Source organism: Cupriavidus sp. H18C1 (assembly GCF_049311595.1).
Taxonomy (GTDB): Bacteria; Pseudomonadota; Gammaproteobacteria; order Burkholderiales; family Burkholderiaceae; genus Cupriavidus; species Cupriavidus cauae.
Genome location: NZ_CP186008.1, coordinates 1,782,769 through 1,897,299 on the forward strand (window position 1 = coordinate 1,782,769; position 114,531 = coordinate 1,897,299).

Sequence of the window (114,531 nt, forward strand, 5' to 3'; positions counted from 1 at the left end):
CCGGTATCCACGCCAGCAGGCGCGCCGCTTCGGTGCCCTGGTCGACCAGCCGGCCCGCCTCGATACGGTCCCACGCGCTGGTCCAGGCATCGGGCCGCTCGCTCTTGTCGATCTGATTGAGCAAGGCAAGCGACAGCGCGACGTCCTGGGCATTGGCCTGCGCATCGGCCTGCGCATCGGCCTGCGCATTGGCCGGAGCGTTGGCCTGCGCATGGGACGGGCCGGCCCGCCGTTGCCAGTTCTGCAACAACGCCAGGGCTTCAGCGTGTTCGCTCTTGCGCTCGTCGAAGTGCCACAGGGACCGCGCCAACGCGCGCGCCAGCACAAAGCCCGCAGCCCGCGGCAAGCGGTCCAACTGCACCTCCAGCTTGTGCCAGCGTGCAATCGCCATGGCACCGAGCCCAGCCCCTCCGCGTTCGCGCTCGCCGGGTTCGATCGCCTTCAGGCAACTGGCCAGAGCGGCGAAGTGGTCTGCGGCGAGCGCGGGGTCCTTGAACTCGATCATCAGGGCATCGGCCTGCAATTCGTCCCAGCGGCTGGCGCGCTGTTCCACCGCCGTACCGGCCGCCGCGATGTAGGCAGCGTTCAGCGCGCGCAGGCCCTGCTGCCGTTGCGTTGGCGGCAAGGCCGCGGCCAGCGCCGTATAGGCGGCCTTGTCGCGCAACAGTGCGGACTCGATCTCGGCGCGCTCCGTCTTGGGGGGTGTGCATCAGCAAGGCCAACTGCGCCTGCGGGCGGATGCTGTCCGGCAGGCTCGCGGCGAGTTCGAGCAGATGGCGCGCGGCACGGGAACGGTCGTGCGGCGGCAGCGCGGCGAGGCGGCTCGCGAGGGCGCCGAGTACCTCGACCTTGCGCGGCAGCGACAGTGTTCCTGCCCCGGCAGTGTGCGGGCCGCGGAGCTCGTACCGCGCCGCCAGCGCCTTCAGTTCATTGACGGTGCGCACGCCGTTCGCCTCGCGCATCGCCCAATGGAAATCCCGGTCCGCCGTCAGTCCGGTCTTGATCGGCCGTTGCAGGGCCTGGTGGGCCAGGCCCAGGGCGGTGCGATCGCGCAGGTTCAGATTGGCGAGCACGCATTCGAGCACCGGTGCCGCATTGCACAGCGACAGCAGGTTCGCCGCGCTTTCCCGCACCGGCGCCTGCTCTGGCGCCGGGGCCTCGGCGCGCGGCGGACAGCCTGGCACGAAGGCGGCGAGCGAGGCATTCCGGTATTCCGCCATGCGCTGGCTGAGCACCGCGGCGCCGTCGCGCTCGTTCAGATACCAGGCGCGGCCCCCTTCGGCATCGAACAGCGTTCTCAGCCAGTACAGCATCTTCTGCAGCACGCCTTCGCCGGGAGCGTGCGTGACGACGCGCCGTGCCCGCACCTTGCCGTTGCCGAACATGCGGATGGTGACGGCGTAGCCGTTGAACCAGAATTGACCGAGATCGATGGGCTTGTTGGGGCTGGAAGGGGTGTCCGCCGAGTGCGGCGGAAGCAGCCGGGCAGACGGTTCGAGAATGTATCGCGGCATGGGCAGGTCGACAGAGAGGAAGGAATCAGGGTTTCCTCGTTGCCGCGAAAAAGACCCGGGGACCGGCGGGACCTTCTATCGCCGATGCCGGCGGACCGACGGACCGACGGACCGACGGACCGACGGACCGACGGACCGGCGCCCCGGCGACGGCGCCATGGCCATGGCAGGCGGTCGGCGGGTCGGACAAGCCTCGCGACAAGACAAGGCAACTCGGCATTCTCGAAGGAACACCGGCGCCTTGCTTGCACGAAAGAGCGGCACACTTTCCGTTTCGGACAGCGGGCCGCCCCGCGCCTCAACCCGCCTTGGCCTCGAACCCGAGCAACTGCTCGCCCTCGCCGACCTGGTCGCCCACGCCGTAGAGCACTTCGCCGACGACGCCGTCGGCCGGCGCGCTGATGGTGTGCTCCATCTTCATCGCCTCCATCACCAGCAGCGGCGTGCCGCGCGTGACGGTGGCGCCCGCCTCGACCATCACGGCGATCACCTTGCCCGGCATCGGCGCGGTCAGCTTGCCGCCCTCGCCTTCGGCGTCGCCCGCGTGCGCCAGCGGGTCCTGCCATTCCAGCGCGACATGGCGTCCCCCGGCGAACACATGGAAGACATCGCCGTCGCGATGCACCTGGCCGTGCGCGCGGCGCGTGCCCAGATCGACCTGGACCGCGTCGGCGACGCAATGCGTGCGGAACGGCGCGGCCTGGTCGGCATAGAACAGCGTGCTGCCCTGCGCATCGGCCTGCAGCGTGACTTCCAGCGTGTCGGCGCCATGCGCGAAGCGCAGCACCCGCTGCGCGCCCGCGTTCAGCCGCCACGAGCCGGCATGGGTCCATGGCGAATGTGGATCCGCGGCATCGATGCGGCGCTCGCGCGCCTCGGCATCGAGCAGCGCGGCCACCGCCAGCGCGATCAGCTCCATGCCGACCGGCGCGGGCGGTGCGAACAGCGTGGCCTCATGGCGCGCGATCAGGCCGGTGTCGAGGTCGGCCGTGGCGAACGGCTCGGAGGCCACCAGCCGTTGCAGGAAGGCGATATTGGTCGACAGGCCGACCACGTGATACGCGGCGAGCGCCTGCCGCATGCGCGCCAGCGCCTCGTCGCGATCCTTGCCCCAGACGATCAGCTTGGCAATCATCGGGTCGTAGTACGGGCTGATGGCATCGCCCTCGCGCACGCCCGAATCGATCCGCACGCCGGCGGGGCCGTGCACGTCTTCGCCGCGCATGAACTGCACCGCGGGCGGCGTGCGCAGGTAGCGCAACGTGCCGGTCGACGGCAGGAACTGCTTGTCCGGGTTCTCGGCATAGACGCGCGCCTCGAGCGCATGGCCGTCGATGCGCAGCTGGTCCTGCGACAGCGGCAGCGGCTCGCCGGCGGCCACGCGCAGTTGCCATTCGACCAGGTCCTGGCCGGTGATCATCTCGGTCACCGGGTGCTCGACCTGCAGCCGGGTGTTCATCTCCATGAAGTAGAACGAGCCATCCTGGTTGGCGATGAACTCGACCGTGCCGGCGCCGACATAGCCCACGGCCTTGGCCGCGGCCACCGCCGCCTCGCCCATGGCGCGGCGGCGCTCCTCGGTCATGCCGGGCGCCGGCGCTTCCTCCAGCACCTTCTGATGGCGCCGCTGCACCGAGCAATCGCGCTCGAACAGGTAGACGCAGTTGCCCTGCGTGTCGGCGAACACCTGGATCTCGATATGGCGCGGCCGCGTCAGGTATTTCTCGACCAGCACCTTGTCGTCGCCGAAGCTGGCGCTGGCCTCGCGCTTGACCGAGGCCAGCGCGGCCTCGAAGCCGGCGGCGTCCTCGACCACGCGCATGCCCTTGCCGCCGCCGCCCGCGCTCGCCTTGAGCAGCACCGGATAGCCGATGCGGTCGGCCTCGCGGCGCAGCAGCGCCGGGTCCTGGTCCTCGCCGTGATAGCCCGGCACCAGCGGCACCGCCGCGCGTTCCATCAGCTGCTTGGCCGCGCTCTTGCTGCCCATCGCACGGATCGCCGATGCCGGCGGTCCGATGAACACCAGCCCGGCCGCGGCGCAGGCCTCGGCGAAGCCCTCGTTCTCCGACAGGAAGCCGTAGCCGGGGTGGATCGCCTGCGCGCCGGTCGCGCGCGCCATCTCGATGATGTGGTCGCCGCGCAGATAGCTGTCGCGCGCCGCGGCGCCGCCGATATGCACGGCCTCGTCGCAGTAGGCAACATGGCGCGCCTGCGCGTCGGCGTCGGAATAGACCGCGACGGTGCGGATGCCCAGGCGCCGGCAGGTAGCGGCGACACGGCAGGCGATTTCGCCGCGGTTGGCGATCAGGATCTTGGTGAACATGGCTCCTCCTTGTTGATGGGGAACGGCGACCGGCTGGCTGTCGGTGCCCGCGCCGCGCGCAACGCCCCGTCGTCCCCGCGCAGGCGGGAACCCGGCGGCTTGCACAAGCCGCCGGCGCCCGCTTTCGCGGGAGAAACGGGAGCATGCCAGGCGCGGACACCCTCGTCATCCCGCGTGTCCTTCCGCGCGGATGCCGAGCCGGCCCAGCAGCGCGCGATCGCGCTCGGCCTGCGGGTTGCCGGTGGTCAGCAGCTTGTCGCCGTAGAAAATCGAATTGGCGCCGGCCAGGAAGCACAGCGCCTGCAACGCTTCGTCCATGGCCTCTCGGCCGGCGGACAGGCGCACCATCGCGCGCGGCATCGTGATGCGCGCGACCGCGATGGTGCGGACGAACTCGAACGGGTCCAGTGGCGCGGTGCCGGCCAGCGGCGTGCCCTCGACCTGGACCAGATTGTTGATGGGCACCGATTCCGGATACGGCTCCATATTGGCCAGCTGCGCGATCAGCCCGGCGCGCGCCTCGCGCGTCTCGCCCATGCCGACGATGCCGCCGCAGCAGACGTTGATGCCGGCGTCGCGCACATGGCCGATCGTATCGAGCCGGTCCTGGTAGGTGCGCGTGCTGATGATCTCGCCATAGAACTCCGGCGAGGTATCCAGATTGTGGTTGTAGTAATCGAGACCGGCGTCCTTCAGGCGCTGCGCCTGCTCGGCGCGCAGCATGCCCAGCGTGACGCAGGTCTCCAGGCCCATGGCCTTGACCTCGCGCACCATGTCGATCACGGGCTCGAGATGGCGGTCCTTCGGGCTGCGCCAGGCGGCGCCCATGCAGAAGCGCGTGGCGCCGTTGGCCTTGGCGGTACGGGCGGCGTCGAGCACCTCGTCGAGCGCCATCAGCTTGCCGGCCTTGACGCCGGCATCGTGGTGCGCGCTCTGCGGGCAATAGCCGCAATCCTCTTCGCAGCCCCCCGTCTTGATCGACAGCAGCGTCGACAGCTGCACGGTATTGGCGTCGAAGTGCTCGCGATGGACCTGCTGCGCGCGGAACAGCAGATCGTTGAACGGCAGCGCGTACAGCGCGGCGACGGCGTCGACGGTCCAGCGGGCGGTGTTGCCGTTGGTATCGTTGGTGGCGGCTTGAGCAGCTTCGGCGGCCTGCTGGCGTGCGCTCTGGCGCAGCGAATCGGCGGAAATGGTGGCGATGGTAGTCATGTCGAGTCGAATTCTGTGGTCAGGCGGCGCGCTCGGAGGGCGCGTCGCCGGGATGTCGGGGGAGTCGAGCAGCGCGGCCAGGTCGAGGCAGCGCGCGGCCTGGTCCGCAGGCAGTTGCCAGGGCAGCGTGCCGAGCCACGGCGTGCCGATCGCGTCGAAGGCATCGCGCAGCGTGGCGATGTTCTCGTCGGCCAGCAGCATGTCGGGGTCGATCCGGTTGGCGATCCAGCCGGCCAGGCGCAGCCCGCGCGCGCGTACCGCCTCGGCGGTCAGCAGCGCATGGCTCAGGCAACCCAGCCGGATGCCGACCACCAGGATCACCGGCAGCCCGAGCCGGACCGCGAGATCGGCGGTGTCCCAGCCGTTCGGGCCGCCAGTCAGCGGCACGCGAAAGCCGCCGACGCCTTCGACTACGACCGCGTCGGCCTGCGCGGGCAGCGCGGCAAACGCCGACAGGATCGGCTCGGCTTCGATGCGCACGCCATCGGCCTGCGCCGCAAGGTGAGGTGAGCATGGCGTGCGCAGCAGCCACGGGCAGGTCTGCGCGAGCGGCACGTCGACGCTGCTGGCCGCGCGCAGCTGCGCGACATCGTCGTTGTGCCACTGGCCGTCGCGCCAGTCGCAGCCGCTGGCGACCGGCTTCATGCCGACCGCCGTGCGGCCCTGCGCGGCCAGCGCGTGCAGCAGCGCCGCACTGGCGTGGGTCTTGCCGACCCCGGTATCGGTGCCGGTCACGAAGCAGGCAAAGGGGGGAGACTCGGCTCATGCGGCCTCCCTGCATGGTGGCGTGGCCGCTGCCGCCAACGGATGCAGCGCCGCCAGCAGGGCCGCGACATCCGCCTGCCGATGCGCGGCGGACAGCGTGATGCGCAGCCGCGCGGTGCCCTCGGGCACGGTCGGCGGACGGATCGCACCGACGCGGATGCCGGCCCGCTCGAGTCCCGCCGACAGCGACAGCGCCGCGGCGTTGCCGCCGACGATCAGCGGCTGGATCGCGGTCGCGCTGTCGGCCAACTGCCAGCCGGCCTGCGCGGCCATCGGCGCCAGACCGGACCGCAGTTCGGCGATGCGTTGCCGCAGCGCCGCGCGCCGCTGCGCGCCCTCTTCGCCCTCGATCAGCGCGAGGCTGGTCAGCAGCGCATGGGCCGCCGCCGGCGGCGCCGCCGTGGTGAAGATATACGTGCGCGCGGTATTGACCAGATGCTCGACGATCAGCCGATGCGCGGCGACGAAAGCCCCGGCGACGCCGGCCGCCTTGCCGAGCGTGCCGATATAGATCAGCCGCTGTGACGACAGGCCCAGTTGCTCCAGCACGCCGTGGCCGCGTTCGCCGAGCACGCCGAAGCCGTGGGCATCGTCCACGATCAGCCACGCATCGTGCCGCTCGGCCAGCGCCAGCAGTTCGGCCAGCGGCGCGACATCGCCGTCCATGCTGAAGACGCCGTCGGTGACGATCAGCTTCAGCGGCGACTCGCTGGCGGCGAGCAGCGCGTCGAGCGCGGCGACATCGCCATGCGGGTAGCGCTGTACGCTCGCGCGGGCCAGCCGCGCGCCGTCGATCAGCGAGGCGTGGTTCAACGCCTCGCAGAACAGCGTGGCATCGGCACCGCCGAGCGCGGTCAGCACCGCCAGATTGGCCATGTAGCCGGTGCAGAAGTACAGCGCGGCCGCGTCCGGAATCGATTCGGCGTACCAGCGCGCCAGTTCGGTCTCGAGGCGGTGATGCGCAAGGCCGTGCCCCGTGACCAGATGCGAGGCCCCGCTGCCCGCGCCCCAGCGCCGCGCGCCCTCGGCAAAGGCATCGACGATGGCCGGATGGTTGGCGAGGCCCAGATAGTCGTTGCTGCTGAAGCCCAGCAGGGAACGCGGCTCGGCCTCGCTGCCATCGGCCAGCACGGCGCCCACGGTCTGCCGGGGCGCGCACGGCGTATGGGCGATACGGCGAATACGGGTCAGCGCCTGGCGTTCCCGCTCGGCCGCGGCCTGGCTCAGTCGATCAAGCAGCATGGCGCGCCTCCCTGGCCGAACCGGCCGGCGCGAGCACGCCATCGAGCGCGGCCAGCAGACGCTCGCCGAGCCAGCTGGCCAGCGGCGCGTCGAAGACGTAGGGCGGCATCACGTACAGCGTGTTGCCGATCGGCCGGATCAGCACGCCGTGGTCCAGCGCGGCACGATGAAAATCGCCGGCGAAGGTGTCGGTGGCGAACGGCTCGCGCAGATCGGCGGCCCAGATCAGCCCGCGCTGGCGCACGTGGCACAGCCGCGCATCGGCGGCCAGGCCGGCCAGCCCCTGCGCCAGCCACTGGGCGCGCTGCCGGTTCATCGCCAGCACGTCGTGCTGCGCGAACAGGTCCAGCGTCGCCAGCCCGGCGCGGCAGGCCAGCGGATTGCCGGTGTACGAGTGCGAATGCAGGAAGCTGCGCGACAGCTCGTCGGCGACGAAGGCCTGCTGGATCGCGCCGCGCGTCAGCACCAGCGACAGCGGCAGATAGCCGCCGCTGATGCCCTTGGACAGGCACAGGAAATCGGGCCACTGCTGCGCGCCGAGCGGCGCCTCGCCGCGCGACTGCTCCCACGCGAAGAAGGTGCCGGTGCGCCCGCAGCCGACCGCGATCTCGTCGGCGATCAGATGCACGCGGTAGCGGTCGCACAGCGCGCGCACGCCGTCCAGGTAGGCGGGGTCGTGCATCGCCATGCCGGCCGCGCACTGCACCAGCGGCTCGACGATCAGCGCCGCGATGCTGGCGGCGCGCTGCTGCAGCAGCGCTTCGAGCTCGTCGAGCGCGCGCTGCGCGACCTCGCGCGGCGATTCGCCGGACGCCGCCTGGCGCGCGTCCGGCGACATCGCCACGTGGGCGCGCATCAGCAGCGGATCGTAGGCATCGCGGAACACCGCGACATCGGTGACCGCCAGCGCCCCGACCGTCTCGCCGTGATAGCCGTGGCGCAGGCAGACGAACTCGCGCTTGCCGGGCAGCCCGGTGTTGCGCCAGTAATGGAAGCTCATCTTCAGCGCGATCTCGACCGCCGAGGCGCCGTCCGACGCGTAGAACGCATGGCCGAGCGCGCCGCCGGTCAGCGCCGACAGCCGTTCCGCCAGCTCGACCGCCGGGCCGTGCGTGCAGCCGGCGAGCATCACGTGCTCGAGCGTGTCGAGCTGGTCCTTCAGCGCGGCGTTGATGGCGGGGTTCGCATGGCCGAACAGATTGACCCACCACGAGCTGGTGGCGTCGAACAGGCGCCGGCCTTCGTCGTCGTAGAGCCAGGGCCCTTCGCCGCGGACCACGGCCAGCGGCGGCGGATTGCCGCCGGGACGCAGGCGCGTGCAGGGGATGCCATACCGCGCGCTGGCTGCGCGCGGCGAGCCCGTTGCCGTCCTGCCGCGTGGGCGCGGGGGGCGGGTCAGTGGGGGGCGGTGTGCAAGGACTGGGTATGCAAGGGAGTCCTCCATGGTTGGCCAGCCGCACGCGCGCCGTTCCGGGCGGGCCCGGGCGGCGCGATGAACGCGGCTGGATTGGGAGAACGCATGGTAGGAAGGTCCTTGCGGGCTTGGCAAACGGCGCTGGATTGACGCGTTATGGGTGTGTTGACGTCAAATTCCCGGCAGTTGGGCGACGAAACCGCGATCGCCGACCACTGCGCGCGCTTCTGCGCACATCGTCGCCGCCGACGACGTCGGCATCATCGGGATCATCGGCATCGTCGACCTCATCGGCATCATCGACATCACGCCGGCCGCCACGACGGGCTGCGCTTCTCGAGGAAGGAGCGCACGCCCTCGCGGCCCTCCTCGGAGGCGCGGATCGCCGCGATGCGCTCGGCGGTATCGGCCATCAGGTCGTCGTCGATGGCCCGGCCGGCGATGTCCTGCACCAGCCGCTTGCTTTCGCGCACCGCGTTCGGGCTGTTGGCGACCAGCGCGGCGGTCAGCTCGGCGACCTTGGCGTCGAGCCCCTCGGCCGCCACCACCGCATGCACGAAGCCGAGGCGCAGCGCCTCGGCGGCATCGAAGCGTTCGGCGGTGATGAAGTAGCGGCGCGCCGCCTGCTCGCCCATCGCGCGGATCACGTACGGGCTGATCGTCGCCGGCAGCAGCCCCAGGCGGGCCTCCGACAGGCAGAAATGCGCGTGGTCGGCCGCCACCGCAATATCGCAGGCCGCGACCAGGCCGACGCCGCCGGCATAGGTATCGCCGTGGATGCGCGCGATCACCGGCTTCGGACAGGCCCAGATCGTATGCAGCATCTGCGCGAGCTGCAGCGCGTCGGCGCGGTTCTCGTCGTGCGAGTAGCCGGCCATCTTCTTCATCCAGTTCAGGTCGGCGCCGGCGCAGAACGCGGGCCCCTGCCCGGCCAGCACGATCGCGCGCACCTCCGGCGTATCGCCCAGCGCGCGGAACGCGCCGCTCAGCTCGGCGATCACGGTCTCGTTGAAGGCGTTGCGCACATCGGGGCGGTTCAGCGTCACCGTGGCGACATGGCGCTCGACGGTCACGGTGAGGGTGGTGAATTCCATCGTGGTCTCCTGGCAGTTCTGGTGTGGATTGCGTTTCCGGCTATCTGCGGGCGTCGTTCGGTCGACCGTCGATCGGCCGCCCTTCGATCGGTCGGACGCCGTTCGGCCGGATGTCATTCGGTCGGGCCGCGCTCGCGGCCGCGGGCCGGTTCAAGGGCCGCGGCTCGAAGCCCGCATCGCGCAGCGCCTTCTCGGCCAGCGGCTTCCAGCGCGTCAGGCCCCGCGCGAACAGCTGGTGGCCGTCCTGCCCGAAGGCCGGCAGCGCGTGGTACTTGCCGACGCCGCCGGCACCGCGGAAGGCCTCGAACCATTGCGCCGGATACGGTCCCATGTAGCGGTCGTTGGTCGTGTAGATCCAGTGCGTCGGCACGCGCGCGCTGCGGCCGTATTCGGCGAACAGCGCCGCCTGCTGGTCGGGCGCGCAGGGCTCGCCCGGATGCAGGCGCGGATCGCCGCCGCCGCCGCCGGCGAAGTTCAGCACCAGCCGGACACCCGGCGGGTTCTTCGCCGCCAGCGCGATCACCGCCGCGCCGCCGAACGACTGGCCGACCAGCACGACCCGCGACACGTCGATCTCCGGCCGCGAGCGCGCCATCTCGATCACCTGCAGCACCTGCTGCGCGGCCACCTCGAAGCCGGGGCGATAGTTCTTGCGCGTGCAGCTGCCGGTGTTCTCGATATCGTCGCCACCGCTGGCGCCATAGCCGATCCGCGTCGGCACCAGCACCTGGAAGCCGAGCGAGGCGAAATACGCGGCCTGCTCGGCCAGCCGCACCCGGCCCAGCCGGGCGCGCGCATAGGGATCGGGCGCGCGACCGTGGTTCAGCACCAGCAGCGGATAGCGCTGGTGGCCGGGCTCGCGGAACGCGGTGACGACGATGCGCTGCGAGACCTGTCGCCCGTGCGCATCGGTAACCGTCACCGGCACCGACCAGGTCTCCTCGAGCGGCGCGGCGCCGGCCGGCAGCGCGGCCCATGCCAGCAGGCACAGCGCCAGCCGGGCGAACGGCACGATGCGCGGAACATCGCGGGGGAACATCGCGGGGAACATCGCGGGGAACATCGCGGGCGACATCGCGGGCATCATGGGCGCCGGGCGCGCGGCAACGACGCAGCATCGCTTACATCCGGAAGACGCCGAACTTCATCTCGTCGATCGGGGCGTTGAGGCTGGCCGACAGGCCCAGGCCCAGCACCGTACGGGTCTGCGCGGGATCGATCACGCCGTCGTCCCACAGCCGCGCGCTGGCGTAATACGGATGGCCCTGGTGTTCGTACTGCTCGCGGATCGGCCGCTTGAAGGCCTCCTCCTCGTCGGCGCTCCAGCTGCCGCCTCGGCCCTCGATGCCGTCGCGCCGCACCGTGGCCAGCACGCTGGCGGCCTGCTCGCCGCCCATCACCGAGATCCGCGCGTTCGGCCACATCCACAGGAAGCGCGGCGAATAGGCGCGCCCGCACATGCCGTAATTGCCGGCGCCGAACGAGCCGCCGATGATCACCGTGAACTTCGGCACCTGCGCGGTCGCCACCGCGGTCACCATCTTGGCGCCGTTGCGGGCGATGCCCTCGTTCTCGTACTTGCGGCCCACCATGAAGCCGGTGATGTTCTGCAGGAACACCAGCGGAATCTTGCGCTGGCAGCACAGCTCGATGAAGTGCGCGCCCTTGAGCGCCGACTCCGAGAACAGGATGCCGTTGTTGGCGACGATGCCGACCGGGTAGCCCCAGATCCGCGCGAAGCCGCACACCAGCGTGGTGCCGTAGCGCGCCTTGAACTCGTCGAAGTCCGAGTCGTCGACGATGCGGGCGATCACCTCGCGCACGTCGTAGGGCTTGCGCGTATCGGTCGGGATCACGCCGTACAGTTCCTCGACCGGATAGCGCGGCTCGACCGGCGCGTGCAGCCGGATCTGGTCCGGCTTGCGGCGGTTCAGGTGCTGCACGATATTGCGCGCCAGGCCCAGCGCATGCGCATCGTTCTGCGCGAAGTAGTCGGCCACGCCCGACAGCCGCGTGTGCACGTCGGCGCCGCCCAGGTCCTCGGCGCTGACCTCCTCGCCGGTGGCCGCCTTGACCAGCGGCGGGCCGCCCAGAAAGATCGTGCCCTGGTTCTTGACGATGATCGACTCGTCACTCATCGCCGGCACGTAGGCGCCGCCGGCGGTGCACGAGCCCATCACCACGGCGATCTGCGGGATGCCCATCTTCGACAGATTGGCCTGGTTGTAGAAGATGCGGCCGAAGTGATCGCGGTCGGGGAATACATCGTCCTGGTTCGGCAGGTTGGCGCCGCCCGAATCGACCAGGTAGATGCAGGGCAGATGGTTCTGCTCGGCGATCTCCTGCGCGCGCAGATGCTTCTTGACGGTCATCGGGTAGTAGGTGCCGCCCTTGACCGTGGCGTCGTTGCACACGATCACGCATTCCTGCCCGGCCACGCGGCCGATGCCGGTGATGATGCCGGCGCCGGGCGCGGCATTGTCGTACATGTCGTAGGCCGCCAGCTGCGACAGCTCCAGGAACGGCGTGCCCGGATCGAGCAGCTGCTGCACGCGTTCGCGCGGCAGCATCTTGCCGCGCGACAGATGCTTGTTGCGCGCGTCTTCGCCACCGCCCTGCGCGACCTGGGCGATCTTCGCCTTCAGGTCGGCGACCAGGGCCTGCATCGCCTCGGCATTGGCCTTGAAGGCCTCGGAACGGGCATTGAGTTTGGATTCGAGCGTGGGCATCGTGTCTGTCTCTTCCTGATCTTGTGATGCGTTGCGATGGATGCGATGCGATGAATGCGTTCGCGGTGCGAAAATTCAGCGTGCGGCGTGGGCGTTGTTCATCGCGCTTCCCCGCGAATGTCCCCATCGACGTACAGCCAGCGCGGCGCTTCGCCGCCGGCGCGCGGCTCGCGCACGAAGCGGCTGCGCTCGTGCAGCCGCGCCGCGCGCCCGCCGACCTTGTAGCGCGCGACGAATTCGACCTCTGCGTGGGTGTCGTCCTGCGGTGCATGCGCGACGATGGTCAGGCCCAGCCACTGCGTGCGCGGGCCACCGGCGTCCTGGGCAAGGTCCTGCTCCAGCGTCGCCGGGCAGGTCGACGGATGCCAGCTCTGGCGCAGCCACTGCGCGTCGTTCAGCACGTAGGCGCTGTAGCGCGAGCGCATCAACTGCTCGGCGGTGTCCGGCAGCGCCTCGCCGCGATGGAAGCGCCCGCAGCAGCTGGCGTAGCTGGCCCCGCCGCAAGGGCAGGCGCCTTCGCGCGAAGGCGCTGCCGCCCGCTTCATGCCACCAGCTCCGGCAATTGCCGCATATCGGTGAAGATGGTCTGGGCGCCGGCCTCGCGCAGCATCGCGGCGTCGTTGCGCGCGGCATAGCCGAACACCGTCATGCCGGCCGCCACGCCGGCGGTGATGCCGGCCGGGCTGTCCTCCACCACCGCGCAGCGCGACGGCTCCACACCCATCGTGCGCGCCGCCAGCAGATAGACGTCGGGCGCGGGCTTGCTGCGCTCGACCTCGGTGGCGGAGAACACGTGCTCGCGCTGCTGGCCGTCGGCGTCGTGCTGGAACAGCGCCAGCAGGCCGGTGCGCTGCAGTTGCAGCTTGACCTTGACGCGGTCGGCGCCGGAGGCCACGCACAGCGGCATGCCGGTCGCGGCGATCGCGGCGATGGCGTCGCGCACGTGCGGCACGGCCTCGACCTCGGCCTCCAGCACTGCATTGCGCCGGGCCAGCCAGTGCGACAGCCAGTTCTCCGGCAGCGGCGCGCCGCGCATCCGCTCGATGGTGTCGAGCTCCTCGCGCACGGCGCGGCCGAGGAACAGCGCGGTCGAGTCCTCCAGCGAGATCGCGATGCCCAGTTCGTTCAGCATCTGGTTCAGCACGCGATTGACGATCGGCTCGCTGTCGACCAGCACGCCGTCGCAATCGAAGATCACGCAGTCGAAGCGGCGGGACGGCTGGGCGGCACCGCCGGCGCGGTCGCGGGAGGGAGAAGCACTGAGGGTCATGCGGGTTTCTTTTCCTTGAGATCCGGGGACGGCACGGCCCGCAACTCGGTGGGCGTGCCGCTCTTGAGCAGGGCCTCGATCTGGTCGAAGCGGTCGAAGCCCCAGTAGGGTTCGCCATCGACGATGACGAAGGGCGAGCCGAACACGCCCTTGGCCATCGCCACTTCCATCTCGGCCTTCAGCTGGTCCTTGATCGGCTGGCTGCTGGCGCCGGCGTCCATCGCGTTGGCGTCGAGGTCCAGCGCCGCGGCGATCTTCACCAGCTCGGCCGGTTCGGCGATGTTGACGTCGTCGACGAAGTAGGCGTGGTACACCGCCTTGGCGAAGCGCACCGCCACGTCGGCGGCATGATGGTTCTGCAGCCACAGCATCGCGCGCGCGGCCTGCGTGGTCGGCAGCGGGAAGTTCGACGGCCGGCGGTAGGCGATGCCGTGGTGGCGCGCGGTGCGTTCGAAATCGCGCCAGCTGTAGTCGCCCTTGAGCGGGATCTGCGGCAGCGGCGCCATGCCGGTGGTCTTGAACACCACGCCCAGCAGGATCGGATGCCAGGCGACGCTGCGGCCGTACTGGCGCGCGAGGTCGTCGATGCGCGTGCTGGCGAAGTAGCCGTAGGGCGAGGAGAAATCGAAATAGAAGTCGATGGGGGCAGCGGTCATGTCGGGTCCTGGGCGAAAGTGCGGCGATCGAAGCGGCGAACCAAGTGGCGAACCAAGTGGGCGAACCAAGTGGGCGAATGAAGCGGCAACCGGAAACTGCGACGCGTACGGCGGGGACTTCGGTACGGCCCTGCGCGCGCCTCTCACGCCAGCGCCCGCGCGATCAGCATCTTCTGGATGTCGCTGGTGCCCTCGTAGATCTGGCAGACCCGCACGTCGCGGTAGATGCGCTCGACCGGGAAGTCGCTGACATAGCCATAGCCGCCGAACACCTGGATCGCGTCCGAGCAGACCGTCTCGGCCATCTCGCTGGCATTGAGCTTGGCCATCGCGGCCTCCTTCAGGCAGGGCCGGCCGGCGTCCTTCAGCGCGGCGGCATGCCAGATCATCTGGCGCGCGACCTCGATGCGCGTGGCCATCTCGGCCAGGCGGAACTGCACCGCCTGATGCGCGAACAGCGGCTGGCCGAAGCTCTCGCGTTCCTTCGAGTAGGCCAGCGCCGCCTCGAAGGCCGCGCGCGCCATGCCGACGCTCTGCGCGGCGATGCCGATGCGCCCGCCCTCCAGGCCGGACAGCGCCATCTTGTAGCCCGCGCCCTCCTCGCCCAGCAGGTTGGCGGCCGGCACGCGGCAATCCTCGAACACGATCTGCGCGGTGTCCGACGAATGCTGGCCGAGCTTGTCCTCCAGCCGCGCGACGACATAGCCCGGCGTATCGGTCGGCACCAGGAAGGCGCTGATGCCGCGCTTGCCGGCGGCCTTGTCGGTGACCGCCATCACGATCGCGACATCGGCGTGCTTGCCGCTGGTGATGAACTGCTTGACGCCGTTGAGCACGTAGTGATCGCCGTCGCGCGTCGCGGTGGTGCGCAGCGCCGCGGCGTCCGAGCCGACATGCGGCTCGGTCAGGCAGAACGCGCCGAGCATCTCGCCCCTGGCCAGCGGCACCAGCCACCGCTGCTTCTGCGCCTCGTCCGCGAATGCCATCAGCATGCTGCAGACGGGGCAGTTGTTGACGCTGATCACGGTCGAGGTGCCGCCGTCGCCAGCGGCGATCTCCTCCAGGATCAGCGCCAGCGACAGGTAGTCGAGGCCCGCGCCGCCGTAGGCCTCGGGCACCGCCACGCCATAGGTGCCCATTGCCGCGAGCTCGCGGTGGACCTCCTTCGGGAACGTCTTGTCGCGATCCCACGCGGCGGCCTGCGGCGCGATGACCTCCTGCGCGAACTGCCGCACCGCGTCGCGGATCATTTCCTGTTCGGGACTGAGCAGCATCGGGACCTCACCAGGGCAGCACGCTGCCGTCGTAATTGCGGAAACCACCGTTGTCCTGCGCGGTGGCGCCGGCCAGCACGCGGCGCAGGCCGGACACGCTCTGCTGCGGCGTCAGGTCGGCGCCGGCGCCGCCCATGTCGGTACGGACCCAGCCCGGATGCAGCGCCAGGCAGACCGCGTGGCGCGCGTCGAGCGACACCGACTTGAGCGCCGCGTTGACCGCCGCCTTGCTGACGCGATACAGCCAGCTGCGATTGCTCTCCATCGCGCCGATGCTGCCCATGCGCGAGGACAGCACCGCCAGCACGCCGCCCTTGCCGCCGCGGCCGGTCTCGACGAAGGGCAGCACCAGCGGCAGCGCCATCATCGGCCCCAGCACATTGGCGTGCATCACGTCGTCGAACTCCTCGACGGACACCGGCTGCGCGCCCTCGGTGCGCGGGCCGATCACGCCGGCGTTGTAGACCGCCACGTCGAGCGATTCGCCGTCGAGCGTCCAGCCCAGGCCCGCGACCTGATCGGCCTCGGTCAGGTCGACGCGGTGCGCCTCCGCGCCCAGCGATTTCAGTGCGGCCAGCCCTTCGTCGCTGCGGGCCGTGGCGATCACGCGCCAGCCGTCGGCGCGGTACTGGCGGACAAATTCCAGTCCGATGCCGCGCGAGGCGCCGAGTATCAGTGCGGTTGCCAAGCTAGCCTCCTGTCGGGTCGGGGGTCGGGGTTCGGGATCCAGGGTTCAGCGTGCGTTCGGGGCGACGGCACTCAGACCAGCTCGATGCCGACCGCCGTGGCCTCGCCGCCGCCGATGCACAGGCTGGCCACGCCGCGCTTGCCGCCGGTCTTGCGCAGCGCGCCGATCAGCGTGGTCATGATGCGCGCGCCCGAGGCGCCGATCGGATGGCCCAGCGCGCAGGCGCCGCCGTGGATATTGACCTTGTCGCGCGGAATCTTCAGTTCGTGCATCGCCGCCATCGGCACCACGGCGAAGGCCTCGTTGATCTCGAACAGGTCGACGCTGTCGCTGTTCCAGTCGAGCTTGCGATACAGCTTGGCGATGGCCTCGACCGGCGCGGTGGTGAACCAGCTCGGCGCCTGCGCATGGCTGGTATGGCCCAGCATGCGCGCCAGCGGCTGCAGGCCCAGCGCCTTCGCGGTCGATTCGCGCATCATCACCAGCGCGGCGGCGCCGTCGTTGATCGACGACGACGAGGCCGCGGTGATGGTGCCGTCCTTGGCGAAGGCGGGCTTGAGCGACGGGATCTTGTCGACCTTGATGCGGCGCGGGCCTTCGTCGGTGTCGATCACCACCTCGCCGCCCTTGGCCGCGACCGTGACCGGCGCGATCTCCCAGCGGAAGTCGCCGCGTTCGGTGGCCTGCTGCGCGCGCCGCACGCTCTCCATCGCGAAGGCGTCCTGCGCCTCGCGGGTGAAGCCGTACTTGGCGGCGCAGTCCTCGCCGAAGGTGCCCATCGCGCGGCCCTTCTCGTAGGCGTCCTCCAGGCCGTCGAGCATCATGTGGTCATAGATCATGCCGTGACCGATGCGATAGCCGCCGCGCCCCTTCGGAATCAGGTACGGGGCATTGGTCATGCTCTCCATGCCGCCGGCCACCGCGATCTCGTACGAGCCCGCCACCAGGCTGTCGTACACCGTCATCGCGGCGCGCATGCCCGAGCCGCACATCTTGTTGACGGTGGTACAGGCGACGGACAGCGGCAGGCCCGCGCCCAACGCGGCCTGGCGCGCCGGCGCCTGGCCCTGGCCGGCGGGCAGCACGCAGCCGAACACCACTTCCTCGACCTGCTCCGGCTGGATGCCGGCGCGCTCGATCGCCGCGCGGATGGCGACGGCGCCGAGCTGCGGCGCCGTGACGGTGGCGAACTCGCCCTGGAATGCGGCCATCGGCGTGCGGGCCGCGGATACGATCACGATCGGGTCTTGCATGGTGGTCTCCTTGATGTCTTTGCCGTGCTGCCGTGCTGTCGTTCGATTGGCTCCCTGCCTGGCCTGCGGGGCCGGGCAGGGAGCGGCTTGTCACCGCACCGGAATATGCGGCGGATCCCCGTACTGCCGGTAGGCCGCCTGCAATTGCGTGCGCAGTTCCTCGTTGCTGCTGGCCGCCATGCCCAGGTCGCGCAGCAGGCCGTCGGACACGCCGTAGATCCAGCCGTGCACCGTGACCTGCTGGCCGCGCGCCCAGGCGTCCTGGATCACCGTGGTCTGGCAGACGTTGTTGACCTGCTCGATCACGTTGAGCTCGCACAGGCGGCTGTGCGCATCGTCCTCGCGCACGATGGTGCCGAGGTAAGCGTCGTGCTTGTCGGCCACGTCGCGCACGTGGCGCAGCCAGTTGTCGACCAGACCCACGCGCTCGCGCTTGAGCGCAACCTTGACGCCGCCGCAGCCGTAGTGGCCGACCACGGTGATATGGCGCACCTTCAGCACCTCGACCGCGAACTGGATCACCGACAGCGCGTTCAGGTCGCTGTGCGCGATCACATTGGCGATATTGCGGTGGACGAAGACCTCGCCCGGCGCCAGCCCCAGGATCTGGTTGGCGGGCACGCGCGAATCCGAGCAGCCGATCCACAGGTACTCGGGCGCCTGCTGGTTGGCCAGGCTGGTGAAGAAATTCGGATCCTCCGCGTTGACGCGGTCGACCCATTCGCGGTTGTTGCGAAACAGCTGGGCGATGGCGTCAGTCATGCCGCCCTCCTTGCCGGCTCGTCGCCGGTTTCCGTTGGGCCGTATCGATGGATGAAGCGTTCCGAGGCATGGTAAGCGTAGAAGTCATGAACATGTCCGGCCAGCAGCCGGTCCTTGTGTCCCTGCCACAGGGCAGGATCGAAAAAGTCCGCATGGTGCCGCAGGAAGGCCGCGCGCACGCGCGGGTCCCCCAGCAGGAAGGTGCGGAAGGTTTCGGGAAAGATGTCGTGGCGGCCGACGCTGTACCAGACCTCGCCCGACATCTCCTCTTCCTCGTTGCGCGGAGTCGGTACGTGGCGGATATTGCAGTCGGTCAGATATTCGATCTCGTCGTAGTCGTAGAACACCACGCGGCCATGGCGCGTGACGCCGAAGTTCTTGTACAGCATGTCGCCCGGGAAAATATTGGCGGCCATCAGCTCCTTGATCGCATTGCCGTATTCGATGATGCCGTGCTCGACCTGCTCGTCGGTGCCTTCCTGCAGGTAGATGTTCAGCGGCGTCATGCGGCGTTCGATATAGAGATGGCGCACCACGATTTCCTCGGTGCCGTCCTTGGCGCGCTGGTATTCGATCATCGACGGCGCATGCTCGTGCAGCTCGCGCACCAGCGCATCGTCGAAGCGCGACAGCGGAAAGGCGACATCCGAATATTCCAGCGTGTCCGCCATGCGGCCGACGCGATCGTGCTGCTTGACCAGCTGGTACTTGGACTTGATCAGCTCGCGCGTGGTTTCCTTCGGCGCCGGATAGAAGTCCTTGATCACCTTGAACACATAGGGATAGGACGGCAGCGTGAACACCAGCATCACCAGCCCGCGGATGCCGGGGGCGATGATGAACTTGTCCGACGAATGCTGCAGGTGGTGCAGGAAATCGCGGTAGAACAGGTTCTTGCCCTGCTTCTGCAAACCCAGCGAGGTATAGATCTCGGCGCGCGGCTTGCGCGGCATGATGTCGCGCAGGAAGGTCACGTAGGCCGACGGAATCTCCATGTCGACCATGAAATAGGAATGCGTGAACGAGAACAGGATCAGCAGCTGTTCCTTGCGCAGCAGCACCGTGTCGAGCGCCAGCTTGCCCGACGGCCCGTGCACGATCGGGATCGCCAGCGGATAGGTGCGGTCGCCATTCAGCACGCGGCCGATGATGAAGGCCGATTTGTTGCGGAAGAACAGCGACGACAGCACGTGGATCTGGAAATTGGGCGCGATGCGGAAGTCGCCCAGGTGCTCGGTGACCGCGCGCACCACATAGCCGATATCGCGCTTCAGGTCCTCGTACGGCCGCTCGAGCTGGAAGTTGTGCACGATCCGTTCGAAGCAGTCGGCCATGCCCTCGCGGCTGCCGGGATAGTAGGCACGGAAGGTCGGCTTGGTCGGCGACTCCTCGTTCTCGATGTATTCGGTCGAGATCGCCGGGCGCACGAAGATGAAATCGTTGTTGAAGTACGAGCGATGCAGGATGCGGGTAAAGACCGAATTGAAGAAGGTCTCGGCCAGCTCGGGCTGGTGGTGGTTGGTCAGCAGCCCGATGTAATGCAGCTTGATCTGCTGCCAGATCTCGTCCTCGATCTGCTCGGCGTCGTACTCGTCCTCGAGGATCACCGTGGTTTCGCGCACGCGCTCGTTGTAGAACGCGATGCGGTCGCGCTGCAGCTGCTGCAGCCCGGCCCAATCGCCGGCCTCGAAGCGGACCTTGGCCTCGATGCTGACCTCGCGAAACAGCCGGTAGTGCTTGTCGAACCCGTCCAGCATGGTGCGCGCCACATCGTAGGCGATCTGCGACGACAGCAGTTTCGGGAAGTGGGACATGGCTGGGACGGACTACCTGGGCGCGGGTGAGGTTCGGAAGGTTAATCCGGCTGAAACATCGGCGGAGATATCGGCTGAAATATCGGCTGGTGTGTCGGCTGGAAACCTGTGCATCGGCGCTCGCCGCGGCAAGGCCGGATGTCAGGGGTGATTGTAAGCGCTTCGCGCGAGCCATCGGTGGCGCCGCCCGCCGTGGAGCGGCGCACCGTGCACGGCGCTTTCCGGTCTTCCTCGCGATTACATCGTTTCGGAGAACAGTTCGCGGCCGATCAGCATGCGGCGGATCTCCGAAGTGCCCGCGCCGATCTCGTACAGCTTGGCGTCGCGCCACAGGCGGCCGGTCGGATATTCGTTGATATAGCCGTTGCCGCCCAGGATCTGCACCGATTCGCCGGCCATCCAGGTCGCTTTCTCGGCCGTATAGAGAATCACCGCCGCGCAGTCCTTGCGCACCTGGCGCACGTGCTCGCTGCCGAGCGCGTCCAGGTTCTTGCCGACGGTATACAGATAGCTGCGCGCCGCCTGCAGCGTGGTGTACATGTCGGCGATCTTGCCCTGGATCAGCTGGAATTCGCCGATGCTCTGGCCGAACTGCTTGCGGTCGTGGATGTACGGCGTGACCACGTCCATGCAGGCCTGCATGATGCCGACCGGGCCGCCGGACAGCACCGCGCGCTCGTAGTCCAGGCCGCTCATCAGCACCTTGGCGCCGCCGTTCTCGGCGCCGAGGATGTTCTCGGCCGGCACTTCGACGTCCTGGAACACCAGCTCGCCGGTATGCGAGCCGCGCATGCCGAGCTTGTCCAGCTTCTGCGCCACCGAGAAGCCCTTCATGCCCTTCTCGACGATGAAGGCGGTCATGCCGCGCGCGCCGAGATCGGGTTCGGTCTTGGCGTAGACCACCAGCACGTCGCAGTCCGGACCGTTCGTAATCCACATCTTGGTGCCGTTCAGCACGTAGCGGTCGCCCTTGCGATCGGCGCGCAGCTTCATGCTGACCACGTCGGAACCGGCATTGGGCTCGCTCATCGCCAGCGCGCCGATCCACTCGCCGGACACCAGCCTGGGCAGGTACTTCGCCTTCTGCGCCGGCGTGCCGTTGCGGTGGATCTGGTTGACGCACAGGTTCGAATGCGCGCCGTACGACAGGCCGACCGAGGCGGAGGCGCGGCTGATCTCCTCCATCGCGATCATGTGGGCCAGATAGCCCATGTTGGCGCCGCCGTACTCCTCGGCGACGGTGATGCCCAGCACGCCGAGGTCGCCCATCTTCTTCCAGCAGTCCATCGGGAACTGGTCGGTGCGGTCGATCTCGGCCGCGCGCGGCGCCAACTCGGCCTGGGCCCAGGACTGCACGGACTCGCGCAGCATCTCGATGTCTTCACCCAGGTCGAACTTCAGGCCTGGCAGGGTCGCGGTCATGGTTTGTCTCCTGTTGGAATCCGGATTCGATACGAAATGGGTGGCGGGCGGCGGGGGGTGGCGCGAACGGGCGTGCTCAGACGTGGTCGAGCGTGCGCACCACGCACAGCGTCATCAGCATCGTCGCCACCGCCTTGCGGGTGCCGCCGGTTTCGGTGAACACGTCGCCCTGGGCGACGATCAGCGTGCGGCCGGGCTTGAGCACGCGGCCCACGGCGATCAGCCGCTCGCCCTTCGCCGGCGACAGCAGATTGATCTTGTACTCGGCGGTCAGGCCCGCCTCGCCCTCGCCGACCATCGACAGCGCGGCATAGCCGCAGGCGCTGTCGGCCAGCGCGCCGACGACGCCGCCATGGAAGAAGCCGTGCTGCTGGGTGACGCCCTCGGACCACGGCATCGCCAGCTCGACTTCGCCGCGCTCGACACGGACCAGCGAGGCGCCGAACGTCTTCATCAGGCCCTGGCGGGCGAAGCTTGCTGCAATTTCCTCGGCGCGGCCTGGCGGCAGGTCGGCGGCCGTGCGGGCCGGGACATCGGCCTTCATGTCGAGGGCGTCTGCGGCCTCGGCGGCCTCCGCAGCCCCTGCGGTGGCGTACGTCACAACATCCGTGGCGGAATTCGGCATGGCAGCTTCCTGTCGGCGCCGGCACCGCGCGCTGCGGTGGGCTGTCGGCTTATTTTATTTACGTTTACGTAAACGTCAATCAAATTTGTCGCGAAGCGGCTCGCTAGCGTGGCAGCGGCCACATTCAGGCGCCGGCCGTGCGTTCCCGACCCGGCTCGGCCGCCGCCAGCAAGGCGCGGCACTGGCGTTCGTGCGCGTCGATCTCGGCCAGCTGGGCCTCCAGGTCTTCCATCTGCCGCTCCAGCGCCTGCCGGTGCTGCGCCAGCGAGGCCAGGAAGCGCTCCAGTTGGGGCACGGTGTCGCGCGGCGATTCGTATAGGTCGAGGATCTCGCGGATTTCATTCAGCGTCAGGCCAAGCCGCTTGCCGCGCAGCGTCAACTTCAGGCGCGTGCGCTCGCGGCCGCTGTAGAGCCGCTGCCTGCCCCCGGCGCCGACCCGGTCCGGCGACAGCAGGCCCTGGTCCTCGTAGAAGCGGATCGCCCGGGGCGTGATGTCGAACTCGCGCGCCAGTTCGGTGATGGTGTAGGTGGTGCCCGCCGGCGGGTTGGCGGGCATCGCGGTAGAGGTGGCGGAGCTGGGCATGGGCGCCTGTAAAAGAGAACGAACGTTCGATACGCGTGGGCGTTTTCGCTTAAGATGGCAACAGGCCGTCCGAATTGACGTTTACGTTAGCGTCAAGCAGCGCGCCTGGCAACCGCCCCGACGCCGTTCCGCGCATTGCGTGCCTCATGGCGCCCGGAATCGCGTCCGGCATCCGGATCCACGACGAGAAAGCCCACCGCAGGGCTTCGCAACCGAGAGACTCCCCGATGAACGCACTCGAACACCAGCTCCAATACCCGTTCGGCGAGACCATGCCCGAGCCCGGCGCGCGCCAGCAGGTGGCCCCCGGCGTCTACTGGCTGCGCATGCCGCTGCCGTTCGCGCTCGACCATATCAATCTATGGCTGGTGCGCGACCGTGTGGACGGGCGCGACGGCTGGACCGTGATCGACTGCGGCATCACCAACGACACCATCAAGGCGCACTGGGAAACCGTGTTCGCCAACGAGCTGGAAGGCCTGCCGGTGCTGCGCGTGCTGGTCACCCATTGCCATCCCGACCACGTAGGGCTCGCGCACTGGCTGTGCCAGCGCTGGGACGCGCGGCTGTGGATGAGCCTGGGCGACTATATGAGCGCGCGGGTGATGGGGGGCGGCAACGGCGTCGGCTCGAACGCCGGCGGCGACTTCGCGGCCAGCCACTTCGCCCGCCATGGCCTGGCCGACCCCGACAGCCTGGAAAAGCTGCGCGCCCGCAAGAGCTACTACGCGACGCTGGTGCCCGATCTGCCGACGCAATACCGCCGGCTGATGGACGGCGATACGGTGACGATGGGCGCCGATCCGGCGGCGGCCAGCTGGCGCGTGATCACCGGCTACGGCCACGCGCCGGAGCACGTCGCGCTCTACAACGCCGAGCTGAAGGTGCTGATCTCCGGCGACATGGTGCTGCCGCGGATCTCGACCAATGTCAGCGTGTTCGACATGGAGCCCGAGGCGAACCCGCTGGCGCTGTATCTGCGCTCGCTCGACCGCTACGAGGACCTGCCCGAGGACACGCTGGTGCTGCCCTCGCACGGCCGGCCGTTCCGCAATCTGCAGACGCGCATCGGACAGCTGCGCGAGCACCATGTCGAGCGCCTGGCCGAGACCCGCGCCGCCTGCGCCGAGAAGCCGTGCAGCGCGCGCGATATTGTCGACGTGATCTTCCGCCGCCAGTTCGACATCCATCAGATGACCTTCGCGATGGGCGAGGCGCTGGCCCACCTGCACGTGCTGTGGCATGCCGGCGAACTGCGGCGCGCCACGGACGACGATGGCATCATCCGGTTCCGGGCCAACGCCTGAATTGCCGCCTGAATTGCCACCTGTCTCGCCGCCTGAGTCGCGCCTGAATTCCCGCCTGAATTGGGCCTGACTCGCGCCGTGAATCGCGTCCTGAATCGCGCCTGAATCGCGCCTGAATCGCCGCCCATGTCCGCCACCGACAGCCCCACCCACGGCGCCCCCCGACAGCGCCTTCGCCCAGACCCCGCCGCCGCCCTATTACGCGGTGATCTTCACGTCCACGCGCACCGGCGCGGAGGCCGGCGGGGACAACCATGAAGCCGAATACGGCGCGATGGCGCAGCGGATGGTGGAGCTGGCCGCGACCATGCCCGGCTTTCTCGGCGTCGAGTCGGTGCGCGACGGCAGCACGCCGGGCGCGCCCGGCATCACGGTGTCGTACTGGCGTTCGCTGGAGGACATCGCCGCCTGGCAGGCGCATGCCGAGCACCGGGTCGCGCAGCGCCTGGGGCGCGAGCGCTGGTATCAAGGCTTCCAGCTGCGCGTCTGCAAGGTCGAGCGGGCCTACGGGTTCGAGCGCTGATCCCGGTCGCCGTCCCGTGCAGGTGGGGGACCCATGGACGTGCTGATGGCGACGTCAACAAGGCAGGCCCCGCGCCGGCGGGGACGACAGGCAGCTGGCGTCAAGCCTGCCGCGCCAGCGTCTCCAGATACGCGATGCCGTCGATCGCGCGGCTGCCGTACCACGACACCATCTCCCCATCGACCAGCAGCACCGGCAGGCCGAGCTGGCGCTCCAGCGCGTCGGCGTGGTCCTCGGTGAAGCGATAGGGTTCGGTCGACAGCAGCACCAGGTCGAGCTCGCGCGCCAGCGCCTCGCTCCAGCGAAAGCTCGGATAGCGCTGCCCCGGCGCATTGGGCCGCGCGCAATCGCCGTCGACGCAGGCCTGCAGCGCGGCGCCCGCATCCTGGGCATCGGGCCAGGTCTGCCAGCCGATCAGCGCCAGCATGCGGCTGATATAGGTGTCGCGCGACACCGTCATCCACGGGTCCTGCCAGATCGCGTACAGCACCCTGCGCGTCGGCCACGCGCGCGCTTCGACGCGCACCACCGCCTGCTCCAGCCGCGCGCATAGCCTCTCGGCTTCGGCTTCGCGAGCGAAGATGCCGCCCAGCAGCCGGTACAGCTCGAAGTTGTCGCGCGGGGCGCACGGATGGGTCACGATCACGTTCGGCACGAAGCCGCGGATTGCGTCCACGGTCTCGCGCCGGTTCTCGTCGATATTGACCACCACGTGGGTCGGCGCCAGCGCGCGCAGCTTGTCCAGCTGGACGTCCTTGGTGCCGCCGACCTTGGCGACCGCGCGTACCTGCGGTTCGGGATGGATGCAGAAGCCGGTGCGCGCGACAAGCCGGTCGCCGAGTCCCAGCGCAAACAGCAGTTCGGTGACCGATGGCACCAGCGAGGCGATGCGCGCATCGGCGGCGGCGCGCGGGTGCGGCTGGCCCAGCGCGTCCTGCCACATCACGCGCTCCCGCTGCCGTCGCCGGCCGGGTCCGCCGGGCCGTCCGGACGTTCGGGCCGTTCCGGCTGGCGCGGCTTGCGTGGCGCGCGCGTGAACAGCGCGTCGTAGAGCCAGCGCGGCAGCACGTGCAGCACCGAGGCCACCACCCCCCATCTGCCACGGCACCACGGCAAAGCGCCGGCCGGCGGCGATCGCCCGCACCGCCTTGCGCGCGAAGCGCGTCGGCGTCCATCAGGAAGGGCATCGGATACGGATTGCGCGCGGTCATCGGCGTGCGGATATAGCCGGGCGCGATGGTGACCACGCGGATGCGGTGCGGCCGCTGCTCCAGCCGCAGGCTCTCCAGCAGCTTGATCACCGCCGACTTCGACGCGCTGTACGCGCCCGCGCCGGGCAGTCCGCGCACGCCGGCGACGCTGGCAATGCCGACCAGCGTGCCGCGCCACTCGCGCGGCCCCACGTCCCGGGCCTGCATCGGCGCCAGGAACGGCTGGAAGGTGGTCAGCACGCCGAACCAGTTGGTGTCCATCACCGCGCGGAACGCTTCCAGATCCTCGCGTTCGCTCGCCACCGTGCCGACCGACACGCCGGCATTGGCGATCACGACATCGGGACAGCCGAAATGGTCGAGGAAATCCTGCGCGGCGCCGAGCATCGCGTCGGCATCGCGCACGTCGGCCGCATAGAAGCGGGCGGCATTGGGATTGGGCAGGGTGGCGACGAACGCGCGCAGTGCATCGTCGCGGCGGCCGACCAGGCCGAGAATCGCGCCCTGCCGCGCATATTCGCGCGCCAGGGCCTGGCCGATTCCGCTCGATGCGCCGGTGAGAAAGACTTTGACGGGTCGCATCGGGCGGCGGAGGAAGGAGAAAGACGAAGCGGAGGGACGAAGCGGAAGGAAGCGCGCCGCTCAGCCGCGCGCCGGCCGTGCTTTGGCGGCGACGGCGGCGCGCGGTGTCATCACAGCTTCTTGTCGCGGACCTGGGTCACCAGGTAGTCCATCGTCTGCAGCGCGGCGCCCTTGCTGCCCGCGATGGACGGCGAGGTCACGTACTTGCCCTGGATCACGATGGTCGGCACGCCGTCGATCTTGTAGGCGTCGGCGATCTTGTTAGCGCGCGTGGTGTTGGTCGACACCGAGAACGAGTTGTACGCCTCCAGGAAGGCCTTGCGATCGATGCCGTTCTTGGCCATCAGGTCGGCGATCTCGTTCGGGTCCAGCAGGCGCTTGCGCTCGGCGTGGATCGCGCTGAAGACCTTGTTGTGCATGGCGTCGAGCTTGCCCATCGATTCGAGCGCGTAGTAGATGCGCGTGTGCGGCAGCAGGTCGTCGCGGAAGGCCACCGGCACGCGCTTGAACACCACGTCCTTGCCCTGCTTCTTGACCCAGCCTTCAAGTTCGGGCTCGAAGTCGTAGCAATGCGGGCAGCCGTACCAGAAGAACTCGGTGATTTCGATCTTGCCCGCGGTGACGGGCTGGGCCGCCTTCAGGACCTGGTATTCCTTGCCTTCGGCAGGCGCGGCCTGGGCGGGCGATGCCATCATCAGTCCCGCGGCGGCGGCGAGCGTGGCGAACAAGGCGGCGATTTTCTTCATGGCGCGAGAGAAAAGTGAAACGGTCTGCGTATGACAGCGATGCGCCGCGCGGGTTCAGCCCGCTCCGGCGCCGCCGCCTCCTGGCTTACTGCTTGGTGAAGCGGATCACCGAGGCCTCGAAACCGGCCGATTGCAGGCGGTCGCGCGCGCGGTTCATGTCCTCGATCTTGTTGTACGGGCCGAGCCGCACGCGGTACAGCTTGACGCCGTTGACGTCGCGATCGGTGACCTTGGCCTCGAAACCTTGCATCGCCAGGTTGGCCTTCTGCCGGTTGGCGTCGTCCTGCGAACGGAAGGCGCCGACCTGCAGCAGATAGCCGACCTTGTTGGCGTCGGCCTGAGCGATCTCGGCGATCGGGTCGGCGACCGGACGCTCGGCTGCCTTTTCCGCCGGCTTCTCGGTGGTCTTGGGCGCGGGCTTGGCCGCTTCCTCAGGCGCCGGCGCCGGCCTGGTGGCGGGCGCGGCCGGAGCGGTCGGCGCGGTGGGCTCCCGATGCGCCGGCTCCGCCGGCGGGCCGACCGGCTTGGGCGGCGTCTTGCTCCACAGCGGCTTGTTCGGGTCCGACGGCGGCTCCTGCACCGGCGACGGCAGGGTACCGACCACGTTGCCGGACTCGGCCGGCTTGGGCGTGCCCTTGCGCTGGAACGGCGTCGGCGCCTTGGTGATATACAGCGCCACCACCACCGCGATGGCCAGGCCGATGATCAGGCCGAGCACCAGGCCGAGAAACGTACCCCCGCGCTGCTGGGCGCGGCTGGCCTTGCGCGGGGCACGCTTGCGTTGCTGTTGCATGGAGTCCTCTTGGATATTGCCGGAAGATTATAGAGCCAGTGCCCAGTGCCCCGTACGGCGATCGGGCGACCGGGCGGCCTGGCCTTGGCGGCCCCACTGACGGCGGGGCGTCGCAGGCCGCCCTGCCGCCTTACATGCGCTGCGGCGCGGACACGCCGATCACCGCGAGGCCGTTGCGCAGCACCTGGCGGGTGGCCGCCAGCAGCGCGAGCCGCGCCAGCTTGACCGGCTCGTCGTCGACCAGCACGCGGTCGGCGTTGTAGAAGGCGTGGAAGTCGCCGGCCAGATCGCGCAGGTAGAAGGCGACCGCATGCGGCGCAAGTTCGTTGGCGGCCTGGGCCAGCATCTCGGGGAATTCGGCCAGCCGCTGCCCCAGCGCCAGTGCCTGCGGGCTCGCCGCGGCGCCGGTCACCGGTTCCAGGTCGGCGCCGGCCAGCTCGGCCAGGCGCTGCTGCCACAGCTCGCCGCCCCACGTCTCGAAGATCGAGCAGATGCGGGCGTGCGCGTACTGGACGTAGTACACCGGGTTCTCGTCGTTCTGCTTGAGCGCCAGATCGACGTCGAACACGAACTCGGTATCGGCCTTGCGCGACAGCAGGAAGAACCGCACCGCGTCGCGGCCGCGCGTGAAATGCGCCGGCCAGTCGGCCACGCCCGCTTCCAGGCAGGCGCGGATGGTCTCGTCGCCGCCATTGCTCCATTCGATCAGGTCGCGCACCGTGACATAGGAACCGGCGCGCTTGGAGATCTTGACCTCCTCGCCGTTCTTCATCACGGTGACCATCTTGTGCAGCACGTAGTCGGGATAGCCGGCCGGGATGCCGATCTCGAGCCCCTGCAGGCCGGCGCGCACCCGCGCGATGGTGCCGTGGTGGTCGCTGCCCTGCACGTTGATGACCTTGTGGAAGCCGCGCTCCCACTTGGTGGTGTGGTAGGCGACGTCCGGCACGAAGTAGGTGTAGCTGCCATCGCCCTTGCGCATCACCCGGTCCTTGTCGTCGCCGTCGTCGGTGGTGCGCAGCCACAGCGCGCCTTCGCTCTCGTAGGTCTTGCCCTTGGCGATCAGCGTCTGCACGGCTTCCTCGACCTTGCCGTCGGTGTACAGCGACGACTCGAGGTAGTAGCGGTCGAACTTGACGCCGAACGCCTGCAGGTCGATGTCCTGCTCGTTGCGCAGGTAGGTGACGGCGAACTTGCGGATCGAATCGAGATCCTCGACGTCGCCCGAGGCGGTCACCGGCTCGCCGTCGGAGGCGCGCACGGTCTTGCGGGCGAGGAAGTCGGCGGCGATGTCGGCGATGTAGTCGCCGTTGTAGGCGGCCTCGGGCCAGCCTGCCTCGCCCGGCTTCAGGCCGCGCGCGCGCGCCTGCACCGAGATCGCCAGGTTCTGGATCTGCACGCCGGCGTCGTTGTAGTAGAACTCGCGATGGACCGCGTAGCCCTGCCACGACAGCAGGTTGGCGAGCGCGTCGCCCAGCGCGGCCTGGCGGCCATGGCCCACGTGCAGCGGGCCGGTCGGGTTGGCGGAGACGAACTCGACCAGCACCTGGCCGCGCGCGCCCTGCTGCTGGGCGCCATAGCCATTGCCCTGCTCCAGCACCGCGCGCAGCGTCTCGGCCTTGGCCGCCGGCGTCAACCGCAGGTTGATGAAGCCGGGACCGGCGATCTCCAGGCTCGCCACCAGCGAGGCGGTACGCGCATCGGCCTTCACGGCGTCGACGATCTGCTGCGCCAGCTCGCGCGGATTGCGCTTGAGCGTGCGGGCCACCTGCATCGCCAGATTGCAGGCGAGATCGCCGTGGGCGGCCACCTTGGGCCGTTCGAAGGCGACAGCGGGCAGCACGGCATCGGCCGGCGCCAGCGCGCGTACCGCATCGGTGAACGCGGCGGCAAGTTTGGAGGTCTGAACAGGCAGCATGAATGTCTGGGCCCGCGCCACGACCGGGACCGCGATGGCTTCGGCCATAGTGGCGGCGCCGTCACCGGCAGCGTAGCGATGCCGCAGCGCGGCACGGGCAATCGATTGCAGAACGCGGATTTTATCAGGTGCTATGCTGACATCATCCGCAGGAGCCAGTCGGCCGGCTCCCGGCACGCCGGAGCAGGACGGCTACCATCCCAACAAGGCTGACAAGGAACCACCATGCTGATCACCTTCAAGTCCCACGCGGCGCAAGACCTGATCATGATGAACGATCTCGCCGTCACGTTGCTCGGCATCATCGGCAAGCACGTCGGCGAACGCGGGGTGATCACCAAGGAAGAACTCCCCCGCGCGATCCACCGGCTCGAGGCCGCCGTGATGCAGGCCAAACAGTCGCCGGCGCAGAGCCAGCTGCCCGAGGAGCAGCGCGGCAAGGGCAGCGACTACGACGACGACGAAGAGGAGCCGCTGCACCTGGGACAGCGCGCCTATCCCTTCCTCGACATGCTGCGCGCCTCGCAGCGCGAGGGCTGCGACGTGTTGTGGGGCGTGTAGGAGTCTGAGGAAATCCCGCCTTCCCCCCCAAAACAGCCCGGCCGCTGGGGGCGGACCGGGCACCGGACCAGGGGGGGATCCGAAGGGGGGTACTGCGATATTGCGGCGTCGGGGGAGGCACCGCAATTCCTTGTCCGGCGCTGCCGATGGCTTCATCGGCAGCGCCGGCGACATTCTTGAAGGCGGCAGCGGCATGCGCCGCCGCCGTGCCGCACGCCGGCGCTACTCCTGGCTGAGCATGTCGGCCAGTTCGTCGGCGTGCTCCTCCTCGACCGCCAGGATCTCCTCGAGGATGCGCCGCGTGGTCGGGTCGCGCTCGCCCATGTACTGGATCATCTCGCGATAGCTCTCGATCGCGATCCGTTCGGCGACCAGGTTCTCGCGGATCATGTCGGTCAGGCCGTTGGGCGCGACATATTCCGAATGGCTGCGCGCCGACAGGCCGTCGGGCGAGAAATCCGGTTCGCCGCCCAGCTGCACGATGCGCGCGGCGATGCGGTCGGCATGCGCCTGCTCTTCATCGGCATGCACCTTGAACTCGGCCGCGATGGGCTCGGCGTGGATGCCCTTGGCCATGAAGTGGTGGCGGCGGTAGCGCAGCACGCAGACCAGCTCGGTGGCCAGTGCCTCGTTCAGCAGCTTGAGCACGGTGGCGCGGTCCGCGTCGTAGTTCTCGGTGACCGCGCCGTCCTCGATATGTTTGCGGGCACGTGCGCGGATGGTGGCGACATCCGACAGAAAGCCCTGGGTCGGCCCCTTGCCGGTGGAGGAAGCATCGGTGCGGGAAGAGGCGGCGCCCGTGGTCTGGGTGTCCATGTATGCGGTTCTCCTGTCAGGTTGCTTTGTGGGGTTCGCGGCCGGAGGTGCGTTGCCTCGGTTGCCGTCGGTCGTTGCCGTCGCTCGTTCGCTCAGTTGCCGTCGTAGTTGCCGTCCTCGCTGCGGCGGCGGCTGCTGCCGCCCACCAGCAGCAGCGCTGCAATGGCACCGACCGCCGCGGCGATCGCGATGGCGCGGAACGGCGACTCGGCAACGCTGTGCTGCACGCCGACGACCGCCTGGTCGACACGCTCGCGCGCACGGCTGGCGCTCTGCACCGTGGCCTCGCGGGCCTGATCGGCCAGCATGCGGGCACGCGTCTGCAGCCGGCGGCTGGCCTGCGCGGCCTCGGACGAGCCTTCGCGCGCCAGCACCTCGATCGTGTGTTCGAGGGCCGAGATCAGTCCCCTCACCTCGTCCACCACCGGCGAGGCGGCCTCGCGCGCGGCGCCGCTGGTATCGCGGGCGGCATGGCGCAACTGGCGAACCGTGTCGCTGGCGCAATCGGCAAGATGGCGGACTTCCTTCTTCACCTTCGGATTGTGGGTCAGCATGGGACTCTCCTTAAGACGCGCGTCGGCCAACGCGCGACGCTAAGCGCCGCGCTTGGCCGACGCAATGCAGGCAACCTGGCGCAGGGCCTGCCGACGATCAGCGGGCCGTCAACGGGCCCTGGTCGGACCATCGACGGCCCTTCATCGGCCTGTCATCGGCCGATCATCGGCCCTTGCGGACCAGGCTCATGACGAAGGTCACCAGCGCCACTACCAGGAAGATGAAGAACAGGATCTTCGCGATCTCGACCGCGCCGGCAGCGATGCCGCCAAAGCCGAACACGGCGGCGACCAGGGCGATGATGAAAAAGACCAGTGCGTAGTAAAGCATGGTGAAACTCCCCTAGTTGGATCGAACTGCCTTAGCACAACAACGCGCGAGGGCGCGAGCGGTGGATCGTCGGGTGGGCCGTCATTTGACCGACTTGAAGATCGTTACCCCAAGCACCAGGAACAGCACGAACAGAATCAGGAACAGGAAGAACAGCACCTTGGCGATGCCCGCCGCGCCCGCCGCGATGCCGGTGAAACCGAGCAGCCCCGCGACGATGGAAATCACGGCAAAGATCAGCGCCCACTTCAGCATGGTGTTTCTCCTGTTCTCGCGGCTCGGTGCTTCGGTGCGCCAGGCCATGCAAGCATGGTAGGAATCGCCACTTCGGCGAGGCACCGACCTTGCACCGATTCCCCCTGTCAGCGGTTTCCTACAGGTCCGACGCGGGGCCAAGTCTCGTGCGGCGCACCGCTTTGCAACGCCTTCGAATGGCCCGGTGGATCGGTTGACCGGGCGCAACCGTTGTGATTCCATCGGCGCAGTCACAGCGCGCGACCGCGAGCGCGCAATCCAGGAAATTCCATCATGTTGAAGCTATCGTCGTTGCGGTCCACCGTGCTGCTCGCGGGTGGCATCCTGCTCACGGTGGTCGTGCTGATCGCCTCGGAGGCCGGCAATATCCGGCTGCGCCAGGGGTATTCGCAGGTCATCCGCTCGCAGAACGTGCAGAGCGACATCAGCGCGCTGCTCGCCGAGCTGGTCAACGCCGAGGCAGGCCAGCGCGGTTACTTGCTGACCGGCAAGGAAAGCTATCTCGAGCCGTACCATCGCGCCATTCCGCGCATCAACACGCTGATGAACGACATCCGCAACCGCTTCGCCGACGACCCCGAGGCGTTGAAGCAGTTCGGCGAGGCGTCGCTGCTGATCAGCCGCAAGCTGACGGAAATGGAGCTGACGCTGATCTACGGCAAGCGCGATGTCGAGGTGGCGCTGGACCTGATCCGTACCGACTTCGGCAAGCAGACCATGGAGAAGGCGCGGCTCGGCCTGGAGACGCTGCGCGCGCGATCGGCCGCGTCGGTATCGCGCAACCTCGAGAACGCCGACCGCGACATCAACCTGTCGCGCTATGGCATCGGCCTGCTGACAGCGATCAACATTGTGCTGCTGGTCATCGTCGGCTTCCAGCATTCGCGACGTCTGGCGGTCTCCGAGGCCGCGCGCAGCGAGCTCGAGGAGGAAAGCGCGCGGCTGGACCGCATGGTGCGCTCGCGCACGCGCCAGCTGTCGGCGCTGGCCTCCCACCTGCAGCGCGTCACCGAGGACGAGAAGACCCGGCTGGCGCGCGAGCTGCACGACGAGCTGGGCGCGATCCTGACGGCGACCAAGCTCGACATGCACTGGATCCGCCGGCGCCTGCAGAACGACTATCCCGAGATCCAGGAAAAGATCACGCGGGTGATGCTGCATGTGGACCAGGGCATCCAGATCAAGCGCCGCCTGATCGAGGACCTGCGCCCGACGGTGCTGCTGAACCTCGGCCTGAAGGAGGCGATCGCCCAGCTGGTCGAGGAGGTGGCCACCCGCAACCACTGGCAGACCGAGGTCGAGCTGGACCCGTCGGTGCCGCCGCTGCGCGATGCTGCGGCCATCGCGCTGTACCGCATCGTGCAGGAGTCGCTGACCAATGCGACCAAGTACGCCGAGGCGAGCCGCGTGTCGGTGGCGCTCACGCGCACCGACGATCATCTGCTGCTGAAGGTCAGCGACAACGGGCGCGGCCTGCCGGCCGATATCGAAACGCGCCGCACCTCCGGCCACCATGGCCTGCTCGGCATGGAGCAGCGCGTGATCGCGCTGGGCGGCACGCTGCGGATCGATTCGACGCCGGGCGCGGGCGTCACGGTCCGCGTCGAGGTGCCGCTGACCGACGCCGTGGTGGCGCCGCCGCCGTCGCTGGACGAGGGCGACGAACCGCTGCCGCATGAGCTGCCGATGGCTGGCCCCGGGCAGACGGGACCTGCGCAGACGGGGCCCGGGCTGACGGCGTCGACGCGGACAGAGCCGACGCAGACCGAGCCCACGCAGACGGAGCCGACGCCGGCGCGGCCGGCCGCGGGCGCGAGCACGGGCACGGACACGGGCACCGAGCCTTCGCCGGCCACCGGCTCCGCGCGTACACCCCAGCACGGGCAAGGGGCATAAAAAAAGGAGCCTGCGAAGGCTCCTTCTTTCTGCTGGCTGCGTCGCGGCGCTTTACATCTTGCGTTTGGTTTCCTCCGCCGCTCCCTGCACCTTCTCGCCGCCCCTTTCGACGTCCTTGCCGGCGCCGGCGATGGTGTTGCAACCCGTAATCAACGTGACACCGGCAAGAGCGAACAGCGCGATCAGCTTTTTCATGACGATCTCCTTTGCTTAGCGAGGGGGTGCGGCGCGTTGCCGCGACGGGAAAAAATTGCTGTCCAAGGATCGGTCGATGGAGCTCAGCACGAGTCGTCGTCGCTGGCCACCAGCCACAAGCCGTTCGGTCGAATCTCAGGACGGTGCCTGCGCGTATTCCTCGATCACGCGGAATACCTGTTCGAGCTCGAGCGACTTGTCGAAAAAAATAGTCGGCTCCCGCCTCGGCGCACTGACGCCGGTAGGTGGGCACCTGCGCATGGTTGGTGTAGACGATCCGGATGCCCGGCGCCTGCGCCTTCTGGATCGCCCGCAGCACGTTGATACCGTTGCCCTGACGCAATTGCAGGTCGACGATGACGACCTCATACCTGCCGCTTTCGAACAGGCGGATGGCGGTGCTTTCGGTATCCGCCCAATCGACGGTCTCGACGAAGGAGAATGCGTTCAAGTACTCCAGCAACATGCTCCGCAGGACCGCCGAGTCCTCGATCAGTAAGACCCGCAGCGTACGGTAGGGAGTTGCCGCGGCTTGATCCAACATGGTTCGATGGTAGCAATGGGGCCAGGGGCCAGGTATCCGGGTCCGTCCTACAGCACCGCCGCCGACCCCGTCCATGCCGGGACAAACGGCGTGCCGCCTACTCGACCAGGCCGTTCTTGATCGCGTAATAGGTCAGATCGGCGTTGGTCTTCATGCCCATCTTTTCCAGGATGCGCGAGCGGTAGGTGCTGACCGTCTTGACGCTGAGGAACAGCTCGTCGGCGATCACCGACACGGACTGTCCGCGCGAGAGCTTGCAGAAGATCTGGAATTCCCGTTTCGACAGGGTCTGGTGCAGCGGCTGGTCGGTCGGCTTCTCCAGCCCGCCGATCAGCAGCTCGGCCACGGTCGGGCTGACATAGCGCCGCCCCTGGGCGACGGTGCGGATCGCCTTGACCAGATCGTCGGGCGCGCTTTCCTTGGTCAGGTAGCCGGAGGCGCCGGCGCGGATCAGATTGATCGCGTACTGGTCCTCGGGATAGGTGGACAGGATCAGCACCGGCAGGTCGGGATGACGCTGGCGGATCAGCTTCAGTACGTCGATCCCGTTGCGGTCGGGCATCGAGATGTCGAGCACCACCACGTCGAACTCGGTTTCGCGCAGGCGCGCCATCACTTCGTCGCCGCTGGCCGCTTCGCCCTCGACGCGAATATCCGGTTCGTCGGAAATGAACTGGCGCAGACCGGCACGGACGATCTGGTGATCGTCGGCGATCAGGACGCGAATCATGAAGTTTCCCCCTGCGATGGTATTGCCCGGACGCCGGGGCCAGGCTGTATTTGGCCTGTTGCATTGTAGTCATTACAAAGCACCGGGAATGTCGGTGTCAGGCTGACAATGCGCCGCTTGGCGGCCCCGGCCTGCCTTGCCCGAGCTCAAATCCGCATGCGCGCGGATGTGCTGTCAAGCAGGCGGATCGGCGTGGCGGCACAGTGGCGAGCTTGCCCGGCCGACGTCGGCCGCTGGACCCGCCCATCGCCGCCCTGGACCAACATGCCAGTACCGCCGCCCCCCTTCCCGTTGCGCCGCTCTCCATGCCACGTTCCGCGTCAACAAGCTGCGCGATCTTGCCCGCCTGGACCAGGGGGGCGCTGCAGGCCATCCGCCTCAGCGGCCGACTGCGCGTCGGCGGACAGACCTTCTGCGTCGCGCTGCGCGACGCGGGCGGCAAGCCGCAGTACGTGGTGACGAGCCGAGCGCCGCAGTGCGATCCCACCAAGGATGCCGCCGCCCGGCAGGCCCTCGACGAACTGGCGCAGTCGATCGGCAAACGCCGTGACGAGCCGGCACCTGCGGCTGAACCGGGCGGGGCGCGACTTCCGCTTCCATGAACACTTCTCCGACCTGTGTCGCGTCTTCTCGATCAGTGCCGACCTGAACGTGGGTGTTTTCCGGCATTTCCTGGCGGAGTGCGAAGCCGGTACCCAAGTGACCATCGCCGGCAAGGCCTACTGGGTTCACGTCGAGCCCGGATCGAACGGCCTGGTCGATGCCACCGCCACGCTGACGCCGGTCGGGCCTTCCAGCCGCTTCGAACGGTTCATCGAAGCGCTGAAGACTCTGCTGTCCGTTGGCGCAGGTCCGGGCTCGGCTGCCGCAGCCGCCCGCCAGTTGACCGGCGCGCTGCGGCGCTACCATGCCACGCAGCGACTCGCCGCGCAGCCGCCCGAGTCCCCCCCAAGCGGGACGGGAACGCGTCCAGCGCGCGCTCGACGCCGTCAAGCTGGCGGGCACCTTCGTGCGCGGTGCGGCGGTGAACCTGACGGGCGCCAACCTTGCCGGCGCCGATCTGAGCGGCCTCGATCTGTCCGGCGCGATCCTGCGGCAGGCCGACCTCACCGGCGCGCAGCTGCGCCATGCCAGGCTGCGGGCCGCCCTGCTGACCGGGGCGATACGCAATGGCGCCGAGCTCGCCAAGGCGGACCTGGGCAAGGCCGATCTGACCGACGCGCAACTGGTCGGCGCCAGGCTGCGGCGTGCGAACCTGGAACGAACAAGACTGGTGCGCACGGTGCTCGACACCGCCGACCTGACCAGAGCCTGCCTGCGCCATGGCGAGCTGGTCGATACCCTGCTGCGCGGCGCGACCCCTGGACGAAACGCAATTCGCGCACTGCGCGCTGAGCCGGGTCGACCTGCGCGGCGCGCAGGGACGCGAGACCGCTTTCCTGCACTGCGAGGCGACACAGGTGTCGCTGGAAGGCGCCCTGTTCGATATCGCTGCCTTCCGCCATGGCAGCTGGTCCCAATGCACGTTCGCAGGTGCCACGCTGAGGCGGGCGATGTTCGACTTTACCGATCTCCAGCACGCGGACTTCTCCGGTGTCCAGATGGAGGCGGCCTACTTCTTCGATATCTTCGTGGGTACCGGGGAATGCCTCCCTACCCTCGATTGGACCGGCATTCGTGAAATCCGGCTGGCGGTATGGCAACAGGACCAGAACGAGCTGAGGCAATTGCTCGACGGCAACGGGGTCCCCGCCATGCTGCACAAGGCGCCGGAACGGCTGCGGACACAGGCGATCAGCTCGTATTTGGCGGCGATGGTCCGTGTCAATGAATTCTCGCCCGTCGCGATGAGCGACTTGTTCAAGTGGACGGCCACGCAGCCGTCCTCCTATCTCACCATCGAAGCGGCGGAGATCCTGATCGGCCCGTATCGCGGCCGCCTGAAACACTATCGCGATTGCGTAATGCCGTGGCCCGCCGTCGCGGCGCACTTGCCTGGCTACCTGCGTGCCGCCGTCATGCTGCTGAACGGGCACGACGGCGCCCATTGGGCGCGCGAACACGCTATCGTGGTGCTCCAGCTGCAGTTGCTCGCCCGGCGCAACGATGCGCCGCCGGAGGCCGCGCAATGGGCGGACCGGCTGCGGACAGCCTACCGGGCCCACTTGCCGCCGGGTCTGGTGAGAGCCGTCGTGTCGATCGCCGACGATAACGACGGGGACGACGATGGCGTCCCGTTGCTGGCGCCGGACGGCAGCTATGCGCTCCTGGTCCCGCACGACTACTACGTCGGCCTGATACGAGACGAACCGCAGGGGGTCGAGAATCGCGTGCCGCAATGGATGGAGGTATACCGGCTGACGCCGCCATCCACTGCCGCGCCCGCAGACGCCTACTCCTGTGGCCTCGTCAAGGACGTGGCCCGGGATCTCGCGCCGTGGCCGCTGCTGGCGACCACCTACGGCAGGTACAGGATTGCGGGTTGGCAGGAGGCCTTGCTGGCCGTGGTGCCGGTCGGCAAGTACAAGGGCGACTTCGAGGCGGTGTTCCGCTCCGGCGCAGCGCCGCGCAAGCTGGTGGAAGACCATCAGGACCCCTTGCGCGAGAGCTTTGGCCCGGTGCTTCGCGACGGGGACTCGGGCATCGTCATGACGCTGGAGCATCGGCAGGCTTTGCTCGATACGATGCCCGAGATAGCGGGCGACGCGGCGTGCGAAGGGTATTTTCTGCTGTGCCTCGCGACGATGTTCGTGCGCCTGTCGTCGTGGCGGTACTTCGGCGACCATGACGACGGCCCCTGGGCGTTGCGCGCCTATGCTGCGGCCCTCTGGCGCGCCGCGGTCCAACGCAAGGCCGAGGCCGAGGGCGCCAATGACGGAGACACGTTTGCCAGGATACCCAAGGCATATGGCGCGCCATGGACCGCTGAAGCGCTGACCACGAACATGTGTACCGATATGCTGTCAGGCGACATGGTGCCGGAACTCAAGGAGTTGGCCCAACGTAACGAGCGCTATCGCGACATCCTGGCGACCGTGTGGGTGCCCCAGCTGAACGACTGAGGCAACACGTCGTCGGGGCGGAAGCGGACAGCGTTGCCATGAAAAAAGGGACGGCGGGCTGAGCCCTTCCGTCCCCTGGCGGCGCGGCGGTTCGCCGCCGCGCCTGCATGCGCCCCGGCCGGGCGCGCCCTTTACTGGACCTTGGCCGACGCGCCGGCGCCGACGGTCGCCGAGGTGCCGCTGGTGGCGCCGCCCACCAGGCCGCCGACCTTGCCAGCGGTACCGCTGACCGTGTCGCCGACCGCGCCGACCGTCTTGTCGGCGGTGCCTTCCACCGCGCCGACGGTGTCCTTGGCCTTGCTCTTGGTCTTGCCGTGCGCGTCGTGGGCCTTCGACTTGGCCTTGCTGCCGGCGGTGGCGGCACGATCCTTGGCGCTCTTGCGGGTGTCGTCGATTTCGCCGGCCTTGTCGTTCAGGCCAGCCTTGACGCCGGTATCCATGTTCGCGCGGCTTCCTGCCACTTCAGCGCCCGCATTCACACCGGCATTGGCGCCGGCAGACGGCGCCGTTGCCGTCGGGGCGGTCAGCGAGCCGGCGGCGCCGCCGGTCGCACCGGCTTGCGTACCTTGCGCCATGGCCAGCGACGAGGCGGCGGCGATCGACAGGGCGGACAGCGAGATCAGCAGTTTCTTCATGGAGTACTCCTTTCGAATGACTGTGCGGCGAGGCTTTCGCCGCGGGTTGTCGCCTGGAGAGCGAGTCCTCAGTCTAGGGAGCACCCCACTGCGATGCTGTGAGGAGATGTAATGCGCTGTAAGGAGTCGTGAGCCGGCCAGCAAGCCCGGCAAACCGTCTTCATGGACGGTTTCGCCAGTCCCTTCAACGACTTGCGGCGGCGCGCCGCCCGCGGAAGGCCGCGCCGGTGGCGGCGCGGCTTCGCAACACGTTACAGGTTCGGCGCCAGCGCCCGCTCCATCGCCGCGCGGTCCTCGTGCCGGCGCGCGACCATGTCCTCCAGTTGGTCCTGCCCGATCTTGCCCACGGAGAAGTAGGTCGCCTCGGGATGCGCCAGATAGAAGCCGCTGACCGAGGCCGCCGGCGTCATCGCCAGCGCATCGGTCAGGCCCATGCCGATCTCGCCGGCGTCGAGGACCTGGAACATCGGGCCCTTGACGGTGTGCTCAGGACAGGCGGGATAGCCGGGCGCGGGCCGGATGCCGCGATAGGCTTCCGCGATCAGCTGCTCGTTGTCGAGCGATTCGTCCGCGGCATAGCCCCACAGGTCCTTCCGCACGCGCGCGTGCAGGCATTCGGCGAAGGCCTCGGCGAGGCGGTCGGCCAGCGCCTTCAGCATGATCGCGCTGTAGTCGTCGTGGTCGGCCTCGAACTGGGCTTCCTTCCTGTCGACGCCGATGCCGGCCGTCACCGCGAACAGGCCGACATAGTCGGCGATGCCGCTGTCCTTCGGCGCGACGAAGTCGGCCAGGCACCGGTTCGGCCGGCGCACGCCGTCGACCACCGGGCGTTCGCTCTGCTGGCGCAGGTTGTGCCAGGTCAGCGCGACCTTGCTGCGGCTCTCGTCGGTATAGATCTCGATGTCGTCGTCGTTGACGGTATTGGCCGGCAGCAGCGCGATCACGCCGTTGGCGGTCAGCCAGCGGCCCTGGATCAGCCGCGCCAGCATCGCCTTGCCGTCGGAGAACACGCGGCGCGCCGATTCGCCGACGATCTCGTCGTTCAGGATCGCCGGGAATTTGCCGGCCAGGTCCCAGGTCTGGAAGAACGGCGCCCAGTCGATGTAGTTGGCCAGTTCCGCCAGGTCGTAGTTGCGGAACACGCGGCGGCCGATGAATTTCGGTTTCGGCGGCACGTAGCCGCTCCAGTCGATCGGCGTCTTGTTCTTGCGGGCCTCGGCCAGCGTCACCATCGGCACCGCCTTCTTGTTGGCGTGCTGGGTGCGGATGCGCTCGTAGTCGGCGCGCAGTTCGTCCAGATAGCGCGTGGCGCCCTCGTCGGACAGCAGGCTCGAGGCCACGCTGACCGAGCGCGAGGCATCGGGCACGTAGACCACCGGTCCTTCGTAGTTCGGCGCGATCTTGACCGCGGTGTGCACGCGCGAGGTGGTCGCGCCGCCGATCAGCAGCGGAATCTTCTTGACGCGGAAATAGTCGTCGCGCTGCATCTCCGAGGCGACGTAGGCCATCTCCTCGAGCGACGGCGTGATCAGGCCGGACAGGCCGATGATGTCGGCGCCCTCGACCTTGGCCTTGGCGAGGATCTCGTTGCACGGGACCATCACGCCCATGTTGACGACCTCGAAGTTGTTGCACTGGAGGACGACCGACACGATGTTCTTGCCGATGTCGTGCACGTCGCCCTTGACCGTGGCGATCACGATCTTGCCCCGCGCGCGTACGTCGCCGCCGGCCTCGGCCAGCAGGCGCTTCTCCTCCTCGATGAAGGGCAGCAGATGCGCCACCGCCTGCTTCATCACGCGCGCGCTCTTGACCACCTGTGGCAGGAACATCTTGCCGGCGCCGAACAGGTCGCCGACGATGTTCATGCCGTCCATCAGCGGGCCCTCGATCACCTCGATCGGGCGGCCGCCGCGCGCGGCGATCTGCTGGCGCGCCTCCTCGGTGTCCTCGACGATGAAGGTGGTGATGCCGTGGACCAGCGCATGCGCGAGGCGGTCGGCCACCGGCACCGGCTTCTCCGGCGTGCCGCGCCATTCGAGGTTCTCCTCGCGCCTGGCGCCGCCGCCCTTGTAGCGGTCGGCGATCTCGAGCAGGCGGTCGGTCGCATCGGGGCGGCGGTTCAGCACCACGTCCTCGACCCGCTCGCGCAGCTCGGCGTCGAGCTGATCGTAGACGCCGAGCTGGCCGGCATTGACGATGCCCATGTCCATGCCGGCGGCGATCGCGTGATACAGGAACACCGTGTGGATCGCCTCGCGCACCACGTCGTTGCCGCGGAACGAGAACGAGACGTTGGACACGCCGCCGCTGACCTTGGCGTACGGCAGGTTCTGCTTGATCCAGCGGGTCGCCTCGATGAAGTCGACCGCGTAGTTGTTGTGTTCCTCGATGCCGGTCGCGACCGCGAAGATGTTCGGATCGAAGATGATGTCCTCGGGCGGGAAGCCGACCTCGTTGACCAGGATGTCGTAGCTGCGCTTGCAGATCTCGGTCTTGCGCGCGAACGTGTCGGCCTGGCCCTGCTCGTCGAAGGCCATCACCACGGCGGCCGCGCCGTAGCGGCGGATCAGCGCTGCGTGGTGGCGGAACTGCTCCTCGCCTTCCTTCAGCGAGATCGAGTTGACCACCGCCTTGCCCTGCACGCATTGCAGGCCGGCCTCGATCACCTCCCACTTCGACGAATCGATCATGATCGGCACGCGCGCGATATCGGGCTCGGACGCGATCAGATTCAGGAAGCGCACCATCGCCGCCTTGGAGTCGAGCATCGCCTCGTCCATGTTGACGTCGATGATCTGCGCGCCATTCTCGACCTGCTGGCGCGCGACCGCCAGCGCCTCGTCGAACTGGCCGTTCAGGATCATCCGGGCGAAGGCCTTGGAGCCGGTGACGTTGGTGCGCTCCCCGACGTTGACGAACAGGCTGCCCTCGCCAAGCGTGAACGGCTCCAGGCCGGACAGGCGCATCGGACGAGCGGGACGGGTATCGGTAGACATGGCGGACTCGGGTTCGGGATCGGATGCGCGGCGCGCCGGGGACGGATTCGTGCGGCGGCGCGCCGGTGATGCGTGGCGTGGGCGGCGGGGCGGCCGGTCAGGCCGCGTCCGCTTCGTCGCGATACTGGCCGGGCCAGGCGCGCGGCTTGCGGTTGGCGACGCGCTGCGCGATCGCGGCGATATGTTCCGGCGTGGTGCCGCAGCAGCCGCCGACCAGGTTGACGAGGCCCGAGGCGGCGAACTCGTCCACCAGCGACGAGGTGACGTCCGGCGTCTCGTCGAAGCCGGTGTCGCTCATCGGGTTCGGCAGCCCCGCGTTCGGATAGCACGAGATCGCGGTATCGCACAGCTTGGCCAGCTCGGCGATATAGGGCCGCATCAGCGTCGCGCCCAGCGCGCAGTTCAGGCCGAACGTGATCGGGCGCGCGTGGCGCAGGCTGTTCCAGAAGGCCTCGACGGTCTGCCCCGACAGGATGCGGCCCGAGGCGTCGGTGACGGTGCCCGAGATCATCACCGGCAGGCGTTCGCCGGTGTCCTCGAACAGCTGGTCGATGGCGAACAGCGCGGCCTTGGCGTTCAGCGTGTCAAAGATGGTCTCGACCAGGAACACGTCCGCACCGCCTTCCAGCAGGCCCTTGCCCTGCTCGTAGTACGAATCGCGCAGCTCCTCGAAGCTGACGTTGCGCGCGCCCGGATCGTTGACGTCCGGCGAAATGCTGGCGGTCTTCGGCGTCGGCCCGAAGGCGCCGGCGACGAAGCGCGGCCGCTCGGGCGTGCTGTAGCGATCGCAGGCTTCGCGCGCGAGGCGGGCGGCGGCGACATTCATCTCGTAGGCCAGGTCCGCCATCTTGTAGTCCTCCTGCGCGACGCGGGTCGCACCGAAGGTATTGGTCTCGATGATGTCGGCGCCGGCGGCCAGGTATTGCTCGTGGATTTCGCGGATCACCGCCGGGCGGGTCAGCAGCAGCAGCTCGTTGTTGCCCTTGACGTCGACCGGATGCGCGGCGAAACGCTCGCCGCGGTATTCGGCCTCGCCCAGCTTGTAGCGCTGGATCATGGTGCCCATCGCGCCGTCCAGGATCAGGATGCGCTCGCGCAGCAGCCGCGGCAGTTGCGCGGCGCGGGTGTACGGCCGGGCCGGGGGACCGGCCTGCGGGCCCGCGTGCGCGCCTGCCTGCAGACCTGCCTTTGCGCCCGGTGCGATGGCGGACGCCGTGCCGGACGATTCGATGGATGCAGCGCTCATGGCTTTACTGGCCTCGGTGATGCTGGAAAAGTGGTCGATTTTATCAGTTAAGGCACCTTGCCAGCCCTTGCCGGCCGAGGCGGGAAAATGCCCGGACCCGGAACCGCGCCAATCCCGGGCGGCCGCGTGCAGGCTTGCCGGCCCGCCTGGCCCGCGCCTACACTCGGGCAGACCGACCCACCGACGGACACCGCATGCAACACCTTGCCCCGCAAGAGGCCCAGGCCCTGCTGGCCGAACACCCCGACGCCCTGTTCATCGATTGCCGCAGCGAAATGGAATACCTGTTCGTCGGCCATCCGACCGGCGCCCTCAACGTGCCGTGGAACGACGGCCCGGACTGGGAGGTCAATCCGCACTTCGTGCAGGCGGTCAAGAAGCTGGCCGGACAGGCGTCGGCGCGGCCGGTGCTGCTGATCTGCCGCAGCGGCAACCGCTCGACCGCGGCCGCGCAGGCGCTCGAGGGCGCGGGCTTTACCACCGTCTACAACGTGCTGCACGGCTTCGAGGGCGATCTCGACGCGCAGCGGCACCGCAATACCGTCAACGGCTGGCGCTTCGAAGGGCTGCCGTGGGAGCAGTACTGAGGCATAAAAAAACCCGCGCCATGGCGCGGGTTTTCTGCAGCGGCGGCGCGTCGTCAGTGCATCGCCAGCGAGTGCGTCATCACCGTATCGAACTTGCCAAGAAATTCGTCCACCTCTTCCACGGACGGTTCGCTCTCGATCAGACGTTGCACATCGGCGCGGAAATGCTCGGCCAGCTGGCCGCCAAGGAAGATCTCGCGCTTCATGTTCTTGTCGACGATCTCGTAACCGCCGGAGGCAAGAGGGGCATGCTCGACGTCGGCACCAAACTCCACGATGCAGTAGTTGTCGCTGTTATAAATCATTTGCATGGCGCACCTCCGGGCTATGGGACGGACGGAAGGTTTGTTGATTCTTGCGTCAGCCGGTGGGAGCGCCGGCTTCCTTCCGCGATTTCACCTCCAAGCTGAGGGCATGAAGACGCTTTTCAAGCGCATGCCTCGCTGGGCGCTGGCGTGGTGCCCGATGCCGTAGCGCCCGCTCATCAGGTTGGAGCCGCCCCCCGAGGCGGCAAGTTCGGTGTCCCCGACGAAAAGAGGGTTTGTCCTACGAAGCGTTTGCCGATCGCCTACGCGGGCCGGCCGGCTCAGGGCGTATCGCACTGCGCCCCGCAGGCGGCCTTGACCAGAAAAGCGTCCAGAAGCGCATGAAACCGCTCCGGCTGCTCGATCGGCGACAGATGGGCGGCGTCCGGCAGCACCTCGAACTGCACGGCCGGAATGCCGTCCGCAATGGCCTTGGACTCGGCCACGGGACAGCCCTGGTCCTGGTCGCCGACCACCACCAGCGTCGGGCAATGGATGCGCGCCAGCGCATCGGCCTGGTCGAAACCCAGGATCGCGAGGCAGGCGCCGACATAGCCGCGCACGGGCGTGGCCAGCACCATCTGGCGGATCCGTTCGACCTGTTGCGCATGTCCAGCACGGTACGGCGCGGTCAGCCAGCGCTGAAGCGTCGCATCGAGCACTCCTGCCATCCCGTGCGCCTCCACCTGGCCGATGCGCTCATGCCACATCGGATGGGCCTGGCGCGGGGGTGCGGCAGACGGTGTCGACCAGCGTCAACGAGTGCAGCCGCTCGGGATAGCGCACGGCAAAGGTCTGGCCGATCATGCCGCCCAGCGAAATGCCGATGAAGTGCGCCTGCGGCACGTCCAGGCCGTCCATCAGGGCGACCAGGTCGTCGGCCATGCGCAGCATCGAATACGGCCCGACGGGGGCGTCGCTGCCGCCGTGGCCGCGCAGGTCGTAGCGCAACACCCGATAGCGCGGCGCCAGATGGGCCGCGGTGGCGTCCCACAGCGTGTGGTCGCAGGCCAGCCCGTGGCACAGCACGACCCACGGGCCTTCGGTGCCGTCGATGCGGGCGTGCAGCGTCACGTCGCCGACGATCACGCGATGGGTTTCGGAAGCCGGGGGCTGGGTGGCGGGACTGGAAGCGGGCGCCGCCCCCTGGGCGGTGGCGGGCGCGGTGGCTGGCCTGGTGCTGGGCGTGGCGGCGGGCGGCAAGGTGTCGGTCATCGTGTCCTCCTGTCGGGGTCGGTGGGCGGCGACGCATCGCGCGGGAGCGTCGCGGCGGCCACGCCGCTCGGCTCCGATCCTTCCAGACTAGGGCTCGGCGCCGCGCAGTACCAGATCGATCTGCGTGCCGTCGGGCTCCGTCTGCCGCAGTTTGACCGGCATCCAGCCCACCGATTCCGCCAGCCAGACCTCGACGCGGCGGCGGTCGTCGGCCCGGCGCGGCAGGCGGATGAAGTGCTTGGCGCGCACAAACCCCGCGCCGGTCTCGATGTCCTCCTCGCCGACATACTGGACGCGCATCGGCTCGAGATCGCTGGTGTCGGCGACCTGGAAGGTCTCGGTGGCACCCGGCGCGGCATAGCGCTGCGGGTTGCCGCGCACCAGGCCAACCAGCTGCAGGAAGACGCTGAAGCGGTCCTGCGCGCCCTCGGGCAGCGGCGCCTGGCCGCCGCGCGACTCGAACACGACGGCGCCGGCGGCGCGATCGAAGCGCGTCACCTGGCTGCGCTTGCGGCGTTCCTCGACATAGCGCTCGGGCGCCAGCCCCTGCTCGCCCAGCACGCCGGTGCTGTGGAAAGCGAAACGGAACCACAGCATCCGGGTTTCGACGGACAGCTGGTAGCGCCCGCCGGCGTGCTGCCAGCGGATGGTGCCGTCGGGGTTCTCGACCCCGTTGACGAAGCTGGCGTAGCGCAGCGTCGCCGATGGCGGCGGGGCGTAGCGCAGCGCATCGGCGGGGGCGGGCGCCGGTGCGGAACCCGCACCGGTACCGGTGCCGCCGGCGCCGCCGCCCGCCGCGACGCTGCCGGCGCCGCCCGGCGAGGTCGCCAGCGGCGGGCCTTCGGCGGGTGCCGGCGGCCCTGGCGCGGGTTCGGGAGCGGGTTCGGGTTCCGGCGTCGCGGCCGCGGCGGGAGCGGGTTTGGGGAGGGGGCCGGCGCGGACGTGGCGGCGGGGTCGGGGCGACGGCGACCGGCTTGGGCGGCAGCAGGATCGCCTCGAGCGCGGGCGTGTCGACCGCGTCGAGCGGAATCAGCGGACCGGGCATCCGCACCAGCCCGATCAGCACCAGCGCATGCGCGATCAGTACGACCGCCAGCGCGACCGCCCAGCGCAGGCGGCGCGCACGTTTCGCATCAGGCCTGACCGGCGGTTCCGGTCGACGGGGTCCCGCCAAGATATCCAAGCTCCGTCGAGATCCGATGTGCGATCTCGCGCACCTGGCGGTCGATCGCTCCGCCCCATTCTGCATCGAATACGGTCTGCGCGCCCAGCACGATCAGCGCCATCGAGACGTGGCCGCTGGCATCGAACACCGGAAACGAGATCGCGTTGATGCCGGGCAGCACCCCGCCCAGCGTGCGCGCCGCGCCGTGGGCGCGCACGTCGGCGCACACCGCGTCGTAGTCGGCCAGCGAGCGCGGCAGGTCCGGCAGATTGTCGTCGCGGCGCTCGTTCAGTTCACGCTCGATCAGTGGCAGCGTCTGCTGGCGCGGCAGATAGGCGCCGAACAGGCGGCCTGTGGCCGAATTGAGCATCGGCATCACGTCGCCCAGGCGCAGGCTGACGGTGACCGGGTGGCTCGACTCCTCCCAGTGCACCACGGTCGGCCCGTGGTTGCCCCAGACCGCGATGCCGACGGTCTGGTCGATGTCGTCGCGCAGCTGGGACAGGATCGGGCGCGCCTTCTTGACCGGATCGAGCCGGTTCAGCCCCGCCAGGCCCAGCTGCAGCGCGAATGGCCCCAGGTCGTAGCGGCCGCTGACCGGGTCCTGCGCGACCATGCCCAGCCGCTGGAAGCTGACCAGGTAGCGGTGCGCCTTGGCCGGGTTCATGTCGGCCGCGGCGGCCAGGTCGCGCAGCATCATCGCGCGCGGCGAGGCGGCCAGCGCCTTGAGCAGCTGGAAGCCCACCTCGATGGACTGGATGCCGGTGCGCAGCTTGGCGTCGTCTTCTTCTAGTTCGGTCATGCGTCGAAACGGGACGGGCGGATGGGGGGACGGGCGGAAAGGGGGCGGCGGATTCGCCAGCGGGATTCGCCGGCGGGATTTGCCGGCGGGATTTGCCAGCGCGGCAATATAGTTCGATTCCGTCACGTCGCGCTACGCCCCGATCCGTAAATTTACTATAGCGAAATCGATTTACCAGTTTTTAATCCATCGCTAGACTGCGCAAGGGTGCTGCCGACCGCGCGAAAAGCGCCGCAAGGTATCCCGGACACGCGAAAGCCCGAACGCCCCGACGGCCGAGGCCCGAACGACCGGACGCCGGACGGCGGACGACCGAGCACCGAGCACCGAACACCGAGCACCGAGCACCGAGCACCGAGCACCGAACACCCGAACACCGAACACCGAACACCGAACACCGAGCACCGAGCACCGAGCACCGAGCACCGAGCACCGAGCACCGAACACCGAACACCGAACACCCGAACACCCGAACACCCGACACGGGCCCCACGCCCGCATGACAACATCCCGGAGACCCGCATGCCAGCCCCGCTCGCCGCTGCGCCCACCGCGCGCCTTTCCCTGCCGATCCTGCGTCGCCTGCTGAACGCCGCCGTGCTGAGCGCCGGCGCGCTGGCGGCCATTGCCGCCGCCCTGCCCCGCCCGGCGGCGGCGCAGCAGCCGGCGTGGCCGACCCAGCCGGTCCGCTGGGTGGTCCCCTATCCGGCCGGCGGCGGCACCGACGTGGTCGCGCGCACGCTGGCCCAGGCGATCTCGCCCGCGCTCGGCAAGCAGGTGGTGATCGACAACCGCCCCGGCGCGGCGACGATCGTCGGCGCCGACACCGTCGCGCACAGCAAGCCGGACGGCTACACGATCCTGACCGCCGACACCGCGACGCTGGCCGCCAACCCCTCGCTGTACCGCAAGCTGCCGTACGACCCGGCCAAGGACTTCGCCCATGTCGGCATGATCGCCCGCTTCCCGCTGATCCTGGTCGCCAACCCGAACTTCCCGGCGCGCACGCTGAAGGAAGCGGTCGACTACGCGCGCAAGAATCCGGACAAGGTCAACTTCGCCTCGCCGGGCGCCGGCAGCCCGCACCATCTGGCGATGGAGCTGTTCATGGAGCAGACCGGCACCAAGATGACCCACGTGCCGTACAAGGGCGCGGCGCCCGCGGTGCAGGACCTGCTGGCGGGCCAGGTCGACGTGATGTTCCTCGATCTGGCGGCGGGCCAGCAGAACGTGCTCGGCGGCAAGCTGCGCGCGCTCGGCAGCGCCACGCCGAAGCGGCTGGCCGCGCTGCCGCAGGTGCCGACGGTGGCCGAGGGCGGCGTCGCCGGCTTCGAGGCCTATGCGTGGCAGGGCGTGGTTGCACCGGCCGGCACGCCGCAGCCGGTGGTGAGCCGGCTGAACGCCGAGCTGGTCAAGGCGCTGAAGCAGCCGGAGGTGCAGAAGCGCTTCGAGGGCATCGGCGTCGAGCCGGTCTCCAGCACGCCGGACGAGTTCGCGCAGTACGCGCGCGGCGAGGCCGAACGCTGGGGCAAATTGATCAAGGCCAAGGGCATCACGGTAGACTGACGCCCTCGCGGCGGCCGGCACAGCCGGCGCCATCTCGCCATCCGCACGCCGGCTCGATGCCGGCGTCGTTCTTGATGCAGGAATCCCGATGAAACTGGCCACCCTGAAGGACGGCTCGCGCGACGGACAGCTCGTGGTCGTGTCGCGCGACCTGAAGACCGCGCACTATGCCACCGACATCGCCGGCAAGCTGCAGACCGCGCTGGACGACTGGCACTTCCTCGCGCCCCAGCTGCAGGATCTGTACGACGCGCTGAACGCCGGCCGCGCGCGCCATCCCTTCGCGTTCGATCCGCGCCAGTGCATGGCGCCGCTGCCGCGCGCCTACCAGTGGGCCGACGGCTCGGCCTACGTCAACCACGTCGAGCTGGTGCGCCGCGCGCGGGGCGCCGAGATGCCGCCGGAGTTCTGGACAGATCCGCTGATGTACCAGGGCGGCTCGGACGACCTGCTCGGGCCCTGCGACGACATCGTCTGCGCCAGCGAGGCCTGGGGCATCGACTTCGAGGCCGAGGTCGCGGTGATCACCGGCGACGTGCGCATGGGCGCGACGCCCGAGCAGGCGGCCGAGGGCATCCGGCTGCTGGTGCTGGCCAACGACGTCTCGCTGCGCAACCTGATCCCGGCCGAACTGGCCAAGGGCTTCGGCTTCTTCCAGAGCAAGCCGGCCACGGCCTTCTCGCCGGTGGCGGTCACGCCCGACGAGCTCGGCGAGGCCTGGCGCGAGCGCAAGGTCCATCTGCCGCTGACGGTCTGGTGGAACAGCAAGAAGGTCGGCTCGCCCGACTGCGGCACCGACATGGTGTTCGACTTCGGCCAGCTGATCGCCCACATCTGCAAGACGCGAAATGTGCGGGCCGGCAGCATCGTCGGCTCGGGCACGATCTCCAACGTCGATCGCAGCAAGGGCTACTGCTGCATCGCCGAGAAGCGCACGCTGGAGACGATCGAGAGCGGCGCGCCGGTGACCCCGTTCATGCAGTACGGCGACGCGGTCAAGATCGAGATGTTCGACGCCCAGGGCCGCTCGATCTTCGGCGCGATCGATCAGGTGGTGGCGGCGCCGGCCTGAAGCGGCCCGAAGCAGCCCGAATGGCCTGAGCGGCCCGAAGCGGCCCGAAGCGGCCTGAATGGCCTGAATGGCCTGAGCGGCGTGACGCGGCCGGAAGCGGCCTGACCCGCCGGATTGCGGCGGAGCCTGGGACCGGCACGGCGTGATGCGGACCGCGGCAGCGATGCGCCTATAATTTCCCGACCGTCCGGTTGGGGAATTCCGGCGCGCCCGTTTCGGGCCGCCGATCGCTCCCCTGTCCGGCGCAGCCGCGGCCGCCCGCCGCGCCTCCCACCCACGCCAGGAGTCCGCGCCCGCCATGACCACCACCCCCGCCGCCACCTCGGCCGCCACCGTTGGCAACAACGGCACCACGCCTTCGGAACGCTACGCCCGCTATCAGGCGCTGACCCTGCGCCAGCACGGCCCCATTCTCGAGATCGTGATGGGCGCGCAGCAATCGGCCAACCGCAAGCTGGCCACCGCCGACGCCAACATGCACCGCGAACTGGCCGAGATCTGGCGCGACGTGTCGGCCGACCCGGAGATCCGCGTCGCGCTGATCCGCGGCGAAGGCAAGGGCTTCTCGGCCGGCGGCGACCTCGCGCTGGTGGAGGACATGGCCAACGATTTCGAGACCCGCTCGCGCGTCTGGCACGAGGCGCGCGACCTCGTCTACAACGTGATCAACTGCGACAAGCCGGTGGTCTCGGCGATGCACGGTCCCGCGGTCGGCGCCGGGCTGGTGGCCGGGCTGCTGGCCGATATCTCGATCGCCGCGCGCACCGCGCGCATCGTCGACGGGCATACGCGGCTCGGCGTCGCCGCCGGCGACCACGCCGCGATCGTCTGGCCGCTGCTGTGCGGCATGGCGAAGGCCAAGTACTATCTGATGCTGTGCGAGTCGGTCAGCGGCGAGGAAGCCGAGCGCATTGGCCTGGTCTCGCTGGCGGTCGACGAGAGCGAGCTGGTGGCCAAGGCCTTCGAGATCGCCAACCGGCTCGCCGAAGGTTCGCAGAGCGCGATCCGCTGGACCAAGTACGCGCTGAACAACTGGCTGCGCATGGCCGGGCCCGCCTTCGATACCTCGCTGGCGCTCGAATTCATGGGCTTTGCCGGACCCGATGTCCGCGAAGGCGTGGCCAGCCTGCGCGAGAAGCGGCCGCCGCGCTTCGGCGCGTAAGCCGGCGCTTGAGTCGGCGCTTGAGTCGGCGCTTGAGTCGGCGCTTGAGTCGGCGCTTGAGTCGGCGTTTGAGTCGGCCCTGAGTCGGCCCTGAGTCGGCCCTGAGTCGGCGCTTGAGTTGGCGTTTAAGCCCGCGCGCGGGACGGCCCGGACAGCGCGCATTCCCAATGACGATGGCCCCACCGCGGAGCACAGACCATGTTTGGACAGATACCCGATTTCAACGACGGCTTCGAATTTCTGCGCAAGATGTGGGGCAACGCGGCGGGCATGCCGACCGGGCTGATGCCGGGCCTGCAGGCGATGACGCCGCCAATGGATCTGGACGAGGTCGACAAGCGCATCCATGACCTGAAGGCGGTCGAAAGCTGGCTGCAGCTGAACGCCAATCTGCTGCGCACCACGATCCAGGGGCTCGAGGTCCAGCGCGCGACGCTGGTCGCGCTGAAGACGGTCGGCGAGGCGCTGTCGCCCGAGGCGTTGCAGAGCGCGATGGAAAACGTCGCACGCGCGGCCAACGCGCCCAGCCCGACGCCGCCGCGGTGGCCGGCTTCACCGCCCCCGGCACAGCCCGCCGCCGGCGCGGAAGGCATCGACCCCAGCGATCTGGCCGACATGGCCGAGATGGAGGCCACGCCGGATTACGACGAGGACGAGGACGAGGGCCCGGACACCCCGGACCAGGAAGCGCCGCCCGAACGCCGAGGGGAACAAGCGGAACAGGCGGGACAACGCGCCGGACAGCAGGCGGGGCAGCAAGGCGGCGGATCGCAATCCGGCACCGCCTCGCCGCCCCCGCAGGCCAATCTGTGGTGGGACATGCTGCAGCGGCAGTTCAACCAGATCGCCAGCAGCGCCGCCGCCGCGAGCCTGGCCTCGCTGAACAATCTCGGCGCCTTCGGCGCCGGCCAGCCGGGTGCCGGGGCGGCGGCGCAGGGCAGCGGGCAGGCAGGTGCCGAGGGGGGCGAGCGAACCGGAACAGCCGGCGCCGTCCGGCAAGGGCAGCGCGAAGCCAACGGCCAAGGGCCGCTCCAAGCCGGCGGCGAAGGCGGCGGGCAGCAGGGCGACCCGCGCGGCAAATGACGGCACCACCGACGGCACCGACGGCACCCCCGGCGGGACGAGCGCCGGCGGCGCGAGGGCGGGCACAAGAGCGGGAACCGAAGTGGGCGCAAAGGCGGGCACGAAGGCCGGCACGAGCGGCACCTCGAATGGCCGTTCGAATGGCCGTTCGAATGGCACTTCGAATGGCGCCTCGAACGGTCCCTCGCATGGCCCCTCGAACGGCGCCGCGCCGGCCGGCAAGTCCACGAAGCCGGTTCGCCGCGGCAAGGCCAACAACGGACACTGACCGCGGAGGCGCCTTGGCAGCGAGCAAGACCACCGCGGTGATCCTGATGGGCGGCGGCGCCCGCGCCGCCTACCAGGCCGGCGTGCTGCGCGGCATCGCCCGCATCGCCGCCCGCCATGGCATGGGCGCGCGCAATCCCTTCGACATCGTCTGCGGCACCTCGGCCGGCGCGATCAACGGCGCGGGCCTGGCGATCGACGCCGGCGACTTCGATCGCGCCACCGAGACGCTGGCCGCGCTGTGGTCCAGCATCCATGCCGAGGACGTCTATCGCACCGACGTGCTGCGCGTCGGCATCTCGGGCGCGCGCTGGCTCTCGGCGCTGGCGGTCGGCTGGGCACTGCAGCACGCGCCGCGCGCGCTGTTCGACAACAAGCCGCTGGACAGCCTGCTGAGCGAGCTGTTCGATCCCGAGCGCGTGCAGGGCAGTCTCGACGCCGGCCACCTGCAGGCGCTGGCCATCACCGCGCTGTCGTATTCGACGGGCCGCCACGTGACCTTCTACCAGTCGCACCGCCGCATCCAGCCCTGGCGCCGCAGCCAGCGCATCGCGGTGGAGGCGCGCATCGGCGTCGACCATCTACTGGCTTCGTCGTCGATCCCCTTCCTGTTTCCCGCCACGCCGCTGGAGCTAGACGGCCACCACGAGTGGTTCGGCGACGGCACCATGCGGCAGATGTCGCCGCTGTCGCCGGCCATCCACCTCGGCGCCTCGCGCATCCTGGCGATCGGCGCGGCCTCGGCGCCGCGCGCCGGCGGCTACGACACCGTGCCCGCGGGCGGCTATCCCTCGCTGGCACAGGTCGGCGGCCAGGCGCTGGCCAGCATCTTCCTGGACGGCCTGTCGACCGATCTGGAGCGGCTGCAGCACATCAACACGCTGCTCACCCGCATGCCGGACGTCGCCAACGACCGCGAGGGCTGGCGGCCGGTGCAGGTGATGACGATCTCGCCGAGCCAGCCGATCGAGGCGCTGGCGATCGAACACGTCAAGCGGCTGCCGCGCACCGTGCGCGCGTTGCTGGCCCCGCTGGGCGGCACCGAGGCGAAAGGCGCGGCATTTGCTAGCTACCTGCTGTTCGAGCCCGAGTTCACGCAGGCGCTGATCGCGCTGGGCGAGCGCGATGCGCAGGCGCAGGGCGACGAACTGGCCGCTTTCCTCTACGGCGTGATCCCCGGCACGCCGGCCGCAAGCCGCGCGCCGGCGACCAGCGAGGCAGGCTCTCCGCCCGCCTCGGCGCTGGCCTGACACTGTTTTGAGGGTTTTCACAGTCCCGACAGCTTGTTGTGGCAGGCTGCCGCCGGGTCCGCCCTTGGCAAGCGGCATCGAACCGTTCGCGCGGCAACTTGCGGACGGCCAGCAAAAAGGTCTATAGGAATGATTCGCATCTGGTAGAATCTGCCCGTAATTTCAAAGGCTTACCATGCTCTACCCCGAACTGTTCAAATCGCTGGAAGCGGTCCGCTGGCATATGGACAAGGACATCCCCTGGGATTCCTTCGACGCCAGTCTGCTGACGGACGATCAGGCGAAAACCATCCGCATGAACGCGATCACCGAGTGGTCCGCCCTGCCGGCCACCGAAATGTTCCTGCGCGACAACCGCCACGACTCCGACTTTTCGGCGTTCATGAGCGTGTGGTTCTTTGAGGAGCAGAAGCATTCGCTGGTGCTGATGGAGTACCTGCGCCGCTTCCGCCCGGATATGGTCCCGACCGAGGAAGAACTGCACGCGGTGCGTTTCGAATTCGATCCGGCACCGCCGCTCGAAACGCTGATGCTGCATTTCTGCGGCGAGATCCGCCTGAACCACTGGTATCGCCGTGCCGCCGAATGGCACACCGAGCCGGTGATCAAGCATATCTACCGCACGCTGTCGCAGGACGAGGCTCGCCACGGCGGCGCCTACCTGCGCTACATGAAGAAGTACCTGAACCAGTTCGGCGACAACGCGCGCTCGGCCTTCGCCAAGATCGGCGTGCTGATGGCGTCGGCGCGCCGCACGGAGAAGCCGCTGCACCCGACCAACCTGCACGTCAACAAGGCGCTGTTCCCGAACGACACCGTGCAGTCGCGCCTGCCCGATCCGGACTGGCTCGAGCACTGGCTGGACAAGCAGATCCGCTTCGACGAAGGCTGGGAGAAGAAGGTCATCGACCGCATCCTGCACAACATGTCGCTGCTGTTCGAGCGCACCTTCGAGACCGTGCAGGACCTGAACCGCTATCGCAAGGAACTGAACGCGCGGCTGCAGGCCAATGGCGGCACCAAGCCCGCCGAAGCCTGACCCCGGCGCCGTCCTTGCGATGACGCTGTCTCCCCCGGCCTTCGAGGCCAAGCTCGCTTCGACCGACGATCCCCAGGCGCTGCAACGGCGCCTGGCGGCCTTGCCGCGCCCGATGGTGTTTACCAACGGCGTGTTCGACATCCTGCATCGCGGCCATGCCACCTATCTGGCGCAGGCGCGCCAGCTGGGCGCCTGCCTGGTGGTCGGCGTCAACAGCGACGCCTCGGTGCGGATGCTGGGCAAGGGCGACGATCGCCCGCTCAATGGCGAGGCCGACCGCATGGCGCTGCTGGCCGCGCTCGAATCGGTCGACCTGGTGCTGATGTTCGGCGAGAAGACGCCGGTCGAACTGATCGGGCTGGTCCGCCCCGACATCTATGTCAAGGGCGGCGACTACGAGATCGATACACTGGAAGAGACCCGGCTCGTGCGCAGCTGGGGCGGCCAGGCCTACGCGATCCCCTTCCTGCACGACCGCTCGACCACCAAGCTGCTGCACAAGGTCCGGCAGGGCGGCTGAGCTGCGGGCTGCGGCTCGCGGCCCGTGCAGCGGCCGTGGTTCCGCGTTGAGCTACGCCCGCGTTGAATCCGCGCTCAATCCGCGCTCAATCCACGTTCAGACCGCGCTCGGGCCGCGTTGAACCCGCGCTCAACCGACGTTCAGCCCGCCTTCAGCTCCCCTCGCTGCTGCGCGGCCATCACCGACAAGCCCAGCAACACCAGATTCTCGTGCCGTTCGAACGGCAGCGTCAGCGCGCCGGCCAGCGCCTCGCGCGCGCCGCCGGACAGCAGGCAGCGGGCCGGACCGCGCCGCTTCAGCGCATCCCAGGCGCGTTCGATCGCCCCGGCCTGGGCCGCCAGGCAGCCGGCCGCGATGGCATCGCGGGTGTTGTCGGCCCAGGCCGTCGCGGCATGGGCCTCGCCGATCTCGACCGCCGGCAGCTGCGCGGTATTGCGCGCCAGCGATCCCATCATCAGCGCCAGTCCGGGCAGGATCATGCCGCCGGCGAAGCGCGAGCGCGCCGGCGTGCCGTTGCTGGCGTTGCTGGCGTTGCGGGCGTTGCGGGCGTTGCCGGCGTTGCGGCCATCATTGCCGTCACTACCGTCGCGGCCGTCCGGCGCCAGCACCACGTCGATCGTGGTCGCGGTGCCGGCCGTGACGATCATCAGATTGCCCTCGGGCAGATGGTGGCGCGCCCCAATGCCGCCGACCCAGCGGTCGACGCCAAGCTGGCTCGGCTCGCGATAGCCGTTGTCCAGCGTGCCGTGCGACGCGGTGGCGCGGGCCCAGTGCACCGCCGGCGGACCGCCGAAAGCATCGGCCAGCAAGGCATCGACCTCGGCCGCGATGACGGGGCCGGCCACATTGCTGATCCACACGCCGCGCGGTGCGCCCTCGGCATCGGCCAGCGCGCGCCATTCGCCGGCCAGCGTGGCCAGCGCTTCATGCCCGCAGGCGCCGCCGGTGCGCCACGGCACCGGCAGCGCGCCGGTGGCCGGGGCGCCGAGCGAGGCCGCGTCGCACCAGGCCCACTTCAAGCGGGTATTGCCGATATCGATCAGCAGCACGGTGGCGTTCGCGGTGGTATCTGCGGTAGCGGCGGTGGCGATGTCCGCGGCAGCGTCAGCGGTAGCGCCCGCGGTGGTGTCCGCAGTGGCGGTCGCATTGGCGTCGGCGGTGGTGTCAGCAGTCGCGCTCGCCTTGGCGTCGGCGGTGGTGTCAGCAGTCGCGCTCGCATTGGCGCGCGCAGTGCCGCCCGCAATGGCGCCCGCATCCTGGTTCGCGCTCATCGCGCCCCCCTCGCCGGCGGGCCGCAGCGACAGCTCGCCCGACGCGATCCGCTGCAGCCCGTTTGCGGTTTCGAGCAGCAAATGGCCCTCGTCGTCGACGCCGCGCGCCATGCCTTCGGCCTGTACCGCGCCGTCGTGCAGCAGCCGCACCGGCTGGTCGCGATAGGCATCGCGCGCCGACCAGCGCCGCGCCATCGGCGCAAAGCCGTCGGCGAGGAAGGCGCCACGCATCGCCGCGAGCCGGTTCAGCACCGCGGCCAGCAGATCGGTCGGCCCATGCCGCGGGTCGAACCGGTCCACGCATTCGGTGACGCCGGCCAGCGAGCGGCCGAGCGCGGCCTCCATCGCGGCGTCGCGCACCAGGTTCAGGCCGATGCCGACTACCGCCCAGACCCGCTGCGGCCCCGCCGGCACCGATTCGATCAGGATGCCCGCCAGCTTGCGGCCGTCGATCTGCAGATCGTTGGGCCATTTGAGTCCGACGGCCTTGCCCAGCCGTGCGTCGACGTCGTTCAGCGCGTCGGCCAGCGCCAGTCCGACCGCGAGGCTCAGCCCTGCCAGCCGGGCGGGGGGGCAACGCGAGCGGCATCGCCACCGAGAAGGTCATGCCCGCCTGGCCCTGCCAGGGCCGCCCCTGGCGTCCCCGTCCGGCGGTCTGCCGATAGGCGAGCCGCAGCATCCCGGCCTCGCCCCACGGCGCGCGCCGGCAGGCCTGGACCAGATCGGCGTTGGTCGAGCCGGTTTCCTCGACGATGTCGAGCTGCCACTGCCGGGCGTCTTCGGCCAGCGCGGCCTGCAGGCGGACCGGATCGATGCGCCAGGCAGGCGGCAAGGAGGACGAAGGCGCGGGGGGAATCGATCGAGGCGGCGGTCATGCGGGCGGAGGGGAGGCTGGAATTCGGCGGCGGCCCATGGATATCGGGCCATGCGCATTGTAGCCGCGTCCACTTTGGCGCCTGGCGGCGCGTGGCTTAAAATCGGCTTTCGCACCTTACATCGGTCAGCCATTGGAACGCTATACGAAGCCGGACATCGCTGTCACGCAACAGGACGGCTCCGCCGCCGTGCAGTTGCAGGGAGACTGGACCGCGCTGTCGCTGGCGCAGGAGCGCTGCGCCCATGACCTGCGCCGGCAGCTGCAGGCACTCGTTCCCGGCACGGCGCGCTGGCAGCTGGGCGGCATCGGCCGGCTCGACCATATCGGCGCGCAGCTGTTGTGGCAGGCCTGGGGCGAGCGCTTTCCGGCCCATCTCGAGGCCAGCGACGGCCAGCGCCGCGCGTTCGAGCGGATCGCCGCGGTACGGCGGCACGGCTGGAAAAAACGGATGGTCGACCGCTTCAATCCGGTCACGCTGCTCGGCGCGTCGATGCTGTCTCTGTTCTCGCAGCTCGGTAACGGCATCGCGATGCTGGGCCAGCTGTCGCTGGACCTGCTGCGCTTCGCCGCTGCGCCGCGGCGCGGCCCGTGGCGGGAGATCTCGGCCAACGTCTACAGCATCGGCTACAAGGCGCTGGGCATCACCGCGCTGGTGGGTTTCCTGATCGGCGTGGTGCTGGCCTATCTGCTGGCGAACCAGCTGCGCACCTACGGCGCCAGCGTCTTCATCGTCAATATCCTCGGCCTGTCGGTGATCCGCGAACTCGGCCCCGTGCTGGCGGCCATTCTGGTGGCGGGCCGCTCCGGCTCGGCGATCACCGCGCAGATCGGCGTGATGCGCGTGACCGAAGAGCTCGACGCGATGCGCGTGATGGGCATCTCGCACAGCTTCCGGCTGATCATGCCGCGCGCGATCGCGCTGGCCGTGGCGATGCCGCTGCTGGTCGCCTGGACCGCGCTGCTGGCGCTGATCGGCGGCATGGTGGCCTCGAACATGCAGCTGGGCCTGAGCCCGATCTTCTTCCTGCGCGAGCTGCCCAACGCGGTGCCGGTGGCCAACCTGTGGCTGGGCCTGGGCAAGGGCGTGGCCTTCGGCATGCTGATCGCGCTGACCGCGTGCCACTTCGGCCTGCGCATCAAGCCCAATACGCAGAGCCTGGGCGAAGGGACGACCGCGTCGGTGGTCACCGCCATCACCGTGGTGATCGTGGCCGATGCGATCTTCGCGATCCTGTTCAAGGATGTGGGCATATGACGGCGAGCATCGATACGCGCGCCGGCACCGGCGGCGGCACCGGCGGCGGAACCCCGCCTGGCGGACGTACCCCGATCATCGAGGTACGCGGCCTGGTCAAGCGCTTCGGCGATACCGTCGTGCATGACGGCCTCGACCTCGAGGTCTATCGCGACGAGGTGCTGTCGATCGTCGGCGGCTCGGGCACCGGCAAGACCGTGCTGCTGCGGCAGATCGTCGGCCTGGAGCGGCCCACCGCCGGCACCATCCGCCTGTTCGGCGAGGACCTCGCCAGCCTCGATCCGGCGCGGCTGCAATGGATGCGCAACCGCTGGGGCATGCAGTTCCAGCGCGGCGCGCTGTTCTCGTCGCTGTCGGTGATCGACAATATCGCGCTGCCGCTGCGTGAACTTCGCTGCCTTCCCGACAATCTGATCTGCGAGGCGTCGCTGCTCAAGCTCGAACTGGTCGGCCTGTCGGCGCGCGACGCCGACAAGATGCCGGCCGACCTGTCCGGCGGCATGATCAAGCGCGTGGCGCTGGCTCGCGCGCTGGCCCTCGAGCCGGAACTGGTGTTCCTGGACGAGCCCACCGCCGGCCTGGACCCGATGGCGTCCGACGACTACGTCGCGCTGATCCGCGAACTGCGGCGCGAACTGAAGCTGACGGTGGTGATGGTGACGCACGATCTGGACACGCTGGTGGCGCTGTCCGACCGCGTCGCGGTGCTGGCGGACCGCAAGGTGCTGGCGGCGCTGCCGATCCCGCAGCTGGTGAAGATCGACCATCCCTTCATCCGCGAATATTTTCTCGGCGAACGCGGCCAGCGTGCGCTCAGCGCGCTGAGCACGCAGAGCGCCGGCGCCAACCCTGCATCGGACGTGGCGGCCGTGGCGCGCCACGCTGGAGAGTCGTGATGGAAAACAAGTCGAACGCCTTTCTCGCCGGCGTGTTCACCATCGGCCTGGCCGTGCTGGTGCTGTTCGCGCTGTTCTGGTTCGGCACCGACCATACCGAGCGCGTGCCCTACGACCTGGTCACGCGCTCGACCGTGACCGGGCTCGGACCGCAGGCCGACGTCAAGTACCGAGGCCTGACGGTGGGCCGGGTCGAGTCGATCCGCTTCGATGCGTCCGTGCCGGGCCAGATCATCGTGCGCATCAGCGTCGACAAGGAGGCGCCGATCACGCGCACGACCTATGCGACGTTGGGCCTGCAGGGCGTGACCGGCATCGCCTATGTGCAGCTGGACGACACCGCGGCGCAGGAAGGCAGCACCGCGCCGTCGCCGCCGCTGGAGACCTCGCCGCGCGCGGTCGCCCGCATCCAGATGCGGCCGGGCTTCTTCGAGGAACTGGAGCGGCGCGGCGATTCGCTGCTGACGCAGGTCGAATCGCTGATGGCCTCGCTCAACGACATGTTCCAGGGCGAGAACCGGCGCGAGCTGATGACGACGATCCGCTCGATCAAGGAAGGGGTCGACGACTATGCCCGCGTCGCGCGCGCGCTCGAACCGGCCGCGCGGCAACTGCCGCAGGTCACCGCGAACCTGAATGCCACGCTGAAGTCGACGCAGCAACTGACCCGCGAGCTCGGCAGCCCCGACGGCACGCTGATGCGCACCGTCGACGGCGTCGGCCAGCAGTTGCGCGCGGCGGCCGGGTCGGTCGAGCACGCGGCCAACAATCTGAACGACCAGACCCTGCCGCAGCTCAACGGCCTCGCGCGCGACGCGCGGCAGACGGTGCGCAGCCTGGACCGCGCCGCCGGCCAGTTCAACGAGCGGCCGCAAAGCGTGCTGTTCGGCGGCTCGGCGACCCCCGCCCGGTCCCGGCGAGGACGGCTTCAGCGCGCCATCGGCGGGGACCGCACCGTGAATCCAACCCTGTACCGGGAACCGATGCCCATGACCGACGCTGCCCCGTTCCGCCTCGCCCACGTTTCCGCCAGGCTTCGTCGCGGCGCCGGCGCGATGCTGCCCGCCCCCCTGCTGGCCGCCACCCCGTTGGCCGTTACCTTGTTGGCCGCCGCGCTGCTGACCGGCTGTTCGCTGCTGCCGGATACGCCGCAGAGCACGACCTACGATCTCGGCCCGCCCACCGCAGCGCCGTCGGCGGCAGCGGGCAAGACGCTGCCGCGGCTGCGCGTGCTGTCCACCGATGGCCCGTCCTGGCTCGACGGCAACGCGATCCACTACCGGCTGCGCTATGCCCAGGCCGAGCGCCTGCAGCCCTATGCCACGCAGCGCTGGATCATGTCGCCGGTGCGGCTGTTCGACGAACGGCTGCGCGAAGCGGTGTCGGCGCGCGGCGAACTGAGCTGGGGCGGCGACACGCAGGCGCCCGCGCTGAAGGTCGATATCGTCGACTTCGAGCAGGTCTTCGACAGCGCCGACAGCAGCCGCGGCGTGGTGCAGGTGCGCGCCACCGTGATGCGCAACGGCATGATCGGCCAGAAGACCTTCACCGCCGAGCAGCCCGCCCCCCAGCGCCGACGGCGCGGGCGGCGTGCGCGCGCTGGCCGGCAGCACCGATGCCGTGATCGCAGCCATCATCGACTGGGTGGCGACGCTGCCGGTACGCTGAAGCGGTACGCCATGACTGCGGCACCATGAAACAGGCCGATCTGCCTCCGTCCTCCACGCCGCCGGACCCGCGCTTCGCCGCGATCCCGCCCGAGAGCGCCAGCACGCTGCGGCATTCGCCGCTGGCGCGCTTCGGCCTGCTGTGCATGACGCTGCTGATGATCTACGCCAGCCTGTACCCGTTTACCGGCTGGACCGACAACGGCATCTCGCCGTGGGCCTTCCTCAATGCGCCCAAGCCGCGCTACATCACCGACTTCGATCTGCTGACCAATGTGCTCGGCTATTGCCCGTTCGGCGCGCTGGTGGTGCTGTCGCTGCATCCGCGCGTGACGGGGGGCGCGCGCGGCGCTGCTGGCCTTCGCGGCCGGCATCGTGCTGTCCGGCGCGATGGAGGCGCTGCAGACCTGGCTGCCCAACCGCATTCCGTCGAATATCGACCTGATGACCAATGCGCTGGGCGCGCTGCTGGGCGGCACGATGATGGCGCCGTTCGCCAGCGCGATGATCGACCGCGGCACGCTGCGGCGCCTGCGCATCGCCTGGTTCGAGTCGCACGCCAGCTTCGCCATCATCCTGATCCTGCTGTGGCCGTTCGCGCAGATCTTCCCGCAGGAGCATCTGTTCGGCATGGGCGGCCTGGTGCGGCAATGGCTGACCAATCCCGAGTCGTGGCCGATGCAGCTGGTGCAGTGGGTGTTCCCCGGCTTCCTGCGGCTGCAGGAGGACATCGGCCTGCGGCCCGACGACATGCAGCAGCACCAGTTGCTCGAATCGCTGGTGACCGGCTGCGCATGGGTCGGCACCGGCCTGTTCGCCTCGGTGGCGATGCGCCGGCAGGCGCCGACGCTGCGCATCCTCGCCGGCCTGCTGGCCGCCACGCTGCTGCTCAAGGGACTCGCGGCCGAACTGCAGTTCCCCGCAGACAACGCCTTCAACTGGCTGTCCGAAGGGGGGCGCTACGCGCTGGTAACCGGCACGCTCGCGCTGGTGCTGCTGGTGCGCCTGCCGCGCCCGCTGCGCGGCATCCTGGCGATGAGCGCGCTGCTGACGCTGGTGATCCTGACCAACGTGCTGCCGCCCAATCCCTACGCCTGGGTCTCCGAACAAGGCTGGCGCCTCGGCCGCTTCGTCCATTTCAACGGCCTGGCCCAATGGCTCGGCTGGCTGTGGCCGTTCCTCGCCTTCTGCTATCTCGCCTGGCGCGTCGAGCAGTTCGGGCTGACGCGACGGAGGGAACGGCGCAGCCGGCGGGGAAGCCGACCCGCAAACGGCGAAACCACCTAGCGCCGCAAACCCGCGCCTATCGTACGGCGTCACCGTTTTCACATATTCCAGAATCGGAAGACGGCAGCAGCCTGCGACTATCTCGGAAACCAACGCGCGTACGCTCTGCGCTTTCGCAATAAGTCGCGGCACTGCCGGGTGTCGTGTTCTCCGATGACCTGCAGCTTCCGCGTTTATGTCGATGAATCGGGCGACGAGGGATTCCAGTTTCTTCCTGATGAAAGAGGGAGTTCGCGGTGGTTCGTGCTATCTGCTGCGGTCGTACGGCGCCATCGAGACCTGGAGATGGTGGGTATTGCAAAGCGCGCCCGCGAGCTGCTTGGAAAACCCCAGAAGACGCCTTTGCATTTCCGCAATTTGCGCCATGAGCAGCGTGTCCCATTCGCGCGCCTGATTGGTACGGCCGCATTGCGACACATCCACGTGATGATTCACAAGCCGTCGATCAAGGCCAGAGAAGTGTTTCAGCGAGAGAAATTTTCGCTCTATCGATGCGCGACCCGATTGTTATTGGAGCGAGTCAGTTGGCTATGCCGTGATTGCGCAGTGGAGGGCTACGGAAACGGCAAGGCGGAGCTGATCTTCTCGAACCGGTCCGCGATGTCGTACGAGGCGCTATCCGCCTATCTGCGCTTGCTGGAGCAGCGCAACCACTGTCGCATCCATTGGGCGAGCCTGGACCTGCGACACGTGCGTGCAGTCAATCACGACCAGCTGGCTGGCCTGCAAATCGCGGACGCGATCGCAACAAGCGCGTTCTATGCGGTGCACCGGAACATCTATGGCGAAACGGAGGGGCGCTATTTGCACCTGCTTCGGCGCAATGTGTATCGGAGCAATGGAAGGCTCGATGGCTATGGCGTCAAGCTGTGGTGTCATGACACGGACCAATGTCGACGTGTCATCGCAGCGTTGACTGGTGATCGTCCCTCCGCAGTGGCTTGGCGCTAAGGGCACTACAAGGAAGTGTTGCAGACGCCGGACTCGAGGAGCCCACCTGTTGAGGCTGCCGCCATACTGACGACCTCTACAATCGTCCGCGCTCGTCTGCAACGCAGGCAGTATAGCCCTCATATCGATACAGGCAACACCAGTTCGATTCGCGGCACAAGTTCAGGGCAATTCGAACAAGAACATCGGTCCCACCTAAGCCCGCACCGCAATCCCCTCTTCCTGCAGACGATCCCGTATCCGTTGCGCGAAGGCCAGCGCATGCGGCCCGTCGCCGTGCAGGCAGACCGTGTCGGCCTGGATCGGTATCCATTGTCCGTCGATGGCGCGGACCTTGTGCTCGCGGACCATCGACAGCGTTTGCGACAGCACGGCCTCTTCGTCGTCGAGCAGCGCACCGGGCGTGCCGCGGCGGACCAGGGAGCCGTCGGAGTTGTAGCCGCGGTCGGCGAAGACCTCTTCCTTGACCGTCAGTCCGGCCTCGCGCGCGGCCTCGATCATCACGCTGCCGGCCAGGCCGAAGAAGGTCAGCCGCGGATCGAAGTCGCGCACCGCGTCGACGATCGCCTGCGCCTGCGCGCGGTTGCGCGCGGCCTGGTTGTAGAGCGCGCCATGCGCCTTGACGTGGGCGAGGCGGCCGCCCTGGGCCTTGACGATCGCCGCGAGCGCGCCGATCTGGTACAGCACGTCGGCATAGATGTCGCGCGGGTCGCGCTGCATCTCGGTGCGGCCGAAGTTCTCGCGGTCGGGATAGCTCGGATGCGCGCCGATGGCGACGCCTCTGGCCAGCGCCCACTGCACCGTCTGCAGCATGGTGGACGCGTCGCCGGCATGCCAGCCGCAGGCGATATTGGCCGAGCTGATCAATGCCAGCAGCGCTTCGTCGCTGCCGCAGCCTTCGCCGAGGTCGGCGTTCAGATCGATCTGCATGACGGGTCTCCAGGATGGTTCGGGCGGTTCGTTGCGTTCGTCGGGTTCGTCGGGTTCGTCGCGCTCGGTGCGCGCGGTGCGCTTGGTTCGTTCGTTGCGTTCGTTGCGTTCGTTGCGTTCGTTGCGTTCGGTTCGATGCGTCGGTGCGTCAGTGGGTCGGTGCGCTCGGTCCGTTCGTCGCGTTCGTTGGGTCCGCTCGCGTCACGGCAGCGTGGCGTCGGCCGGTGACAGCCGGCGCGTCATCGCGCGCCGCCGCGCGGCCAGCGCCTGCGCCCCGGTCCGCGCCTCCGACTGCCACGCCACCGCCTGCGCGATCTGGCGCAGATAGGTCTGCACCTGCATGCGCGCGGCCTCGGCCTCCTCGAGGCCGACGCGGTGGAAACGCACGGCGGCGCCGAGCGGCGCCTGCGCGAGGCGCCACAGATCGGCCTCGATGACGACGCCGATCTTCGGATAGCCGCCGGTGGTCTGGGCATCGGCCATCAGCACGATCGGCTGACCGCCCGGTGGCACCTGCATGACGCCCGGCACCACGCCATGGGACAGCAGTTCCGGTGCGCCGGGCCGCCGCGCCAGCGCGGGACCTTCGAGCCGGAAGCCCATGCGGTTGCTGTTCGGCGTGACGGTCCAGTCGGCCTGCCACAGCGCCTGCTGGGCATCGGCCTCGAACTGATCGTACTCCAGCCCCGGCAGCATGCGGATCGGCAGCGCGCGACTATCGGCGGATGCTGGCGACGGCGACGACTGCGGCGTCCGCAGTGACTGAGGCGACTGAGGCGACTGAGGCGACTGAGGCGACTGCCACGACTGCGGCGGCTGTGACGGCGACGACGACTGCTGCGATTGCTGCGGCGGTGACGACGGAGACGACGGTGACAACAGAGACGACGGAGACAACGGAGACGGCAACGCCCACGCGGGCGCCAGCACGCCGATCGGCGGCAATGGCGCCGGACCGAAGCCGGGCCGTAGCGCCGCCAGCCGATCGCCCCGCCGCAGCGCGCGGCCCTGGTGTCCGCCGAAGCCGGCCTTCAGGTCGGTGCTGCGCGAGCCCATCGCCAGCGGCACGTCGATGCCGCCAGCCACGCACAAATAGGTACGGGTGCCGCCACGGGGCGCGGGCAGCGTCAGCGTGCTGCCCGCGCGCACGTCGAACGCATGCCAGCACCAGACCGGCTCGCCGTCGAGGTCGGCGCGGCATTCGGCACCGGTCAGCGCGATGCGCAGGTCGGCGTGGAAGCGGACCGTGGCGCGGCCCAGCGTGAATTCGATGGCGGCCGCCCCGGGCTCATTGCCCAGCAGCAGATTGCCGACCCGCAGCGCGACGCTGTCGAGCGCGCCGGTGCCGCCGACGCCGAACCGCCGCATGCCGTTGCGGCCGAGGTCCTGGATCGACGCCAGCGCGCCGGGGCGAAGGATCTCGATCATGGGCGCACCGATTTGGCGACCGATCCGGCGACCGGTTTGGCGACCGGTTTGGCGACCGGTTTGGCGACCGGTTTGGCGACCGGTTTGGCGTCCGATTTGGCGTCCGGTCGCGCTCCCGCCTTGGGATCCGATCCGGCATCCGACCTTGCATCCGACCTTGCGTCCGAGCCGGCGTCCGATTTGGCGTCCGGCGTGGCGACCGGTCCGTCGACCGATGCCACCACGAAGCGCACGGTATCGCCCGGCGCCAGCAGCGAGGGCGGATCGCGCTCGGGCAGGAACAGCGGCAATTCGGTGCGCCCGATCAATTGCCAGCCGCCGGGCGCGGCCGCGGGATAGACACCGGTCTGCTCGCCGCCGATGCCGACCGCGCCGGCGGGCACCGCCAGCCGCGGCTCGGTTCGCCGCGGCGTCGCCAGCGCGGGGTCGAGCCCGCCGAGATAGGCGAAGCCGGGCTGGAAGCCGAGGAAATAGACGGTATAGATGCCGGCGCTGTGCCGCCGAACCACTTCCTCGGGTGTCAAGCCGGTGTGGGCCGCCACGTCGGCCAGGTCGGGGCCGTCGTCGCCACCGTAGCGGACGGGAATCTCGACGACGCGGCCAGCGACGTTGGGGCCGGTGTTGGGGCCGGTGTTGGGGCCGGCGTTGGGGCCGGCGTTGGGGCCGGTGTTGGGGCCGGCGGTGGGGCCGGCGTTGGGGCCGGCGGTGGGGCCGGCGTTAGGGCCGGCGGTGGGGCTGACGCTGGCGCGGCCGTGGGCGCCGGCCTCGCCGCCGACCTCGCCGCTGACCTTGCCGCCGACGTTACCGCCCTCCCCCGCGCGCCCACGCCTGCGCCAGCGCGGCTTCGAGCCGGACCGGGTCGGCCCCGTCGTCGAACAGCACCGTCAGGCTGTTCATGCCGGGATAGGCGTCCACCACGCCGGGCCATGCGCCCGCCAGGTCGGCCATCGCCCAGAAGCGGCGTTGCACGTCGAGCGACGCGGGAGGCGGCACGCTGCACAGCAGCGCGCGCTCGGCAAGGCGGTGGATCGTGCAGGTGGCCATGGTGGTGATCGGTCCGGAATCCAGGTGGCGCGGGGTTCGGGAATGCGTCAGGGAATGCGTCGGGGAATGCGTTCGGTAATGCGTTCGGCAATGCGCCCCGGAATGCAGTCCGGAAAGCGCGCCGGAACCCGCAATGCGTCTTATCGGCAATTTATCGAGAAAGTGAGTTTTGCGAAACCTGTGCCGCCATGCCCACGCCTAGGGTTTTCCATAGCGGCGCGCGCCGATAGTTGATTAGATCAATCGTCGATGTCCCGCTTAAATTTGCCCGCAACCTCGTAGAAAGGAACCTCACGGAGACGCCATGACATTCGCAGAATTGACCCGCAAGGCCCGCCAGGCAGCCGTGGCCGTGGCGCTGCTCGCGGCGGGCGCCGCCGGCGCGCCCGCCGCGCTGGCACAGAAAATCGAGAAGATCGACGGACCGCTGCGCTTCGTCGTCGGCTACGCGCCCGGCGGCGCCTCGGACCGCGCCGCGCGCATCGTCGGCCAGGCGCTGCAGGCAAAGTACGGCGTCACCGTGGTGGTCGAGAACAAGGCCGGCGCCGGCGGACGGCTGGCCGCGCAGCAGGTCCGCCACGCCGGTCCCGCCGACAACGTGCTGATGCTCGGCAATCCCGCCGTGATGACGGTGGCGCCGCTGGTGTTCAAGGACACCAGCTACGACCCCGACGCCGATTTCGTGCCGGTGTCGCAGGTCTCGTCCTACGACTTCGCCGTGATCACCGGCCCGCAGGTACCGGTCCGCGAGATGTCGCATCTGGTGGCCTGGCTCAAGGCCAATCCCGGCAAGGCCTTCTTCGGCGTGCCGGCCACCGGCAGCCTGCCCCACTTCTTCGCGCTGATGCTGGCCGAGCGCGCCGGCGTCAAGGGCGACGTGGTCGGCTACAAGGGCTCGGCGCCGCTGGCCACCGACATGCTGGGCGGCCAGGTGCCGGTCGGCGTCGACACGCTCGACGCGGTGCTGTCGCTGCATCAGAGCGGCAAGCTGAAGATCCTGGCGGTCTCGGGCAAGACGCGCTCGTCGTTCGCCAAGGACATCCCCACGCTGAAGGAGGCCGGCATCGACCTGGCCGCCGACGGCTGGAACGCGTTCTTCGCGCCGAAGTCGATGCCGCCCGAGAAGGTCAGGGCGCTGTCCGCGGCGATCCACAGCGTGATGTCGGACCCGGCGGTGCAGCAGCGCTTCGTCGCCGCCAACATGCAGCCGGTGGCCAGCACGCAGCAGCAGACCGCGGACATGCTCAAGACCTACAACGCCCAGTGGCAGCCGGTGGTCAAGCGCAGCGGCTTCCAGCAATAACCTCCGGCCGGACTGGATCAGCAAGGAGCGACGGCGATGGCCCGCAATATCCTTTTCATCATGTGCGACCAGCTGCGGTGGGACTACCTGTCCTGCACCGGGCATCCGACCATCCGTACGCCGAATATCGACGCGCTGGCCGCGCGCGGGGTGCGCTTCTCGCGCGCCTATGCGCAATCGACGATCTGTGGCTCGTCGCGGATGAGCTTCTACACCGGCCGCTATGTCGATTCGCACGGCGCCGCCTGGAACAACTTCCCGCTGAAGGTCGGCGAGATGACGCTGGGCGACTATCTGCGACCGCTCGGCCGGCAGACCGTGCTGGTCGGCAAGACCCATATGGCGGCCGACACCGAGGGCATGGCGCGGCTGGGCATCGACCCCAATTCGCTGATCGGCACGCGCGTGGCCGAGTGCGGCTTCGATCCGTACGAGCGCGACGACGGCCTGCACGGCAGCGGCCCGGCCGGCCGCTACGATCCCAAGCCGGTGCGCTACAACCAGTATCTGCGCGAGCTGGGCTATGCCGGCGACGACGGCTGGGACGACTGGGCCAACGCCGGCGAGGACGAGCACGGCAATCTGCTGTCGGGCTGGCTGCTGCGCAATTCGACCCGCCCGGCGCGCGTGGCCGAGGAGCATTCCGAAACGCCGTACATGACCCGGCGCGCGATGGAATTCATCGAGCAGGCGGGCGAGGCGCCGTGGTGCCTGCATCTGTCCTATATCAAGCCGCACTGGCCCTGCATCGCGCCCGCGCCCTATCACGCGATGTACGGCCCGGCCGACGTACCGCCGCCGGTGCGCAGCGAGGCCGAGCGCGCGCAGCCGCATCCGATTTACCAGGCCTTCCTCAATTCGCGCGTCAGCCGCGCGTTCTCGCGCGACGAGGTGCGCGAGGCGGTGATTCCCGCCTATATGGGCCTGATCACGCAGATCGACGACCAGATCGGCGTGCTGATGCGCTTCCTCGAGAGGCAGGGCCGGCTCGACGACACCATGATCGTGTTCACCTCCGATCATGGCGACTATCTGGGCGACCACTGGATGGGCGAGAAGGACCTGTTCCACGAGCCCTCGGTGCGGCTGCCGCTGATCGTCGTCGATCCCTCGCCGGCGGCCGACGCGACGCGCGGCTCGGTATGCGATGCGCTGGTCGAGGCGATCGACCTGGTGCCGACCTTCGTCGAAGCCTGCGGCGGCCCGGCGCAGCCGCACCGGCTCGAGGGACGCCCGCTGCAGCCCTGGCTGCACGGGCAGGCGCCGGCCAGCTGGCGCCGGTATGCGATCAGCGAATACGACTACTCGGCCACCGGTGCCGCGGTGTCGCTCGGCGTCGCGCCGCTCGATGCGCGGCTGTTCATGGTGGTCGACGAGCGCTGGAAGTACATCCACGCGCCGGGCTTCCGGCCGATGCTGTTCGACCTGGCCGAGGACCCGCACGAGCTGCACGACCTCGGCGCCGATCCGGCCCACCAGGCGCAATGCGAGCGGATGTATCTGGCGCTCGCGCAATGGGGACTGCGGCAGTCGCAGCGCACCGCGATCAGCGACGACCGCATCGCGGCGATGCGCGGCGCATCGGTCCGCAAGGGCATCCTGCTGGGATTCTGGGACGAGAGCGAACTCCCGGAGGAGCTGCTGCACGAGAAATGGCGCGGCGCGCGGGAGGCGCTGCGTTAAGCGTCGGCGCTGCGCTGGCGGTCGGTGCCGCGCCAACGGGCGCCCGCTGGCGATCGACCCCGCTGGCGGTGGGCTACGCTGACGTTAGGCGGTGGGCTGACGATCGGCGCCGCGCTAGCGGTCGGCGCGGTCCTGGCCGGAGACGGCCTGCGTTTGCAGTTCGTCCTCCGACGCATCGTCAGACGCCTCCTTTGGCGCATCGTCCGACGCCGGCTCCGGCGCCGACCACTGGCGCCGCGCACCGCCGCCCCGCCAGCGGTTGGTGCTGACCGTGGTGGCGACCTGCCGCTTGACGCGTACCGCCTGCTCGGTCAGCGCGGTCAACAGCGTGTCGAGGGTCGCCAGTTCTTCCTCCGATAGCGTCTCGACCAGCTGCCGGTTGATCGCCGCCACCTCGTCGAACAACTGCCGATAGAGCGCCTGCCCCGCCGGCGTCAGCGCGACGCTGGCGCGCCGGCGGTCGCCGTCCAGCGTCTGCCGCCGGATCAAACCCTTGGCGGTCAGGCGCGTGATCGCGCGCGACACGCGCGTGCGGTCCAGATGGCATTGATCCGCGATCTCCGACGGCGCCTGCGCGCCGCGCACGGCAAGCAGCCCCAGCAGCGCCCATTCGCGGCGCGACACACCGTACTGGCCCTCGCACAGGCGGATCACGGCCGCGCCGCTGGCGCCAACCAGCGCCGCGAGACGGAAATTGAGCAGATCGGTGATATCGCGCGGCGTGCGCAGGCGGCTGGTGCCCGCATCAAGAGCAGGGGCAGCCGCGGAAACTGCCGCCGCGGAAGCGGCGGCCGCGCAATCGTTGTCGGGCAAGGCGGATGCCGGCGCCACGGAAGGGCGCCGGGCGGGATCAGGCGAAGCCGGCCTGGTGCGCCTGCTGGTCGGCATGGTAGGAGCTGCGCACCATCGCACCGACCGCGGCGTGGGTGAAGCCCATCTTGTAGGCCTCTTCCTCGAACATCTTGAAGGTGTCGGGATGGACGTAGCGCAGCACCGGCAGGTGGTGATTCGACGGTGCGAGATACTGGCCAATGGTCAGCATGTCGATGTCGTGCGCCCGCATGTCGCGCATGACCTCGAGGATTTCCTCGTCGGTCTCGCCCAGGCCCACCATCAGGCCGGACTTGGTCGGCACGTCCGGATTGCGGCGCTTGAACTCCTGCAGCAGCTTCAGCGAGTGCGCGTAGTCGGCGCCGGGACGGGCCTGCTTGTAGAGGCGCGGCACCGTTTCCAGGTTGTGGTTCATCACGTCCGGCGGGCAGGCCTGCAGGATGTCCAGCGCCTTGTCCAGGCGGCCGCGGAAGTCCGGCACCAGCACCTCGATGCGGGTGATCGGCGACAGCTCGCGGGTCTTGCTGATGCAATCCACATAGTGCTGGGCGCCGCCGTCGCGCAGGTCGTCGCGATCGACGCTGGTGATCACCACGTAGTTCAGCTTCAGCTGGGCGATGGTCTTGGCCAGGTTCAGCGGCTCGTTGACATCGAGCGGATCCGGGCGGCCGTGGCCGACGTCGCAGAACGGGCAGCGGCGCGTGCACTTGTCGCCCATGATCATGAACGTCGCGGTGCCCTTGCCGAAGCATTCGCCGATGTTCGGGCAGCTCGCTTCCTCGCACACCGTCACCAGGTTGTTGGCGCGCAGGATGTCCTTGATCTCGTAGAAGCGCGAATTGCCGGTGGCCGCCTTCACGCGGATCCAGTCCGGCTTCTTCAGCTTCTCGGCGGGGACGATCTTGATCGGAATGCGGGCGGTCTTGTCGGCCGACTTCTGCTTGCGGGTCGGGTCGTAGGCCGCGCCTTGGGCGGCATCGCCTTGGGGATTCGAGTTGGCGATCAGGGCGTCGCTCATGGTGTTCTCCGCGCGCTCCCCCGCGCGCATAGGTCGGCTAGGCCGTGGTCAGGGGTGTCAGTTGGCCGGGGGCCATGGCGGCTTGTTCGTTCGCTGGCTGGTTCACTGGCTGGTTCGCCGCGGACTCGCTGCCCGCCGCGCGAAGCTGCGCCGCCGCCAGTACCTCGCACAATGCCGCCGCCAGGCGTCGCGCGATCTCGGGTTGATGCCGGGCGTCGACCGCTTCCCGGCGCACGCCGCCGTCGGCATCGGCCGCGGGCACCGTCGCGCCGGCGCGGGCCATGTCGACCGTTTCGAGACCGGCATAACCGCACGGGTTGATACGCAGGAACGGGTCCAGATCCATCCGCACGTTCAGGCTGACGCCGTGGTAGCTGCAGCCGTTGCGGATCTTCAGGCCCAGCGCGGCGATCTTGGCGCCGCGGTGCGGACCGTCGGACAGATAGATGCCGGGCGCGCCAGGCTTGCGTTCGGCGGGCAGATTATACGCCGCGAGCGTGTCCAGCACCGCTTGCTCGATCGCATGGACCAGCTCGCGCACCATCAGGTGGCGGCGGCGCAAGTCCAGCAGCAGATAGGCGACGACCTGGCCCGGCCCGTGATAAGTGATCTGTCCGCCACGATCGATCCGCACCAGCGGGATTGCCGGATCGGGCGACAGCAGATGCGAGGGGTCGCCCGCCTGGCCCAGCGTGTAGACCGGCGGATGCTCGACGAGCCAGATCTGGTCGGGAGATTCGGCGGTGCGCGCGGCGGTGTAGGCGCGCATCGCGTCGAAACAGGGCGCGTAGTCCTCCCGGCCCCGTTCGATGACTTCGATTGCTTGCATGCCGAGAGTGTAGCGAAAAGGGCCGGTTCGCACCGGCCCCGCTTCGCTGGCGGCTGTCACCCTGGCGCCGTCAGGGTTGTGTCACGGTTGTCCGCGGCTGGGATAACCGTCGTCGGGGACCGGGCGCCGGCGGCCGGCTGTACACCAGCCGCAGATGGCGCCTGCCTCCCGCTTTCGCTTCCGCTTCCCCGTTCCGTTCAGGACGCGGCGACGACCTCCTGGCTAGGCGACCATTGCGTGCCTCGAACCAGGCGCCTCACGATGCGATTCACCAGATGCGGCAGGTTGGTCGCCGCCGGGCGGCGCGCCTCGGCGATCAGCGCCAGCCGTACCGGGCGCTCGGCGCGCGGATCGACGCTGAGCACCACCTCGTCGCCGCGGTTCAGCTGCAGGCTGGCGCCGCAGCGCAGCCAGTAATCTTCCGAATCGCCGTCGCGGGTGACCCACAGGTTCAGGCCGGCGGCATCTTCCACATAAAGCCGTTGCGCGGTATGCACCGACAGCGGCGCGACCTCGCCCGGGTTCAGGCTGAAGACGGTCGTTGTGAGCAGGGTTTCCATTTTGGACTTCCTTCACTAAGGTGACGGTACCGTCCGGCACGCGAATCTCGCGTGGCTGGCGTCGCGCTTTACCGTGTCTAGCCTGGTTTAGCCTGGCGCGCTCGCTGTTGCGGTCCCGATGCACTGCATTCTAGTGATTGCCCGGCCACCCCCAAAACGATATATATTGATTTCCCTTGTTAGCCAATCTCACATAACGAACCCCCGACGAACGCTGCAATGACCCTCAAGCGCAACCCCGCCGAACTGCCGCGCGCCTGGCATCGGGAACTGCCCCGGCTGCCGGCGCTGACCGCGCTGCGCGCCTTCGAGGCCGCCGCCCGGCACGAGAGCTTCTCGCGCGCGGCCACCGAGCTGTTCGTCACCCATGGGGCGGTCAGCCATCAGGTACGGGCACTGGAAGAGGAACTGGGCCAGCCGCTGTTCGCCCGCAACGGCAAGCGGGTCAGCCTGACGCCGGCCGGACGCGTCTACGCCGAGCGCGTTCGCGACGCGCTGTTGCAGATCGCCGAGGCGACGCGCGCGCTGCAGTCCGGCACGCGCGACAAGCGGCTGACCATCAGCACCATGCCGTCGTTCGCGGCGCGCTGGCTGACGCCGCGCATCGGCAGCTTCATCGAGCGGCATCCCGAGCTGGACGTCGAGCTGATGTCGTCGAACACGCTGGTCGACTTCACGCGCGACGAGGTCGACGTGGCGCTGCGCATGGGCAGCGGCGACTATCCGGGGCTCTATGTGGAACGGCTGCTCGACGACGTGTTCTTCCCGGTCTGCAGCCCGAACTTCCTGGGCGGCAAGCTGCCGGCGCGCCCCGAGGACATGCAGGGGCTGACGCTGCTGCGCGGCGAAGGCGATCCGTGGCGGCCCTGGTTCGAGGCGGCCGGGCTGGACTGGCCCGAACCGCGCAAGGGCCTGATGTTCGAGGACTCGTCGCTGCTGCTGCAAGCCGCGGCCGAGGGCCAGGGCATCGCGCTGATCCGCTCGTCGCTGGCCTATAACGACTTGCTGTCGGGACGGGTGGTGCGGCTGTTCGACGTCAGCATCCCGTGCCCTTGGCTGCTGTACTTCGTCTGCGCGCCGGCGATGCTCGATACGCCGAAGGTGCAGGCGTTCCGCACCTGGCTGCTGCCGGAGATCGCGGCGTTCCGGCAGGTGCTGTCGCAGTGGGCCTAGGCTTGGGCTTGGGCTTGGGCTTGAGCGGAAGCCAGGAGCCTCAGGCCGGTTCGTCGTCGTCCGGCATCGATGACTTCGAGGGGGGTCGATGGCGTCGAGGCAGTCGCCGCCGTGTCCCGCTCTGCGAGCCGTGCGCGCGGATGGGCCTGGTCGTAGACCTTGGCCAGATGCTGGAAATCGAGCGCCGTGTAGATCTGCGTGGTGGCCACGCTGGCGTGGCCCAGCATCTCCTGCACCGCACGCAGGTCGCCCGACGACTGCAGCACGTGGCTGGCGAACGAGTGCCGCAGCATGTGCGGATGCACGTCGGCCGGCACGCCGGCGCGGATGGCCTGCTGCTTGATGCGGGTGCGCACGGTGCGGTCCGACAGCCGCTCGCCGCGCCGCGACAGGAAAAGCGCGTGCCGATGGCCGACCTCGGCCGTCGCCCTTACCCATTCGTCCCGCACCGCCAGCCACGCGCGCAGCGCCTGCACCGCCTTGCTGCCGACCGGCACGCTGCGGCGGCGCGAACCCTTGCCGAGCACCGTGACCTCGCCCGCGGCCAGGTCGATCCAGCCCGACGAGCGATAGCCGTCCTCTTCCACGTAGCGCAGATCGAGCTGCACCAGCTCGGACACGCGCAGGCCGCTGGAATAGCCGAGCTCGAACACGGCCTGGTCGCGCAGCCCTTCGGCGCCCTCGCCGGCCGGCTGGCCGACCAGCGCCACCGCATGCTCGACCGACAGCGCCTTGGGCAGCGGCCGTCCGGCCTTGGGGGGCGCGCACGCCGTCCACCGGATTGGCCTCGACGCCGTGGCCGTGCCGCGCGGCCCACAGGTAGAAGCCGCGCCAGGCCGACAGCGCCCGCGCAATGCTGGTGGCAGCGAGGCCGCTGCCGCGCAGGCGCGCGGCGAAGCTGCGGATCTGGTCGGTGCGCAGCGCCGTCAGCGCGGTACCGGGCGCGAATTTGGCGGCCTGCGCCTGCAATACCGACAGGTCGCGCCGGTAGCCGACCAGCGTGTGCTCGGCGAGCTTGCGGCTGCTGGCCAGCCAGTCGAGATAGGTGCGCAGCAGCGGATCGAGGGCGGGAGCGGGGGCGTCCGCCGCGGCGGCGGGTTCGCGGGAGCGGGCCATCTGTTGCCGCCCGGGTCCTCGCGTCAGGCGCGCAGGCGCGCCAGCGCCGCGCCGGCCAGTTCGCCGATGCGGCTCAGATAGGCGGTGCCCATGCCTTCGTGGAAGCGGCGCGGGTCGGGCGAGCCGAGCACCAGCAGGCCGAAGGTCGGACCCGTTTCGGCGTCCTCGCCGGCGGGGGCGCGCAGCGCGACCATCGCGAGCGAAGCGATGTCGTCGCGCTCGAGCCAGTCGACCGCCTGCTTGCCGCCTTCGCCGAGCGTATCGGCCGCGGCCGCAGACGCGGGTGCGGGTGCAGGCAGGGCGCCCTCTTCGGCGACGGCCGGTTCGATGGCCCACGGATTGCCGCCGCAATACGGCGTCTGCAGGCCCTCGGCAAAGCGGCGCGCGGCTTCGGTCGCGGCGGCCTGTTCGCCGCGCAGCAGATCGAGCGGGGCGTGCGTTTCGGCCAACTGCCACAGCCGCAGCGCGACGGCCGGCACATCGAAGACCTGCTGCAGGCCCTGGCTGACCGCCATCGGCAGCGCCAGCGCATCGGCCTCGCCGAGCAGCCGCAGCTGCCACGCGTGCATGCGGTTCTGCGTGCGGTCGTTGTCGTGGCCGTGGCGCATCAGGTTGGCCAGCTTCAGTTCGAGGCCCTTGTTCTTCTCGCGCAGGATTTCCATCTGGCGCTGCTGCAGCGACACCGCGCGATGGCTGTGCGGGCTCGTCAGCTGCACCGAGGCCAGCAGCTCGGCGTGGTCCTCGAAGAACTGGGGATGACTTTGCAGATAGGCGGCGACGTCTTGCGGATTCATTGGCGGGTCATCGAACGATTTGCGCTGGAGTGTAGCAAACGCAGTTGGTGAGGAGCGGGCAGCCCTCTCCCCAGGCTCTCTCCCGCAGGCGGGAGAGAGAAGAAAAACGCTGTCGGTGTTCTCCCTCTCCCGCCTGCGGGAGAGGGCCGGGGGAGAGGGGCCGGGCGATCGATCGACCAGCATGGCGCCAAACCCCCCGCGCCATGAAAAAACCCGCGCTTGAGCGCGGGTTCCTCATCTGCCTGCACCGAGCCGGTCAGCCCAGCTTCTTGCGCAGCAGCTCGTTGACCTGGGCCGGATTGGCCTTGCCCTTGGTCGCCTTCATCGCCTGGCCGACCAGCGCGTTGAACGCTTTCTCCTTGCCGGCGCGGAACTCCTCGACCGACTTGGCGTTGGCGGCCAGCACCTCGTCGATGATGGCCTCGAGCGCGCCGGTGTCCGACATCTGCTTCAGGCCCTTGGCCGCGATGATCGCATCGGCGTCGCCGTCGCACTCGCCGGCCCACATCGCCGGGAACACGTCCTTCTTGGCGGTGTTGTTCGATACCGTGCCGTCGGCGATGCGCTTGAGCAGCAGCGCGAGCTGGGCGGGACGGATCGGCGCGCCATCGATCTCGATGCCCTCGCGGTTCAGCTGCGAGGCGACATCGCCCATCAGCCAGTTCGCCGCGGGCTTGGCGTTGGCCGCGCCGGCTTCGGCGACGACCTGCTCGAACCAGTTCGCCAGCGCCTTCGACGACGTCAGCACGCTGGCATCGTAGGCGGGCAGGCCATATTGCGAGACGAAGCGCGCCTGCATCGCGGCCGGCAGCTCCGGCATCGCGGCGCGCACGCGCTCGACCCAGGCCGGCTCGATCTCGAGCGGCAGCAGGTCCGGATCGGGGAAGTAGCGGTAGTCGTGCGCGTCTTCCTTGGTCCGCATCGCGCGCGTCTCGCCGGTGTCCGGATCGAACAGCACGGTGGCCTGCTGGATCTCGCGGCCATCCTCGATCTCGGCGATCTGCCAGCGCACCTCGTATTCGATGGCCTGCTGCAGGAAGCGGAACGAGTTCAGGTTCTTGATCTCGCGGCGCGTGCCGAGCTTGTCGCTGCCGACCGGCCGCACCGACACGTTGGCGTCGCAGCGGAAGCTGCCTTCCTGCATGTTGCCGTCGCAGATGCCCAGCCACACCACCAGCGAGTGCAGCGCGCGCGCATAGGCGACCGCCTCGGCGGCGCTGCGCATGTCGGGCTCGGTGACGATCTCGAGCAGCGGCGTGCCGGCGCGGTTCAGGTCGATGCCGGTCATGCCGGCGAAGTCCTCGTGCAGCGACTTGCCGGCGTCCTCCTCGAGGTGGGCGCGGGTCAGCTGCACGGTCTTCTCGTAGAACTCGCCCTTGCGGCCCTCGACCTGGAAGGTCAGGCTGCCGCCCTGCACCACCGGGATCTCGTACTGGCTGATCTGGTAGCCCTTGGGCAGGTCGGGGTAGAAGTAATTCTTGCGCGCGAACACGCTATGCGGCGCGACATGGGCGCCGATCGCCAGGCCGAACTGGATGGCACGTTCGACCGCGGCCTTGTTCAGCACCGGCAGCGTGCCGGGCAGCGCCAGATCGACCGGGCAGGCCTGGGTGTTGGGCGCCGCGCCGAACGCGGTGGAGGCGCCGGAAAAATCTTCGAGGCCGTCGATAGCTGCGTATGCGTTTCGAGGCCGATCACCACTTCCCATTGCATGGCGGTATTCCTGTTGGTTCCTTGCGGCGGCGCCGGCATGGGCCGCGCCGCCGTTTGCTTTCGCGTTCTGCGTTGTGCGTTCCGCGTTCTGCGTTGTGTCGCTGTGCGTTTCGTCGCTCTGCGTTCCGTCGCTCCGGGTTCTACCGCGCGTTATTGCGTGCGCGCGCAGGTGCCGGTGCCCGGTTCGAACATGACCGGCCAGGCCTCTTCGTAGATGCCCGGCGTGCAGCGGCTCTGGCAATTGGCGTGCGCCAGCGTGACGCGGCGCGGGTCCTGCCAGACCAGCAGCTTGCACGCGCTGCCGTCGCGCGCGGCCAGCTCGATATGCGGCTTGCGGCGGGTCTGGCGGAACTCGGCCAGGTCGAAGCTGCACGAGCCGCGCTTGCCGACCCACAGCTTCCACGACAGCTGCTGCACGTTGTTGTCCGACACGCGCAGCTGCGCGTCCTCGCGGAACCCGTCCTCCTCGGTGCGGCGGCAGTCGCCGGCCAGGTCGATATCGCGATCGGCGATCGGCGTCGGACCGCCGATGCGCGGCAGCGGAATGCAGCCGGCCAGCGCGGCCAGCAGCACGGCGGTCAAGGCGAGGCGGCCGGCCGACAGACCGGTAGCCAGGCGGAGGGACGGGCGGGTCGAAAACAGCGCGTTCATGGTCATCCCTGCGAAGGCTGGCGCAAATGCCAGTCGGTGGCCTGCTGGAAGGCGTGCGCGGTCTGCAGCAGCTGCGCCTCGCCGAAGTAGTTGCCGATCATCTGCAGGCCGACCGGCATGCCGCCCTCGCCGAAGCCGCAGGGCACGCTCATGCCGGGCAGGCCGGCCAGGCTGGTCGACAGCGTGAAAATGTCGGCCAGGTACATCTGCACCGGATCGGCGCTCTTCTCGCCGAGCTTCCACGCCACCGTCGGCGCGACCGGTCCCATGATCACGTCGCATTCGCCGAAGGCGCGCTGGAAGTCGTCGGCGATGATGCGGCGGATCTTCTGCGCCTGCAGGTAGTAGGCGTCGTAGTAGCCGTGCGACAGCACATAGGTGCCGACCAGGATGCGGCGCTTGACCTCCCAGCCGAAGCCCTCGGCCCGGGTCTTCTTGTACATGTCGAGCAGGTCGCGGTACTCGGCGGCGCGGTGGCCGTAGCGCGCGCCATCGAAGCGCGACAGGTTCGACGAGGCCTCGGCCGGCGCGATCACGTAGTAGACCGGGATCGACAGTTCGGTCTTGGGCAGCGACACCTCGACCAGCGTCGCGCCGAGCTTCTCGTATTCGCGCAGCGCCGCTCGCACCGCGGCCTCGACATCGGCCGACAGGCCGGCGCCGAAGTACTCGCGCGGCAGGCCGATGCGCAGGCCGGCCAGCGGCTGGCTGGCGCTGGCGCCGCCGCGCGGCTGGCCCAGCAGCCGCGTGAAGTCTTCGTCCACGCCGCCCTGGGCCGGCGTCAGCGAGGTCGAATCGCGCTCGTCGAAACCGGCCATCGCATTGAGCAGCAGCGCGCAGTCCTCGGCGCTGCGCGCCATCGGGCCGGCCTGGTCCAGCGACGAGGCGAACGCGATCATGCCGAAGCGCGACACGCGGCCGTAGGTCGGCTTGATGCCGGTGATGCCGGAGAACGCGGCCGGCTGGCGGATCGAGCCGCCGGTGTCGGTGCCGGTGGCGGCCGGCGCCAGGCCCGCGGCCACCGCCGCGGCCGAGCCGCCCGACGAGCCGCCGGGCACGCGCGACGCGTCCCACGGATTGCGCACCGGGCCGAAGTGCGAGTTCTCGTTGGACGAGCCCATCGCGAATTCGTCCATATTGGTCTTGCCCAGCGTCACCATGCCGGCGGCGGCCAGCCGCTCGACCACGGTGGCGTCGAACGGGCTCTCGTAATCGGCCAGCATGCGCGAGCCGGCCGTCGAGCGCCAGCCGCGGGTGACGAACACGTCCTTGTGAGCGATCGGCACGCCGGTCAGCGGACCGGCCTCGCCGCGCGCGCGGCGCGCGTCCGCGGCGCGGGCCTGGGCCAGCGTCAGCTCGGCGTCGACATGGACATAGGCGTTCAGCGCGCCGGCCTGCTCGATGCGGGCCAGGTAGTCGCGCGCCAGCTCTTCGGCCGACACCGCGCCGGCGGCGAGCGCATCGGCGATCTGGCGCAGCGAGGTCACGGTCGAGCCGACCGGGAAGGAGGAAGCGGAAGAAGACATGGAGTGTCGGAAAAGCTTCGGGGAACGGCCGGCGGGGCATGGGCGCCGCCGGCGGATCGATTCAGGAGACGCCGCGCTGCGTATCGGTACGTCGATACGGAAGAATCGGGCGACGTCGGCGAGCCGGGTGCGGGACCGTTACTGGGACCGTTTTCGGGACCGTTATTCGATCACCTTCGGCACCAGGTACAGGCCGGCCTCGGTGGCCGGGGCGGGACGCTGGTAGTCGTCGCGCCGGTTCGGCTCGGTGACGGCGTCCTCGCGCAGGCGCTGCTGCATCTCGCGGACCGCCGACAGCGGATGCGCCAGCGGCGCGACGCCGGTGGTGTCGACCGCCTGCATCTGCTCGACCAGCGAGAAGAATTGATTCAGTTGCCCGAGCGTCTGGCCGGCTTCTTCATCGCTGATGTCGATGCGGGCAAGATGGGCGATGCGCTTGACGTCGGTTAACTCGAGTGCCATGGCGTGGGTGCGAGGAATTCCAGAGGGCCCGGCGCTCCGGCAACAGGCCGGGACAAACCGGGAGAAGGACGACCGTGCGGACAGAGTCGGGAGGCGCCGGACCGGCCCGGCGGGCGTGCCCTGGGCGGCGCCGCGTCCGGACCGCTGTCGGGCAGTTGCCGGGCCATTGCCGGGCCGTTGCCGGGCCGTTGCCGCGTCGACATCGGCCTGGGGAAAGTGCCGCGCGCGACGCCCCACAATCGTCAGAATTACAGGTTTTTTCAGGGCAATTTGCCGCCGAAACACGCGGAATTATAAGGTATCATTCCGTTTTGCCGCCGCCTCTGGCGGCGCCTTCGCCGCTTGGACCCAGGGTCCGGCCGCTGAAGGACGCCGGACCCGACTGCCCGCGGGGCCCGGACCAGGATCCTCCGATTAGACCGACTCGCCGCTGCCCCATTGTGGGTACCGGGTCTGTGGCGCCCGGACCGCCGTCCGGCCATCCGCCAAATGAAGTTTGGCGAACTTTCTGGCGCCGTCTAATCAAAGGTTCCCGTGGGAGTGCGTTCCGCCGGCCCGGCGGGCGAAATCCCTCAGGACTGTCGCGGTTCGCCTGGCGCACCGCAACGGCATGGGCGGGACCGTGGATGCGCGGAAGACGCGCGCCGTTTCCATCGAAACCCAATGAATATCGCGGCCGGCGCCAAGGACTGGCGCCGGCCGCTTCGCATACCTGCGAACCCACCAGAAAACAGGACTCCTGATGTTCGGATTTCTCCGCAGCTACTTTTCCAACGATCTCGCGATCGACCTCGGCACCGCCAACACGCTGATCTACATGCGTGACAAGGGCATCGTGCTGGACGAACCGTCGGTGGTCGCGATCCACCTGGGCGGCGGCCCGAACGCCAAGAAGACCATTCAGGCAGTCGGCAAGGAAGCCAAGCAGATGCTGGGCAAGGTGCCGGGCAACATCGAGGCGATCCGCCCGATGAAGGACGGCGTGATCGCCGACTTCACGGTCACCGAGCAGATGCTCAAGCAGTTCATCAAGATGGTGCACGACAGCAAGCTGCTGCGTCCGTCGCCGCGCATCATCATCTGCGTGCCGTGCGGTTCGACCCAGGTCGAGCGCCGCGCGATCCGCGAGTCGGCGCTGGGCGCCGGCGCCTCGCAGGTCTACCTGATCGAGGAACCGATGGCCGCCGCGATCGGCGCCGGCCTGCCGGTGTCGGAGCCGTCGGGCTCGATGGTCGTCGATATCGGCGGCGGCACCACCGAGGTCGGCATCATCTCGCTGGGCGGCATGGTCTACAAGGGCTCGGTGCGCGTCGGCGGCGACAAGTTCGACGAGGCCATCGTCAATTACATCCGCCGCAACTACGGCATGCTGATCGGCGAACAGACCGCCGAAGCGATCAAGAAGGAAATCGGCTCCGCCTTCCCGGGTTCGGAAGTGCGCGAGATGGAGGTCAAGGGCCGCAACCTGTCCGAGGGCATCCCGCGCGCGTTCACGGTTTCGTCCAACGAAATCCTAGAAGCGCTGACCGATCCGCTGAACCAGATCGTCTCCACCGTGAAGATCGGCCTGGAGCAGACTCCGCCGGAACTGGGCGCCGACATCGCCGAGCGCGGCATCACGCTGACCGGCGGCGGCGCGCTGCTGCGCGACCTGGACCGCCTGCTGGCCGAGGAAACCGGCCTGCCGGTGCTGGTGGCCGAGGATCCGCTGACCTGCGTGGTGCGCGGCTCGGGCATGGCCCTGGAGCGCATGGACAAGCTCGGCAGCATCTTCGCCTACGAGTAAGCCGGTCCGGCAAAGGATCGTTCCCGTGGCGAAGCGCGCCCTGCCCGCACCGCTGGCCCAGGCCGGCCACGGGCAGGTCCGCCGCCGCGCCACCCTGGCCAAGCCGGCCGCCGCTCTCCGGCGGTCCGCGCGACTTTGCCAATTCCGGTCCGCCCCCCGGACGCCCCAGCGCGGCGTGCCGGCGACGCGGACCGCCACCGCCTGCGTACGGCTAAATGGATTACACGCCGCCACCGCTATTCAAGCAGGGCACGTCCGCGTTCGCGCGCCTGGTCATCTTCGTGACGATGGCGCTGGTGCTGCTGGTCGTCGACGCCCGCTTCGATGCGCTGTCCACGGTCCGGCAGGTCGCCGCCACCGTGCTGATGCCGGTCGAGCGCGCCGTGCTGGTGCCGCGTGACATGGCGCGCGCCGCGTTCGACTATCTGCAGTCGTCCGCCGCGCTGGCCAGCGAGAACCGCGAGCTGCGGCGGCGCGCGGTGGCGCAGGCCGACGACGCGCTGCGCCAGGCCCAGCTCGAGGCCGAGAACCGCCAACTGCGCAAGCTGCTGGACCTGAAGGAGCAATCGGCCACGCCGGTCACGGCGGCCGAGGTGCTGTACGACGCGCGCGATCCGTACAGCCAGCGCATCGTGATCGACCGCGGCAGCCAGCACGAGGTGCGGGCCGGCTATCCGGTCATCGACGACCGCGGCGTGGTCGGCCAGGTCACGCGCGTGACGCCGTTCCAGTCCGAAGTCACGCTGCTGACCGACAAGGAACAGGCGATCCCGGTGCAGGTGGTACGCAACGGCCTGCGCAGCATCGCCTTCGGCGGCGGCAAGGCCGGCATGCTGGACCTGCGCTTCATGGCGGCGTCGGCCGATCTGCAGCAGGGCGACCTGCTGGTGACCTCGGGCCTGGACGGGGTCTATCCGGCCGGGCTGCCGGTCGCGCGCATCGTGCAGATCGAACGCAAGGCCGATACCGCGTTCTCGCGCGTCTACTGCGAGCCGGTCGCCGGCGTGCGTTCGCACCGCCAGCTGCTGGTAGTGCGCTACGAGGCCGAGAAGCCCTCGCGCGACCTGCCGGCCGGCGACGACGGCAAGAGCGCGGCGGGCAAGGCCAGCAAGACGGAGAAGGCGGGCAAGGCCTCGAAAGCCGACAAGTCCGACAAAGCGGAAAGAACCGAGAAGGCGCCGAAGCCCAAGGCGGACGCCGCGGCTACGGCCGCTACGGCCACCACAGTCGCCACAGTCGCTACCGCGCCCGCGGCCGCGCCGAGCCAGGAGCAGAAGCGGTGACCCATCCCCAATACCTGCTGCGGCCGGTCAACCCGGCCTTCATCGCGCTGACCTTCGTGCTGGCGTTCCTGTTCAACCTGCTGCCGTGGGGCGACATCCTGTGGGTGCCGGACATGGTGGCGCTGGTGCTGGTGTTCTGGAACATCCACCAGCCGCGCAAGGTCGGCATGGGCGTGGCCTTCGTGCTGGGTCTGCTGATGGACGTGCACGATGCCCGCCTGCTGGGCGAGCACGCGATGGCCTATACGCTGCTGGCGTACTTCGCCATCACGATCCACCGCCGCGTGCTGTGGTTCAGCGTCTATACGCAGGCGCTGCACGTGCTGCCGCTGCTGTTCATCGCGCATGCGGTGCCGGTGGTGATCCGGCTGCTGATGGGCGCGCCGCTGCCCGGCTGGCCGCTGCTGGTCGCGCCCGGCATCGAGGCGCTGCTGTGGCCGCTGGCCACCGGCCTGCTGCTGGCGCCGCAGCGCCGCTCCATCGACGTCGACGAAACCCGGCCGATCTGACGGCATGGCACTCCGCTCGCTGTTTCTCTCCGTGCCCCGAACGCCCGTCCACGCAGCACCATGACCGAAATCCGCAACGTCGAACTCGAGCTCGGCCGCTTCCGCCTTCGCGTGGCGGCCGCGGCGCTGTTCGCCGTGATCCTGTTCGGCCTGCTGTTCCTGCGCTTCTTCTGGCTGCAGTGGTACAAGCACGACCAGTATTCGGCCAAGGCCGAGGACAACCGCATCTCGGTGGCGCCGATCGAGCCGAACCGCGGCATCATCATGGACCGCAACGGCGTCGTGCTGGCGCGCAACTATTCGGCCTACACGCTGGAGATCACGCCGTCCAAGCTGACGCAGTCGCTGGACGACACCATCGATGAACTCTCCGAACTGATCGACATCCAGCCGCGCGACCGCCGCCGCTTCCGCCGGCTGATGGAAGAGTCGCGCAGCTTCGAGAGCCTGCCGATCCGCAGCCAGCTCAGCGACGAGGAGGTGGCGCGCTTCTCCGCGCAGCGCTTCCGCTTCCCCGGCGTCGACGTGCGGGCGCGCCTGTTCCGCCAGTACCCGATGGGCGAATCGGCCTCGCACGTGGTCGGCTACATCGGCCGCATCTCGCAGCGCGACCAGCAGCGCATCGAGGCGATGGACGTGGCCAACGACGCCAATCCCGCCAAGTACGATCCGCGCAAGGATGCCGACAACTACAAGGGCACCAACTACATCGGCAAGATCGGCATCGAGCAGAGCTACGAGACCGAGCTGCACGGGTTGACCGGCATCGAGGAAGTCGAGGTCAGCGCCGGCGGGCGGCCGATCCGCACGCTGTCGACCGCGCCGGCGACGCCGGGCAACAACCTGATTCTCTCGCTCGACATCCGGCTGCAGCAGCTGGCGGAGGCGCTGTTCGGCGACCGCCGCGGCGCGCTGGTAGCAATCGAGCCGGCCACCGGCGACATCCTGGCCTTCGTCTCCAAGCCGACCTTCGACCCGAACCTGTTCGTCGAGGGCATCGACACCGCGACCTGGAACGAGCTGAACAATTCGCCGGACAAGCCGCTGCTGAACCGGCCGCTGCGCGGCACCTATCCGCCGGGCTCGACCTACAAGCCGTTCATGGCGCTGGCGGCGCTGACGACGGGCAAGCGCACGGCCAACTGGGGCATGCACGATCCCGGCTTTTTCACGCTGGGCAACCACACCTTCCGCGACGACAAGCCGGGTGGCCACGGCTGGGTCGACATGCACAGCTCGATCGTCGCCTCGTGCGATACCTACTACTACGCGCTGGCGCGCGACATGGGCGTCAACGCGATCCACGACTTCATGAAGCCGCTGGGCTTCGGCCAGCTGACCGGCATCGACATCGAGGGCGAGAGCCGCGGCATCCTGCCGTCGACCGACTGGAAGCGACGCGCCTATCGCAAGCCCGAGCAGCAGCGGTGGTATGACGGCGAGACCATCTCGCTGGGCATCGGACAGGGCTACAACAGCTTTACGATCCTGCAGCTCGCCCATGCGACCGCGATCCTGGCCAACAACGGCGTGGTGATGAAGCCGCACCTGGTCAAGGCGGTCGAGGACGCGATGACGCGCCAGCGCCGGCTGACGGTGCCCAAGGAAAGCTACCGGCTGCCGTTCAAGCAGTCCGATATCGACGTGATCAAGCGCGCGATGGTCGGCGTCACGCACTCGGGCACCGCGGCCAGGGCATTCGCCGGCGCGGCCTACGAGTCGGCCGGCAAGACCGGCACCGCGCAGACCTACTCGCTGGCCAAGGGCGAGAAGTACAACCACCATGCGCTGGCCGAGCACAAGCGCGACCACGCGCTGTATCACGCCTTCGCGCCGGCCGACAAGCCGAAGATCGCGCTGGCGCTGATCGTCGAGAACGCCGGCTTCGGCGCGCAGCACGCCGCGCCGATCGCACGCAAGATCATGGACTACTACCTGCTCGGCAAATGGCCCGCCGAGCTGGCCGAGATCGCGCCGCCGGCCTCCGAGCGCACGCACGGGCTGCCGCCGGTCGACACGCCGAGCGTGTTCACCACCGGCCATACGGCCAGCATCGCCAGTGCCAGCGCGATGGGCAACACGCTGGCCAGCGAGGACGCGGAAGACCAGCCGGACGGCAAGGATGACAGCGGCAAAGGCGGCAAAGGCGACAAAGGCAGCAGCGCCGGCGAGGGCAGCCAGGGTGGCGCCAGCGCGGTGGCCGCCGCGCCGGCCATCGATCCGCAGGCAATCGCCCCCGCCTCGGCGCCGCTGACGCTGGGGGGACCGCATGCGCCAGGCGCTCGGCCACAGCCGGCCGCCGCATGACGGCGCGCCGCCGGCTCCGCCCTCGCCATCGGCCCCGGCCGCACCGGGCGCGCGCCAGACGCGCCCGACCACGCCGCCCGCCGCGCCGGGTCCCGCACCGTCTCCCGCATCCCGCGCCCGGCAAGCCGCCGCGGCGCCGGGCGCCAACGCCACGCATTGAAGGAGGCGCAGATGGATCGCAGACGCGCCCTGTCCCTGATCAAGACCGCGCTGACCGGCTTCGACAAGCCGCTCGCGCTGATCGTCTTCCTGTTGTTCGCCACCGGCATCGTGGCGCTGTACTCGGCGTCGATCGACGTGCCGGGCCGCGTCGAGGACCAGCTGCGCAATATCCTGCTGTCCTACGCGGTGATGTGGGTGATCGCCTATCTGCCCACGCAGACGTTGATGCGGGTCGCGGTGCCGCTTTATACGGTCGGCGTCGCGCTGCTGATCGCGGTGGCGATGTTCGGGCTGATCCGCAAGGGCGCACGCCGCTGGCTCAATGTCGGCATCGTGATCCAGCCCTCCGAGCTGATGAAGATCGCGATGCCGCTGATGCTGGCCTGGTACTTCCAGAAGCGCGAAAGCGGGCTGCGCTGGTTCGACTTCATCGTCGCCGGCCTGCTGCTGGCGGTGCCGGTGGGCCTGATCGCCAAGCAGCCCGACCTGGGCACCGCGCTGCTGGTGCTGGCCGCCGGCATGTACGTGATCTACTTCGCCGGGCTGTCGTGGAAGCTGATCCTGCCGGCGCTGGCGATCCTGGTCACGCTGATTTCCGGGCTGCTGTTCTTCGAGCACGACATGTGCGCGCCGGGCGTCAACTGGCCCGTGCTGCACGACTACCAGCAGCACCGGGTCTGCACGCTGCTCGATCCCACCACCGATCCGCTCGGCAAGGGCTTCCACACCATCCAGTCGATCATCGCGATCGGCTCGGGCGGCCTGATGGGCAAGGGCTGGCTCAAGGGCACGCAGACCCACCTCGAATTCATTCCGGAGAAGCACACCGACTTCATCTTCGCGGTCTACTCCGAGGAATTCGGCCTGATCGGCAATGCGGTGCTGCTGGTGCTGTACCTGCTGCTGATCTTCCGCGGGCTCTATATCGCCGCCAATGCGCCGACGCACTTCTCGCGGCTGCTCGCCGGCGCGGTGACGCTGATCTTCTTCACCTATGCCTTCGTCAACATGGGCATGGTCAGCGGCATCCTGCCGATCGTCGGCGTGCCGCTGCCGCTGATCAGCTACGGCGGCACCGCGCTGGTCACGCTCGGCATGGGGATCGGCATCCTGATGAACATCTCGCGGCAGAAGCGGCTGATTCAGACTTGATGCGCGCCGCGCGCTTGCCGGCTCGCCTGTCCGCTACATCGTCGGCGCGCGCGACCTGACGGTCTGCTCCAGCAGCGAGCGCAGCTTGGCCAGCGCGCCGGGGTCGCCGCGCGCCGCGGCGCGGGCGTACCAGATCTTCGCCTGCTCGATATCGCGCTCCACCACGCCCGGCTCGCCGCGCTCGTAGAAGCTGGCGACGATGTACTGCGCGCCGCCGTCGCCCGCGGTCGCGGCCCGCGTGTACCACTCGAAGGCCTTGGCGTAATCGCGCGGCACCCCGCGGCCGATGAAGTAATTGGTCGCCAGCGCGACCTGCGCCTGGATATGTCCGCCCTGGCTGGCGCGCTGATACCAGCGGTTGGCCTCCTCCAGCGACTTGGGCACCAGGTCGCCGCGCTCGTGCAGTTCGCCCCAGGTGAATTGCGCGTGCGTCATCTCGTTGTCCGCCGCCTTCTTCAGCCAGACCAGCGCCTCCTGCGGCTTGGACGCCGTGCCGTCGCCGCGCAGCAGCATCATCGCGTAGTTGAACTGCGCCAGCCGGTTGCCCTGCCGCGCGGCCTCGGCGAAGTCGCGCAGCGCGCTCTCGAAAGCGCCGGCCTCGTAGGCGGCCACCGCCTGCCGGGTCAGCGTTTCCGCCGGCTGCGGCGGCCGGGGTGCCGCCATCGCGGTCTGCCACCCGCCCAGCAGGATCACGATGCAGGCGGCGTGGCGGACGAGGCGGCGAAGGGTCGGCATGGCGAACTCCCAGCGAGGTCGGGCTTTCCAGCCAGTGTAGGAGTCGGTGGGAAGCGGCGATAGGCTGCGGCGCGGCAGGCGCGAGGCCGGATTGTCGAGTGAATCGGGCGCTCCGGGGGGCCGCGCCGGACTATTCGACGGACGAATATCGAGTGACATTTTTCCAACGCCTCCATTCGTCGGCAAGATGGATCGCGCGCCCCTTCCGGCGTCGCCGCATCGGGGCCGCAAACCGTCCAAGCGGCTACGGACGCTCTAGAATGACGCCGCCGCGCACGGTGACGCGCTGCCGCCCGATGCCTCCCTACACGAACCCATCGCCCGCCTCCCCATGCATATCCGTTGGCTCGAAGACTTTGTATGCCTGGCCGAGGCCGGCAGCCTCGCCCGCGCCGCCGAACTGCGCAATGTCACCCCGCCCGCGTTCGGCCGCCGCATGCAGGCGCTCGAAGTGTGGGCCGGCGCGCCGCTGATCGATCGCAGCGTGTTTCCGGTCCGGCTGACCGCCGAGGGCCGGCAGTTTCTGGAGGCGGCGCAGTCGGCGCTGCATACGCTCGAGGAAACGCGGCTGGCGCTGCGGGCGGCCCACCGCGTCGACGCCAGCACCGTGGTAATCGCCACCGGCAAGACGCTGTCGCGCTCGCTGGTGCCGGCCTGGCTGGCGGGGCTGCGCCAGGCGCTGCGGCACGATCCGGTGGCCGCGGGCTTTCGCACCCGGCTGTCGACCTTCGCCATGCACGACGCGCTGGCGATGTTCACCGAGGGCGATGCCGATTTCCTGCTGTGCTACAGCCCGCCGGACCTGCCGGTGCGGCTGGACGAGGCCCGCTATCAGTTCCATCCGGTCGGGGTCGAGCGGCTGGTCTGCGTCGCCGCCGCCGATGCCTCGGGCGGACCGTGCTTCCGCCTGCCCGGGCGCGGCAGGAACGGCAAGAGCGGCGCGCCGGTGCCGACGATCGCCTATGCGGAGACGCTGACAATGGGCCGCATGGTCAATCAGGAGATCGCGCGGCGCAAGCTGGCCGGCCGCCTCGACGTCGTGGCGGTCTGCGACTTCGCCGAATCGGTGCATGAGATGGTGCGCCAGCGCATGGGCCTGGCCTGGCTGCCGGCCCGGCTGATCGCCGACGACCTGCACGCCGGCCGGCTGGTGCGCGCCGATATCGGCAGCGTGGCGGAGGCCGGGACGGAGGGTGCCCAACAAGGCGGCCAGGGCGGTCAGCCGGGCGGCAATCGCGATCTGGTGCTGCAGATCCGGCTCTACCGTCCGCGCGCGCCGATGCGTCCGCTGGCCGAGGCGTTCTGGCGCGCCGCGACGGCGTGATGCCGCTGGCGGCGGAGGCGATGCCGCGCCGCCTTGGCGGGCCGCCTTGCCGAGCCGCTTGTCTGCCCTTCGCCTGCCCCTTGCCTGCCCCTGCCGAGTCCGTGATAGGACCCTTGCCACACGCCTTGCCGATCCGGCAATCGCCATTGCCAAACCCGCATGCGCGGACATGGCGCCGCTCCCTAACATCGCGCCATACCACATCGATAACACATAGACACGGGAGCGTTGCCATGAAGATCTCGCTGCGGACTGCCACCGCCGCCACCTTGCTGTTCTCCGCCGCCTCGGCGATGTCGCTGTTGCCTGCCGGCGCGGCGCGCGCCAGCGAATGGCCCGCCAAGCCGATCACGCTGGTGGTCGGCTACACGGCCGGCGGCAGCGTCGACCTGGTGGCCCGCACCATCGCGCCCGAACTCGGCAAGCGGCTGGGCCAGAGCGTGGTGATCGAGAACCTCGGCGGCGCCGGCGGCACCATCGGCGCGTCGCGTGTGGTCAAGGCCGAGGCCGATGGCTACACGCTGCTGATGGGTTCGGGCAGCGAGGTGTCGATCGCGCGCCTGACCAATCCGGCGGTCCGCTACGACGGCGAGAAGGACCTGGCGCCGATCACCTTCGTCGGCACGCAGCCGATGGTGCTGGTCGGCAAGCCGACGCTGCCGGCGCGCAACGCCGGCGAGCTGATCGCGCTGGCCAAGGGGCAGCCGGACAAGCTCGCCTACGCCTCGTCGGGCGTCGGCACGCCGCTGAACCTGGCCGGCGAGCTGATCAAGCAGCAGGGCAAGGTCGGTATCACGCACGTGCCGTACAAGGGCGCTTCGGCGATGGCAACGGACCTGCTGGGCGGCCAGATCGATCTGGCGGTGATGGTGCTGTCCTCCGCGTTGCCGCATATCCAGGCCGGACGGGTCAAGGCCTATGGCGTGACCGAAGCCAAGCGCGCCGCGGTGGCACCCGACGTGCCGGCGCTGGCGGAGACGCCCGCGCTGAAGGGCGTCGACATGGGCGTCTGGTTCGGCCTGATGGCGCCGAAGGCCACGCCGCGCGCGGTGGTGGATCGGCTCAACAACGAGATGCAGGCCGTGCTGGCGATGCCCGAGGTCCGCAAGAAGCTGGCCGAGGCCGGCGTCGAGGTCGCGCCCGCCAATCCGGCGCAGTTCGCCGCCTTCGTCAAGCGCGAGACCGCCAAGTACCGCACCATCGTGCAGGCGGCCGGCATTCAGCAATAACAAGGACGCCATGAACACGATGACCACGCTCGACGCCTACCCGGTCGAAGTCGCGTTTCCCGATATCCGGCCGTATGCCGACGGCAATACCGGCATCGCCTATGTCCACCATGTCGACAGCGGCGTGCCCGGTCCGCACGTGATGATCAACGCGCTGACCCACGGCAACGAGGTCTGCGGCGCGATCGTCGTCAAGGAGCTGCTGGATCTGGGGCTCAAGCCGCGCCGCGGACAGCTGACGCTGGCGTTCGCCAACGTCGACGCCTATCACCGCTTCGATCCGGCAAAGCCCGACGCCTCGCGCTTCGTCGACCAGGACTTCAACCGCGTCTGGACCGCCGCGGTGCTCGACGATGCGTCGCGCGATTCGTCCGAGCTGCGGCGCGCGCGCGAGATGCGCCCGCTGATCGATCGCGTCGACCTGCTGCTGGACCTGCATTCGATGCACGAGAAGAGCCTGCCGCTGATCGTGTCGGGCCCGCTCGACAAGGGCGTGGCGCTGGCGCGCGCGCTCGGCGCGCCGGCACATGTGATCGTCGACGAAGGCCATCCGGAAGGCCGCCGCATGCGCGACTACGCCGGCTTTGGCGACTCGGCCAGCCCGAAGAATGCGCTGCTGATCGAATGTGGCCAGCATTGGGAGGCATCGTCGGTGGCGGTGGCGCGCGACAGCACGGCGCGCTTCCTGCTGACGGCCGGCGTCGTCGACAGCGGCGACCTGCCCGCCGGCTGGCTGTCGGCGCAGGCCGCGCCGCAGCGGGTGGTGCGCGTCACCGAGCCGGTGGTGGCCACCAGCATGAACTTCCGCTTCGCCGGCCCCTATACCGGCCTGGAGACCTTCTCCGAGGCCGGCACCGTGATCGGCTGGAACGACGGCGCGCCGGTGGTGACGCCGTATCCCGACTGCGTGCTGGTGATGCCGTCGCTGCGTCAACTGCGCCCCGGCGTGACGGTGGTGCGGCTGGGACAACTGCTGGCTTGATCCTCCGCGGCGAAGATGCCCAGCAAGAGCATCGCCGCGGCCCCTATCGTGTCCTGAAGACGGCGTCGACGAATCGGGATGAATGACTGACTTGTTGCCGCCGTGCCGGCCGGATCTCAGCCTCTTACGGCTTTGCGTTGCCGTTTGAACGCTTTCAATGCGGCCACGGAGAACAATCCGCAGCGCCCGACTTCCTTCGACGGCGACACCGTCCCGTCGTGAACAAAGCGAGCAAATGTGGCCAGCGACACCTCAAGATACTCGGCGGCTTCCTCCGCCGTGAAATCCTCATCGGCCAGATGGCCGAACAGTTGGTTGTGACCCACTTCGTCACCTTCAGATGGGCGCCGTCCGAGGAATGGAAAAGATTGTCGCGCCATGATTTCGGTAGCCCAAAAGTGAGTCCGTCGGGAATCGGAGAATAGCGACCTGACCTAGGTCACGTCCTGCTTTGCGGACCGCCGTCTGTAGAAATCCGTGAACACCCTCATCAAGCGCAGCACGTCCTTTGCCGTAAACCCGTCCATGACGACGTGACGGAGATCATGCGTCCGCCGTGCGCCATGTGGTGCCGGCAACTTCCCTTTCGCAGGAAACGGACGTGCGCCCCCCTTGCCCCCGCCCCCCTTGCTTCGTCGGCTGCCGGCCTTGCCGGCGCTTTCCATCCCTCCCCCTACCGATACCTCGTCCGCCAGCCAGCCGTCGCGCCGCTGGCGCCCTGGCGCCGCGCGGATCGGCACGCGGCTTGCGCTGATCGTGCTGGCCGTGCAGGTGCTGGTATTCGGCCTGTTCGCCTGGGTGCTGTCGGACAGCAGCATGCGCCAGCTCGAGGCGCAGCAGCGCGCGGCGATGAGCGCGCAGAACGAGACGCTGCGCGATCTGCTCGGCCAGTTCGACGACACCATGCTGCAGGAGGCGGACCGCTTCCTGCTGAGCTTCGCCGCGGTGGTGCCCGGCCCGTATGCGGTCGATCCCGCGCAGACCATCGAGGTCGCCGGCCAGCCGACGCCGCAGTTCAGCAGCGGCGAGGTCGTGCTGAACAACAACTTCGCGCTGCCGGACCGCTTCTTCTCGACCACCGGCGGCACCATCGCCACGGTGTTCGCGCGCCGCGGCGACGACTTCGTGCGCGTGACCACCTCGCTGAAGAAGCAGAACGGCGAGCGCGCGGTCGGCACGCTGCTCGACCGCGCCGGCGGCGCCTATGCCGCGGTGCAGGCCGGACGCTCGTACCGCGCGTTGACGTGGTTGTTCGGCAAGCCGTACATGAGCAAGTACGAGCCGGTGCGCGATGCCGCCGGCAAGATCGTCGGCGCGCTCTATGTCGGCGTCGATGTCAGCGCCGAGCTGGCGATGCTGAAAAACCGCATCCGCCGCAAATCGATCGGCACCGACGGCCATTTCCTGGTGGTCGACGCCAGGCCCGGTCCCGACCAGGGCAAGCTGCTGGTCGGCCGCCGCCAGGAGGGCACGGTGCAGCTGGACGCCCGCGACGAAGACGGCAAGACCTGGCTGCGCGAGCTGATGGCCGCGCGCCAGGGCAGCCTGACGCATCGGATCGCCTTCGACGGCGCCGCCCCGGCATTGCGCCTGACCGCGTTCGAGACCTATCCCGAATGGCAATGGCTGATCGTCGGCTCGGTGCCGGTCGACAGCCTGCGCGCGGAGCTGATCGTCAATCGCAATCGCTTCCTCGGCGCCGGCCTGGTGCTGGCGCTGCTGGTGTCGGCGGGATTCTGGTGGATGCTGCGCCGGATGGTCAGCGCGCCGCTGGCCGATGCGGCAGCGGCCGCGCGCAGCCTGGCGGCCGGCGACCTGACCGCGCGCCTGGCCAGCCCGCGCCGCGACGAGATCGGCGAGCTGATGCGTGCGATCGACGGCGTCGGCCAGGGCCTGTCCGGCATCGTCGGCACCGTGCGCGCCAGCGCCGACGCGATCGTCGCCAGCACCGGCGAGATCGCCAGCGGCAACGCCGATCTGTCGGCCCGTACCGCGAGCCAGGCCAGCAGCCTGGAGCGCACCGCCGCCAGCATCGAGCAGCTGAGCGCGACGGTGCGCCAGAACGCCGATGCCGCCGTGGACGCCGACGCCACCGTGCGCAGCGCCGCCGATGCAGCCCGGCACGGCGGCGGCACCGTCGAGCGCGTGGTGCAGACCATGGACGGCGTGCATCGCAACGCGCAACAGGTGGTCGACATCATCGGCATGATCGACGGCATCGCCTTCCAGACCAATATCCTGGCGCTGAACGCGGCGGTCGAAGCCGCGCGGGCCGGCGAGCACGGGCGCGGTTTCGCGGTCGTGGCCGGCGAGGTGCGCAGCCTCGCGCAGCGCAGCGCCACCGCGGCGGGCGAGATCAAGGCGCTGATCGAGCGGACGGTCTCGGATCTGCGCGACGGTCACGTAGCGGTGCAGCAGGCCGGCAGCGCGATGGAAGACATCGTGCGCCAGGTCGAAGGCATCGCCACGCGCATGGCGGAAATCAGCGCGTCCTCGCGCGAGCAGGCGCAAGGCATCGCGCAGGTCAGCGACGCGCTGGCCGAGATGGACGGCGTCACGCAGCAGAATGCCGCGCTGGTCGAAGAGGCCGCCGCCGCGGCCGAAAGCCTCGACCAGCGCGCGCAGCAGCTGCGCGAGGCGGTGCAGGCGTTCAGGCTGGCGTAGCGGCCGTGCTTGGCTTCGCTCCGCCGTTCGGACCGGACAGCGGGGCGTTGCGATCCTGCAGGCGGCCCGGGTTCAGGCCGGCGTAGCGGCCGCGCTGCGGTCGGCGCTGGAGCCCGCCCCGCCGTTCGGATCGGACAGCGGGGCGTTGCGATCGCGCGCCTCCGGATGCGGCAGGCGGCCGGGGAACAGCTGGTCGACCAGTTCGTCGATCTTCTGCTTCGGGTCGATCAGGTGGCTCAGATTGACGCCGCCCTGGCCGCGCCGCGCATCGTAGACCGCCTTGCCGACGCGCTCGCCGCGCCGATAGACGGTGATGTCGGCGGTCGCCAGGAAGGTGCGCCAGTACGACTGCGAGGTGGCCGCATAGGTCGCCGTCAACGTGCAGGCCGCCACCGACGATCCCGGCGGCAGCAGCCTGGCTTCGAAGCCGCGGCGCTGCAGCGATTGCAGCAGTGTCGCCGCGAACGGCGCGCGTCCCGCGGGGCTGTCGATCACGCAGAACGATGCGCCGAGGTCGGGATCGATGCGGACCATCGCCGCGATCGGGTCGGCCGGCGGCGCCGATTCGGCCGGGCTGACCGACTGGTAGGTGGCGCATCCCGCGGTCAGCGTGGCCAACGCCGTCAGCGCGGACAGCATCAGCACGCCGGCACGGGCGGACGAAACGGGGGACGACGAAACGGGGGACGACGAAACGGGGGGCGGACGAAACGGGGGCGGACGAAACGGCGAACGCGGCGCGGCAGCGGCGTGGCAGGGCGGAAGTCATGGCGGTTCCCCTCGGGGTCCGGTTGGTTCGATGGCGCGGTGGCAGGCTTTCTCCCCCGGCATCGCGGCGCGCGCATGGCGGGGTCTCCGCCGGTTAACGGCAGTCGGGCGCGGTACCTGTAGGGGCAATCCGGTCCGTCGTGCATGCGGCATCGGCCGTGGCGGCGCTCGATTTCGAGCCGCAATTCTGCACAGCGGAATTTCACAGTGGCCGATTATCGCCAACGTCTTCGCGATGTCCCGCGTTTACGCCCTTGTCGCGCGCGTCCCCCCGACATGTAGATTTTGCCTTGCAGAATCACATGCCACAAAAAACAATGCGCCCGCCCGTGCGGCGGCGACATCGAGAGGGGACACTTGTGAAGAAGCTGTTGATCGCCAATCGCGGCGAGATCGCGCTGCGCGTGCAACGCGCGGCCCGCGATCTGGGCATCGCCACCGTCGCCGTCTACGCGCGCGACGACGCCAATAGCCGCCACCGCCTGCTGGCCGACGAGGCGGTCGCGCTCGACGGCGAAGGCCCCGCCGCCTACCTCGACATCCCCGCCATCCTTGGCGCCGCACGCCGCACCGGCTGCGACGCGGTCCACCCCGGCTACGGCTTCCTCAGCGAACGCGCCGACTTTGCGCAGGCCTGCGCCGAGGCCGACCTGGTCTTCGTCGGCCCGACGGTCGACCAGCTCGCGTTGTTCGGCGACAAGGGCCGCGCGCTGGCGCTGGCGCGCGAATGCGGCGTGCCGGTGATGCCCGCCACCGAGGGCGGCGCGACTCTCGAAGCGGTGACGGCCTTCTTCGACGAACAGCACGGCGCCGGCATCGTGCTGAAGGCGGTCGGCGGCGGCGGCGGTCGCGGCATGCGCGTGGTGCGCGAGCGCGACGCCTTGGCCGAGGCCTATGCGCGCTGCCGTTCCGAGGCGCGTTCGGCCTTCGGCATCGATGCGGTCTATGCCGAGCGGCTGGTCGTGCGGGCCCGCCATATCGAAGTGCAGATCGCCGGCGATGGCACCGACGTGATCGCCCTTGGCGAGCGCGACTGCACGCTGCAGCGGCGCTTCCAGAAGCTGGTCGAGATCGCGCCCAGCCCGGCGCTGGACCCGGCGCTGCGCGAACGCATCGTCGAGGCGGCCCGTACGCTGGCACGCCGCAGCGGCTACCGCAGCCTCGGCACCTTCGAATTCCTGGTGGAGGAAGCCGAGCCCGGCGGCGCGGCGGCCCGCGACGGCGAACGCCAGCCCTTCGTCTTCATCGAAGCCAACCCGCGCCTGCAGGTCGAGCACACCATCACCGAGCAGGTCACCGGCGTCGATCTGGTGGCGCTGCAACTGGGCCTGGCGCAAGGCCGATCCTTGCGCGACCTCGGCCTCGATCCGCAACGGCCGCCCGCGGCACGCGGCTTTGCGATCCAGGCGCGCATCAACGCCGAATCGATCGATGCGCAGGGTTCGGCCGCCCGGCGCAGGGCCGGCTGGAACGCTTCGATCCGCCGACCGGCCCGGACGTTCGCGTCGACACGCACGGCTATACCGGCTACGTGCCCTCGCCGCAGTACGACACGCTGCTGGCCAAGCTGATCGTCACCTCCGGCAGCGCACGCTTCGCCGACGCGGTGCGGAGACTGCAGCGGGCACTGGGCGAATTCACCATCCGCGGCATCGCCACCAATCTCGACCTGCTGCGCGCGCTGGCCGAGCGCGAGGACTTCGCCAGCCAGCAGATCCATACCCGGCATGTCGAGGCGGTGTTGCCCGAACTGCTGAGCCGCGCCGCGCAGCTCGAGGCGCAGAGCCGCGCGCTGCAGGCGGTGCAGGACGGCGCCGGCGGTGCCAGTGGCGCCATTCCCTCCGTCGCCGCCACGCCGGTCGGCGCCAGCAGTTTCGACGAGCAGCTTGGCGAGGGCCTGCACGCCGTGCGCGCGCCGATGGCCGGCCGCCTGGTCGAGGTCAGCGTCGCGGTGGACCAGCTGGTGCAGGCCGGCCAGACCGTCGCGGTGCTCGATGCGATGAAGATGGAACATGCGATCGTCGCCGAGCAGCCGGGCCGCGTGATCGACCTGCGCGCCGAGGCCGGCGAGCAGGCGGCCGAGGGCCAAGTGCTGCTGGTGCTGGAGCCGGCCGAAGCCGGCGCGCACGCCGGCGCCGACGCCGAGCAGGCCGACCCCAACGCGATCCGCGCGGACCTGCAGCGCGTGATCGACCGCCATGCCTTCCTGTACGACGAGGCGCGCCCCGACGCGGTGGCCCGGCGCCGCGCGCGCGGCCAGCGCACCGCGCGAGAGAACGTCGCCGACCTGTGCGATGCCGGCAGCTTCGTCGAATACGGCGCGCTCGCGGTGGCCGCGCAGGCGAGCCGCCGCAGCGAGGCGGACCTGATCGCCAATACGCCGGCCGACGGCCTGATCACCGGCATCGGCGGCGTCAATGGCGCGCTGTTTCCGGCCGAGCGCTCGCGCTGCGCGGTGCTGGCCTACGACGCCACCGTGCTGGCCGGCACACAGGGCAAGCGCAATCACACCAAGACCGACCGCATCCTGCAGGTCGCGCTGCAGAATCGGCTGCCGACCGTGATCTTCGCCGAGGGCGGCGGCGGACGTCCCGGCGACGTCGACTTCCCGACCGTGGCCGGCCTGTTCCAGCCGTCGTTCGCCGCCTTCGCCGCGCTCAGCGGCGAGGTGCCGGTGGTCGGCATCGCCTCGGGCCGCTGCTTCGCCGGCAACGCGGCACTGCTCGGCTGCTGCGACCTGATCGTCGCGACGCGCAACGCCAATATCGGCATGGCCGGACCCGCGATGATCGAGGGCGGCGGGCTCGGCGTGTTCCGTCCCGAGGACATCGGCCCGGCCGCCGTGCAGCACCACAATGGCGTGGTCGATCTGCTGGTCGACGACGAGGCCGCCGCGGTGGCCGCGGCCAAGCACTATCTGTCGATGTTCCAGGGTGCCGTCGCCGAATGGCAGGCGCCCGATCCGCTGGCGCTGCGGCGCGTGGTGCCGGAGAACCGGCTGCGCGTCTACGACACGCGCGCGGCGATCGCCGGCATCGCCGACGTCGGCAGCGTGCTGGAGCTGCGCAGCGGCTTCGGCACCGGCATCCATACCGCGCTGGCCCGCATCGAAGGCCGCCCGGTCGGCATCCTCGCCAACAATCCGCGCCACCTGGGCGGCGCCATCGACGCCGACGCCGCCGACAAGGCCGCGCGCTTCATGCAGATCTGCAATGCGCACGGGCTGCCGATCGTCTCGCTGATCGACACGCCGGGCTTCATGGTCGGCCCGGAGGTCGAGGCGCGCGCGCAGGTGCGGCACGTTTCGCGGATGTTCGTGATCGGCGCCAAGCTGCGCGTGCCCTTCCTCGCGGTGGTGCTGCGCAAGGGCTATGGCCTGGGCGCGATGGCGATGGCAGCGGGGGGCTTTCGCGCGCCGACCTTCACGCTGTCGTGGCCGACCGGCGAGTTCGGCGGCATGGGCCTCGAGGGCGCGGTGCGGCTGGGCTTTCGCAAGGAGCTCGAGGCGCTGCCCGAAGGGCCGGAGCGCGACGCGCTGTACCAGAAGCTGGTCGCGCAGATGTACGAACGCGGCCATGCGATCAACGCCGCCGCGGCGCTCGAGCTCGATGCGGTGATCGATCCGGCCGCGACGCGCCAGTGGCTGGTGACCGGGCTCGATGCGGGCGCCTCGCATCCGAACCGGCCGCTGCGGCAGTACGTCGACGCCTGGTAAGGAGACGTCCCCGCAGCTCTTCCATCGACCCGAACAAGAACGCAACAGGAGACAGCAGATGGACCGCGAGCAGTCGAACCCACCAGCATTGCCCGACGCCTCCGTCGAAGAGGCGCAGTTCTTCGAAGACCTGGAAGCACGCCATCGCAGGATCTGGCCCGCGGGCCTGCCCACCGCGCCGGTCTATCCGCACGGCGAGGTCGCGCTCGGCGACTACCTGCGCGCGTGGGCGCGCCGGCGCCCCGCGCATCCGGCGCTGACCTACTACGGCACCGAGATCAGCTATGCCGAGCTCGACGACCTCAGCGAGCGCTGCGCCGCGCTGCTGGCCTCGCACGGCATCGGCGCAGGCGATCGTGTCGCGGTGATGATCGGCAATTGCCCGCAGTTCCACGTGGTGTTCTACGGCATCCTGAAGCTTGGCGCCGTCTACGTGCCCGTCAATCCCCTGTTCAAGGAAGAAGAGCTGCGCTACGAGCTGAACGACTCGGGCGCCACCGCGATCGTCGTGCTGGACCAGCTGGCCGGCATGCTGATGGCGGTGAAAGGCCAGACCCGCATCCGCACTGTCTTCACCACCAGCCAGGGCGAGATGCTGCCGGCGCAGCCGACCGTGCCGCTGCCGGCGGGACTCGACGCGCCGCCGCGGCGCATCGACGGCGCGACCGACCTGATGTCCGCGATTCGCGCCACCGCGCCGATCGCGCTGCCGCCCGTCGATCTCGACGCGCTGGCCGCGCTGAACTACACCGGCGGCACCACCGGCATGCCCAAGGGCTGCATGCACACGCAGCGCGACATGGTCTACACGGCCGCGGCCTCGTATGCGCTGACCGGCGGTGTCGACGCCGCCCGCATGGCCGAGGGCTCCGACGACGTGATGCTCAACTTCCTGCCGATGTTCTGGATCGCCGGAGAGAACCTGGGGCTGATCTATCCGATCTTCAGCGGCGCCACCGTGGTCGTGCTCGCGCGCTGGGATCCGGTCGCCGTGATGGCGGCGATCGACCGCTACCGCGTCAACCGCACCTTCGTCGTGGTCGACAACGCGGTCGAGCTGATGAACCACCCCGAGCTGCCGCGCTACGACCTTCGCTCGCTGCGGCATACGCGCGCGGCCTCGTTCATCCGCAAGATCACGCCGGACATCCGCCGGCGCTGGTTCGAGCTGACCGGCAGCGTGCTGGCCGAGGGCGCCTGGGGCATGACCGAGACGCACACCAGCGACACCTTCACCACGGGCATGCAGGACGACGACATGGACCTGCGCGGGCGTCCCGTGTTCGTCGGCCTGCCGGTGCCCGGCACGCGCATCAAGATCTGCGATTTCGAGACCGGCGCGCTGCTGCCGATCGGCGCGGAAGGCGAGATCGTCGTCAGCACGCCATCGCTGTTCAAGGGCTACTGGGGACGGCCGGACGTCGACGCCGAGGTGTTTCGCGACGGCTGGTTCCGCACCGGCGATATCGGCGCCTACGACGAGGACGGCTATCTGCATTTCCTCGGCCGCCGCAAGGAGATGCTGAAGGTGCGCGGCATGAGCGTGTTCCCGTCGGAACTGGAGGTGCTGCTGTCGCGCCATCCCGCGGTGCTGGGCTCGGCCGTGGTGGGCCGGCCCGACCCCGACAAGGGACAGATGCCGGTGGCCTTCATCCGGCTGCGGCCCGAACACGCCGCGACGGTGGGCGCCGACACGCTGCACGCCTGGTGCCGCGAGCAGATGGCGGTCTACAAGGTGCCGGAGATTCGCATCGTCGACGAACTGCCGCTGACCGCGACCGGCAAGGTCCGCAAGGTCGAGCTGCAGGCGCAGCTGGAGGCGGAGCAGGGACCGCAGTAAGGCCGCACCGAGCCGCAGGCGCAGTGGGAGACCGCGCAGTCGGAGGCCGAGCAGTTGGATGCCGAGCAGGAACCGCAATAAGGCCGCCGCCGCAGCCGCGACACCGCGCAGCCCTTGTGCGCATATCGATCGAAAGGACGCCGCACGAGCGCCCGACGACAACAGGAGACAAACCATGAACCCGTCCCGCCGCAAGCTGCTGCAGACGTCGGCCGCGCTCGCCGGCAGCCTGGCATTTCCCCACCTGGCCGGCGCGCAGCCGCCCGCCACCGCTGCCAGCGCCGCCATCGACGGCCCGATCCGCATCGTGCTGCCCTACCCGCCCGGCGGCTCGACCGATGCGATCACACGCTTCATCGCCGACCGGCTCGGCGCGGCGCTGAAGCAGACCGTGATCGTCGAGAACCGCCCCGGCGCGGCCGGCATGATCGGCGCGGCGCAGGTGGCCAAGTCGCCCGCCGACGGCCGCACGCTGCTGTTTACCAATACCGCGCTGATCCAGAGCCCGCTGATCCAGCCCAAGCCGCTCTACGACCCGATGACGGACTTCGATCCGCTGTCGCTGGTCGCCGATGCCGCGCAGGTGTTCGTCGCCAACGCCGATCTGCCGGTCAAGTCGCTGCGCGACTACGCGGCCTGGGCCAAGGCGCATCCGGGCTCGGCCTACGGCAGCCTCGGCGTCGGCTCGACCGGGCATCTGTACGGCGAGCTGTTCAAGCGGCGCGCGCAGGTCGAGATCGTGCACGCCGCCTACAAGGGCGATGCACCGGCGATCGCCGATCTGCTGGCCAAGCAGCTGCCGGCCGGCTTCGTTTCCACCGTGGTGGCGCGCACCTATGGCGAGGCGGGCCGCATCAAGGTGCTGGCGACGCTCGGCACCACTCGCGTGCCGTCGATGCCCGATGTGCCGACCTTCGCGGAATCGGGATACCAGGGCTTCGAGGCGATCGGCTGGATCGGCATGCTGGCGCCGCATGGCTGCGCGCGTCCCGTGATCGACCGGCTGTCGACGGAAATCGCGCGCATCGTGCGCTCGCCCGACGGCGCCCGGATGCTGAGCGAGGCCGGCATGCTGCCGCGCGGCACCAGCGCCGACGAGTTCGCGGCGCTGCTCAAGCGCGACCAGAAGGTATGGCAGGCGCTGGTCCAGCAGACCGGCATCCGCGTCGGATGAGCACGATACCGGCAGCGCCGGCCGCGCCGGAAGCCGCGACGCTGTGGCCCGGCGGGCGTCCCGGCGAGCAGTCCAACAGGAGTCCATTGCCCATGCGCGAGACCTCGGCCCCGACCTCGACGTCGTCCTCCTCCTCGACCTCCGCCTCGACCTCGTCCCCGATCACCAACCGGGCCGAACCGAAGGAAGACCGGCATTTCGTCACGGCGCTCGCGCGCGGACTCGAAGTGCTGGCGTGCTTCCGCTCCAGCGACCGTGCGCTCGGCAACCAGGAGATCGCGCAGCGCTGCCGCCTGCCGAAATCGACCGTGTCGCGCCTGACCGCGACGCTGACCCGGCTCGGCTACCTGACCCACTACGAAGGCACCCACAAGTACGCGCTCGGCACCGCCTGCCTGGGGCTCGGCAGCGCGATGCTGTCGCGGCTCGACATCCGCAAGGTGGCGCGGCCGCTGATGCAGGAACTGGCCGACTTCTCCGGTGGCACCGTGTCGCTGGGCGCGCGCGACCGGCTGTCGATGATCTATGTCGAGCACTGCCGCAGCTCGGCGGCGATCTCGCTGACGCTCGATATCGGCTCGCGCATTCCGGTCTCGACCTCGGCGATCGGACGGGCGTGGCTGGCGGTGGCATCCGAGGGCGAACGCGACGCGCTGCTCGAACAGATACGCGAGCTCGACGACGTGGCATGGCCGCGCATCCGCAAGGGCATCGAGCAGGGACTGCAGGACCACGGCACGCTGGGCGTGGCCTGCTCGTTCGGCGACTGGCAGAAGGACGTCAACGGCATCGGCCGCGGCTTCGACCCGGGCAACGGCATGGGGCGGATGGCGCTGAACGTCGGCGGTCCGTCGTACAGCCTGTCGCCCGAATTCCTGCTCAACGAAGTGCGCCCGCGCCTGCTTGAGGTGGTGCGGCAACTGGAGTCGACCTTCCCGAAATAGCACCGAAGCAGCACGGACAGCAGCACGGACAGCAGCACCGAGATAGCACGGACAGCAGCACGGAAGGCAGCACCGACGTAGCACCCGAATAGCAGCGCAATAGCAGCGAAATGGCACCCCGCGACCGCACGGTCCCGTTCTTCCACAAGAAACGCGCCGTCCCGCTCGGCGCAACAGGAGGCGCAATATGCAACAGCACTCGGCATCGGCTCGCTCGAAGCTGACGATCACGATCGGCGCCCTGGCGTTCGGCGCAATGACGGCCCTGTGGGGCACCGCCCAGGCGGCCCAAGCGGCCCAGACGGCCCCGGCGACCGGCAGCCTGACGGTGGCCTTCGGCGCGGAGTCCACCACGCTCGACCCCGTGCGCATCTCCGCGGGCGTCGACCACTATTTCGTCGGCCAGATCTTCGAGATGCTGGTGCGCCGCAATGCCTCGCTGCAGGACGAGAACTGGCTGGCCGAGAGCTGGAAGCTCGAGACCGGCAAGGACGGCAAGCCGGTGCTCGACGTGCGGCTGCGCAAGGGCGTCAAGTTCCACAACGGCGATCCGCTGACGGCCGAGGACATGGAGTTTTCCTGGCAACGGCAGCGCGATCCGAAGGGCAGCTTCTTCTCGCACTACGTGTCGTCGGTCGAGCGCTTCGAGATCGTCGACGCGCATCGCTTCAAGCTGCATTTCAAGGAGCCCGACGCGCAGTTCCTGGTCGGCAATCTGCAGCTGTGGGCGATGCCGAAGAAGTACATCCAGAAGGTCGGCGAGGAGGAGTTCGCCAGGAAGCCGGTCGGCACCGGCCCGTGGAAGTTCGTCTCGCGCACCGTCAAGGACGAACTGAAGCTCGAGGCCTTCGACGGCTACTGGAACAAGGACAAGCGCCCCGGCGTGAAGACGCTGACGATCAAGGTCATTCCCGAGGACCTGACCCGCGTGGCGGCGTTCAAGACCGGCAAGGTCGACTGGATCGACAACGTGCCGCCGTCGATGATCGAGGAGTTCAGGAAGATGCCGGGGGTCAAGACCGCGACGCTGGTCAGCGGCAACAACCTGTTCCTGAACTTCAACACGCAGATGCCGAAGTCGCCGTTCAACGACGTGCGCGTGCGGCAGGCCGCGGCGCATGCGATCGACGTCGACGCGATCATCAAGCGCGTGCTGTTCGGGCAGGGCGAGCGCTATGCGCAGGTCGGCAAGGGCTCGAACGGCTACGACCCGGCGCTCAAGCCGTACGCCTACGATCCCAAGCGCGCGCGCGAACTGCTGAAGCAGGCCGGCTATCCGAACGGCTTCGACACGCCCTGCTACAACCTGACCACGCCCCGCGAGCCCGGCGTCAAGGAAGTGGGCGAGGCGATGTACGCCTATCTGAGCTCGGTGGGCATCCGCTGCCAGGTCCGCAATCTCGAGTACGGCGCGTGGATCAGCCTGGGCAAGCGCGGCCGCAGCGGTCCGCCGGAGATGGACGGCGTGCTCAGCTGGATGTGGTCGCAGGGCCTGCCCGGCGATCCGGGGCTGGCCTGGTCCGGCCATCTGCACAGCTACCAGCCCGGCGGCTGGGGCACGTACTCGTACACCAACGATGCCGAGGTCGACGCGCTGATCGAGAAGCAGCGCCAGACCATGGACCCGGCGGCGCGTACGGAGCTGCTCAAGCAGATCGCGCGGCTCAAGCACGAGCGCGTGCTCGGCGGCCTGCCGACCTATCGGCCGCTGGTGACCTTCGCCTGGCGCGAGGACAAGGTGCATTACGTGCCATGGCCGATCCGCGACTACTGGCGCGCGTTCCAGGAGGTGAGCCTGAAGCAGGCGCAGTGATGCGTCGACGCAAGCCGTCATTCGGGCCGATGCGCGAATGACGGCAGTTCCGTTCGTCGGTCCCCACCCCGGTATCTCACGGAGGCTTGCATGTCCATCGCGAAACGGCTGCTGCACGGCCTGGTCAGCATCCTGGGCGCCAGCGTCATCATCTTCCTGATCTCGCGCCTGTCGGGCGATCCGCTGGCGCTGCTGCTGCCGGCGGACGCGCCGCCCGACGTCATCGAGCAGACGCGCCAGCATCTCGGCCTCGATCAGCCGCTGGTCGCGCAATACCTGAAGTTCCTCGGCCATGCGCTGACCGGCGACTTCGGCAACTCCTACCGCTGGCAGGAGCCGGCGCTCGGCCTGATCCTCGACCGGCTGCCGGCCACCGTCGAACTGGCGCTGGCCGCACTCGCCTTCTCGATCGCGATGGCGGTGCCGTTCGGCGTGCTGTCCGCGGTTCATCGCGGCAGCTGGTTCGATCGCTTCGCCAAGGTCTTCGCGATGGTCGGGCAGGCGATGCCGAACTTCTGGGTGGGCCTGCTGCTGATCCTGTTCTTCGCGGTGCAGCTGAACTGGCTGCCGGCCTTCGGGCGCGAGTCGTGGTCGAGCCTGGTGCTGCCGGCGATCGCGCTGGGCTGGTACCCGGTCGCCGCACAAACCCGCATCGTGCGCTCGGCGATGCTCGATGTGCTCGACAGCGACTACATCCGCATGGGGCGCGCGATGGGCCTGCCCGAACGCGTGCTGGTGTGGAAGTACGCGCTGCGCAATGCGGCCATTCCGCTGGTCACGATACTCGGCGTCTACTTCGCCGCGATGCTGGGCGGCGCCTTCGTGGTCGAGGTCATCTTCGCCTGGCCCGGCGTCGGCCGCACCGTGGTCGAGGCCGTGTTCGCGCGCGATTTTCCGGTGGTGCAGGCCGGCGTGATGCTGACGTCGGTGCTGTTCGTGCTGTCCAACCTGCTGGTCGACCTGAGCTACAGCCTGATCGACCCGAGGATTCGCCATGGCTGATCTGACTGCTGCGAAAACGGCTTCGGCGGCCGACAGCGCCATTGCCGGCGCGCCCCCTGCGCCGACGCGGCGCGATCGCCTGGGGCTCACTGCCCGGGTTCGCGCTGCTGGTCTTCCCCCGTGCTGGTCGTCTGCGCGCTCGGCGGCGAACTGCTGCTGCCGCACGATCCCAATGCGCTGGACCTCGGCATCGCCTTCCTGCCGCCGGCCTGGCTCGACGGCGGCAACTGGGCCTATCCGCTGGGCACCGACAACATGGGCCGCGACCTGCTGACGCGCATCATGGCCGGCACACGCATCTCGCTGGTGGTCGCGCTGTACGCGATCCTGATCTCGGGCGGCATCGGCACGGCGGCCGGCATGCTCGCCGGCTACTTCGGCGGCCGGCTCGATGCGCTGATCATGCGGCTGGTCGATATCCAGATGTCGATTCCCTCGCTGGCGCTCGCGCTGGTGCTGGCCGCGGTGCTCGGCCCGGGCTTCGAGACGGTGGTGCTGGTGATCGTGATCACCTACTGGACCTGGTATGCGCGCATCGTGCGCGGCGAGGTGATGTCGCTGAAGCAGCGCGATTACGTCGCGCTGGCGCGCGTGGCCGGCTGCGGCACGCCGACCATCTTCCGCCGCCACCTGCTGCCGAACCTGCTGAACACGCTGCTGGTGCTGGCCACGCTGCAGGTCGGGCAGGTGATCATCTTCGAGGCCTCGCTGAGCTTTCTCGGCCTCGGCATCCAGCAGCCCGACGTGTCGTGGGGCCTGATGCTGGCCGACGCGCGCAACTACATCACCAACGCCTGGTGGGCGATCACGATGCCGGGGCTCGCCATCATGGCGACCTGCCTTGCCTCGAACCTGCTGGGCGACTGGCTGCGCGACCGCTTCGATCCCAAGAGGAGGCAGCTATGAGCCATGCCGACACCGCGACCGCGCGTGCTTCGACGGACGCCGTAAGGGGCGCGCCGATGCTTGACGTGCGCAATCTGACCACGCACCTGACGCTGCGCCGCGGGGTGGTACGCGCCGTCGACGGCGTCGACCTGCATGTGCACGAGGGCGAGACGCTGGGCGTGGTCGGCGAGTCGGGCTCGGGCAAGTCGATGACGATCCTGTCGATCCTGCGGCTGCTGCCGCGCCAGACCGGCGCGCGCATCGGCGGCAGCATCGTGCTGGACGGCCAGGACCTGCTGCAGGTCTCCGAGAAGACCATGAGCGAGGTCTATCGCGGCCGCAAGATCGCGATGATCTCCCAGGACCCGCTGACCTCGCTCAATCCGGTCTTCACCATCGGCGACCAGGTCGGCGCGCCGCTGCGCCATCACGGCATCGCCCGCGGCGAGGCGGCGCGGCGGCGCGTGGTCGAGGTGCTCGACAGCGTGCGCATCCCGTCCCCCGACGCGCGGCTGAACGACTATCCGCATCAGTTCAGCGGCGGCATGCGGCAGCGCGTGGTCACCGGCATGGCGATCGCCAGTGCGCCGCGGCTGCTGGTGGCGGACGAGCCGACCTCGGCGCTCGACGTGACCATCCAGGTGCAGATGATGGCGCTGTTTCGCAAGATCCAGGCGCAGACCGGCGTCGGCATCATCCTGATCACGCACGACCTCGGCGTGGCCGCCAGCATCTGCCACCGCGTCGCGGTGATGTACGCGGGCCGCATCGTCGAGACCGCCGATGTGCGCACGCTGTACAAGCGGCCCGCGCATCCGTACACGCAGGCGCTGCTGAACTCGATTCCGCATTTCGGCCAGAAGAAGGAGCGGCTGTTCGCCATCCAGGGCAGCCCGCCGAGCTTGATCAATCCGCCGGCCGGCTGCCGCTTCGCCGCGCGCTGTCCGCATCGCAAGCCGCTGTGCGACGACGCGTATCCGCCCGAGGTCGAGCTCGAATCGGGCCATCGCGTCGCGTGCTGGCTGGCGAGCGGCACGTAGGGGCGAAGGTCGAACGCCGAACGTCCGAAGGCCAAACGCAGAACGCAGAACGCAGAACGCCGCATGTCCGGACCTTGCTCCCGGAACATTGCAGCCAGCGCAGGAGTGCCCATGTTGCTCGAAGTGCAGGACCTGAAGAAACACTTCCCCGTGCACGGCGGCGGCGCCGTGCGCGCCGTCGATGGCGTCAGCTTTGCCGTCGACGCCGGCCAGACCTTCGCCCTCGTCGGCGAGTCGGGCTGCGGCAAGACCACCATCGCCAAGCTGCTGCTCCTGCTGGAAAAGCCCAGCGGCGGTGCGATCCGCTTCGATGGCCAGGACGTGCTGACGCTGGACCGCAAGGGGGGTACAAGGCTATCGGCGGCAGGTACAGGCGGTGTTCCAGGATCCGTCGTCGTCGCTCAATCCCCGCCTGAAGGTGCGGATGCTGCTGGCCGAGCCGCTGCTGGCGCATGGCCTCGGCGGCGATCGCGCGGCGCTGCAGCGCCGGCTGCTCGACCTGCTGGAGATCGTCGGCCTGCCGCCCGGCGCGCTCGAGCTCTATCCCCACGAGTTCAGCGGCGGCCAGCGCCAGCGCATCGCGGTGGCGCGCGCGCTGGCGCTGCAGCCGCGGCTGATCGTGCTCGATGAACCGACCTCCGCGCTGGACGTGTCGATCCGCGCGCAGATCGTCAATCTGCTGGCCGATATCCAGCGCAGCTTTGGCCTGGCCTATGTGGTGATCGCGCACGATCTCGCGCTGGTCGAGCACTTCAGCAGCGCGGTCGGCGTGATGTATCTCGGCGCGATGGCCGAGAGCGGCCCCAGCGAGGCGGTGTTCGGCGCACCGCGCCATCCGTACACGCAGGCGCTGCTCGGTTCCGCGCCGCGTCCCGATCCGGATCATCAGCCGACCGAAGGACTGATCGTCGGCGAGATCGGCTCGGCGCTGGCGCCGCCGTCCGGTTGCCGCTTCCATCCGCGCTGCCCGCATGCGATGCCGGTATGCGCGCAGCAGGCGCCGGCGATGCGGGCGATGGGCGCGGTGGGTGCGGTGGGTGCGGTGGGTGTGGTGGGTGCGGTGGGTGCGGTGAGTGCGGTGGGTGGCCGCGATGCGGGACTGGCCCATCTCGCGGCCTGTCATCTGCTCGACGGCGGCCGTGCAACGGTAAGCGCGGAGTTTGTGAACGATGTCGCGACGATTCCGTGATTCCGTGATTCCGTGATTCCGTGATTCCGTGATTCCGTGATTCCGTGATTCCGTGATGCCGTGATGCCGTGATGCCGTGGTGCCGTGGTGCCGTGGTGTCGTGGCCCGCGTAACGAACGGGTCAAAAAAAAGCCAGCCGACAGGCTGGCCAAGAACCAAGGAGACACACAAACGCGCATAAACGTCGCGCGCAAAACGGAACAAGCACTACAAGGTACTGCGGAACTCGCCGCGGACTGGCGTCAATACCGCGTCCGCATTCGCAAACGGATTCGTCGTCAACCGACGAAGGCCTGGCGGCAACGCAGCGCCATCACCTGTGCCTCGAACGCGCGTGCCGCCAGTTCGGCAAGGTGGGCGGTGCGACGGCGCCGCGAAGGCGTGTCGGACTGCGCGGCGTTGGTGGCCTTTGCGGCCTTCCTGCTGTTGGCGGTGTTCGCCGTGTTCGTGGTCTTGCTGCTTTCCGCGTCCTCGTTCAAGTGCCATGCGGCGCGGGTGACGGACAGAATCCGGGCAAATGCCCGGGCATGCTCGACAGGCATGCCGACAAGGGCCGGGGCCATGATTGCTTACCTCTGAGTTGTTCGGTACGGCGTGACAAATCAATACCAACCGTAACTGAACGATACACAGGGGTCCGGCGGGTCCTTATCAAGCGTGCGCCGAAAGCAATGTGGGTCTAGTCCTACAAAAACGTGGCCCGGAAATTTGGCGGAAAATGACCCTCACGTTCAGGTCGTACTTGGGCTCCAGAACGCCTGCCGCACCGCCGGCAGCGCGGCCAGCCGCTGCACCAGACGGTCCAGCGCATCGCCATCGAAGGAGCTCGCCACCAGCGTCGCCTCGATCTCGACCTCGTCCTGCCCGAACGGCTGGATGTCGAGATCGTGCACCGGATAACCGCCGCGCTCCAGCGCCTCCTCCAGCTGCGCCATGACCGCCTTCTGCTGGCCGCGCTCGGCGATCACGTGGACCGTGCCGGTGACCTCGACCGACTCGACGTCGAGCGGCTTGCGGTTGATCGCATCGACGATGGGACGCAGCAGCGTGTTGGCCGCCAGTACGAACACCGTCGCCAGCATCGCCTCGAGAATCAGATCGGCGCCGGCCGCCGCACCGACGCCGGCCGAGCCCCACAGCGTCGCCGCGGTATTGAGCCCGCGCACATTGCCCTCCTCCCGCATGATCACCCCCGCGCCGAGAAAGCCGACGCCGGACACGACATAGGCCATCACATGCACCGCGCCATCGTGCCCGTGCAGCCGGTTGGCGACATCGACAAACACCGCGGCACCGACCGCGACCAGCACATTGGTCCGCAGCCCCGCGGTGCGCTGCCGGTACTGCCGCTCGAAGCCGATCGCGCCGCCGAAGACGAAGGCGGCGGCCAGGCTGACCAGCGTGTCCAGCAGCGAGGCGAGATTGACGTTGTGGAAGGCTTCCATGCGGGCTCCTGACGCGATGTGACTGCCAGCGCAGGGCGCCATCGTGCGATCGCCATGCGCACCGATATCGAGGACGGGATGCGGCGGCTAGGAAGAACCGGCGCGGCCCGCCTCTTCCAATATCCACTCGCGAAACGCGGCAATCTTCGCGCGCGCGTGGCTTTCCTCGGGATAGACAAGGTAATACGCAAAGGCATCGAGCAGCGTGACGTCGGCGAGCCGGACCAGCGAGCCGTCGACCAGTTCGCGCGACACCATCGCGGCCGGCAGCAGGCCGGCGCCCTGCCCGGCCATCACCGCCTTCCACAGCAGGCTCGAATCGTCGAACGACGGTCCGCGCGGGCGCTCGATCTCGTCGATGCCCTGCGCCTGGAACCACAGATGCCAGCCCTTGCGCTCGGTGTCGTGGACCTGCGGCCAGCGCAGCAGATCGGCGGGCGTGGCCGGCATGCCGAGCTTGCGCACCAGCGCCGGCGCGGCCACCGGCACGATCTCCACGGCGAGGATCCGCTCGCTGTGCAGGCCGGGATATTGGCCCAGGCCGTGCCGGACCGCGACGTGCACGCCGTCGCGGGTGAAGTCGGCCAGCGCGGTGGTGGTGATCACGTGCAGGTCGATGTCCGGATGCGCCTGCTGGAACGACTGCAGGCGCGGCACCAGCCACGCGGCCGCAAAAAAAGGCGTGACACTGACGTTCAGCAGGCCGGTGTCGGCGGGCGCCGCGATGCGGCCCGTCGCCTCCTTGATCTGCCGGAATGCGTTGCGCACCGGCGGCAGATAGGCCCGCCCCGCTTCGGTCAGGTAGATGCCGCGGTTGACCCGCTGGAACAGCTTGACGCCAAGGTGCGACTCCAATGCCTTGACCATCTGGCTGACCGCGCCGGCTGTCACGCACAACTCCTCGGCGGCGTGCTTGACCGACAGATGCCGGGCGGCGGCCTCGAAGGCCCGCAAGGCATTGAGCGGTGGCAACTTCTGGTTTGACATTAGATTTTCTAAGGCGAAAAGCGCACGGAATCTGGTTTGCCGGCGTGCAGCGGAAAAGTTAAGTTTGGGGCGTTATCTGGCCATGTCAGCGCAGCATCGGGTACGGTCTGGCGCAGGGCCGGTTCAATTCTACTTAACCTTGGATGGCATCCGATAAAAACATGGCGACCGCCTCGCATCTGCTTCCCATCACCGAACTTGCCCCACAAATCCGGCGGCGCGAGGTCTCGCCGACCACCGTGGTCCGCGTGCAGCTCGATCGGATCGCTGCGCTCGACGGTGCGCTGCATAGCTACGCAGTCGTCATGGCCGACGCGGCAATGGCCCAGGCCGAAGCAGCGGAGGCCGAAATCGCCGCCGGCCGGTATCGCGGCCCGCTGCATGGCGTGCCGATCGGCATCAAGGACCTGTGCTGGACCGAGGGCGTGCCGACCGCCGCCGGCATGGCGATCCATCGCGACTTCCGGCCGGACCGGGACGCCACCGTGGTCCGGCGGCTCCGGGACGCGGGCGCGGTGCTGCTGGGCAAGCTGCAGCTGACCGAAGGCGCGTATTCGGACCATCACCCCTCGGTGACCGCGCCGGTGAACCCGTGGCACGCCGACTACTGGCCTGGCATCTCGTCCAGCGGCGCCGGCGTGGCCACGGCAGCCGGCCTCTGTCATGGCGCCATCGCATCGGATACCGGTGGCTCGATCCGCTGGCCGTCGGCCGCCAATGGCGTGACGGGGCTGAAGCCGACGTGGGGCCGGGTCAGCCGGCATGGCGTGTTTGCACTGGCGCCGTCGCTGGACCATGTCGGCACCATGGCGCGCAGCGCGGCGGATGCCGGTCTGCTGCTGCAGGCCATTGCCGGCGTGGACCCGGAGGACCCGACCGCGCTGCACGAGCCGGTGCCCGACTGCCTTGGCGCGATCGCGACGGACCTGCGCGGCGTCCGCGTCGGCATCGATGCGGACTGGAACGGCGACGGCGTCGATGCCGAAGTCCGGGCCATCGTCGGTGCGGCCACCGAAGTTTTGCGAGCACTCGGCGCGACGTTGGTCGATGTCCGCGTTCCCGACGCGGTGCGCGCCGGCAGCGGACTGGCCGACGACTGGGCCGCCAACTGCGCGGTCGAGGCGGCCGTCGCGCATGCCGCCACCTACCCTGCGCGGCGCGGCGAATATGGCGCGGTGCTCGCCTCGGTGATCGAGGCGGGACGCGCGCTGTCCGGCATCGACTATCAGCGGATCCTGCTGCGCCGCGCGCAATTGCGCGGCCGCATGGTCGCGCTGCTGCGAACCGTCGACCTGCTGCTGACGCCGGTGCATCCGTATGCGCCGCTGTCGCTGGCCGCGGTGCGCACGCTTGGCGAACAGCCGGCGCTGATCGCGGGGCTGCAACGGTACACTTGTCCCTTCAACCTGACCGGCCATCCGACCCTCACGCTGCCAGGCGGTTTGTCGCGGCAAGGGCTGCCGATCGGCTTTCAACTCGTCGCCCCGCATCTGGGCGAAGCGATGCTGGTGCGCGCGGGCGCCGCCTTCCAGGGCGCCACCGGCTGGCATCGCCAACATCCGGTGAACTGACATGACGACACTGGTGTTCAAGCAGCGCGTGTTCTACGGCTGGTGGGTGGTGGCGGCCGCGTTCGCGGTGACCTTCGTCGGCTTCGGCAGCGCCTATACCTTCAGCGCGTTCATCGAGCCCTTGCAGCGCGAATTCGGCGCGTCGCGCGGCGCGGTGTCGCTGGTGTTCTCGCTGGCGGGCTTCCTGTATTTCGCGCTGGGCATCGTCAGCGGACCGCTGGCCGACCGCTGGGGCGCGCGCCGCCTCTGCATCGCCGGCATGCTGCTGGTCGGCGCGGGACTGGCGCTGGCGAGCGTCGCGCGCAATATCGTCGAGGTCTATGCGGCCTATGGGCTGGGCGTGGGACTTGGCGTCGGTCTGGCCTATGTGCCGGCGGTGGGCGCGGTGCAGCGCTGGTTCGTCAAGCGCCGCGGCCTCGCTTCGGGGCTCGCGGTCAGCGGCATCGGCGTCGGCACGCTGGCGATGCCGCCGCTGGCCGCGCTGCTGATCGACGGCATGGGCTGGCGCGACGCCTATCTGACGCTGGGCGTGCTGGCCGCGGTGCTCGGCGTGGGCGCCTCGCTGTTGCTGGAGAACGATCCGCGCGAGCGTGGCCTGGCAGCGGACGGCGAGCCGTTGCCGGTCCATGACCACGCCGCGCCGCCGTCGGCCGATCTATCGGTGCGCGACGCGGTGCGGACGCGCCAGTTCATCAGCCTCTATGCGGCCTGCCTGATCGCCTCGTTCGGCGTCTTCGTGCCCTTCGTCCATCTGGTGCCGCACGCGCAGGACCTCGGCATTGCCCAGGGCTCGGCGGTGCTGCTGTTGGGCGTGATCGGCATCGGTAGCACCGCCGGGCGCTTCTTCCTCGGCAGCCTGGCCGACCGCATGGGCCGCCAGCGCTTCCTGCTGTGCACGGTGATCGCGCTGGCGTTCACGCTGGTGATCTGGGCCGTCGCCACCGGCTTCTGGATGCTGGCCCTGTTCGCCTTCCTGTTCGGCGCCTGCTACGGCGGCTGGGTCGCGGTGCTGCCTGCGGTGGTGATGGACCTGTTCGGCGGCCGCAATGTCGGCGGCATCATCGGCGTGCTGTACACCAGCGTGGCCTTCGGCACGCTGATCGGGCCGAGCGCGGCCGGTTACGCGTTCGATGCGAGCCGCAGCTATACGTTGCCGATCCTGGCGGCGGTGGCGGCGAAT

92 protein-coding genes and 14 pseudogenes (2 of these 106 cut by a window edge) are annotated in these 114,531 nt (G+C 69.2%); 44 read left to right on the top strand and 62 right to left on the bottom strand.

The window, feature by feature from the left end; translation table 11 throughout:
* The 21 genes and pseudogenes from OJJOAM_RS08310 to OJJOAM_RS08410 form a co-directional block, all read right to left on the bottom strand.
* Positions 1-664: the start of a hypothetical protein gene (locus OJJOAM_RS08310; RefSeq protein WP_422647667.1), read on the bottom strand. 1,154 nt of this gene lie to the left of the window's left edge; the window shows 664 of its 1,818 coding nt (coding positions 1-664); the start codon lies at positions 662-664; its stop codon lies off the left edge, out of view.
* Positions 665-1,812: 1,148 nt separating this feature from the next.
* Positions 1,813-3,837 carry an acetyl/propionyl/methylcrotonyl-CoA carboxylase subunit alpha gene (locus tag OJJOAM_RS08315; RefSeq protein ID WP_422647668.1) on the bottom strand — a complete coding sequence of 675 codons (2,025 nt, stop codon included), beginning with the start codon at positions 3,835-3,837 and terminating at the stop codon, positions 1,813-1,815.
* A gap of 165 nt (positions 3,838-4,002) precedes the next feature.
* Positions 4,003-5,049, bottom strand: a complete 1,047-nt coding sequence (bioB, locus tag OJJOAM_RS08320) for a biotin synthase BioB (protein ID WP_422649534.1) — start codon at positions 5,047-5,049, stop codon at positions 4,003-4,005.
* Between the two features lie 171 nt (positions 5,050-5,220).
* Positions 5,221-5,784: pseudogene (gene bioD, locus OJJOAM_RS08325) on the bottom strand (dethiobiotin synthase); the annotation flags it as partial.
* Positions 5,785-5,811: 27 nt separating this feature from the next.
* Positions 5,812-7,056 (bottom strand): 8-amino-7-oxononanoate synthase, encoded by a 1,245-nt coding sequence (gene bioF, locus OJJOAM_RS08330; protein ID WP_422647669.1) that lies wholly within the window; start codon positions 7,054-7,056, stop codon positions 5,812-5,814.
* Positions 7,046-8,483 (bottom strand): annotated as a pseudogene (gene bioA, locus OJJOAM_RS08335) (adenosylmethionine--8-amino-7-oxononanoate transaminase). Before bioA ends, bioF begins: the two are co-directional and overlap by 11 nt.
* A 158-nt stretch (positions 8,484-8,641) precedes the next feature.
* Positions 8,642-8,791: a hypothetical protein gene (locus OJJOAM_RS08340; RefSeq protein ID WP_422649637.1), complete on the bottom strand. Its 150-nt coding sequence runs from the start codon at positions 8,789-8,791 to the stop codon at positions 8,642-8,644.
* Complete coding sequence (locus OJJOAM_RS08345) at positions 8,776-9,564, bottom strand: enoyl-CoA hydratase/isomerase family protein (protein ID WP_422647670.1); 789 nt, start codon at positions 9,562-9,564, stop codon at positions 8,776-8,778. The genes OJJOAM_RS08340 and OJJOAM_RS08345 overlap by 16 nt, the downstream gene beginning before the upstream one ends.
* A 40-nt stretch (positions 9,565-9,604) precedes the next feature.
* The gene (locus tag OJJOAM_RS08350) at positions 9,605-10,648 is read right to left on the bottom strand and encodes an alpha/beta hydrolase (RefSeq protein WP_422647671.1); all 1,044 of its coding nucleotides are present in this window, start codon (positions 10,646-10,648) and stop codon (positions 9,605-9,607) included.
* Positions 10,649-10,685: 37 nt separating this feature from the next.
* A complete protein-coding gene (locus tag OJJOAM_RS08355) occupies positions 10,686-12,293 on the bottom strand; it encodes a carboxyl transferase domain-containing protein (RefSeq protein WP_422647672.1) in 1,608 nt (535 codons plus the stop codon).
* A gap of 98 nt (positions 12,294-12,391) precedes the next feature.
* On the bottom strand, positions 12,392-12,838 hold the full coding sequence (locus OJJOAM_RS08360; protein WP_422647673.1) for a YchJ family metal-binding protein: 447 nt from the start codon (positions 12,836-12,838) through the stop codon (positions 12,392-12,394).
* Positions 12,835-13,563 (bottom strand): HAD family hydrolase, encoded by a 729-nt coding sequence (locus OJJOAM_RS08365; protein ID WP_422647674.1) that lies wholly within the window; start codon positions 13,561-13,563, stop codon positions 12,835-12,837. Before OJJOAM_RS08365 ends, OJJOAM_RS08360 begins: the two co-directional genes overlap by 4 nt.
* Entirely contained in the window at positions 13,560-14,219 is a 660-nt protein-coding gene (locus OJJOAM_RS08370) for a 2-hydroxychromene-2-carboxylate isomerase (RefSeq protein ID WP_422647675.1), read from the bottom strand. Before OJJOAM_RS08370 ends, OJJOAM_RS08365 begins: the two co-directional genes overlap by 4 nt.
* A gap of 143 nt (positions 14,220-14,362) precedes the next feature.
* Entirely contained in the window at positions 14,363-15,493 is a 1,131-nt protein-coding gene (locus OJJOAM_RS08375) for an acyl-CoA dehydrogenase family protein (RefSeq protein ID WP_422647676.1), read from the bottom strand.
* Between the two features lie 7 nt (positions 15,494-15,500).
* Complete coding sequence (locus OJJOAM_RS08380; protein WP_422647677.1) at positions 15,501-16,181, bottom strand: SDR family oxidoreductase; 681 nt, start codon at positions 16,179-16,181, stop codon at positions 15,501-15,503.
* A 71-nt stretch (positions 16,182-16,252) separates the two neighbouring features.
* Positions 16,253-17,434 carry an acetyl-CoA C-acetyltransferase gene (locus OJJOAM_RS08385; RefSeq protein WP_422647678.1) on the bottom strand — a complete coding sequence of 394 codons (1,182 nt, stop codon included), beginning with the start codon at positions 17,432-17,434 and terminating at the stop codon, positions 16,253-16,255.
* Positions 17,435-17,524: 90 nt separating this feature from the next.
* The gene (gene can, locus OJJOAM_RS08390) at positions 17,525-18,196 is read right to left on the bottom strand and encodes a carbonate dehydratase (protein ID WP_006578377.1); all 672 of its coding nucleotides are present in this window, start codon (positions 18,194-18,196) and stop codon (positions 17,525-17,527) included.
* Positions 18,193-20,010: a bifunctional isocitrate dehydrogenase kinase/phosphatase gene (gene aceK, locus OJJOAM_RS08395; protein WP_422647679.1), complete on the bottom strand. Its 1,818-nt coding sequence runs from the start codon at positions 20,008-20,010 to the stop codon at positions 18,193-18,195. The genes can and aceK overlap by 4 nt, the downstream gene beginning before the upstream one ends.
* 237 nt (positions 20,011-20,247) lie before the next feature.
* Positions 20,248-21,432 (bottom strand): isovaleryl-CoA dehydrogenase, encoded by a 1,185-nt coding sequence (locus tag OJJOAM_RS08400; protein ID WP_422647680.1) that lies wholly within the window; start codon positions 21,430-21,432, stop codon positions 20,248-20,250.
* Positions 21,433-21,508: 76 nt separating this feature from the next.
* Positions 21,509-21,976 (bottom strand): PaaI family thioesterase, encoded by a 468-nt coding sequence (locus OJJOAM_RS08405; protein WP_422649535.1) that lies wholly within the window; start codon positions 21,974-21,976, stop codon positions 21,509-21,511.
* Positions 21,977-22,181: 205 nt separating this feature from the next.
* Positions 22,182-22,613: a MerR family transcriptional regulator gene (locus tag OJJOAM_RS08410; RefSeq protein WP_422647681.1), complete on the bottom strand. Its 432-nt coding sequence runs from the start codon at positions 22,611-22,613 to the stop codon at positions 22,182-22,184.
* A 254-nt stretch (positions 22,614-22,867) separates the two neighbouring features.
* Here OJJOAM_RS08410 and OJJOAM_RS08415 point away from each other — a divergent pair, with 254 nt between their 5' ends.
* A complete protein-coding gene (locus OJJOAM_RS08415) occupies positions 22,868-23,947 on the top strand; it encodes an MBL fold metallo-hydrolase (RefSeq protein ID WP_422647682.1) in 1,080 nt (359 codons plus the stop codon).
* 205 nt (positions 23,948-24,152) lie between these two features.
* Positions 24,153-24,470 (top strand): antibiotic biosynthesis monooxygenase family protein, encoded by a 318-nt coding sequence (locus OJJOAM_RS08420; protein WP_422647683.1) that lies wholly within the window; start codon positions 24,153-24,155, stop codon positions 24,468-24,470.
* A gap of 100 nt (positions 24,471-24,570) precedes the next feature.
* On the opposite strand, the gene OJJOAM_RS08425 is transcribed toward OJJOAM_RS08420, so the two are convergent.
* The 5 genes and pseudogenes from OJJOAM_RS08425 to argS form a co-directional block, all read right to left on the bottom strand.
* Positions 24,571-25,413 carry a helical backbone metal receptor gene (locus tag OJJOAM_RS08425; protein WP_422647684.1) on the bottom strand — a complete coding sequence of 281 codons (843 nt, stop codon included), beginning with the start codon at positions 25,411-25,413 and terminating at the stop codon, positions 24,571-24,573.
* Positions 25,413-26,263: pseudogene (locus tag OJJOAM_RS08430) on the bottom strand (SDR family oxidoreductase). The gene OJJOAM_RS08425 and the pseudogene OJJOAM_RS08430 overlap by 1 nt, the downstream one beginning before the upstream one ends.
* Positions 26,264-26,373: 110 nt before the next feature.
* The gene (locus OJJOAM_RS08435; RefSeq protein ID WP_149317305.1) at positions 26,374-27,009 is read right to left on the bottom strand and encodes a thiol:disulfide interchange protein DsbA/DsbL; all 636 of its coding nucleotides are present in this window, start codon (positions 27,007-27,009) and stop codon (positions 26,374-26,376) included.
* 85 nt (positions 27,010-27,094) lie between these two features.
* The gene (locus OJJOAM_RS08440) at positions 27,095-27,802 is read right to left on the bottom strand and encodes an SPOR domain-containing protein (RefSeq protein ID WP_422647685.1); all 708 of its coding nucleotides are present in this window, start codon (positions 27,800-27,802) and stop codon (positions 27,095-27,097) included.
* 130 nt (positions 27,803-27,932) lie between these two features.
* Positions 27,933-29,720 (bottom strand): arginine--tRNA ligase, encoded by a 1,788-nt coding sequence (gene argS, locus OJJOAM_RS08445; RefSeq protein WP_422647686.1) that lies wholly within the window; start codon positions 29,718-29,720, stop codon positions 27,933-27,935.
* 225 nt (positions 29,721-29,945) lie between these two features.
* Here argS and OJJOAM_RS08450 point away from each other — a divergent pair, with 225 nt between their 5' ends.
* A complete protein-coding gene (locus OJJOAM_RS08450; RefSeq protein WP_422647687.1) occupies positions 29,946-30,281 on the top strand; it encodes a DUF1840 domain-containing protein in 336 nt (111 codons plus the stop codon).
* 222 nt (positions 30,282-30,503) lie between these two features.
* Here OJJOAM_RS08450 and OJJOAM_RS08455 read toward each other — a convergent pair whose 3' ends face one another.
* From OJJOAM_RS08455 to OJJOAM_RS08470, 4 genes are all read right to left on the bottom strand, one after another.
* On the bottom strand, positions 30,504-31,097 hold the full coding sequence (locus OJJOAM_RS08455) for a ferritin-like domain-containing protein (protein WP_422647688.1): 594 nt from the start codon (positions 31,095-31,097) through the stop codon (positions 30,504-30,506).
* 92 nt (positions 31,098-31,189) lie between these two features.
* Entirely contained in the window at positions 31,190-31,651 is a 462-nt protein-coding gene (locus OJJOAM_RS08460; RefSeq protein ID WP_149317309.1) for a glycine zipper domain-containing protein, read from the bottom strand.
* A gap of 163 nt (positions 31,652-31,814) precedes the next feature.
* Positions 31,815-31,982: a DUF1328 domain-containing protein gene (locus tag OJJOAM_RS08465; protein WP_006579618.1), complete on the bottom strand. Its 168-nt coding sequence runs from the start codon at positions 31,980-31,982 to the stop codon at positions 31,815-31,817.
* Between the two features lie 81 nt (positions 31,983-32,063).
* A complete protein-coding gene (locus tag OJJOAM_RS08470; protein WP_006579617.1) occupies positions 32,064-32,237 on the bottom strand; it encodes a DUF1328 family protein in 174 nt (57 codons plus the stop codon).
* A gap of 273 nt (positions 32,238-32,510) precedes the next feature.
* Here OJJOAM_RS08470 and OJJOAM_RS08475 point away from each other — a divergent pair, with 273 nt between their 5' ends.
* Positions 32,511-34,133, top strand: coding sequence for a CHASE3 domain-containing protein (locus tag OJJOAM_RS08475; RefSeq protein WP_422647689.1), 1,623 nt, complete (start codon positions 32,511-32,513; stop codon positions 34,131-34,133).
* Between the two features lie 51 nt (positions 34,134-34,184).
* Here the strand turns inward: OJJOAM_RS08475 and OJJOAM_RS08480 are convergent, their stop codons facing one another.
* From OJJOAM_RS08480 to OJJOAM_RS08490, 3 genes and pseudogenes are all read right to left on the bottom strand, one after another.
* Entirely contained in the window at positions 34,185-34,328 is a 144-nt protein-coding gene (locus tag OJJOAM_RS08480; protein ID WP_149317310.1) for an entericidin A/B family lipoprotein, read from the bottom strand.
* A 135-nt stretch (positions 34,329-34,463) separates the two neighbouring features.
* Positions 34,464-34,872 (bottom strand): annotated as a pseudogene (locus OJJOAM_RS08485) (response regulator).
* A gap of 97 nt (positions 34,873-34,969) precedes the next feature.
* Entirely contained in the window at positions 34,970-35,602 is a 633-nt protein-coding gene (locus OJJOAM_RS08490; RefSeq protein ID WP_006579377.1) for a response regulator, read from the bottom strand.
* Between the two features lie 338 nt (positions 35,603-35,940).
* On the opposite strand from OJJOAM_RS08490, the gene OJJOAM_RS08495 reads away from it, so the two are divergent.
* The 3 genes and pseudogenes from OJJOAM_RS08495 (at position 35,941) to OJJOAM_RS08505 (ending at position 38,664) form a co-directional block, all read left to right on the top strand.
* A complete protein-coding gene (locus OJJOAM_RS08495; RefSeq protein ID WP_422647690.1) occupies positions 35,941-36,204 on the top strand; it encodes a hypothetical protein in 264 nt (87 codons plus the stop codon).
* Between the two features lie 305 nt (positions 36,205-36,509).
* Positions 36,510-36,899: pseudogene (locus tag OJJOAM_RS08500) on the top strand (pentapeptide repeat-containing protein); the annotation flags it as partial.
* Positions 36,900-36,924: 25 nt separating this feature from the next.
* Positions 36,925-38,664 (top strand): pentapeptide repeat-containing protein, encoded by a 1,740-nt coding sequence (locus OJJOAM_RS08505; RefSeq protein WP_422647691.1) that lies wholly within the window; start codon positions 36,925-36,927, stop codon positions 38,662-38,664.
* 131 nt (positions 38,665-38,795) lie between these two features.
* Here the strand turns inward: OJJOAM_RS08505 and OJJOAM_RS08510 are convergent, their stop codons facing one another.
* From OJJOAM_RS08510 to OJJOAM_RS08520, 3 genes are all read right to left on the bottom strand, one after another.
* Positions 38,796-39,299 carry a hypothetical protein gene (locus tag OJJOAM_RS08510; protein ID WP_422647692.1) on the bottom strand — a complete coding sequence of 168 codons (504 nt, stop codon included), beginning with the start codon at positions 39,297-39,299 and terminating at the stop codon, positions 38,796-38,798.
* 251 nt (positions 39,300-39,550) lie between these two features.
* Positions 39,551-42,298: a methionine synthase gene (gene metH / locus OJJOAM_RS08515; protein ID WP_422647693.1), complete on the bottom strand. Its 2,748-nt coding sequence runs from the start codon at positions 42,296-42,298 to the stop codon at positions 39,551-39,553.
* A 97-nt stretch (positions 42,299-42,395) separates the two neighbouring features.
* The gene (locus OJJOAM_RS08520) at positions 42,396-43,544 is read right to left on the bottom strand and encodes a homocysteine S-methyltransferase family protein (protein ID WP_226107963.1); all 1,149 of its coding nucleotides are present in this window, start codon (positions 43,542-43,544) and stop codon (positions 42,396-42,398) included.
* A 194-nt stretch (positions 43,545-43,738) separates the two neighbouring features.
* Here OJJOAM_RS08520 and OJJOAM_RS08525 point away from each other — a divergent pair, with 194 nt between their 5' ends.
* On the top strand, positions 43,739-44,131 hold the full coding sequence (locus OJJOAM_RS08525) for a rhodanese-like domain-containing protein (RefSeq protein ID WP_006579975.1): 393 nt from the start codon (positions 43,739-43,741) through the stop codon (positions 44,129-44,131).
* 53 nt (positions 44,132-44,184) lie between these two features.
* Here the strand turns inward: OJJOAM_RS08525 and OJJOAM_RS08530 are convergent, their stop codons facing one another.
* The 4 genes and pseudogenes from OJJOAM_RS08530 to OJJOAM_RS08545 form a co-directional block, all read right to left on the bottom strand.
* Entirely contained in the window at positions 44,185-44,442 is a 258-nt protein-coding gene (locus OJJOAM_RS08530; protein ID WP_006579976.1) for a BTH_I0359 family protein, read from the bottom strand.
* A 275-nt stretch (positions 44,443-44,717) separates the two neighbouring features.
* Positions 44,718-45,525 (bottom strand): annotated as a pseudogene (gene pcaD, locus OJJOAM_RS08535) (3-oxoadipate enol-lactonase).
* Between the two features lie 213 nt (positions 45,526-45,738).
* On the bottom strand, positions 45,739-46,377 hold the full coding sequence (locus OJJOAM_RS08540; RefSeq protein WP_422649536.1) for a DUF3108 domain-containing protein: 639 nt from the start codon (positions 46,375-46,377) through the stop codon (positions 45,739-45,741).
* Positions 46,378-46,784: 407 nt separating this feature from the next.
* Positions 46,785-47,618 (bottom strand): IclR family transcriptional regulator, encoded by an 834-nt coding sequence (locus tag OJJOAM_RS08545; protein WP_422647694.1) that lies wholly within the window; start codon positions 47,616-47,618, stop codon positions 46,785-46,787.
* A gap of 522 nt (positions 47,619-48,140) precedes the next feature.
* Between OJJOAM_RS08545 and OJJOAM_RS08550 the strand changes: the two genes are divergently transcribed.
* From OJJOAM_RS08550 to rfaE2, 7 genes are all read left to right on the top strand, one after another.
* On the top strand, positions 48,141-49,184 hold the full coding sequence (locus OJJOAM_RS08550; protein WP_422647695.1) for a Bug family tripartite tricarboxylate transporter substrate binding protein: 1,044 nt from the start codon (positions 48,141-48,143) through the stop codon (positions 49,182-49,184).
* An 88-nt stretch (positions 49,185-49,272) separates the two neighbouring features.
* The gene (locus OJJOAM_RS08555; RefSeq protein WP_149317319.1) at positions 49,273-50,256 is read left to right on the top strand and encodes a fumarylacetoacetate hydrolase family protein; all 984 of its coding nucleotides are present in this window, start codon (positions 49,273-49,275) and stop codon (positions 50,254-50,256) included.
* A gap of 298 nt (positions 50,257-50,554) precedes the next feature.
* The gene (locus OJJOAM_RS08560; RefSeq protein WP_422647696.1) at positions 50,555-51,418 is read left to right on the top strand and encodes an enoyl-CoA hydratase/isomerase family protein; all 864 of its coding nucleotides are present in this window, start codon (positions 50,555-50,557) and stop codon (positions 51,416-51,418) included.
* 198 nt (positions 51,419-51,616) lie between these two features.
* Positions 51,617-52,501, top strand: a complete 885-nt coding sequence (locus OJJOAM_RS08565; RefSeq protein WP_422647697.1) for a PhaM family polyhydroxyalkanoate granule multifunctional regulatory protein — start codon at positions 51,617-51,619, stop codon at positions 52,499-52,501.
* Positions 52,502-52,815: 314 nt separating this feature from the next.
* The gene (locus OJJOAM_RS08570) at positions 52,816-54,018 is read left to right on the top strand and encodes a patatin-like phospholipase family protein (RefSeq protein WP_422649537.1); all 1,203 of its coding nucleotides are present in this window, start codon (positions 52,816-52,818) and stop codon (positions 54,016-54,018) included.
* A gap of 175 nt (positions 54,019-54,193) precedes the next feature.
* The gene (locus OJJOAM_RS08575) at positions 54,194-55,057 is read left to right on the top strand and encodes an acyl-ACP desaturase (RefSeq protein ID WP_422647698.1); all 864 of its coding nucleotides are present in this window, start codon (positions 54,194-54,196) and stop codon (positions 55,055-55,057) included.
* Between the two features lie 25 nt (positions 55,058-55,082).
* Positions 55,083-55,577, top strand: coding sequence for a D-glycero-beta-D-manno-heptose 1-phosphate adenylyltransferase (rfaE2, locus tag OJJOAM_RS08580; protein WP_422649538.1), 495 nt, complete (start codon positions 55,083-55,085; stop codon positions 55,575-55,577).
* A gap of 140 nt (positions 55,578-55,717) precedes the next feature.
* On the opposite strand, the gene OJJOAM_RS08585 is transcribed toward rfaE2, so the two are convergent.
* Both OJJOAM_RS08585 and OJJOAM_RS08590 read right to left on the bottom strand, forming a co-directional pair.
* Positions 55,718-56,668 carry a type III pantothenate kinase gene (locus OJJOAM_RS08585; protein WP_422649539.1) on the bottom strand — a complete coding sequence of 317 codons (951 nt, stop codon included), beginning with the start codon at positions 56,666-56,668 and terminating at the stop codon, positions 55,718-55,720.
* Between the two features lie 186 nt (positions 56,669-56,854).
* Positions 56,855-57,704 (bottom strand): annotated as a pseudogene (locus OJJOAM_RS08590) (biotin--[acetyl-CoA-carboxylase] ligase); the annotation flags it as partial.
* Positions 57,705-57,855: 151 nt separating this feature from the next.
* Between OJJOAM_RS08590 and OJJOAM_RS08595 the strand changes: the two are divergent.
* From OJJOAM_RS08595 to OJJOAM_RS08620, 6 genes and pseudogenes are all read left to right on the top strand, one after another.
* Positions 57,856-58,980: an MlaE family ABC transporter permease gene (locus tag OJJOAM_RS08595; protein WP_422647699.1), complete on the top strand. Its 1,125-nt coding sequence runs from the start codon at positions 57,856-57,858 to the stop codon at positions 58,978-58,980.
* Positions 58,977-59,876: an ABC transporter ATP-binding protein gene (locus OJJOAM_RS08600; RefSeq protein ID WP_422647700.1), complete on the top strand. Its 900-nt coding sequence runs from the start codon at positions 58,977-58,979 to the stop codon at positions 59,874-59,876. The genes OJJOAM_RS08595 and OJJOAM_RS08600 overlap by 4 nt, the downstream gene beginning before the upstream one ends.
* Positions 59,876-60,836: pseudogene (locus tag OJJOAM_RS08605) on the top strand (MlaD family protein). The gene OJJOAM_RS08600 and the pseudogene OJJOAM_RS08605 overlap by 1 nt, the downstream one beginning before the upstream one ends.
* 29 nt (positions 60,837-60,865) lie before the next feature.
* The gene (locus OJJOAM_RS08610; RefSeq protein WP_422647701.1) at positions 60,866-61,573 is read left to right on the top strand and encodes an ABC-type transport auxiliary lipoprotein family protein; all 708 of its coding nucleotides are present in this window, start codon (positions 60,866-60,868) and stop codon (positions 61,571-61,573) included.
* Positions 61,570-62,830 (top strand): annotated as a pseudogene (locus OJJOAM_RS08615) (VanZ family protein). The gene OJJOAM_RS08610 and the pseudogene OJJOAM_RS08615 overlap by 4 nt, the downstream one beginning before the upstream one ends.
* A gap of 153 nt (positions 62,831-62,983) precedes the next feature.
* The gene (locus tag OJJOAM_RS08620) at positions 62,984-63,781 is read left to right on the top strand and encodes a DUF3800 domain-containing protein (protein ID WP_422647702.1); all 798 of its coding nucleotides are present in this window, start codon (positions 62,984-62,986) and stop codon (positions 63,779-63,781) included.
* 195 nt (positions 63,782-63,976) lie between these two features.
* Here OJJOAM_RS08620 and pxpA read toward each other — a convergent pair whose 3' ends face one another.
* The 4 genes and pseudogenes from pxpA to OJJOAM_RS08640 form a co-directional block, all read right to left on the bottom strand.
* Positions 63,977-64,711, bottom strand: coding sequence for a 5-oxoprolinase subunit PxpA (gene pxpA, locus OJJOAM_RS08625; protein WP_422647703.1), 735 nt, complete (start codon positions 64,709-64,711; stop codon positions 63,977-63,979).
* A gap of 201 nt (positions 64,712-64,912) precedes the next feature.
* Positions 64,913-66,139: a biotin-dependent carboxyltransferase family protein gene (locus tag OJJOAM_RS08630; protein ID WP_422647704.1), complete on the bottom strand. Its 1,227-nt coding sequence runs from the start codon at positions 66,137-66,139 to the stop codon at positions 64,913-64,915.
* Positions 66,140-66,348: 209 nt separating this feature from the next.
* A pseudogene (gene pxpB, locus OJJOAM_RS08635) lies at positions 66,349-66,741 on the bottom strand (5-oxoprolinase subunit PxpB); the annotation flags it as partial.
* Positions 66,742-66,940: 199 nt separating this feature from the next.
* Entirely contained in the window at positions 66,941-67,183 is a 243-nt protein-coding gene (locus tag OJJOAM_RS08640; RefSeq protein WP_422647705.1) for a carboxyltransferase domain-containing protein, read from the bottom strand.
* A 304-nt stretch (positions 67,184-67,487) separates the two neighbouring features.
* Here OJJOAM_RS08640 and OJJOAM_RS08645 point away from each other — a divergent pair, with 304 nt between their 5' ends.
* Both OJJOAM_RS08645 and OJJOAM_RS08650 read left to right on the top strand, forming a co-directional pair.
* Positions 67,488-68,486 (top strand): tripartite tricarboxylate transporter substrate-binding protein, encoded by a 999-nt coding sequence (locus OJJOAM_RS08645; RefSeq protein WP_422647706.1) that lies wholly within the window; start codon positions 67,488-67,490, stop codon positions 68,484-68,486.
* Positions 68,487-68,522: 36 nt separating this feature from the next.
* Positions 68,523-70,169 (top strand): alkaline phosphatase family protein, encoded by a 1,647-nt coding sequence (locus tag OJJOAM_RS08650; protein ID WP_422647707.1) that lies wholly within the window; start codon positions 68,523-68,525, stop codon positions 70,167-70,169.
* 114 nt (positions 70,170-70,283) lie between these two features.
* On the opposite strand, the gene OJJOAM_RS08655 is transcribed toward OJJOAM_RS08650, so the two are convergent.
* From OJJOAM_RS08655 to OJJOAM_RS08670, 4 genes are all read right to left on the bottom strand, one after another.
* Positions 70,284-70,982, bottom strand: coding sequence for a MarR family winged helix-turn-helix transcriptional regulator (locus tag OJJOAM_RS08655; RefSeq protein ID WP_422647708.1), 699 nt, complete (start codon positions 70,980-70,982; stop codon positions 70,284-70,286).
* A 37-nt stretch (positions 70,983-71,019) separates the two neighbouring features.
* Entirely contained in the window at positions 71,020-72,018 is a 999-nt protein-coding gene (lipA, locus tag OJJOAM_RS08660) for a lipoyl synthase (protein ID WP_422647709.1), read from the bottom strand.
* Positions 72,019-72,055: 37 nt separating this feature from the next.
* The gene (lipB, locus tag OJJOAM_RS08665) at positions 72,056-72,847 is read right to left on the bottom strand and encodes a lipoyl(octanoyl) transferase LipB (RefSeq protein WP_422649540.1); all 792 of its coding nucleotides are present in this window, start codon (positions 72,845-72,847) and stop codon (positions 72,056-72,058) included.
* A 197-nt stretch (positions 72,848-73,044) separates the two neighbouring features.
* Positions 73,045-73,407: a DUF2917 domain-containing protein gene (locus OJJOAM_RS08670; protein ID WP_422647710.1), complete on the bottom strand. Its 363-nt coding sequence runs from the start codon at positions 73,405-73,407 to the stop codon at positions 73,045-73,047.
* A gap of 219 nt (positions 73,408-73,626) precedes the next feature.
* On the opposite strand from OJJOAM_RS08670, the gene OJJOAM_RS08675 reads away from it, so the two are divergent.
* Positions 73,627-74,580 (top strand): transcriptional regulator GcvA, encoded by a 954-nt coding sequence (locus OJJOAM_RS08675; RefSeq protein WP_422647711.1) that lies wholly within the window; start codon positions 73,627-73,629, stop codon positions 74,578-74,580.
* On the opposite strand, the pseudogene OJJOAM_RS08680 reads toward OJJOAM_RS08675, so the two are convergent.
* From OJJOAM_RS08680 to gatC, 6 genes and pseudogenes are all read right to left on the bottom strand, one after another.
* A pseudogene (locus OJJOAM_RS08680) lies at positions 74,577-75,696 on the bottom strand (tyrosine recombinase XerC). The gene OJJOAM_RS08675 and the pseudogene OJJOAM_RS08680 overlap by 4 nt on opposite strands.
* Before the next feature lie 23 nt (positions 75,697-75,719).
* On the bottom strand, positions 75,720-76,490 hold the full coding sequence (locus OJJOAM_RS08685) for a DUF484 family protein (protein ID WP_422647712.1): 771 nt from the start codon (positions 76,488-76,490) through the stop codon (positions 75,720-75,722).
* A 256-nt stretch (positions 76,491-76,746) separates the two neighbouring features.
* Positions 76,747-78,203, bottom strand: a pseudogene (gatB, locus tag OJJOAM_RS08690) (Asp-tRNA(Asn)/Glu-tRNA(Gln) amidotransferase subunit GatB).
* Between the two features lie 150 nt (positions 78,204-78,353).
* Positions 78,354-78,860 carry a hypothetical protein gene (locus OJJOAM_RS08695; protein WP_422647713.1) on the bottom strand — a complete coding sequence of 169 codons (507 nt, stop codon included), beginning with the start codon at positions 78,858-78,860 and terminating at the stop codon, positions 78,354-78,356.
* Complete coding sequence (gene gatA / locus OJJOAM_RS08700; RefSeq protein ID WP_422647714.1) at positions 78,857-80,380, bottom strand: Asp-tRNA(Asn)/Glu-tRNA(Gln) amidotransferase subunit GatA; 1,524 nt, start codon at positions 80,378-80,380, stop codon at positions 78,857-78,859. The genes OJJOAM_RS08695 and gatA overlap by 4 nt, the downstream gene beginning before the upstream one ends.
* A gap of 162 nt (positions 80,381-80,542) precedes the next feature.
* Complete coding sequence (gatC, locus tag OJJOAM_RS08705; protein ID WP_208580609.1) at positions 80,543-80,842, bottom strand: Asp-tRNA(Asn)/Glu-tRNA(Gln) amidotransferase subunit GatC; 300 nt, start codon at positions 80,840-80,842, stop codon at positions 80,543-80,545.
* A gap of 742 nt (positions 80,843-81,584) precedes the next feature.
* On the opposite strand from gatC, the gene OJJOAM_RS08710 reads away from it, so the two are divergent.
* The 5 genes from OJJOAM_RS08710 (at position 81,585) to rodA (ending at position 88,041) form a co-directional block, all read left to right on the top strand.
* Positions 81,585-82,628 carry a rod shape-determining protein gene (locus tag OJJOAM_RS08710; protein ID WP_023264573.1) on the top strand — a complete coding sequence of 348 codons (1,044 nt, stop codon included), beginning with the start codon at positions 81,585-81,587 and terminating at the stop codon, positions 82,626-82,628.
* A 215-nt stretch (positions 82,629-82,843) separates the two neighbouring features.
* Complete coding sequence (mreC, locus tag OJJOAM_RS08715) at positions 82,844-83,911, top strand: rod shape-determining protein MreC (protein ID WP_422647715.1); 1,068 nt, start codon at positions 82,844-82,846, stop codon at positions 83,909-83,911.
* A complete protein-coding gene (gene mreD / locus OJJOAM_RS08720; RefSeq protein ID WP_006579990.1) occupies positions 83,908-84,420 on the top strand; it encodes a rod shape-determining protein MreD in 513 nt (170 codons plus the stop codon). Before mreC ends, mreD begins: the two co-directional genes overlap by 4 nt.
* Positions 84,421-84,480: 60 nt before the next feature.
* Complete coding sequence (mrdA, locus tag OJJOAM_RS08725) at positions 84,481-86,727, top strand: penicillin-binding protein 2 (RefSeq protein WP_422647716.1); 2,247 nt, start codon at positions 84,481-84,483, stop codon at positions 86,725-86,727.
* Between the two features lie 171 nt (positions 86,728-86,898).
* On the top strand, positions 86,899-88,041 hold the full coding sequence (gene rodA, locus OJJOAM_RS08730) for a rod shape-determining protein RodA (RefSeq protein WP_422647717.1): 1,143 nt from the start codon (positions 86,899-86,901) through the stop codon (positions 88,039-88,041).
* 33 nt (positions 88,042-88,074) lie between these two features.
* On the opposite strand, the gene OJJOAM_RS08735 is transcribed toward rodA, so the two are convergent.
* Positions 88,075-88,704, bottom strand: a complete 630-nt coding sequence (locus OJJOAM_RS08735; protein WP_422649541.1) for a tetratricopeptide repeat protein — start codon at positions 88,702-88,704, stop codon at positions 88,075-88,077.
* Positions 88,705-89,107: 403 nt separating this feature from the next.
* Here OJJOAM_RS08735 and OJJOAM_RS08740 point away from each other — a divergent pair, with 403 nt between their 5' ends.
* The 3 genes from OJJOAM_RS08740 (at position 89,108) to OJJOAM_RS08750 (ending at position 92,311) form a co-directional block, all read left to right on the top strand.
* Positions 89,108-90,100, top strand: a complete 993-nt coding sequence (locus OJJOAM_RS08740; RefSeq protein ID WP_422647718.1) for a LysR family transcriptional regulator — start codon at positions 89,108-89,110, stop codon at positions 90,098-90,100.
* 233 nt (positions 90,101-90,333) lie between these two features.
* Entirely contained in the window at positions 90,334-91,329 is a 996-nt protein-coding gene (locus tag OJJOAM_RS08745; RefSeq protein ID WP_422647719.1) for a Bug family tripartite tricarboxylate transporter substrate binding protein, read from the top strand.
* 10 nt (positions 91,330-91,339) lie between these two features.
* Positions 91,340-92,311 carry a M14 family metallopeptidase gene (locus OJJOAM_RS08750; protein ID WP_422647720.1) on the top strand — a complete coding sequence of 324 codons (972 nt, stop codon included), beginning with the start codon at positions 91,340-91,342 and terminating at the stop codon, positions 92,309-92,311.
* 116 nt (positions 92,312-92,427) lie between these two features.
* Here OJJOAM_RS08750 and OJJOAM_RS08755 read toward each other — a convergent pair whose 3' ends face one another.
* Positions 92,428-92,637, bottom strand: coding sequence for a helix-turn-helix domain-containing protein (locus OJJOAM_RS08755; RefSeq protein WP_422647721.1), 210 nt, complete (start codon positions 92,635-92,637; stop codon positions 92,428-92,430).
* 322 nt (positions 92,638-92,959) lie between these two features.
* Between OJJOAM_RS08755 and OJJOAM_RS08760 the strand changes: the two genes are divergently transcribed.
* Positions 92,960-94,975 carry a methyl-accepting chemotaxis protein gene (locus OJJOAM_RS08760; protein ID WP_422647722.1) on the top strand — a complete coding sequence of 672 codons (2,016 nt, stop codon included), beginning with the start codon at positions 92,960-92,962 and terminating at the stop codon, positions 94,973-94,975.
* A gap of 72 nt (positions 94,976-95,047) precedes the next feature.
* Here the strand turns inward: OJJOAM_RS08760 and OJJOAM_RS08765 are convergent, their stop codons facing one another.
* Entirely contained in the window at positions 95,048-95,614 is a 567-nt protein-coding gene (locus tag OJJOAM_RS08765; protein WP_422649542.1) for an Sbal_3080 family lipoprotein, read from the bottom strand.
* Positions 95,615-96,102: 488 nt separating this feature from the next.
* On the opposite strand from OJJOAM_RS08765, the pseudogene OJJOAM_RS08770 reads away from it, so the two are divergent.
* From OJJOAM_RS08770 to OJJOAM_RS08810, 9 genes and pseudogenes are all read left to right on the top strand, one after another.
* Positions 96,103-99,458, top strand: a pseudogene (locus OJJOAM_RS08770) (carboxyl transferase domain-containing protein).
* A 58-nt stretch (positions 99,459-99,516) separates the two neighbouring features.
* Positions 99,517-101,298, top strand: a complete 1,782-nt coding sequence (locus tag OJJOAM_RS08775; protein ID WP_422647723.1) for an AMP-binding protein — start codon at positions 99,517-99,519, stop codon at positions 101,296-101,298.
* A 175-nt stretch (positions 101,299-101,473) separates the two neighbouring features.
* Positions 101,474-102,472 (top strand): Bug family tripartite tricarboxylate transporter substrate binding protein, encoded by a 999-nt coding sequence (locus tag OJJOAM_RS08780; protein ID WP_422647724.1) that lies wholly within the window; start codon positions 101,474-101,476, stop codon positions 102,470-102,472.
* Positions 102,473-102,558: 86 nt separating this feature from the next.
* Positions 102,559-103,416 carry an IclR family transcriptional regulator gene (locus OJJOAM_RS08785; RefSeq protein WP_422649543.1) on the top strand — a complete coding sequence of 286 codons (858 nt, stop codon included), beginning with the start codon at positions 102,559-102,561 and terminating at the stop codon, positions 103,414-103,416.
* A gap of 187 nt (positions 103,417-103,603) precedes the next feature.
* Positions 103,604-105,229, top strand: a complete 1,626-nt coding sequence (locus OJJOAM_RS08790; RefSeq protein WP_422647725.1) for an ABC transporter substrate-binding protein — start codon at positions 103,604-103,606, stop codon at positions 105,227-105,229.
* Between the two features lie 90 nt (positions 105,230-105,319).
* Complete coding sequence (locus tag OJJOAM_RS08795; RefSeq protein ID WP_226107918.1) at positions 105,320-106,231, top strand: ABC transporter permease; 912 nt, start codon at positions 105,320-105,322, stop codon at positions 106,229-106,231.
* Positions 106,232-106,351: 120 nt separating this feature from the next.
* Positions 106,352-107,137, top strand: coding sequence for an ABC transporter permease (locus OJJOAM_RS08800; RefSeq protein ID WP_422647726.1), 786 nt, complete (start codon positions 106,352-106,354; stop codon positions 107,135-107,137).
* A complete protein-coding gene (locus OJJOAM_RS08805) occupies positions 107,134-108,159 on the top strand; it encodes an ABC transporter ATP-binding protein (RefSeq protein ID WP_422647727.1) in 1,026 nt (341 codons plus the stop codon). Before OJJOAM_RS08800 ends, OJJOAM_RS08805 begins: the two co-directional genes overlap by 4 nt.
* A 111-nt stretch (positions 108,160-108,270) precedes the next feature.
* Positions 108,271-109,348 (top strand): annotated as a pseudogene (locus OJJOAM_RS08810) (ABC transporter ATP-binding protein).
* 278 nt (positions 109,349-109,626) lie between these two features.
* On the opposite strand, the gene OJJOAM_RS08815 reads toward OJJOAM_RS08810, so the two are convergent.
* The 3 genes from OJJOAM_RS08815 to gcvA all read right to left on the bottom strand — a co-directional run bounded on the left by OJJOAM_RS08815 (position 109,627) and on the right by gcvA (position 111,780).
* Positions 109,627-109,911: a hypothetical protein gene (locus tag OJJOAM_RS08815; RefSeq protein WP_150083230.1), complete on the bottom strand. Its 285-nt coding sequence runs from the start codon at positions 109,909-109,911 to the stop codon at positions 109,627-109,629.
* Between the two features lie 168 nt (positions 109,912-110,079).
* The gene (locus OJJOAM_RS08820; protein ID WP_422647728.1) at positions 110,080-110,793 is read right to left on the bottom strand and encodes an MgtC/SapB family protein; all 714 of its coding nucleotides are present in this window, start codon (positions 110,791-110,793) and stop codon (positions 110,080-110,082) included.
* 87 nt (positions 110,794-110,880) lie between these two features.
* Positions 110,881-111,780, bottom strand: coding sequence for a transcriptional regulator GcvA (gcvA, locus tag OJJOAM_RS08825; RefSeq protein ID WP_422647729.1), 900 nt, complete (start codon positions 111,778-111,780; stop codon positions 110,881-110,883).
* Between the two features lie 161 nt (positions 111,781-111,941).
* Between gcvA and OJJOAM_RS08830 the strand changes: the two genes are divergently transcribed.
* Together OJJOAM_RS08830 and OJJOAM_RS08835 are read left to right on the top strand one after the other, a co-directional pair.
* A complete protein-coding gene (locus OJJOAM_RS08830) occupies positions 111,942-113,351 on the top strand; it encodes an amidase (RefSeq protein ID WP_422647730.1) in 1,410 nt (469 codons plus the stop codon).
* Between the two features lies 1 nt (position 113,352).
* Positions 113,353-114,531: the 5' portion of an MFS transporter gene (locus OJJOAM_RS08835; protein ID WP_422647731.1), read on the top strand. 66 nt of this gene lie beyond the right edge of the window; only the first 1,179 of its 1,245 coding nucleotides appear in the window; it begins with the start codon at positions 113,353-113,355; the stop codon falls past the right edge of the window.

Coding starts and splice junctions, on each gene's coding strand:
- OJJOAM_RS08315 (WP_422647668.1), bottom strand. CDS start 3,837: ATGTTCACCAAGATCCTGATCGCCAACCGCGGCGAAATCGCCTGCCGT.
- bioB (WP_422649534.1), bottom strand. CDS start 5,049: ATGACTACCATCGCCACCATTTCCGCCGATTCGCTGCGCCAGAGCGCA.
- bioF (WP_422647669.1), bottom strand. CDS start 7,056: ATGCTGCTTGATCGACTGAGCCAGGCCGCGGCCGAGCGGGAACGCCAG.
- OJJOAM_RS08345 (WP_422647670.1), bottom strand. CDS start 9,564: ATGGAATTCACCACCCTCACCGTGACCGTCGAGCGCCATGTCGCCACG.
- OJJOAM_RS08350 (WP_422647671.1), bottom strand. CDS start 10,648: ATGCCCGCGATGTCGCCCGCGATGTTCCCCGCGATGTTCCCCGCGATG.
- OJJOAM_RS08355 (WP_422647672.1), bottom strand. CDS start 12,293: ATGCCCACGCTCGAATCCAAACTCAATGCCCGTTCCGAGGCCTTCAAG.
- OJJOAM_RS08360 (WP_422647673.1), bottom strand. CDS start 12,838: ATGAAGCGGGCGGCAGCGCCTTCGCGCGAAGGCGCCTGCCCTTGCGGC.
- OJJOAM_RS08365 (WP_422647674.1), bottom strand. CDS start 13,563: ATGACCCTCAGTGCTTCTCCCTCCCGCGACCGCGCCGGCGGTGCCGCC.
- OJJOAM_RS08370 (WP_422647675.1), bottom strand. CDS start 14,219: ATGACCGCTGCCCCCATCGACTTCTATTTCGATTTCTCCTCGCCCTAC.
- OJJOAM_RS08375 (WP_422647676.1), bottom strand. CDS start 15,493: ATGCTGCTCAGTCCCGAACAGGAAATGATCCGCGACGCGGTGCGGCAG.
- OJJOAM_RS08385 (WP_422647678.1), bottom strand. CDS start 17,434: ATGCAAGACCCGATCGTGATCGTATCCGCGGCCCGCACGCCGATGGCC.
- can (WP_006578377.1), bottom strand. CDS start 18,196: ATGACTGACGCCATCGCCCAGCTGTTTCGCAACAACCGCGAATGGGTC.
- aceK (WP_422647679.1), bottom strand. CDS start 20,010: ATGTCCCACTTCCCGAAACTGCTGTCGTCGCAGATCGCCTACGATGTG.
- OJJOAM_RS08400 (WP_422647680.1), bottom strand. CDS start 21,432: ATGACCGCGACCCTGCCAGGCCTGAAGTTCGACCTGGGTGAAGACATC.
- OJJOAM_RS08405 (WP_422649535.1), bottom strand. CDS start 21,976: ATGAAGGCCGATGTCCCGGCCCGCACGGCCGCCGACCTGCCGCCAGGC.
- OJJOAM_RS08410 (WP_422647681.1), bottom strand. CDS start 22,613: ATGCCCGCCAACCCGCCGGCGGGCACCACCTACACCATCACCGAACTG.
- OJJOAM_RS08415 (WP_422647682.1), top strand. CDS start 22,868: ATGAACGCACTCGAACACCAGCTCCAATACCCGTTCGGCGAGACCATG.
- OJJOAM_RS08425 (WP_422647684.1), bottom strand. CDS start 25,413: ATGTGGCAGGACGCGCTGGGCCAGCCGCACCCGCGCGCCGCCGCCGAT.
- OJJOAM_RS08435 (WP_149317305.1), bottom strand. CDS start 27,009: ATGAAGAAAATCGCCGCCTTGTTCGCCACGCTCGCCGCCGCCGCGGGA.
- OJJOAM_RS08440 (WP_422647685.1), bottom strand. CDS start 27,802: ATGCAACAGCAACGCAAGCGTGCCCCGCGCAAGGCCAGCCGCGCCCAG.
- argS (WP_422647686.1), bottom strand. CDS start 29,720: ATGCTGCCTGTTCAGACCTCCAAACTTGCCGCCGCGTTCACCGATGCG.
- OJJOAM_RS08450 (WP_422647687.1), top strand. CDS start 29,946: ATGCTGATCACCTTCAAGTCCCACGCGGCGCAAGACCTGATCATGATG.
- OJJOAM_RS08455 (WP_422647688.1), bottom strand. CDS start 31,097: ATGGACACCCAGACCACGGGCGCCGCCTCTTCCCGCACCGATGCTTCC.
- OJJOAM_RS08460 (WP_149317309.1), bottom strand. CDS start 31,651: ATGCTGACCCACAATCCGAAGGTGAAGAAGGAAGTCCGCCATCTTGCC.
- OJJOAM_RS08465 (WP_006579618.1), bottom strand. CDS start 31,982: ATGCTTTACTACGCACTGGTCTTTTTCATCATCGCCCTGGTCGCCGCC.
- OJJOAM_RS08470 (WP_006579617.1), bottom strand. CDS start 32,237: ATGCTGAAGTGGGCGCTGATCTTTGCCGTGATTTCCATCGTCGCGGGG.
- OJJOAM_RS08475 (WP_422647689.1), top strand. CDS start 32,511: ATGTTGAAGCTATCGTCGTTGCGGTCCACCGTGCTGCTCGCGGGTGGC.
- OJJOAM_RS08480 (WP_149317310.1), bottom strand. CDS start 34,328: ATGAAAAAGCTGATCGCGCTGTTCGCTCTTGCCGGTGTCACGTTGATT.
- OJJOAM_RS08490 (WP_006579377.1), bottom strand. CDS start 35,602: ATGATTCGCGTCCTGATCGCCGACGATCACCAGATCGTCCGTGCCGGT.
- OJJOAM_RS08505 (WP_422647691.1), top strand. CDS start 36,925: ATGGCGAGCTGGTCGATACCCTGCTGCGCGGCGCGACCCCTGGACGAA.
- OJJOAM_RS08510 (WP_422647692.1), bottom strand. CDS start 39,299: ATGAAGAAACTGCTGATCTCGCTGTCCGCCCTGTCGATCGCCGCCGCC.
- metH (WP_422647693.1), bottom strand. CDS start 42,298: ATGTCTACCGATACCCGTCCCGCTCGTCCGATGCGCCTGTCCGGCCTG.
- OJJOAM_RS08520 (WP_226107963.1), bottom strand. CDS start 43,544: ATGAGCGCTGCATCCATCGAATCGTCCGGCACGGCGTCCGCCATCGCA.
- OJJOAM_RS08525 (WP_006579975.1), top strand. CDS start 43,739: ATGCAACACCTTGCCCCGCAAGAGGCCCAGGCCCTGCTGGCCGAACAC.
- OJJOAM_RS08530 (WP_006579976.1), bottom strand. CDS start 44,442: ATGCAAATGATTTATAACAGCGACAACTACTGCATCGTGGAGTTTGGT.
- OJJOAM_RS08545 (WP_422647694.1), bottom strand. CDS start 47,618: ATGACCGAACTAGAAGAAGACGACGCCAAGCTGCGCACCGGCATCCAG.
- OJJOAM_RS08550 (WP_422647695.1), top strand. CDS start 48,141: ATGCCAGCCCCGCTCGCCGCTGCGCCCACCGCGCGCCTTTCCCTGCCG.
- OJJOAM_RS08555 (WP_149317319.1), top strand. CDS start 49,273: ATGAAACTGGCCACCCTGAAGGACGGCTCGCGCGACGGACAGCTCGTG.
- OJJOAM_RS08560 (WP_422647696.1), top strand. CDS start 50,555: ATGACCACCACCCCCGCCGCCACCTCGGCCGCCACCGTTGGCAACAAC.
- OJJOAM_RS08565 (WP_422647697.1), top strand. CDS start 51,617: ATGTTTGGACAGATACCCGATTTCAACGACGGCTTCGAATTTCTGCGC.
- OJJOAM_RS08570 (WP_422649537.1), top strand. CDS start 52,816: ATGGGCGGCGGCGCCCGCGCCGCCTACCAGGCCGGCGTGCTGCGCGGC.
- OJJOAM_RS08575 (WP_422647698.1), top strand. CDS start 54,194: ATGCTCTACCCCGAACTGTTCAAATCGCTGGAAGCGGTCCGCTGGCAT.
- OJJOAM_RS08600 (WP_422647700.1), top strand. CDS start 58,977: ATGACGGCGAGCATCGATACGCGCGCCGGCACCGGCGGCGGCACCGGC.
- OJJOAM_RS08610 (WP_422647701.1), top strand. CDS start 60,866: ATGACCGACGCTGCCCCGTTCCGCCTCGCCCACGTTTCCGCCAGGCTT.
- OJJOAM_RS08620 (WP_422647702.1), top strand. CDS start 62,984: ATGACCTGCAGCTTCCGCGTTTATGTCGATGAATCGGGCGACGAGGGA.
- pxpA (WP_422647703.1), bottom strand. CDS start 64,711: ATGCAGATCGATCTGAACGCCGACCTCGGCGAAGGCTGCGGCAGCGAC.
- OJJOAM_RS08630 (WP_422647704.1), bottom strand. CDS start 66,139: ATGATCGAGATCCTTCGCCCCGGCGCGCTGGCGTCGATCCAGGACCTC.
- OJJOAM_RS08640 (WP_422647705.1), bottom strand. CDS start 67,183: ATGGCCACCTGCACGATCCACCGCCTTGCCGAGCGCGCGCTGCTGTGC.
- OJJOAM_RS08645 (WP_422647706.1), top strand. CDS start 67,488: ATGACATTCGCAGAATTGACCCGCAAGGCCCGCCAGGCAGCCGTGGCC.
- OJJOAM_RS08650 (WP_422647707.1), top strand. CDS start 68,523: ATGGCCCGCAATATCCTTTTCATCATGTGCGACCAGCTGCGGTGGGAC.
- lipA (WP_422647709.1), bottom strand. CDS start 72,018: ATGAGCGACGCCCTGATCGCCAACTCGAATCCCCAAGGCGATGCCGCC.
- lipB (WP_422649540.1), bottom strand. CDS start 72,847: ATGCAAGCAATCGAAGTCATCGAACGGGGCCGGGAGGACTACGCGCCC.
- OJJOAM_RS08670 (WP_422647710.1), bottom strand. CDS start 73,407: ATGGAAACCCTGCTCACAACGACCGTCTTCAGCCTGAACCCGGGCGAG.
- OJJOAM_RS08675 (WP_422647711.1), top strand. CDS start 73,627: ATGACCCTCAAGCGCAACCCCGCCGAACTGCCGCGCGCCTGGCATCGG.
- OJJOAM_RS08685 (WP_422647712.1), bottom strand. CDS start 76,490: ATGAATCCGCAAGACGTCGCCGCCTATCTGCAAAGTCATCCCCAGTTC.
- OJJOAM_RS08695 (WP_422647713.1), bottom strand. CDS start 78,860: ATGACCATGAACGCGCTGTTTTCGACCCGCCCGTCCCTCCGCCTGGCT.
- gatA (WP_422647714.1), bottom strand. CDS start 80,380: ATGTCTTCTTCCGCTTCCTCCTTCCCGGTCGGCTCGACCGTGACCTCG.
- gatC (WP_208580609.1), bottom strand. CDS start 80,842: ATGGCACTCGAGTTAACCGACGTCAAGCGCATCGCCCATCTTGCCCGC.
- OJJOAM_RS08710 (WP_023264573.1), top strand. CDS start 81,585: ATGTTCGGATTTCTCCGCAGCTACTTTTCCAACGATCTCGCGATCGAC.
- mreC (WP_422647715.1), top strand. CDS start 82,844: ATGGATTACACGCCGCCACCGCTATTCAAGCAGGGCACGTCCGCGTTC.
- mrdA (WP_422647716.1), top strand. CDS start 84,481: ATGACCGAAATCCGCAACGTCGAACTCGAGCTCGGCCGCTTCCGCCTT.
- rodA (WP_422647717.1), top strand. CDS start 86,899: ATGGATCGCAGACGCGCCCTGTCCCTGATCAAGACCGCGCTGACCGGC.
- OJJOAM_RS08735 (WP_422649541.1), bottom strand. CDS start 88,704: ATGGCGGCACCCCGGCCGCCGCAGCCGGCGGAAACGCTGACCCGGCAG.
- OJJOAM_RS08740 (WP_422647718.1), top strand. CDS start 89,108: ATGCATATCCGTTGGCTCGAAGACTTTGTATGCCTGGCCGAGGCCGGC.
- OJJOAM_RS08745 (WP_422647719.1), top strand. CDS start 90,334: ATGAAGATCTCGCTGCGGACTGCCACCGCCGCCACCTTGCTGTTCTCC.
- OJJOAM_RS08750 (WP_422647720.1), top strand. CDS start 91,340: ATGAACACGATGACCACGCTCGACGCCTACCCGGTCGAAGTCGCGTTT.
- OJJOAM_RS08765 (WP_422649542.1), bottom strand. CDS start 95,614: ATGCTGTCCGCGCTGACGGCGTTGGCCACGCTGACCGCGGGATGCGCC.
- OJJOAM_RS08775 (WP_422647723.1), top strand. CDS start 99,517: ATGGACCGCGAGCAGTCGAACCCACCAGCATTGCCCGACGCCTCCGTC.
- OJJOAM_RS08780 (WP_422647724.1), top strand. CDS start 101,474: ATGAACCCGTCCCGCCGCAAGCTGCTGCAGACGTCGGCCGCGCTCGCC.
- OJJOAM_RS08790 (WP_422647725.1), top strand. CDS start 103,604: ATGCAACAGCACTCGGCATCGGCTCGCTCGAAGCTGACGATCACGATC.
- OJJOAM_RS08795 (WP_226107918.1), top strand. CDS start 105,320: ATGTCCATCGCGAAACGGCTGCTGCACGGCCTGGTCAGCATCCTGGGC.
- OJJOAM_RS08805 (WP_422647727.1), top strand. CDS start 107,134: ATGAGCCATGCCGACACCGCGACCGCGCGTGCTTCGACGGACGCCGTA.
- OJJOAM_RS08815 (WP_150083230.1), bottom strand. CDS start 109,911: ATGGCCCCGGCCCTTGTCGGCATGCCTGTCGAGCATGCCCGGGCATTT.
- OJJOAM_RS08820 (WP_422647728.1), bottom strand. CDS start 110,793: ATGGAAGCCTTCCACAACGTCAATCTCGCCTCGCTGCTGGACACGCTG.
- gcvA (WP_422647729.1), bottom strand. CDS start 111,780: ATGTCAAACCAGAAGTTGCCACCGCTCAATGCCTTGCGGGCCTTCGAG.
- OJJOAM_RS08830 (WP_422647730.1), top strand. CDS start 111,942: ATGGCGACCGCCTCGCATCTGCTTCCCATCACCGAACTTGCCCCACAA.